At 64.1% G+C, this 111,485-nt stretch carries 110 protein-coding genes, 1 tRNA gene and 1 pseudogene (2 of these 112 cut by a window edge); 54 read left to right on the top strand and 58 right to left on the bottom strand.

All coding sequences use genetic code 11. From position 1 onward, the window contains the following. The 8 genes from IE00_RS09515 to IE00_RS09485 form a co-directional block, all read right to left on the bottom strand. A protein-coding gene (locus IE00_RS09515) for a TniQ family protein (protein WP_072296826.1) crosses the window boundary here: on the bottom strand, positions 1-1,215 show its 5' portion. The gene continues 582 nt to the left of window position 1, outside the view; the window shows 1,215 of its 1,797 coding nt (coding positions 1-1,215); it begins with the start codon at positions 1,213-1,215; its stop codon lies off the left edge, out of view. Beyond that, on the bottom strand, positions 1,215-2,165 hold the full coding sequence (locus tag IE00_RS09510) for an ATP-binding protein (RefSeq protein WP_072296825.1): 951 nt from the start codon (positions 2,163-2,165) through the stop codon (positions 1,215-1,217). The genes IE00_RS09515 and IE00_RS09510 overlap by 1 nt, the downstream gene beginning before the upstream one ends. Beyond that, a complete protein-coding gene (locus tag IE00_RS09505) occupies positions 2,155-4,290 on the bottom strand; it encodes a DDE-type integrase/transposase/recombinase (protein ID WP_072296824.1) in 2,136 nt (711 codons plus the stop codon). The genes IE00_RS09510 and IE00_RS09505 overlap by 11 nt, the downstream gene beginning before the upstream one ends. Continuing rightward, a complete protein-coding gene (locus tag IE00_RS09500; RefSeq protein WP_240493833.1) occupies positions 4,287-4,694 on the bottom strand; it encodes a hypothetical protein in 408 nt (135 codons plus the stop codon). The genes IE00_RS09505 and IE00_RS09500 overlap by 4 nt, the downstream gene beginning before the upstream one ends. A 312-nt stretch (positions 4,695-5,006) precedes the next feature. Then, a complete protein-coding gene (locus IE00_RS09495; RefSeq protein ID WP_083554244.1) occupies positions 5,007-5,213 on the bottom strand; it encodes a helix-turn-helix domain-containing protein in 207 nt (68 codons plus the stop codon). Positions 5,214-5,388: 175 nt separating this feature from the next. After that, positions 5,389-5,643: a hypothetical protein gene (locus tag IE00_RS19740; RefSeq protein WP_139291377.1), complete on the bottom strand. Its 255-nt coding sequence runs from the start codon at positions 5,641-5,643 to the stop codon at positions 5,389-5,391. Between the two features lie 77 nt (positions 5,644-5,720). Next, a complete protein-coding gene (locus tag IE00_RS09490) occupies positions 5,721-5,915 on the bottom strand; it encodes a hypothetical protein (protein WP_072296821.1) in 195 nt (64 codons plus the stop codon). A 40-nt stretch (positions 5,916-5,955) separates the two neighbouring features. Then, complete coding sequence (locus IE00_RS09485) at positions 5,956-6,570, bottom strand: plasmid pRiA4b ORF-3 family protein (RefSeq protein WP_072296820.1); 615 nt, start codon at positions 6,568-6,570, stop codon at positions 5,956-5,958. A gap of 293 nt (positions 6,571-6,863) precedes the next feature. On the opposite strand from IE00_RS09485, the gene IE00_RS09480 reads away from it, so the two are divergent. Then, positions 6,864-7,451: a recombinase family protein gene (locus IE00_RS09480; RefSeq protein WP_072296819.1), complete on the top strand. Its 588-nt coding sequence runs from the start codon at positions 6,864-6,866 to the stop codon at positions 7,449-7,451. Positions 7,452-7,524: 73 nt separating this feature from the next. Here the strand turns inward: IE00_RS09480 and IE00_RS09475 are convergent, their stop codons facing one another. After that, positions 7,525-8,034: a GNAT family N-acetyltransferase gene (locus IE00_RS09475; RefSeq protein ID WP_072296818.1), complete on the bottom strand. Its 510-nt coding sequence runs from the start codon at positions 8,032-8,034 to the stop codon at positions 7,525-7,527. 51 nt (positions 8,035-8,085) lie between these two features. After that, positions 8,086-8,784, bottom strand: a complete 699-nt coding sequence (locus tag IE00_RS09470; RefSeq protein WP_072296817.1) for an aspartate/glutamate racemase family protein — start codon at positions 8,782-8,784, stop codon at positions 8,086-8,088. Positions 8,785-9,273: 489 nt separating this feature from the next. Here IE00_RS09470 and IE00_RS09465 point away from each other — a divergent pair, with 489 nt between their 5' ends. Beyond that, on the top strand, positions 9,274-10,356 hold the full coding sequence (locus tag IE00_RS09465) for a HEPN-associated N-terminal domain-containing protein (protein WP_083554215.1): 1,083 nt from the start codon (positions 9,274-9,276) through the stop codon (positions 10,354-10,356). A gap of 163 nt (positions 10,357-10,519) precedes the next feature. Here IE00_RS09465 and IE00_RS09460 read toward each other — a convergent pair whose 3' ends face one another. The 4 genes from IE00_RS09460 to IE00_RS20805 all read right to left on the bottom strand — a co-directional run bounded on the left by IE00_RS09460 (position 10,520) and on the right by IE00_RS20805 (position 13,951). After that, positions 10,520-11,134 carry a HEPN domain-containing protein gene (locus tag IE00_RS09460; RefSeq protein ID WP_072296815.1) on the bottom strand — a complete coding sequence of 205 codons (615 nt, stop codon included), beginning with the start codon at positions 11,132-11,134 and terminating at the stop codon, positions 10,520-10,522. Positions 11,135-11,142: 8 nt separating this feature from the next. Then, positions 11,143-12,348 carry a DUF262 domain-containing protein gene (locus tag IE00_RS09455; protein WP_083554213.1) on the bottom strand — a complete coding sequence of 402 codons (1,206 nt, stop codon included), beginning with the start codon at positions 12,346-12,348 and terminating at the stop codon, positions 11,143-11,145. 338 nt (positions 12,349-12,686) lie between these two features. Then, complete coding sequence (locus IE00_RS09450) at positions 12,687-13,745, bottom strand: Cfr10I/Bse634I family restriction endonuclease (protein WP_205949664.1); 1,059 nt, start codon at positions 13,743-13,745, stop codon at positions 12,687-12,689. Then, positions 13,745-13,951, bottom strand: a complete 207-nt coding sequence (locus IE00_RS20805; RefSeq protein ID WP_205949663.1) for a helix-turn-helix transcriptional regulator — start codon at positions 13,949-13,951, stop codon at positions 13,745-13,747. Before IE00_RS20805 ends, IE00_RS09450 begins: the two co-directional genes overlap by 1 nt. A 295-nt stretch (positions 13,952-14,246) precedes the next feature. On the opposite strand from IE00_RS20805, the gene IE00_RS09440 reads away from it, so the two are divergent. Both IE00_RS09440 and IE00_RS09430 read left to right on the top strand, forming a co-directional pair. Further along, complete coding sequence (locus tag IE00_RS09440; protein WP_083554211.1) at positions 14,247-15,500, top strand: DNA cytosine methyltransferase; 1,254 nt, start codon at positions 14,247-14,249, stop codon at positions 15,498-15,500. 953 nt (positions 15,501-16,453) lie between these two features. Next, a complete protein-coding gene (locus IE00_RS09430; RefSeq protein ID WP_072296814.1) occupies positions 16,454-17,527 on the top strand; it encodes an IS110 family transposase in 1,074 nt (357 codons plus the stop codon). Between the two features lie 362 nt (positions 17,528-17,889). Here IE00_RS09430 and IE00_RS09425 read toward each other — a convergent pair. The 3 genes from IE00_RS09425 to leuB form a co-directional block, all read right to left on the bottom strand. Further along, a tRNA-Pro gene (locus IE00_RS09425) sits at positions 17,890-17,966 on the bottom strand. A gap of 49 nt (positions 17,967-18,015) precedes the next feature. Next, positions 18,016-18,975, bottom strand: coding sequence for a DMT family transporter (locus tag IE00_RS09420; protein WP_072296813.1), 960 nt, complete (start codon positions 18,973-18,975; stop codon positions 18,016-18,018). Then, positions 18,975-20,102: a 3-isopropylmalate dehydrogenase gene (gene leuB, locus IE00_RS09415; protein WP_072296812.1), complete on the bottom strand. Its 1,128-nt coding sequence runs from the start codon at positions 20,100-20,102 to the stop codon at positions 18,975-18,977. The genes IE00_RS09420 and leuB overlap by 1 nt, the downstream gene beginning before the upstream one ends. A gap of 154 nt (positions 20,103-20,256) precedes the next feature. Here leuB and IE00_RS09410 point away from each other — a divergent pair, with 154 nt between their 5' ends. From IE00_RS09410 to IE00_RS09390, 5 genes are all read left to right on the top strand, one after another. Beyond that, positions 20,257-20,784, top strand: a complete 528-nt coding sequence (locus IE00_RS09410; RefSeq protein WP_205949661.1) for a hypothetical protein — start codon at positions 20,257-20,259, stop codon at positions 20,782-20,784. Positions 20,785-20,857: 73 nt separating this feature from the next. Then, the gene (locus IE00_RS09405; protein ID WP_072296810.1) at positions 20,858-22,048 is read left to right on the top strand and encodes an MFS transporter; all 1,191 of its coding nucleotides are present in this window, start codon (positions 20,858-20,860) and stop codon (positions 22,046-22,048) included. Then, a complete protein-coding gene (locus tag IE00_RS09400) occupies positions 22,041-23,081 on the top strand; it encodes a glycosyltransferase family 4 protein (protein WP_072296809.1) in 1,041 nt (346 codons plus the stop codon). Before IE00_RS09405 ends, IE00_RS09400 begins: the two co-directional genes overlap by 8 nt. A gap of 20 nt (positions 23,082-23,101) precedes the next feature. Next, the gene (locus IE00_RS09395) at positions 23,102-23,719 is read left to right on the top strand and encodes a glycosyltransferase family 29 protein (protein ID WP_072296896.1); all 618 of its coding nucleotides are present in this window, start codon (positions 23,102-23,104) and stop codon (positions 23,717-23,719) included. 72 nt (positions 23,720-23,791) lie between these two features. Then, positions 23,792-24,814: an aspartate-semialdehyde dehydrogenase gene (locus tag IE00_RS09390; protein ID WP_072296808.1), complete on the top strand. Its 1,023-nt coding sequence runs from the start codon at positions 23,792-23,794 to the stop codon at positions 24,812-24,814. 81 nt (positions 24,815-24,895) lie between these two features. Here the strand turns inward: IE00_RS09390 and IE00_RS09385 are convergent, their stop codons facing one another. Continuing rightward, the gene (locus tag IE00_RS09385) at positions 24,896-25,543 is read right to left on the bottom strand and encodes a carbonic anhydrase (protein WP_072296807.1); all 648 of its coding nucleotides are present in this window, start codon (positions 25,541-25,543) and stop codon (positions 24,896-24,898) included. Positions 25,544-25,683: 140 nt separating this feature from the next. On the opposite strand from IE00_RS09385, the gene IE00_RS09380 reads away from it, so the two are divergent. The 3 genes from IE00_RS09380 (at position 25,684) to IE00_RS09370 (ending at position 28,318) form a co-directional block, all read left to right on the top strand. After that, a complete protein-coding gene (locus IE00_RS09380) occupies positions 25,684-26,061 on the top strand; it encodes a hypothetical protein (RefSeq protein WP_072296806.1) in 378 nt (125 codons plus the stop codon). 68 nt (positions 26,062-26,129) lie between these two features. Then, positions 26,130-27,503: a M17 family metallopeptidase gene (locus IE00_RS09375; RefSeq protein WP_072296805.1), complete on the top strand. Its 1,374-nt coding sequence runs from the start codon at positions 26,130-26,132 to the stop codon at positions 27,501-27,503. A 2-nt stretch (positions 27,504-27,505) separates the two neighbouring features. Continuing rightward, entirely contained in the window at positions 27,506-28,318 is an 813-nt protein-coding gene (locus tag IE00_RS09370) for an NlpC/P60 family protein (protein ID WP_072296804.1), read from the top strand. Between the two features lie 15 nt (positions 28,319-28,333). On the opposite strand, the gene truB is transcribed toward IE00_RS09370, so the two are convergent. The 3 genes from truB to rbfA form a co-directional block, all read right to left on the bottom strand. Continuing rightward, complete coding sequence (gene truB, locus IE00_RS09365; protein WP_072296803.1) at positions 28,334-29,227, bottom strand: tRNA pseudouridine(55) synthase TruB; 894 nt, start codon at positions 29,225-29,227, stop codon at positions 28,334-28,336. A 69-nt stretch (positions 29,228-29,296) separates the two neighbouring features. After that, positions 29,297-30,052 (bottom strand): phosphodiester glycosidase family protein, encoded by a 756-nt coding sequence (locus IE00_RS09360; RefSeq protein ID WP_072296802.1) that lies wholly within the window; start codon positions 30,050-30,052, stop codon positions 29,297-29,299. Continuing rightward, on the bottom strand, positions 30,042-30,473 hold the full coding sequence (gene rbfA, locus IE00_RS09355) for a 30S ribosome-binding factor RbfA (RefSeq protein ID WP_072296801.1): 432 nt from the start codon (positions 30,471-30,473) through the stop codon (positions 30,042-30,044). Before rbfA ends, IE00_RS09360 begins: the two co-directional genes overlap by 11 nt. A gap of 73 nt (positions 30,474-30,546) precedes the next feature. On the opposite strand from rbfA, the gene dapB reads away from it, so the two are divergent. Continuing rightward, positions 30,547-31,386: a 4-hydroxy-tetrahydrodipicolinate reductase gene (gene dapB, locus IE00_RS09350; RefSeq protein WP_072296800.1), complete on the top strand. Its 840-nt coding sequence runs from the start codon at positions 30,547-30,549 to the stop codon at positions 31,384-31,386. Between the two features lie 8 nt (positions 31,387-31,394). On the opposite strand, the gene IE00_RS09345 is transcribed toward dapB, so the two are convergent. Continuing rightward, the gene (locus IE00_RS09345; protein ID WP_072296799.1) at positions 31,395-31,991 is read right to left on the bottom strand and encodes an SH3 domain-containing protein; all 597 of its coding nucleotides are present in this window, start codon (positions 31,989-31,991) and stop codon (positions 31,395-31,397) included. Between the two features lie 104 nt (positions 31,992-32,095). Between IE00_RS09345 and tsaE the strand changes: the two genes are divergently transcribed. The 5 genes from tsaE to trxA all read left to right on the top strand — a co-directional run bounded on the left by tsaE (position 32,096) and on the right by trxA (position 40,856). Beyond that, positions 32,096-33,505, top strand: a complete 1,410-nt coding sequence (tsaE, locus tag IE00_RS09340) for a tRNA (adenosine(37)-N6)-threonylcarbamoyltransferase complex ATPase subunit type 1 TsaE (RefSeq protein ID WP_072296798.1) — start codon at positions 32,096-32,098, stop codon at positions 33,503-33,505. After that, entirely contained in the window at positions 33,490-34,164 is a 675-nt protein-coding gene (locus IE00_RS09335) for a nucleotidyltransferase family protein (protein ID WP_072296797.1), read from the top strand. Before tsaE ends, IE00_RS09335 begins: the two co-directional genes overlap by 16 nt. Beyond that, positions 34,157-37,105 (top strand): double-strand break repair protein AddB, encoded by a 2,949-nt coding sequence (addB, locus tag IE00_RS09330; protein ID WP_072296796.1) that lies wholly within the window; start codon positions 34,157-34,159, stop codon positions 37,103-37,105. Before IE00_RS09335 ends, addB begins: the two co-directional genes overlap by 8 nt. Beyond that, positions 37,098-40,457 (top strand): double-strand break repair helicase AddA, encoded by a 3,360-nt coding sequence (gene addA / locus IE00_RS09325; RefSeq protein WP_072296795.1) that lies wholly within the window; start codon positions 37,098-37,100, stop codon positions 40,455-40,457. Before addB ends, addA begins: the two co-directional genes overlap by 8 nt. A gap of 78 nt (positions 40,458-40,535) precedes the next feature. Then, positions 40,536-40,856 (top strand): thioredoxin, encoded by a 321-nt coding sequence (gene trxA, locus IE00_RS09320; protein ID WP_072296794.1) that lies wholly within the window; start codon positions 40,536-40,538, stop codon positions 40,854-40,856. A 36-nt stretch (positions 40,857-40,892) separates the two neighbouring features. On the opposite strand, the gene IE00_RS09315 is transcribed toward trxA, so the two are convergent. Then, complete coding sequence (locus tag IE00_RS09315; protein WP_072296793.1) at positions 40,893-41,795, bottom strand: hypothetical protein; 903 nt, start codon at positions 41,793-41,795, stop codon at positions 40,893-40,895. Positions 41,796-41,898: 103 nt separating this feature from the next. Between IE00_RS09315 and hslV the strand changes: the two genes are divergently transcribed. The 3 genes from hslV to IE00_RS09300 all read left to right on the top strand — a co-directional run bounded on the left by hslV (position 41,899) and on the right by IE00_RS09300 (position 44,056). Continuing rightward, positions 41,899-42,456 carry an ATP-dependent protease subunit HslV gene (gene hslV / locus IE00_RS09310; protein ID WP_072296792.1) on the top strand — a complete coding sequence of 186 codons (558 nt, stop codon included), beginning with the start codon at positions 41,899-41,901 and terminating at the stop codon, positions 42,454-42,456. 35 nt (positions 42,457-42,491) lie between these two features. After that, a complete protein-coding gene (gene hslU, locus IE00_RS09305) occupies positions 42,492-43,799 on the top strand; it encodes an ATP-dependent protease ATPase subunit HslU (protein ID WP_072296791.1) in 1,308 nt (435 codons plus the stop codon). Between the two features lie 77 nt (positions 43,800-43,876). Continuing rightward, on the top strand, positions 43,877-44,056 hold the full coding sequence (locus IE00_RS09300) for a PLDc N-terminal domain-containing protein (RefSeq protein WP_072296790.1): 180 nt from the start codon (positions 43,877-43,879) through the stop codon (positions 44,054-44,056). Between the two features lie 76 nt (positions 44,057-44,132). Here IE00_RS09300 and IE00_RS09295 read toward each other — a convergent pair whose 3' ends face one another. Both IE00_RS09295 and IE00_RS09290 read right to left on the bottom strand, forming a co-directional pair. Next, entirely contained in the window at positions 44,133-44,729 is a 597-nt protein-coding gene (locus tag IE00_RS09295) for a Smr/MutS family protein (RefSeq protein ID WP_072296789.1), read from the bottom strand. Beyond that, positions 44,729-45,385, bottom strand: coding sequence for a Tim44/TimA family putative adaptor protein (locus tag IE00_RS09290; protein WP_072296788.1), 657 nt, complete (start codon positions 45,383-45,385; stop codon positions 44,729-44,731). Before IE00_RS09290 ends, IE00_RS09295 begins: the two co-directional genes overlap by 1 nt. 109 nt (positions 45,386-45,494) lie before the next feature. On the opposite strand from IE00_RS09290, the gene IE00_RS09285 reads away from it, so the two are divergent. From IE00_RS09285 to IE00_RS09275, 3 genes are read left to right on the top strand one after another with little or no spacing between them, the layout of a single operon-like run. Further along, positions 45,495-46,028: an FxsA family protein gene (locus IE00_RS09285; protein ID WP_072296787.1), complete on the top strand. Its 534-nt coding sequence runs from the start codon at positions 45,495-45,497 to the stop codon at positions 46,026-46,028. A 60-nt stretch (positions 46,029-46,088) separates the two neighbouring features. Next, positions 46,089-46,610 (top strand): protein-export chaperone SecB, encoded by a 522-nt coding sequence (gene secB, locus IE00_RS09280; RefSeq protein ID WP_072296786.1) that lies wholly within the window; start codon positions 46,089-46,091, stop codon positions 46,608-46,610. A gap of 6 nt (positions 46,611-46,616) precedes the next feature. After that, on the top strand, positions 46,617-47,225 hold the full coding sequence (locus IE00_RS09275; RefSeq protein WP_072296785.1) for an HD domain-containing protein: 609 nt from the start codon (positions 46,617-46,619) through the stop codon (positions 47,223-47,225). Positions 47,226-47,273: 48 nt separating this feature from the next. Here the strand turns inward: IE00_RS09275 and IE00_RS09270 are convergent, their stop codons facing one another. From IE00_RS09270 to IE00_RS09260, 3 genes are all read right to left on the bottom strand, one after another. After that, positions 47,274-47,585 (bottom strand): H-NS family nucleoid-associated regulatory protein, encoded by a 312-nt coding sequence (locus IE00_RS09270; RefSeq protein WP_072296784.1) that lies wholly within the window; start codon positions 47,583-47,585, stop codon positions 47,274-47,276. A 97-nt stretch (positions 47,586-47,682) separates the two neighbouring features. Then, positions 47,683-48,225 carry an ActR/PrrA/RegA family redox response regulator transcription factor gene (locus IE00_RS09265; protein WP_072296895.1) on the bottom strand — a complete coding sequence of 181 codons (543 nt, stop codon included), beginning with the start codon at positions 48,223-48,225 and terminating at the stop codon, positions 47,683-47,685. A gap of 86 nt (positions 48,226-48,311) precedes the next feature. Beyond that, complete coding sequence (locus IE00_RS09260) at positions 48,312-48,941, bottom strand: SCO family protein (RefSeq protein ID WP_072296783.1); 630 nt, start codon at positions 48,939-48,941, stop codon at positions 48,312-48,314. Between the two features lie 95 nt (positions 48,942-49,036). On the opposite strand from IE00_RS09260, the gene IE00_RS09255 reads away from it, so the two are divergent. Together IE00_RS09255 and IE00_RS09250 are read left to right on the top strand one after the other, a co-directional pair. Then, complete coding sequence (locus tag IE00_RS09255) at positions 49,037-50,368, top strand: ActS/PrrB/RegB family redox-sensitive histidine kinase (RefSeq protein ID WP_083554242.1); 1,332 nt, start codon at positions 49,037-49,039, stop codon at positions 50,366-50,368. 72 nt (positions 50,369-50,440) lie between these two features. Beyond that, positions 50,441-52,030: a PAS-domain containing protein gene (locus tag IE00_RS09250; RefSeq protein ID WP_170864109.1), complete on the top strand. Its 1,590-nt coding sequence runs from the start codon at positions 50,441-50,443 to the stop codon at positions 52,028-52,030. A gap of 68 nt (positions 52,031-52,098) precedes the next feature. Here IE00_RS09250 and IE00_RS09245 read toward each other — a convergent pair whose 3' ends face one another. The 7 genes from IE00_RS09245 to IE00_RS09215 form a co-directional block, all read right to left on the bottom strand. Further along, positions 52,099-56,577: a translocation/assembly module TamB domain-containing protein gene (locus tag IE00_RS09245; protein ID WP_072296781.1), complete on the bottom strand. Its 4,479-nt coding sequence runs from the start codon at positions 56,575-56,577 to the stop codon at positions 52,099-52,101. Then, positions 56,577-58,439, bottom strand: coding sequence for an autotransporter assembly complex family protein (locus IE00_RS09240; protein ID WP_072296780.1), 1,863 nt, complete (start codon positions 58,437-58,439; stop codon positions 56,577-56,579). The genes IE00_RS09245 and IE00_RS09240 overlap by 1 nt, the downstream gene beginning before the upstream one ends. A 117-nt stretch (positions 58,440-58,556) precedes the next feature. After that, positions 58,557-59,483 carry a glucokinase gene (locus IE00_RS09235; RefSeq protein WP_072296779.1) on the bottom strand — a complete coding sequence of 309 codons (927 nt, stop codon included), beginning with the start codon at positions 59,481-59,483 and terminating at the stop codon, positions 58,557-58,559. A gap of 16 nt (positions 59,484-59,499) precedes the next feature. Next, a complete protein-coding gene (locus tag IE00_RS09230) occupies positions 59,500-60,606 on the bottom strand; it encodes an ABC transporter ATP-binding protein (protein ID WP_072296778.1) in 1,107 nt (368 codons plus the stop codon). Positions 60,607-60,610: 4 nt separating this feature from the next. Continuing rightward, the gene (locus IE00_RS09225) at positions 60,611-61,465 is read right to left on the bottom strand and encodes a carbohydrate ABC transporter permease (RefSeq protein WP_072296777.1); all 855 of its coding nucleotides are present in this window, start codon (positions 61,463-61,465) and stop codon (positions 60,611-60,613) included. After that, the gene (locus IE00_RS09220; protein WP_072296776.1) at positions 61,455-62,327 is read right to left on the bottom strand and encodes a carbohydrate ABC transporter permease; all 873 of its coding nucleotides are present in this window, start codon (positions 62,325-62,327) and stop codon (positions 61,455-61,457) included. Before IE00_RS09220 ends, IE00_RS09225 begins: the two co-directional genes overlap by 11 nt. Before the next feature lie 70 nt (positions 62,328-62,397). Then, on the bottom strand, positions 62,398-63,639 hold the full coding sequence (locus tag IE00_RS09215) for an ABC transporter substrate-binding protein (protein ID WP_072296775.1): 1,242 nt from the start codon (positions 63,637-63,639) through the stop codon (positions 62,398-62,400). 186 nt (positions 63,640-63,825) lie between these two features. Here IE00_RS09215 and IE00_RS09210 point away from each other — a divergent pair, with 186 nt between their 5' ends. The 3 genes from IE00_RS09210 to IE00_RS09200 all read left to right on the top strand — a co-directional run bounded on the left by IE00_RS09210 (position 63,826) and on the right by IE00_RS09200 (position 66,432). Further along, entirely contained in the window at positions 63,826-64,533 is a 708-nt protein-coding gene (locus IE00_RS09210; RefSeq protein ID WP_072296774.1) for a response regulator transcription factor, read from the top strand. Next, positions 64,520-65,923, top strand: coding sequence for a HAMP domain-containing sensor histidine kinase (locus IE00_RS09205; RefSeq protein ID WP_072296773.1), 1,404 nt, complete (start codon positions 64,520-64,522; stop codon positions 65,921-65,923). The genes IE00_RS09210 and IE00_RS09205 overlap by 14 nt, the downstream gene beginning before the upstream one ends. 83 nt (positions 65,924-66,006) lie before the next feature. Further along, positions 66,007-66,432, top strand: coding sequence for a hypothetical protein (locus IE00_RS09200; RefSeq protein ID WP_072296772.1), 426 nt, complete (start codon positions 66,007-66,009; stop codon positions 66,430-66,432). Here the strand turns inward: IE00_RS09200 and IE00_RS09195 are convergent, their stop codons facing one another. From IE00_RS09195 to IE00_RS09180, 4 genes are all read right to left on the bottom strand, one after another. Continuing rightward, on the bottom strand, positions 66,433-67,173 hold the full coding sequence (locus IE00_RS09195; RefSeq protein WP_072296771.1) for an amino acid ABC transporter ATP-binding protein: 741 nt from the start codon (positions 67,171-67,173) through the stop codon (positions 66,433-66,435). After that, complete coding sequence (locus IE00_RS09190; RefSeq protein WP_072296770.1) at positions 67,170-67,844, bottom strand: amino acid ABC transporter permease; 675 nt, start codon at positions 67,842-67,844, stop codon at positions 67,170-67,172. The genes IE00_RS09195 and IE00_RS09190 overlap by 4 nt, the downstream gene beginning before the upstream one ends. Before the next feature lies 1 nt (position 67,845). After that, positions 67,846-68,619, bottom strand: a complete 774-nt coding sequence (locus tag IE00_RS09185) for an amino acid ABC transporter substrate-binding protein (RefSeq protein WP_072296769.1) — start codon at positions 68,617-68,619, stop codon at positions 67,846-67,848. Positions 68,620-68,826: 207 nt separating this feature from the next. Then, on the bottom strand, positions 68,827-69,465 hold the full coding sequence (locus tag IE00_RS09180; RefSeq protein WP_139291385.1) for an enoyl-CoA hydratase/isomerase family protein: 639 nt from the start codon (positions 69,463-69,465) through the stop codon (positions 68,827-68,829). Positions 69,466-69,555: 90 nt separating this feature from the next. Here IE00_RS09180 and IE00_RS09175 point away from each other — a divergent pair, with 90 nt between their 5' ends. The 3 genes from IE00_RS09175 (at position 69,556) to IE00_RS09165 (ending at position 73,329) form a co-directional block, all read left to right on the top strand. Then, on the top strand, positions 69,556-71,127 hold the full coding sequence (locus IE00_RS09175) for a DUF2125 domain-containing protein (RefSeq protein WP_072296767.1): 1,572 nt from the start codon (positions 69,556-69,558) through the stop codon (positions 71,125-71,127). A gap of 71 nt (positions 71,128-71,198) precedes the next feature. Continuing rightward, complete coding sequence (locus tag IE00_RS09170; RefSeq protein WP_072296766.1) at positions 71,199-72,563, top strand: TldD/PmbA family protein; 1,365 nt, start codon at positions 71,199-71,201, stop codon at positions 72,561-72,563. Continuing rightward, complete coding sequence (locus tag IE00_RS09165) at positions 72,550-73,329, top strand: 3'(2'),5'-bisphosphate nucleotidase CysQ (RefSeq protein WP_072296765.1); 780 nt, start codon at positions 72,550-72,552, stop codon at positions 73,327-73,329. The genes IE00_RS09170 and IE00_RS09165 overlap by 14 nt, the downstream gene beginning before the upstream one ends. Here the strand turns inward: IE00_RS09165 and IE00_RS20100 are convergent. After that, complete coding sequence (locus IE00_RS20100; protein ID WP_072296764.1) at positions 73,326-74,861, bottom strand: hypothetical protein; 1,536 nt, start codon at positions 74,859-74,861, stop codon at positions 73,326-73,328. The genes IE00_RS09165 and IE00_RS20100 overlap by 4 nt on opposite strands. Positions 74,862-74,963: 102 nt before the next feature. On the opposite strand from IE00_RS20100, the gene IE00_RS09155 reads away from it, so the two are divergent. The 3 genes from IE00_RS09155 (at position 74,964) to IE00_RS09145 (ending at position 78,485) form a co-directional block, all read left to right on the top strand. Next, complete coding sequence (locus IE00_RS09155) at positions 74,964-76,022, top strand: phosphatase PAP2 family protein (RefSeq protein WP_072296763.1); 1,059 nt, start codon at positions 74,964-74,966, stop codon at positions 76,020-76,022. Then, entirely contained in the window at positions 76,013-77,911 is a 1,899-nt protein-coding gene (locus IE00_RS09150; protein ID WP_072296762.1) for a hypothetical protein, read from the top strand. The genes IE00_RS09155 and IE00_RS09150 overlap by 10 nt, the downstream gene beginning before the upstream one ends. Positions 77,912-78,047: 136 nt before the next feature. Continuing rightward, on the top strand, positions 78,048-78,485 hold the full coding sequence (locus tag IE00_RS09145) for a hypothetical protein (protein WP_072296761.1): 438 nt from the start codon (positions 78,048-78,050) through the stop codon (positions 78,483-78,485). A gap of 77 nt (positions 78,486-78,562) precedes the next feature. Here IE00_RS09145 and IE00_RS09140 read toward each other — a convergent pair whose 3' ends face one another. The 7 genes from IE00_RS09140 to IE00_RS09110 form a co-directional block, all read right to left on the bottom strand. Beyond that, positions 78,563-79,213, bottom strand: coding sequence for a membrane integrity-associated transporter subunit PqiC (locus tag IE00_RS09140; RefSeq protein ID WP_072296760.1), 651 nt, complete (start codon positions 79,211-79,213; stop codon positions 78,563-78,565). A 3-nt stretch (positions 79,214-79,216) separates the two neighbouring features. Then, positions 79,217-81,271, bottom strand: coding sequence for an intermembrane transport protein PqiB (locus tag IE00_RS09135; protein WP_072296759.1), 2,055 nt, complete (start codon positions 81,269-81,271; stop codon positions 79,217-79,219). Between the two features lie 43 nt (positions 81,272-81,314). Then, positions 81,315-81,971, bottom strand: a complete 657-nt coding sequence (locus tag IE00_RS09130; RefSeq protein ID WP_072296758.1) for a paraquat-inducible protein A — start codon at positions 81,969-81,971, stop codon at positions 81,315-81,317. Continuing rightward, the gene (locus IE00_RS09125; RefSeq protein WP_072296757.1) at positions 81,968-82,648 is read right to left on the bottom strand and encodes a paraquat-inducible protein A; all 681 of its coding nucleotides are present in this window, start codon (positions 82,646-82,648) and stop codon (positions 81,968-81,970) included. The genes IE00_RS09130 and IE00_RS09125 overlap by 4 nt, the downstream gene beginning before the upstream one ends. Before the next feature lie 70 nt (positions 82,649-82,718). Next, complete coding sequence (locus IE00_RS09120) at positions 82,719-84,461, bottom strand: sensor histidine kinase (protein ID WP_240493832.1); 1,743 nt, start codon at positions 84,459-84,461, stop codon at positions 82,719-82,721. A 69-nt stretch (positions 84,462-84,530) separates the two neighbouring features. Beyond that, positions 84,531-85,097 (bottom strand): RNA polymerase sigma factor, encoded by a 567-nt coding sequence (locus IE00_RS09115; RefSeq protein ID WP_072296755.1) that lies wholly within the window; start codon positions 85,095-85,097, stop codon positions 84,531-84,533. A 55-nt stretch (positions 85,098-85,152) separates the two neighbouring features. Then, entirely contained in the window at positions 85,153-85,299 is a 147-nt protein-coding gene (locus IE00_RS09110; RefSeq protein WP_072296893.1) for a NepR family anti-sigma factor, read from the bottom strand. 95 nt (positions 85,300-85,394) lie between these two features. Between IE00_RS09110 and IE00_RS09105 the strand changes: the two genes are divergently transcribed. Beyond that, complete coding sequence (locus tag IE00_RS09105; protein WP_072296754.1) at positions 85,395-86,198, top strand: response regulator; 804 nt, start codon at positions 85,395-85,397, stop codon at positions 86,196-86,198. A gap of 34 nt (positions 86,199-86,232) precedes the next feature. Here IE00_RS09105 and IE00_RS09100 read toward each other — a convergent pair whose 3' ends face one another. The 4 genes from IE00_RS09100 to IE00_RS09085 form a co-directional block, all read right to left on the bottom strand. Then, the gene (locus IE00_RS09100) at positions 86,233-87,123 is read right to left on the bottom strand and encodes a YihY/virulence factor BrkB family protein (RefSeq protein ID WP_072296753.1); all 891 of its coding nucleotides are present in this window, start codon (positions 87,121-87,123) and stop codon (positions 86,233-86,235) included. A 61-nt stretch (positions 87,124-87,184) separates the two neighbouring features. Then, positions 87,185-87,889, bottom strand: a complete 705-nt coding sequence (gene dnaQ, locus IE00_RS09095) for a DNA polymerase III subunit epsilon (protein ID WP_072296752.1) — start codon at positions 87,887-87,889, stop codon at positions 87,185-87,187. After that, positions 87,882-88,469 (bottom strand): dephospho-CoA kinase, encoded by a 588-nt coding sequence (gene coaE / locus IE00_RS09090; protein ID WP_072296751.1) that lies wholly within the window; start codon positions 88,467-88,469, stop codon positions 87,882-87,884. Before coaE ends, dnaQ begins: the two co-directional genes overlap by 8 nt. Continuing rightward, the gene (locus IE00_RS09085; protein ID WP_072296750.1) at positions 88,466-89,320 is read right to left on the bottom strand and encodes a shikimate dehydrogenase; all 855 of its coding nucleotides are present in this window, start codon (positions 89,318-89,320) and stop codon (positions 88,466-88,468) included. Before IE00_RS09085 ends, coaE begins: the two co-directional genes overlap by 4 nt. Positions 89,321-89,834: 514 nt before the next feature. Here IE00_RS09085 and hemJ point away from each other — a divergent pair. The 7 genes from hemJ to IE00_RS09050 all read left to right on the top strand — a co-directional run bounded on the left by hemJ (position 89,835) and on the right by IE00_RS09050 (position 97,098). After that, complete coding sequence (hemJ, locus tag IE00_RS09080; protein ID WP_072296749.1) at positions 89,835-90,281, top strand: protoporphyrinogen oxidase HemJ; 447 nt, start codon at positions 89,835-89,837, stop codon at positions 90,279-90,281. A 127-nt stretch (positions 90,282-90,408) separates the two neighbouring features. Next, a complete protein-coding gene (rho, locus tag IE00_RS09075; RefSeq protein WP_072296748.1) occupies positions 90,409-91,680 on the top strand; it encodes a transcription termination factor Rho in 1,272 nt (423 codons plus the stop codon). Positions 91,681-91,690: 10 nt separating this feature from the next. Beyond that, the gene (gene mnmE, locus IE00_RS09070; protein ID WP_072296747.1) at positions 91,691-92,953 is read left to right on the top strand and encodes a tRNA uridine-5-carboxymethylaminomethyl(34) synthesis GTPase MnmE; all 1,263 of its coding nucleotides are present in this window, start codon (positions 91,691-91,693) and stop codon (positions 92,951-92,953) included. Between the two features lie 12 nt (positions 92,954-92,965). Further along, positions 92,966-94,825 (top strand): tRNA uridine-5-carboxymethylaminomethyl(34) synthesis enzyme MnmG, encoded by a 1,860-nt coding sequence (gene mnmG, locus IE00_RS09065; RefSeq protein WP_083554209.1) that lies wholly within the window; start codon positions 92,966-92,968, stop codon positions 94,823-94,825. Next, entirely contained in the window at positions 94,822-95,415 is a 594-nt protein-coding gene (gene rsmG / locus IE00_RS09060; RefSeq protein WP_072296745.1) for a 16S rRNA (guanine(527)-N(7))-methyltransferase RsmG, read from the top strand. Before mnmG ends, rsmG begins: the two co-directional genes overlap by 4 nt. Beyond that, the gene (locus IE00_RS09055; protein WP_072296744.1) at positions 95,408-96,193 is read left to right on the top strand and encodes a ParA family protein; all 786 of its coding nucleotides are present in this window, start codon (positions 95,408-95,410) and stop codon (positions 96,191-96,193) included. The genes rsmG and IE00_RS09055 overlap by 8 nt, the downstream gene beginning before the upstream one ends. Continuing rightward, positions 96,193-97,098 carry a ParB/RepB/Spo0J family partition protein gene (locus IE00_RS09050; protein WP_072296743.1) on the top strand — a complete coding sequence of 302 codons (906 nt, stop codon included), beginning with the start codon at positions 96,193-96,195 and terminating at the stop codon, positions 97,096-97,098. The genes IE00_RS09055 and IE00_RS09050 overlap by 1 nt, the downstream gene beginning before the upstream one ends. 46 nt (positions 97,099-97,144) lie before the next feature. Here IE00_RS09050 and IE00_RS09045 read toward each other — a convergent pair whose 3' ends face one another. From IE00_RS09045 to rph, 4 genes are all read right to left on the bottom strand, one after another. Continuing rightward, a complete protein-coding gene (locus tag IE00_RS09045) occupies positions 97,145-97,501 on the bottom strand; it encodes a YbaN family protein (protein WP_072296742.1) in 357 nt (118 codons plus the stop codon). A 3-nt stretch (positions 97,502-97,504) separates the two neighbouring features. Further along, positions 97,505-98,671, bottom strand: a complete 1,167-nt coding sequence (gene hemW / locus IE00_RS09040; RefSeq protein ID WP_072296741.1) for a radical SAM family heme chaperone HemW — start codon at positions 98,669-98,671, stop codon at positions 97,505-97,507. An 86-nt stretch (positions 98,672-98,757) separates the two neighbouring features. Further along, entirely contained in the window at positions 98,758-99,366 is a 609-nt protein-coding gene (gene rdgB / locus IE00_RS09035; protein WP_072296740.1) for an RdgB/HAM1 family non-canonical purine NTP pyrophosphatase, read from the bottom strand. Beyond that, positions 99,363-100,076 carry a ribonuclease PH gene (gene rph / locus IE00_RS09030; RefSeq protein ID WP_072296739.1) on the bottom strand — a complete coding sequence of 238 codons (714 nt, stop codon included), beginning with the start codon at positions 100,074-100,076 and terminating at the stop codon, positions 99,363-99,365. The genes rdgB and rph overlap by 4 nt, the downstream gene beginning before the upstream one ends. A gap of 72 nt (positions 100,077-100,148) precedes the next feature. Between rph and hrcA the strand changes: the two genes are divergently transcribed. From hrcA to IE00_RS08975, 11 genes and pseudogenes are all read left to right on the top strand, one after another. After that, complete coding sequence (hrcA, locus tag IE00_RS09025) at positions 100,149-101,204, top strand: heat-inducible transcriptional repressor HrcA (protein ID WP_072296738.1); 1,056 nt, start codon at positions 100,149-100,151, stop codon at positions 101,202-101,204. A gap of 29 nt (positions 101,205-101,233) precedes the next feature. Continuing rightward, positions 101,234-101,740: a nucleotide exchange factor GrpE gene (locus IE00_RS09020; RefSeq protein ID WP_371328435.1), complete on the top strand. Its 507-nt coding sequence runs from the start codon at positions 101,234-101,236 to the stop codon at positions 101,738-101,740. Between the two features lie 118 nt (positions 101,741-101,858). Next, positions 101,859-102,443 (top strand): S-(hydroxymethyl)glutathione synthase, encoded by a 585-nt coding sequence (gene gfa / locus IE00_RS09015; protein WP_072296736.1) that lies wholly within the window; start codon positions 101,859-101,861, stop codon positions 102,441-102,443. A gap of 95 nt (positions 102,444-102,538) precedes the next feature. Continuing rightward, positions 102,539-103,669, top strand: a complete 1,131-nt coding sequence (locus tag IE00_RS09010) for an S-(hydroxymethyl)glutathione dehydrogenase/class III alcohol dehydrogenase (protein ID WP_072296735.1) — start codon at positions 102,539-102,541, stop codon at positions 103,667-103,669. Positions 103,670-103,750: 81 nt separating this feature from the next. Next, positions 103,751-104,383 (top strand): ATP-dependent Clp protease proteolytic subunit, encoded by a 633-nt coding sequence (locus IE00_RS09005; protein ID WP_072296734.1) that lies wholly within the window; start codon positions 103,751-103,753, stop codon positions 104,381-104,383. After that, positions 104,380-104,901: a GNAT family N-acetyltransferase gene (locus tag IE00_RS09000; protein ID WP_072296733.1), complete on the top strand. Its 522-nt coding sequence runs from the start codon at positions 104,380-104,382 to the stop codon at positions 104,899-104,901. Before IE00_RS09005 ends, IE00_RS09000 begins: the two co-directional genes overlap by 4 nt. Further along, positions 104,891-105,724 carry an S-formylglutathione hydrolase gene (gene fghA / locus IE00_RS08995; RefSeq protein ID WP_072296732.1) on the top strand — a complete coding sequence of 278 codons (834 nt, stop codon included), beginning with the start codon at positions 104,891-104,893 and terminating at the stop codon, positions 105,722-105,724. Before IE00_RS09000 ends, fghA begins: the two co-directional genes overlap by 11 nt. A gap of 167 nt (positions 105,725-105,891) precedes the next feature. Next, positions 105,892-107,688, top strand: a pseudogene (locus tag IE00_RS08990) (methanol/ethanol family PQQ-dependent dehydrogenase); the annotation flags it as partial. 241 nt (positions 107,689-107,929) lie between these two features. Continuing rightward, positions 107,930-108,523 (top strand): c-type cytochrome, methanol metabolism-related, encoded by a 594-nt coding sequence (locus IE00_RS08985; RefSeq protein WP_371328434.1) that lies wholly within the window; start codon positions 107,930-107,932, stop codon positions 108,521-108,523. Next, on the top strand, positions 108,523-109,335 hold the full coding sequence (locus IE00_RS08980; RefSeq protein WP_072296730.1) for a quinoprotein dehydrogenase-associated putative ABC transporter substrate-binding protein: 813 nt from the start codon (positions 108,523-108,525) through the stop codon (positions 109,333-109,335). Before IE00_RS08985 ends, IE00_RS08980 begins: the two co-directional genes overlap by 1 nt. Next, on the top strand, positions 109,332-109,856 hold the full coding sequence (locus IE00_RS08975) for a PQQ-dependent catabolism-associated CXXCW motif protein (RefSeq protein ID WP_072296729.1): 525 nt from the start codon (positions 109,332-109,334) through the stop codon (positions 109,854-109,856). Before IE00_RS08980 ends, IE00_RS08975 begins: the two co-directional genes overlap by 4 nt. Here IE00_RS08975 and IE00_RS08970 read toward each other — a convergent pair. The 3 genes in view from IE00_RS08970 to IE00_RS08960 are tightly spaced (each overlapping or abutting the next) and all read right to left on the bottom strand, a layout consistent with a single transcriptional unit that may run on beyond the window. Further along, a complete protein-coding gene (locus IE00_RS08970; RefSeq protein ID WP_072296728.1) occupies positions 109,840-110,760 on the bottom strand; it encodes a PQQ-binding-like beta-propeller repeat protein in 921 nt (306 codons plus the stop codon). The genes IE00_RS08975 and IE00_RS08970 overlap by 17 nt on opposite strands. Next, positions 110,757-111,314: an SRPBCC family protein gene (locus IE00_RS08965; RefSeq protein WP_072296727.1), complete on the bottom strand. Its 558-nt coding sequence runs from the start codon at positions 111,312-111,314 to the stop codon at positions 110,757-110,759. Before IE00_RS08965 ends, IE00_RS08970 begins: the two co-directional genes overlap by 4 nt. Further along, on the bottom strand, positions 111,311-111,485 hold the final stretch of the coding sequence (locus IE00_RS08960) for a DUF3280 domain-containing protein (RefSeq protein ID WP_072296726.1). 350 nt of this gene lie beyond the right edge of the window; only the last 175 of its 525 coding nucleotides appear in the window; its start codon lies off the right edge, out of view; its stop codon occupies positions 111,311-111,313. Before IE00_RS08960 ends, IE00_RS08965 begins: the two co-directional genes overlap by 4 nt.

Here is a 111,485-nt window from a genome sequence, read left to right as displayed (position 1 = left end):
CTCATAATATTGAGCAATCAGACCTTGTTTCGTCATCATGGCGATGGATATGCGGTCAATGCCAAGTTGTCTTCCAGCGTCTGTCGCGTTGAGAAGAGCATCGATTTCTGTGACAATGTTTTGGACGATCTGGGCAGGAATATACTGGTCTAAAGTGTAGACTTGCCCTGACGTGCTGCGCCTTGCGAGGCCGATTGTTTCCAGGCGTCTTCCGAGTTGCCAGCTCGAAATGCCATAGATCCTTCTCGCGGTAGCCATGGAATGGACCATCTGCTCCGGGCAAGGATGACCCAGCACCATCTGCCCTTCCGCTATCGGGAAATTCTCGAATACGAATTTTCTGACAATGTCGCGGATGACGTCGAAATCAGCATCGTCATCGCGGTACCGCAGCCATTCAAAGAACACACGAAGCCGCGCACGGTACGAGCCATTCTCCATTGGCTGCGCCGACTGAGCGTCCTTAAGCTTGGCCGAGAAGGCGTCGGGGCCGCCCTGAAGGACCGTTAAACCCGCAGCACCGGCGGCCGCCCATTCGCCCGTAGTTATACCCTTGCGCTGTGCGTCAGGACCCACCGTGAGGAGCAGCCCAAACATTTCACATGTTTGGCTTGCGACGTGAAAAGGCAACTGATCAAGCCAGCTGCTTCCCCTGCCCCGCAGGACACGGTCACGCAGGTACTGCGTCAATGTCCCTTCGCCCGCCGCCAGCTCGACCGGCGCAGTGGGAGCATAGCCACCAATTATGGCTGCAAAGTCGAACGTGTCGTTGACGGTGCCTGGCTTTGGCAGGGCAGCAAGCAAACACCCGTGTATTGCGCAGGTTCTGATGGAGGTAAGCTGCCAAAGCCCAGGCTGCGCGACGTCGCCGGATTTTTGCGCTTCTGAGAGGCAAGCCGGGCAGCATCGAAGTGTTGTTCTGCTAAACGCGGTGAATTTGATCCGCTCGTTGGCTAACTGAAACCAGCCAGGTTCAAGAAGCTGCGGCGTCCCTTGCTGCAATAGTTCATTGTCGACCCCTCCCAAAGCCGCCAACCGCTCGACCTCAATCGCGTCTCCGTTGACCAGCTCGAAGTAGTTAATACCAAGGTCAGAGCAGAACGTGATCAGCCGCGGGACGCCGTTTCGCCGTGCGAGGCGAGATGCATATGATGTGGCGCACTCGCCTGACACCAAGTTAACCGTCAGAGGGAGGCTCCTTAGGTTCCTGAACATCACCGTTTCTCTCTCCCAAAGACCTGCCGCGCATCAATGCGGTAGAAATCCGGAATGACGAACGGATTGAACATGTCAGTGCACGACGTGCGCAGGTGATAAGCCTGGGAGAAATGGCTACGGGTCAGCCGAGATACATCAGCAAGGTAAGCTTGTTCGATGGCAGCCAGGGTCAGCTCGATGACCAACCCGAACTGATTTGCAGCCCCATGGATCAACCGCTCCCCATGCGCAAGTTCGAGAATGTCCGGGCCAGGCTCCAACTTAGCCTTGCTGCAGTAGTTTTCGATCAGGTCAAGGACGTCATTGCCATGCGCCACCGGTGACAAGCTTTCAAAGTGGACTGTGTCCATACGACGGGCAAGCTGAGGATCATGGTTCAGAATGTCTTCCAACTCTGGCGTGCCCGAGAGGATAATGCCGACAGGCCATTCCGGGTCTGTCATGAGCGTCTTGAGCATGGAGGCAACAGAATTCAGTTCGTGCCGCGTTCCGCGGGACGCCAGATCCTGAGCCTCGTCCAGATGGACGAAAAGAACTTTGCGCTCCTTTAAATGGTGCCGGACGAGATCCCAGATGTACCACGCCTGGCGTTCTGAACTGATCTGGTAGCCCAACGCCCGTAACAGGGTCTGCCCGACGAACTTCAGCGTCGCCGGTGACGGTACCCGGATGCTGAAGTTTGAGAAACTCTGATGGCCAAAGTGATCGAGCCGCTGGCGGCCCCGCATCATGAGCTGATCCATTGCCGACGTCTTCCCGGTGCCAGACGGGCCTGAGAGAGCCAGACCATGAGCCTCACTTGTCCGTCCCGCCTCGCAATCAGCCAGCCGTTTTTCGATCAGGAGCGAAAAACGGTTCTCTAGTGGTTCGAAGCGGTCATGGTGGATGAAGTGATCGCGCAGGAGCGCGATCTTCTGGGCGGTCTGTTTGATCCTGTCACTGGTCATCGTCAAACCTCCAACGGTTCCGACGCACCCGACCCTGCACCTGTTGATCAGCCTCATCTTTTGGGATGTCTGGCGGCATGGGCGTGGATGGCGTGATCTGCATGCCGTCCACCAATGGATCCGTAGACGCGGCCCTGTTCCCAAGGCGCTCTGCATCGGATCGAACCGGGTAATGCAGGGCGGCTTGGTTGCGCTCCACATCCACATCCTTCGTGTGGAACGGGGTCAGTTCCTGAAGCTCGAACGCCTGACGAGTGGTGTCCGAGATGCGCTCGATGCCCCTGCGAACCTTTGGTGCGTCCAACTCGGCTTCCCGGCGATTCTTGATGCGCAGCGTCCGGGTCGCCTCCTGCATCAGATCGTAGCTGACGCCGTCGAAGCCGCCTTGGTTTGCTAGAGCGGGGTGCCAGGTGGCACCGACCTTCACAGCAATCCAGCCGATGTCCCGCAGGTCCGCCCGGATTTCCACGTTCCGTTGCGGGGAATGCAGAAAGGCCTCGCGAAGGGCCTCGCAATTATAGCTTAAACCCGAGAACAGAACGCCGTCACCGCGAAGCGTGCGTTGAAGGGGCCTGCCGAATGCACGGCGCAGGGTCAGTCCATCCGGAACTGGAGGCGTTCCATGCTTGGCGACCAACCGCGCCCAAGCCTGATTGGGGCTTTCCCCGCCTAGCGAGCCATGACCCTCATTATGGTAGATGTCGACGACATAGGTCAGCAGGACGGTGATCAGATCGGCGTCGCAAAGGCAGGCCAATTTCTCCGAGGGGTAGTCGCCCCGCTGGATCATGTCGAAGAAAGTTCTGCCGACAAGAAGTGGCATCAACTTGTGTCCAAATGTCCGGAAAAATGTTTCGATGTGCGCCCGAAGCCAAGGCTTCCCCGCGGGCGGCAGGAGGGCAGTGATGCCAAGCGACAGGACAGTCCCTTGGAAATCATCGGAAGTGAATGCTGTCCCCTGATCGGTGACAATAGCCTGCACTCCGCCATGGTGGTGCCAAGTACTTTCGCACCCGGCCGCACGCGCCATTGGCGTTTTATCGATGAAGATCTCCCGCAGCGCCCTGACCGCATCACCAGCGTTCGGTGTCTCAGCCAAGCGCATGGACAGGATACACCTCGTGGCGCAGTCGATGGCGACATAGAGCCAGCGACGCCCGGACTCGAACCGTTCCTGCCTTTCCGGAGGAAGGTGATCCCAGATGCCACTGAGCGTCAGGAGCGAGATCACATCGAGGCGGTTCTCATCCATCTCGACCCGCTCGAGAGGCTGCTGAACATCCACGCCATTTTCATACAGCGTGAATCTGGCGTTCGCGGCTGCGGTGCCATGCCGCTTGGCATAAACATAATACGGGTCTGCCAGGCTCAGGCGCCGGTCGATACTGGAAGCTGAGGGCACGACCAGCTGTGCGGCTCCAGCTGCCAATCTCCGTTCGTTCTCGCGGAAGAACAGGCGCCGAGTCCCCGCAACCGCCAGTGCTTTGGTAGGACGCTGAGTGTCCGCATAAATCTCGATGACCTGGTTCATCAAGGCTTCGGTATGATACGACCATCGCAACGAGCGATTACCGCAGCGATGCGTTTCCGGTATCAGCGCGACGACGGAGTACCCCGCCCGCTCATACTCGCGCATCCACCCAAATGCAGTGCGGCTGCCTGGAAGCTGGCGTGTGACGACGTCCGCGCCAGGTCGGGGTAGTTTCCCCGCAGACATACCTTCGCCTACACGTCGCTCTACCTCAGCGGCCAATTGCGCGCTGCCCCTAAGATAGCCCTCATGGGTCCGGTTGATTTTCTCAGATGCCTCGAGGGAGAGAAAGGCGTCACAGACTGCCTTTCGCCAGATCACGAGGCGCCGGATCGGATCGGCAAGGATGTTGATGACATCAGACGGTTTCCGGCCGCGGAGATCTTGCACAGCGCGATCGAAATAGCCCGCCACGTAGGACGTATCAGGCCGACGGAGCAGGTTCGATAGCTCCTCATGCGACAGCCTCTCGGTAATGCCGGGTTGGCCTAAGCGCTCAAACAACCCGCCCTTGTCATCGATTTCCAGCGGGCGCATGGCGACGCCGGCCGCGGTGATCAGGTCAGATTTCGAGAAACGGATTTTGGTGTTCATGCCGCCACCTCCGTGAGAGTAGGACGCGACCGAGCCAGCTGACGTGCAGCCTCGGCAGCAGCACGACGATCAAGATGCCGATCCGTGATCAGCATGACCCGGTCCGCAAAATGCTTCGGCGTTGCCGCGGCCACCCGCTCCAACTCAGAGACGAAATTCCGCCCGATCACACGCTCCATCGGCTTGATGGCCACCGCGATGCGCTCTCCGCATGCCTTCGTCACGAGGAAGTCGAATACATGCGACACCGGCTGCCCACCGGCATCGATGTACGTCACGGCCGTCGGCTGCTCCCAGATGTGATGCACATCCTCGCGCACCAACATCAGGCGCAAAAATGCGTACTCGAGAGCACTCTCGAACTGGATGATGCGCGGGCGCTCAAAACCTGGCAGCATCGCCATGAGCGCGCCACGCAGGCTGGCCTTTGATCGGCGCGAGATCATACGCGTCGCGTGACTCGCTTCCGGGCCACGGTAGATTAGGTTTGTTTTCATGATGTCTGGAGTGCCCCGCCAGCGCACCGAAGGTTCGGAGTTACGGGCGGGGCCAACTCCCCCTTGTTTTAAATGTGTTGAACGGCCCCGCCGGATTAGGATCCGGCGGGTTGACTTTTCGTTCGACTCGGGGGATGAAATAAGGGTCGGTACCAAACGACGTCTTATTTCAAAGGCCTTCCTGTTAGCGCAGGAGGGCCTTTTCCGTTGCCGAGAGGATCAGTGCGAAATGTCCGCCCTTTCAGTATAACGTTCTGGAAAAATATCAGATGGCGTTGTCTGAAGTTCGGTCGCAATCGCTTCTTGTATCCGATGCGACCTCCGATAGCCTTGGCTGACGACGGTAACGCTGGACTGAAGCACGCTTAGATTTCGGGCTACCTGCGCGAGCGAGCTGCCTTTCGACCGAAGCCGAAGTTTCAGCATTTGATGGCGTTGCAGATCGACCGACATCGGGGCCTCTCGAAATAGTGGTCCAACATTCCTTACCCTATAGACTCTGGGTGATTCGCTTCGTCAATTAATTATTGAGAAACCAAGCAAATATTTTTATAAACAATAATTTTTATATTGCATATAAATGAAATGTTGAACCATTAATTTATATTTGCAGTGACGGCAAATCGAAAAGGTCCAGCCTTTTAATAGACATGGCGTCTTGAAAAAGAATACCTTGGAGCTCAATGGCTCTAGTGCCACCAAATTCTTCCGACGTGGTGCGGCCCATGCCGCAAGGGCTGCGGCGAGAAGAAACAGCATATCTCTCCGTGACAGGTAGCCGCGCGCGTTGATAGGCATCTACGGGCGCGATCCCGTCACTCTTGACAAAACGCCGGTTGGCGCGCGGCTCAGACATGCGGTCCTCCCCCTGCCACTGCTGGCTCCGTCATCCTCAACTCTTAACGAAACGCTCATTCCATCAAGAGTGCAGCGTCACGATTTCGGACGCGCCTCTTCCAAGGCAAGACGGTCCTTCAGCGCCTGCAGGATCAGATCCTCTATCTCGCGGACCCGCAGGCCGTGATCCAGCGCAAGGCAACCGACGATCCGGCTGATCTCAGGATCTTTCGGCCCATAAAGGCCCCAGTCATCCAGTTCGTGACTGTCCGGATGATGTCGTGCTGTCATCTAGGCTCTCCTTGATCCTCTATGAGATGCCTCTATGAAACTACGCCTGTCGAGCCTGTCGGCTGCGCGCGAAGGCGTCGAGCGCGACTTTACGCTTCGCGGCGATGTCGCGGACGCGCGCCGCGACCTCTGCCTCGCCGAAGTCAGTCGGATGAAACGGACCGCCGTACCATCGGACCATGTCTTTATGCTGCGGGTGGCGACGGTTCGCGATTGCCTTGGTAAATTTCATGAAGCCCGTCGGCCCGCCGACATCTTCGGGTGGGGCGGTGCGTTCACCGGCGACGAAACGCGGATAGTCGGTGGCTGGATCGGCATCCTCGACATGTTCAACGACAATGCTGTGCTGCCAGTTATCGCCGAAATTATAGGTGTAATGTAGCTCAGTGATGCCGCGCGCGATGAGTTTGCCAAGCCGTATGCCCTTGGCCTGATAGATCTTGCGCCCCCAGACTGCATCTTCTGGATCCGGTTCTCCATAGGCCCGTTCGCCGATCGTGAACTCATACAGATGGTAAACCTCCCACGGCATAACAGCCTGGATAACCTCGTGCAGCGACCGGAGATTGGTTGTCAGGCTGACCTCCACGCTGCGCCAGATGCATTGCTCAAGATGCAGCAGTTCAATTCGAAGGCGCGCGATCTTGTCTGTCATGAGAGAGCCCTGCTCGAGAGTTCAAACGACAGAATAAGAAGCGCCCGGCATGGCGGCAACTGTGAACCTTCCCACCCAGAATGCGATTGGCTCGTGAACAGCAGATCGGACGGCGTCCGTAAGAGGATCGCTCAACGGACGCCTAACTGCCTCCGAGCCAATCCCTGTATTTGAAGGCAAAACTGATTCTCATTTAGCTAGTACAATGATATTATCACTAGCCGGGCCTTTTGCGTTACAAATGAGAGCCACCAGACCCCAAATTCGCTAAGTCACGTTCCAAGGATGCGCCCATGTCTCAAACCCGCATTGGCTATGCCCGGTGCTCGACCGACAAACAGGACCTCGCGGCACAAAAGGTTGCCCTTCGCAATCTCGACGTGGTTCAGGAGCGTATCTACACCGACCATGGCTTGACCGGGACAAACCGCGACCGACCGGGACTGGCGCAGGCCCTGGCCGCCGTCAGAACCGGCGACACACTGGTGGTCCCGAAACTCGACCGGCTGGCGAGATCGGTTCCGGACGCCCGTGCCATCGCGGACGAGCTGGCGAAGCGAGGGGTGAAGCTTGCTTTGGGTGCGTCAGTCTATGATCCGACCGACCCGATAGGAAAGATGTTCTTCAACATTCTTGCTACCTTCGCCGAGTTTGAAGCCGACCTGATACGCATGCGGACCAAAGAGGGTATGGCAGTTGCCCGCGCGAAGGGAAAGCTGAAGGGTAAGAAGCCAAAGCTGTCGGATCGGCGCCAAACAGAGCTTCGGCGCATGTATGACACAGGAGATTACTCGATCAGCGATCTGGCCGAGCTGTTCGATGTGTCGCGGCCGACCGTCTATCGGGTCCTACAACGCACACCAAGTGTTGAGGCATCATAGCTATCGATAGCGGCCCTTCGCTGCGCACCACATGACCTTACGCTTCGCGGGACGGACCTGACGATGGTCACGGTTATTCCAAGCGGTAGGAATAGACGTTGTTGAGATAGCCCATGTTTCCAATGCGAAATTGGGTCTCCCCAATGTGTTCAAAGCCATATTTGAGGTAGAAGGCAATTGCTGGCGCGTTTTCTGCGTTCGTCGTCAGCCAAGCCGACTCAGCCCCACGGTTGCGGCAATACTCAACTGCTGCATTCAGCAGCGCCTTCCCAATACCTTTTCCATGATGCCGCGGCTGAACGTAGAAGGTTGAGATTTCTACAGTCGAGCAGCCGCTCACCGGCCCAGTGCTGTCGGAGGACACACGGATAAAGCCGTCAATGCCTTCCTCATTCTCTGAAACGAGAATGAAGTGGTTAGGGTCGGCTATCAGCCTCTCGACCTTTATGGTGGTGAACTCGCTCAGGGCATAGTCTGCGAAAAAGTTGCTGACTCCTCGTTTGAGGTAGGTGCCTATCCAAACTTCAATAGAAATTGCAGCAATGCTTGAAGCATCTGTCGATTGAGCCTCTCTAAGAACCATGAAGAAAATTCCACCTGCTGCGGAAATGAATGCAAAGACGGTTTTGTGGTATCAATCCAGCTTCAGCGCTCGTGCAACTGCCGCTTGGCAGTGAAGCTCGGTGGTCGAGAAGGCAGGTAGCGGCGCGTCCTCGGGCTTGAGCAGGAGCGGGATCTCCGTGCATGCCAAGGCAACACAGTCGGCCCCTCGCGCCCCCAAAGCCCGGATGATCCGCTGATACTCCTGCCGCGTTTCATCCCGGAACTGGTTCTGAACCAGCTCGTCATAGATGCTGTCGTGAATGAAGGTCTTTTCACCCTCATTTGGAATGAGGGCTTCCAGTCCATGCCGCGCAAGGATCTGCTCATAGAAGTTACCTTCCATCGTCTTACGCACCCCTAGGATGGCGACACGCCGCAGGCCCCGCGCCGCAATGGCCGCAGCCGTCACTTCGGCAATGTGAAGGAAAGGAATAGAGATAGCGGGCTGGATGGCTGGCACGAAGCGATGGACGTCATTGCAGGTGATGACGATGAAATCCGCGCCTGCGGCTTCCAGTGCGCGAGCCGATGTAAGGATCTGCTGACAAGCTGCATCCTCGTCGCGCCGAAGGATCACGGCGTCCACATACTCTTGCCGGTCTACACTTTCCAGCACGATGCGAGCCGAGGATACACCCCCTGCCGCCTGCTGCATGATCTCATTGGTGCGCCTATAGTATTCGGCAGTCGAGACCCAACTCAGACCGCCAATCATTCCAATCTTCTTCATCCGAAATGCTCCTTCTAGCGAGAAGGTAGCCGTCGTGGTGAATGACCGCAAAGGGCTCAAAGCGTTCATATGCTGCATCAAGCACAAAGGTCTGCTTCGCTATTTTTCGGCCAAACATCTGCGTCATTTAGCGCTGAAGATGTCGCGCCAAATAGCGATGGAGATCACATGGCTGTCGTCGCGTAACAGGGTCACAAGTAAACGCTAGTTTTTCTGACGGCTTCTCCAGTACCGTATTACAACATTGCCAAGCCAAGGTGGCGGAGAATCTGACGTCTGGCGGTCGCTTAAGGATCAACACAGTGGAACCGTTCTGTTTATTGACGAAGAAGCTCAAGCCTGATTTGCAAGCTTTAGTGCGCAAGGGCGACGTACACTCTCGATCGATTGATGGTGGATTGATAACGATGCGCCAGCTTGGACTACGGAACCGAAATAGTGAAAAAGAACGTGTGCTACCAATGCTTCGGAGACAAAGATCTCCGGGCAATGATCCGCAACTTCGGCGGAGCTAGAGGCTGCTATTTCTGCGGACGGAAAGACGCTGCTACAATGCCCTTCAACGAGGTCGTTGATTTCATCTTGCAACGCATCGACGCATTCTACGGTAGAGCTGCGGACCATTTACCCTATGAAACAAGGGAAGGTGGATATCAAGGCTGGCACATCGACAGCTACGACATGATACGCGACGAGGTTTGTCTAGAATTTCCGCGCGATGATGCCGACAAACTGTTCAGTGAGATTGTTGACGGCATCGGCGATGACACTTGGTGTGAGTTCGATTGGCTTGTTCTCGAACCCGATAAGAGCCTGAGATTCTCTTGGGTAAGCTTCTGTGACGTTGTCAAACACCATCGCCGATTCTTCTTTCACGACATCGGGGCATCGGACGGGAGCGATCCTGATGCTCGCTCTCCTGTCGAGTTTCTTGAAACAGTTTGCAGACAGGCCGAGAAAGCAAAAATGATAGTCGAAATGCCATCTGGGCAAATACTGTTCCGAGCACGGGCGCGAGCAGCGCGCCAAAAAATCTCCACCCCATCGGAACTAGGACCTCCACCACCTGAATTCTCAACTCAATCGAATCGAATGAATCCACCCGGAATTTCGATGTTTTATGGGGCAGACAAGCGCCAGTTGGCAGTCGCGGAAATCAGAAACTCAATGGCATCGATTGGCACCTTCAAAACCAGGCGCCCAATACGAATTCTTGATCTGGCCAACCTGCCAGAGGTGCCCGGCTTCTTCTCTACCACGGATCGCATCAAGCAACGTATGCTCAGCTTTTTGTCCGACTTTTCCGATCTTATTGTCCAGTCTGTCGACAGAAGCGATCGCATAAACGTCGACTACATTCCGACACAAGTTTTCACAGAATTCATTCGAGACTTTCAGTTTGGAGGCGGGAAGGTCGATGGAATTCGTTATAGAAGTGCAACAGGAGAAAAAGGGACAAACTATGTGCTCTTTGCTGGGCAAGAGGATGTTGTGGATGCAGCACCATCCAACCCATTTAGAACTAGAACTCCGTGGCTGGAGCTTGTTAAAGTCACGCACGCACGCCGATGAGAAATTTACATGACTGCGCGCTTCATGCAGCAGCCACGCATTCAAGCGATCGGCTTTGGGTTATGGATGTAAACTGCGAAGTTACTGCCTTTTATTCTATTCGTTCAGGTCCATCTCGCCCGCCGAGCTATCGATATCGTTGCCCCACTAACGATGCTGGAAACTAATCGGCGCCATTACCATAGAATAAGGTCGCCAAATCAGACTTCGAGTCTGCACTTATGTCTGCCGAATCTTCAGGCGGAACCGCAGTGTCAACTCCCAAGCTCTCCCTCATAAACTTCAGCACAGGCAGCGCGTCTCGAAACAACGCATGTAATTCCTCGGAAGTCCTTTCAACCTGAAACTGGACGTAGTTCTGGTGTACCAAACGATTCCTTATGTTTCCAAGCTCAAGGAACGCTGATATCGCAGTGTATTCTGACCCACCCTTTTTCAACCTAGCTTGTACAGCAGACTTGTATTCGCTCCCAAACAGCGCGAGGAATGGGCCCGCGCTGCGAGCATCCCAATCGAACCAAGTGTGATACTTCCTGGCGATGACATTCTTCTCGATCATCGCTGCGATCATTGGCTGGCCTTTCGCATAGACAGCGGGCACCTGCCTAACAATTTCAGTTACCTCGTGCTCAAAGAAGCTCGCGATAGCGAGGACTAGCGACCTTGCAAAGGTGGTGTTAAGGTCAGAGGCAAAGCTAACTTCCTTCTGCTCGAGTAGGTATTGGTGCATCTCTAGATGCCGCGTGTAAAAGGCATCGATAAAAGATGAGTCGCCCATCTTAAGCCTCAGTTTCTGAGTAATATGGCCTTTGCTCGGGCATAGCGGTCCCTTACGAAAGAAGTTCGGCCGACACCGAAGCGGGAGGCGTCAATAAAGCTCCTGTCGGCCTTCAGTTCCGCAAGCCGTTCAGCTGAAAATCCGTGCACTAAAGCTGGGTTGCTTGCCGCGAGAGCGTCTGTGCAGGCGGCTCGGAACACAGCTTCGAAAACGGCGATGTTGAAACGTCCGCCCAAACCTTCGAAGTCTTGTGCACTGAGATGACGAGCCTTGACAAAGAATGCTTCGAAGATGCCTTCCACTAGTACGAGATTATCGCCCTGGATGGCGTTAGACTTCCTGGCAAAGGAGTTCAGGAACCCGCTCATAGGCTCCTTGTAGGCGTCTCCGTCGGCGACCAGCGCGAAGGCGCGCAGCAGGGTCTCTACATCCTTCTGATGCAAGTCAGGTTCTGGCAGTCCAATTATACGGCGCCATTCTGGATTCAGGTTCACCCTATGCAGAGCCTCGGTGAACTCAGAATGATAAAGACTTGATCTGATTTCCTGTGGGCGCAAGTTCACGCCACCCGTGTTTAAGCGGCTAAAAATTTCGAAGACTGAGCTGGCTCGCTCCTCTTCTGGCAGGTTCTGCTTGATGACCATATTGCGCACAGTCCGTAAGTCCAGGACCGCGCTCTCCTCAAGCGTCTCATAGTTCTTCCCGTGGAACGGAGAGAGAGTTCTTCCGTCTCTTGACTTGAGATCAAGGTTGAATTTTTGGAAGTAGGTATCGTCTGCCATGATCCTGTCGGGGATCGTTTTGTTTTCGGCCATAATGCGCCGGAGCTCAGGTCGCTTGCTCCTTCTGGGAAACCTTCCTTTTAAGAAGTAATAAATTGACATCAGCCGCTGCTGGCCATCGATAACTAGGAGCGAATTCCGTTTTTCCTCGTAGAGAAACAGCTGCGGAATAGGCAGGCCAACAATCAAGGATTCGATGAGCCGCGAAGCGCGCTTGATGTCCCAAACGTAATTCCTCTGGAAACCCGGAATGACAAAGATGCCCCGGTTCACGAAGTCCACGATGGTTGTAATGTTGAAATCATTCGGCGACGACGTTATCTCATAGTCCCTGAACGTTACATTCAGTTCCTCTTCTTCTTCTCCGGTACCGTCGAACCAGCTTTTAGATGTCTGTTCGACCTGCTCTGCCCAGTCCGCCACTTCATTCATCGTGATACGCCCTTTCGATGGTGCCGGCCTGGACCACCGAGTCCTGCCCATAAAGTCGTTACCTGCCGGGCATGGCCGTGTCACCCCCAGCTGACTTCAAGAAGATCCGCCGCCTCCTAAGAAAGACGCCGTTGCTGCGCTAAATAAATCGCCGGACCCTTATGAGGCGACCGCCGCGCCTCCCGGGCGGTAAATATTCGACAACATGGTTCGCGACACTTTAAAGTGGAGGCGCTAGTAGCCTCCGGCTGGCGCATCAGAAGGTACGGGAATGCTAGGTCTACGCCGATCTAGCTAGGGTTTCGTTTGATCGAAGTGGTTTATGGGCCCACGAAAAGCTACAATGGAAAAAGAGGCATTTCGTTCAGGATCTCCTGCGCAGTCGCCCGCGGGTTAACCGCTTGGTACAGCTTATCGATGGCCTTCTGCGGCCTGCCACCAAGCAGTAGCGACGGGAGCGACGCCGCTCGGTATGCGCCCTCAACGTCGGCGCCGTCGAAGTTCTCCATGTGCGCGTGGAACCGCAGCGAGGAGCCCCTTAGTACGAAACCGATGATAAATTTCAGCACGTTTGCCTCAAACAGTGGCTGGTAGAGCCTGTCGCTCCGAGTTGAGGTTTTAACTGCGATGGCAAAGAGGAAGTTTCGGCCATCGAGGGTGCCTTCGATGGCTTGGTGCGCCCCTTGGAGGAGACGATAATTTGCCATGGAAAGGTCCGGCAGGCGTCGCAGGAAGCTCTGATAGGCATCAGGCATTGGATCAGGGATGCGGACGCCGACGATATCTGGTGAGGAGAGCCGTAGCACCATACCTTGACGCTCGAGCGATTGCTGGAACGCTTGGTAGGCCGCCCGAGACGCATTGGTAAGGAGTCGCGTAGAGTCGTAATTTCTGGGCAGCTTGACGATGGCAATGCGACGGAGCGGTGTGGGAACGGAGCCCGCAGGCTGCTCGAACGGACCAGCAGGCCAAAACCCAGTGTCCATGAAGGCGTTCCAGTCAGCGGCCGCATTCCAAAGCGCGGCGGCCTCTAGAATTTCGTATATGTCCCCCTGCACCTTCGCAAGCGCTTGGGCATTGATGCTTCCTGCGCGGTAGCCGAGCTCGTCTCCCACGTCGGGGAAGTTTATGGCACCCGCGGCATGCAGGTTTGCAATGGCCTGGGCGCGGTAAATGGCGAACGGCCGTTCCGGATCGGGGTCGCCGTCGCACCCCGGGACATAGCTGCCAAAGGCGCAGTCCACCAGCCGATCCTGATTAATGCGGAACTTGGTATTGCGTCCTCGGATTTGGTTCACCCGGGCATCAAGGATGCAACCTGTGCCGGCTAGGTGGCAGGCAGCGCAGATGACGCCTTGTGCGCCCGGATCGGGAGCTGGCGGGAAGATGCGTGCCATCAGTTCTTCCTGTCCGTGGCTAACTCGCGAGCGATCGCAAATAGGACGTCCAGGCCCACACCGAGCGCGTCTGCAACCTTCTGCGCAGTCTCGAGAGTGGCGTTCTGCTCGCCTCTTTCAATTCGGCCGACATAGCTTCGGTCCAGCTCGGCACGGTCTGCCAGTTCCTCCTGCGACAGCCGGAGTAGGATACGCTGCTGCCGCACAGCTGATCCGAAGTGTCGAGCTAGGTTCACGATTGCTCCCTGAAAAGGCGCAATCAACACGCATCGGCGCAGGAATGCTACGGACTATAAATCCCATTACGACTCCGTCTGTGCGGGTGAGTTTGGTTGCTCGACACCAAGGACCTGTGACGCTAGAACAAAACTTCATTATACTTCTAGATACGGCCTGGCGACTCATGCAGCCCTTGTGTTCTTCTAATGTTCCTTGTACTTTCGCTTCACGATCGAGGATCATTAATCCTTTAGTGTCACCGGCAACGATGAGGTTCGTGTTGTGAAGGCAGTCAGCCTGTTCTCGGGGTGCGGGGGCTTCTGCGAAGGAGTTGAGCTCGCCGGTTTTGAGGTCGCGGTAGCCGTTGAGAATGATCGCTATGCCTGCATGACCTACCGTCACAATTTTCCGAAGACCCCTCTTTTTGAGGGTGATATCCATGACTTTCTCGAGAAGGGCGCCGGTCACGAAGCTCAATACCGCCTGCAGGACGTGGACCTTGTCTTCGGGGGGCCTCCCTGCCAAGGATACAGTCAAATCGGGCCGCGCGACCTCTTCGATGATCGAAACGAGCTGTATCTTCAGTTTGCACGCATAGTGAAGACGCTCCGGCCGCGCATGCTGCTAATGGAGAATGTGCCGAACCTGCTTGTTATGAAGAAGGGGTACTTCCGGGACAAAATTCTTAAGCACCTTGCCAGCCTCGGCTATCACAACATCACCTACGTAAAGGTGTCCGCCGCCGATTATGGCGTGCCTCAAACTCGTGAACGTGTGTTCTTTTTTGGCACTCGAGACGACCTGCATCTACCGTTTTCATTGCATGAGTACGCGATGGCGTTGCTCACAAAGATGCAGGTAAAGTCGACAGTGACAGTGAGCCAAGCCATCGGTGACTTGCCCGCAGATATTGTACATTCTGGACAGACGATGGCCTATCCTGCAGCGACGGGTAGCCTCTCCGCTTTTGCCAAATCGATGCGTTTGGACACTGCGAGCTTCCCGTATAGCATGGCTGCAAAGCGACGCCGCGGCGTCAGCCGCTCAGTCAACGCTCTTCTTCACAATCACCACACGAAGGAGATGCGGGAGAAGCGGCGGCACCTAATTTCGTTCCTGAAGCCAGGCTGCAAGGCAAACAGCCTTCCAGTGGAAATATGGAACAACGCGCGTCCAGAAAAGTGGCGCCGCCTGCATCCTGACCTGCCGAGCCACACAATTTTGGCGCAGATGCACCGCGACCTATCTGAGTGGATTCATCCTTCGTTAGAGCGCTGGATTACTGTACGAGAGGCTGCGCGTCTGCAGAGTTTTCACGACGGTTTTGTATTTAAGGGCTCTGAATGGCAGCAGCTAAAGCAAGTTGGGAACGCCGTTCCGCCGCTTCTTGGTTACACTGCAGCGCGCATGATCAAGAGCGTTCTCGAGGTTTGTGACAGTCGCTTCGAAGATTCCGGAGCGCAATTACAGAGGGTACTGTCCGATATACCCACTGTAGTACTCAAGCAGCGTTCAAGCGATTCCGCGCTAGCTTGACACAGGCTCGGCCTCGTAACAATTTTTCAAATTAGAGATTGTGACAGGACACTTACACCGCGGTTTAATGCGTTAGGCTCAGGTATGCCTACCGCGCTTCGCCGGTGATTTCCTTATGGTCTTGGGAATAGCTATTACATAAATCTGCTTATGACAGAGACAAAGCTCTAGGCCATTTATTTCTTGTCTAGCGCCTTTAAGCTCGCCTTGCAGCATCAGGCCAGGTCCGTCTTGGCGAAATCATCGCCCTTGTAGAGCAACGGGGCGTGATAGGCCTTGGCACAGGCGTAGGACAGGGCATCACCCATATTCAGCTGCGCCGGATGCCCGGCCAGCTTGCCATAGGTTGCTAGGGTGGCTTAGGTCATGCACACTGTCCCGGCTCCGCCACTTCCAGACAGTCTTCATGAAAATGCCGTAGCGCTCCGCCACCATCCAGGCCGGCTCAGTGCTTGCCTGGATCGCGGCCCGGATCTGCGGTGTCGTCGCTGCCTGCTTGTGAAGCGAAATCAGTATCTTCGCCTCCCGTCCCGAAACTTGCCCAAGATCGATCTTGCCACGAACAGCGCGGTCCGACGAAGGTCTATGTGATCATCCGGGATGGAACAGCTCACTTCCAACCCCGGTAGTCACGGGCGAGTTCTTCGACTGTAATCGGCAGCTTTTCATAGAGGGCGATCAAAGCTTTAGCATTGATGCTTTCGCTATCGACCAGCGTCCGTACAGATCAAATATCAGACATATTTCCTTGGACGACTTTAAATCAAACCTCATCGTGAAAGCTCCACGATTAGGCGATATCATGGAGATATCATGAGGGATACGAAGATAGAGGGATTGATGCCCTTCGAACCTCGCACCCATGGCCGGCGGCTAATGGGATGTGCCGGCTGCTTCCCTGACCCTCGTGTTATCCTGAACCGGGATCAACCGTGCAACAAGGACAAGCAGCCATGTGTGCCAAGAAACAAGGAAGCCTTGAAGACCTCGCTGTCGTCGGTGTCGACATCGGCAAGGACGTGTTTCACCTGGTCGGCTTTGACCGATCCGGCCAAGTTGTACTGCGAAGAAAGATCAAGCGCTTCGCATTGCAAGAAACGTTTGATGCGCTTCCACGGTGCATCGTCGGCATGGAAGCTTGCCTCAGTGCCCATTTCGTCAGCCGAGGCTTGCGCAAACTTGGCTTCGAGCAGCGGATCATTCCAGCGATTTACGTGAAGCCGTTCAACAAGGGTCAGAAGAACGACTACAACGATGCCGAGGCCATTGCCGAAGCGGCTCTGCGCCCGAACTTGCGGGCCGTGCCGGAGAAGGATCAGGATCAGTTGGACCTACAGGCGCTGCACCGGATCAGGTCCCGCCTGGTGTCACGCCGCACCGCCACCATCAACCAGATCCGCGCCTTCCTGATCGAGCAAGGGATCACCGTGCGCTCTGGCCTGCGGGCTTTGAACAACTCGTTCGAGGCGATCCTCGATCAGCGCCAAGAGGAGATTTCGCCGCGGATGCGCAGGGTACTGATCGGGCTCCGCGACGACTGGCGCGGGCTGGATGAGCGGATCGACCGGATCTCTGACGAGATCAAGGAGATCAGCCGCAGCGAAGAGAACTGCATGCGGATCATGTCGATCCCCGGCGTCGGTCCGATGATCTCGACAGCGATGGTTACTGCCATCGGCAAGGGGGAGGCTTTTGACCGCGGGTGCGACTTTGCAGCTTGGGTCGGCTTGGTCCCCCAGCAGTTCAGCACGGGCGGCCGAACGATCCTCGGCCGGATCACCAAGCGGGGCAGTCGGTATCTGCGGATGTTGCTGGTTCAGGCGGCGCGGATCATCATGATGCGTCCCCACCTTTGGCCGAATTTCAGCTTCGGCGATTGGCTGGCTGCCGCAGTGGCACGCATGCCCGGCAACAAGGCCGCCATTGCGCTAGCCAACAAGCTGGCCCGGACCGCCTGGAGCATCCTGCGCCACGGCACCAGCTCCGATGCTGAGAGAAACAGAGACATGGCGATGGAAGCCGTCTGAGCCTTCCTCTGCCATCACGGAGTTCGCGAAAGAGAGAACAGCATGGAACGGATCAACTACGCCCCCAGAGTCTGAGAGCCCACTGGGCCGCCGGAGGCCTTGCGGCTAATGAGACCAAGGCGCGTGCGTAACCCCATCATGGCAACGGCCCGCGAGCCGATCCAACAGGCCGGATACATATGAGCGACTTCCGCAGCCACGCCAAATTCTTAATTGCGAACAGCAGCCGGCACATACATAAGGGCTCCTCGCGTCGATGCAGCGCCGATCGCTGTCCGTCCGCTTTCGTCAAGCTGGCAAGCCCGAGAGGCAGAGTGCCTGACAGAAAAGGCAGAACTATGTGCCACAGAACATCGGGAAAATGGTCGGAGCGAGAGGATTCGAACCTCCGACCCCCTGCTCCCGAAGCAGGTGCGCTACCAGGCTGCGCTACGCTCCGACCGTAGGTGGGGCAGGTATCGCGCAACAGGCACGAATGCAAGCCCCAATCAGCTGCGATGCGGCCACAATCTTTGCAAGATCGTGGATTTGGGCGTGGTCACCGTTTCGCTGCGCAGCCGGGACGAGGTGACGGGGCGGTTGACCGAGACGCCGCCCCTTCCCTCGCGGGCGACGATGTAGATGCCTGATGCGATAATGATGCCAGCCCCGACGATCGTCGGCAGATCGACGCTTTCGCCGAACAGGAACCAGCCATAGCCCGTGGCCCACAGGATCTGCGAATATTGCATGGGCGCGACGCTCGTGGCCTCGCCCGCGCGATAGGCCTGGATGACAAGGAAGCTGCCGATCAGCCCCAGGCTGGCGATGATGCCCGTCATGGCCAGGTGGTGCAGCTGCATCGGCTGATAGCTGATGGTCAGCGCGGCGCCCGTGGCCAAAAAGTTGCCCAGCATCGGCCACATCATCAGGACCAGCGGGCGTTCTCGCGACCCCAGGCGGCGGATGACGATGGCGGCGACGGCGCTGGCCACGGCGCCGCACATGGCGGCCAGGTGGCCCAGCTGCAGGTCCTGGGTGCCGGGGCGCAGGACGATCAGCACGCCCGACATGCCGACGATGACCGCCCCAAGGCGATGCAGGCCCACCCGTTCGCCCAGCATCGGGATCGACAGCATGGTGATCAGCAGGGGCGTGGTGAACAGGATCGCATAGACCTGCGTCAGCGGCAGGGTCGAAAAGGCGTAGAACGCCCCCATGCCCGCCACAACCGCGCAGACGGTGCGCAGAATGACCCAACCCGGGTTCACCGGGCGCAGTGTCCCGGGTTGGGGATTGCTCATCAGGATGATGGACACCAGGGGAAACGACAGAAGCGACGCGAAGAACAGGATCTGCAGCGCGGGATAGCTGGCCCCCAGCGACTTGATGATCACGTCATGCGTGGCATAGAGGCCCATGGCCGCAAGCTGCAGCAGTGCCCCTTTGACGTTTCCCGACAGTGCCATCAGACCCCTTTCGACAGCGCCGCGATGATGTGGTCGCCCATTTCGGCGGTGCTGACGGGCGTGCCGTCCTCGGGGCCCATCAGGTCGGCGGTGCGCACGCCGTCGGCCAGCACGCGTTCGACCGCGCGTTCCAGTTCCGCCGCCGCATCGCCCTGATCGAAGCTGTAGCGCAGCGCCATGGCAAAGCTGAGGATACAGGCGATGGGGTTGGCCTTGCCCTGCCCCGCGATGTCGGGGGCCGATCCATGGACGGGTTCGTACATGGCCTTGGGGCGTCCGTTTTCCATCTTGGCGCCCAGGCTGGCCGAAGGCAGCATGCCCAGGGAACCGGTCAGCATCGCGGCCGCGTCCGACAGGATGTCGCCGAACAGGTTGTCGGTCACGATGACGTCGAATTGCTGCGGACGGCGGACCAGCTGCATGGCGCCGTTATCGGCATACATGTGCGACAGTTCGACATCGGGATATTCGTTGTCGTGGACCCACTGCACCTCTTCGCGCCACAGGATGCCCGATTCCATCACGTTGGCCTTTTCCATCGAACAGACCTTGTTGCCGCGACGGCGGGCCTGTTCGAAGGCCGAACGCGCGACGCGGCGGATCTCTCCGCTGGTATAGCGTTGGGTGTTGATGCCGACGCGACCGCCTTCGTTGTCGGGGTTGTTGTCATCGGCATGGATGCCGCGCGGTTCGCCGAAATAGACGCCGCTGGTCAGTTCGCGCACGATCAGGATGTCCAGACCGGCGACCACCTCGCGCTTGAGGGACGAGAAATCGGCCAGCGCGTCAAAGCATTGCGCGGGGCGCAGGTTGGCGAACAGGTCCATTTCCTTGCGCAGGCGCAGCAGCCCGCGTTCGGGTTTGACGCTGAAATCCAGCACGTCGTATTTCGGGCCGCCCACGGCACCCAGCAGGACCGCGTCCACGGATTGCGCATTGGCCATGGTGGCATCGGCCAGGGGCACGCCATGGACGTCATAGGCGGCACCGCCGACCAGGTCCTGGCTGACATCGAACGTCATTCCGCGGTGGGTCTCGAACCACCCAATGACCTTGACGACCTCGGCCATGACTTCGGGGCCGATCCCGTCGCCGGGCAGGATGAGAAGCGAGTATTGGTCGGACATGATCCCTCCGTTGGCGCCGGCCTCGGCGCATGTCGTTTCGGGTTAGACAAGCCCTGCCGCATGGTCAAGATCACGGCGCCGTTCACGGTGAGTTGCCTTGCAGACGGGCATCCGCTGGCCGACCTTGGGGACAGAGTGACTGATGGGAAACGCGATGAGAACCTTGCGGATCATCTCGGCCGTCCTGATGGCGGCCGGTGCAACCATGCCCCTTGGGTCCGCCCTTGCACAGGGCGCCGAAGGGATTCCGGGCGACAGGCTGGTCGTGCCGCTGCCCGATGTGTCGGGGCTGAATGACGCGCAGGCCACCCAGCTGGCCCATGAACTGGCGCGCGCCAACGTGATCACGTCGAACTGTCCCGAATACGATGTGGACGACGGCGCCTGGCAGCTGATGACCGGCACCACCGATGCGCTGACCCGCAAGCTGGCGCTGGACCCGATCACCTATGACCGCGAATATTTCCGCCCCGCCTTCGCGGTGATGGACGACCCGCAGGCCTGCGCCGATCTGGGTCCGGGGGTTCAGGACACGGTCGACAAGCTGGTCGCGATGGGCGGCGGCACGAAATCCGCCACCCAGGCCGCGCCGCAGCCGGCCCAAGGCGCCCCGACACCCGGCGACGAACCGCAGGACAGCGCAGCTCAGGACAACGCCTCCCGGAACGACGCGGCGAACTGACCGTCCCGCGTCTTGCACATCTTGCAAGATCCGCCGCCATGGCCCAGCCTGACCTGGGGAAGCGGAGGATCACATGCCGGCATATTCTGCGGGGCTTGCCAGCCTTGTGCTGGGCTACATGCTCAGCCAGTTCTATCGGGCCTTTCTGGCGGTTCTGGCACCCACGCTGCGCGACCAGCTGGGCGCGACGGCGGGGGATCTGGCACTGTCATCGGGGCTGTGGTTCATCGCCTTCGCGCTGATGCAGCTGCCGGTCGGGGCGGCGCTGGACCGATGGGGACCGCGCCGGACCGTCGGGCTGCTGCTGGCCCTGGGCGGAGCAGGCGGAGCGGTCGTCTTCGCGATGGCCAGCGCACCGTGGCATCTGCATGTCGCCATGACGCTGCTGGGCATCGGCTGTTCGCCGGCGCTGATGGGACCCTATTACATCTTCGCGCGGGAGTATCCGGCGGCGGCCTTCGGGACGCTGGCGGGGGTGCTGGTTGGCTTCGGATCGCTTGGCAACATCCTGGGCGCCGCGCCGCTGGTCTGGGTGATCCAGACGCTTGGCTGGCGCGCGACGCTGTGGGGACTGGCGGCGGTCACGCTGATGGCGGCGGGGCTGGTCCTGGCCAAGGTCCGCGATCCAGCGGCGCTTGGGTCGGACCAGCCGCAGGGTTCGGTCGCGCAGATCCTGCGCCTGCGGGCCCTGTGGTTCATCCTGCCGCTCTTTGCCGTCAACTATGCCGTGGCCGCGGCGATCCGCGGGCTTTGGGCGGGGCCGTGGCTGGAACAGGTGCATGGGGCGGATGCCACGCAGATCGGGCGCTATACCCTGGCCATGGGGCTGGCGATGGTGGTCGGCAGCTTCGTGGCCGGCCCCGCCGCGCGGCTGCTGGGGGGTGCGCGACGGGCGATGCTGCTGTTCACCGCCGTGATGATCGCCGCCCTGTCGGTCATGTGGCTGGCGCCGGGCCTGGGGCCTGCATGGGCGGCGGCTCTGCTGGTGGTGCTGGGCTTTTTCGGGTCGGGCTATCCGCTGCTGATGGCGCATGGCAAATCCTTCCTGCCGCGGCATCTGGTCGGGCGGGGCGTGACCTTCCTGAACATGTTTTCCATCGGGGGCGCGGGGGTGATGCAGTTCGCATCACGGCCGGTCTTCGGGGCGGCGCAGGCGGCCTACCCCTCGGCCGAGGCCTTCGCTATGCTGTGGCTGTTCTTCCTGATCCCGCTGGTGATCGGGTTCCTGCTGTATTTCCTGACCCCCGAGGCCCAGAATGGATGACACCCCCCTCGTCGTGGCCCCGAACCTGAAACGCCGGCTGTCCGGCGTGACCGCCACCGTCGTGCGCCTGATCCCGGTGCAGGCGCGCATGATCGCCATCCGCGCCACCGGTCCCGGCCTGCCGGACGACGTCCCCCACATCCCCCTGACGCGCGCGGCCACCCTGCCCCGCGACCGCTGGCGCGTCTGGCATGCGCGGCGCAACACGGAAATGGCGCTTGGGCTGATCCTGCGCCGGGTGCTGCGCCGGAAATACCGGCTGCTGTTCACATCCGCCGCACAGCGCAGCCATACCGGCTTTACCCGCTGGCTGATCCGGCAACAGGACGCGCTGGTTGCGACCTCGCCGCAGGCGGCCAGCTATCTGGAACGGCCCGCGACCGTCATCCTGCACGGCGTCGATACACAGGTTTTCCACCCCGCCCCCGACCGTGCCGCGTTGCGGGCCGAACTGGGGCTGGACTCTGACGCCGTGCTGATCGGCTGTTTCGGGCGGGTGCGGGCGCAGAAGGGTGTCGATCTGCTGGTGCAGGCGGGGCTGGAGCTGCTGCCGAAACACCCGCGTGCCCAGATCATCTTCACCGGACGCATCACCCAGGACAACCGCGCCTTTGCCGACGACCTGCTGGCGCGGATCAAGGCGGCGGGCCTGTCGGACCGCATCCGGTTCCTGGGCGAACTGCCCTGGGACCAGGTGGTGCGGCATTACCAGGCGCTGGACCTGTTCGCGGCCCCCGCCCGGTGGGAAGGTTTCGGGCTGACCCCGCTCGAGGCGATGGCCTGCGGCGTGCCCGCCGTGGCCGCCCGCGTCGGCGCCTATGAGACGCTGATCCGCGACGGCGAAACCGGCAGCCTGGTCTCCAAGGAGGACGCCCCCGCCCTGACCGCAGCCCTTGACCGCTGGCTGGGCGATGATGCGGCCCGTGCCACGGCCGGTCGCGCCGCGCGCGACCATGTCGCCACCAACCACGCCATCGAGGGCGAGGCCCGCGCCTTGGTGGATATCTATCACGACCTGCTGGCCCACCCATGAGCGATCTGCCCGCCCCCGCCCTGTCGCGCCTGGACTTCATGGCCGCACGGCTGATGCGCAATGACGGGCGCATCGCCCGCATGTCGATCCCGCAGGGCAACCTGCTGGCGGATCTGGACAGCCGCCATGTCGCGCTGATCGGCAATGCGCGTTCGCTGGCGCAGGCATCCCATGGCCCCGCCATCGACGCCGCCGACCTGGTGGTGCGCATCAACCGCGCGCCCATGCCGGCCTCGGCCAGCCACGGCAGCCGCACCGATTGGCTGGCGCTGGCCACGCGCCTGCCTGATGCGGATCGCGCGCGGCTGGACCCCGACCGCATCCTGTGGATGTCGCCCAAACGCAAGCGGCTGGACTGGCGCACGGCCAGCGGCGCGGGCTTCTATCTGCACCCTCAGACCGATTACGAGGCGCTGCGCGGTCGGCTGTCGGCCCCGCCCACCACGGGCGCCATGATGATCGACCTGCTGCTGCGCGGGCCGCTGGCATCGCTGACGCTTTACGGGTTCGATTTCTTCGCCAGCCTCAGCCTGTCGGGCCGCCGCACCGCCGCCGATGTGCCCCATGATTTCAGCGCCGAGGGGGCCTGGGTCGACGACCTGCTGCACAGCGATTCCCGCCTGACGCTGGTCCGCTAGGGGCCAAGCCCTTCCAATGACCCTGCAATTGCGGTAAACGCCGACGACCGCAGGAGAAGGAGTCCCCGGAAAATGGGTTACAAAGTCGTCGTCGCAGGTGCCACCGGAAACGTGGGCCGCGAAATGCTGAACATCCTTGATGAGCGCCAGTTCCCGATTGACGAGATTGCCGTGCTGGCATCGCGTCGCAGCCAGGGAACCGAAGTCAGCTTTGGCGACAAGACTCTCAAGATCAAGGATATCGAACAGTTCGATTTCACGGGCTGGGACATGGCGCTGTTCGCCATCGGATCGGACGCGACCAAGAAATACGCCCCCCTCGCGGCGGCGGCCGGTTGCGTCGTGATCGACAACAGCTCGCTCTATCGCTATGACCCCGATGTCCCCCTGATCGTTCCGGAAGTGAACCCCGAGGCCATCACCGGCTATTCCAAGAAGAACATCATCGCCAACCCCAACTGCTCGACCGCGCAGATGGTCGTGGCGTTGAAGCCCCTGCACGACCGTGCCCGCATCAAGCGCGTCGTCGTCTCGACCTATCAGTCGGTGTCGGGCGGCGGCAAGGATGCCATGGACGAATTGTGGAACCAGACCAAGGGCATGTATGTCCCCGGCCAGGAAGTCGCGCCGTCGAAATTCCCCAAGCAGATCGCCTTCAACGTGATCCCGCAGATCGACGTCTTCATGGATGACGGCTCGACCAAGGAAGAATGGAAGATGGTCGCCGAGACCAAGAAGATCATGGACAAGTCGATCAAGGTCACCGCGACCTGCGTCCGCGTCCCCGTCTTCGTCGGCCATTCCGAGGCCATCAACATCGAGTTCGAGGATTTCCTGGACGAGGACGAGGCCCGCGACATCCTGCGCGAGGCCCCCGGCATCATGGTCGTCGACAAGCGCGAGCCCGGCGGCTACACCACGCCGGTCGAATGCGTGGGCGATTTCGCCACCTTCATCAGCCGCATCCGCCAGGACGGCACGATCGAGAACGGCCTGAACATCTGGTGCGTCAGCGACAACCTGCGCAAGGGCGCGGCGCTGAACGCCGTCCAGATCGCCGAACTGCTGGGCAACAAGGTCCTGAAGAAGGGCTGATCGCCCTTCGCGTCACCGGAACGAAAAAGGGGCGGCAGGCATCAGCCTTGCCGCCCCTTCCTTTTGGGTGGTCGCGTGGCCTCAGACGGCGGCCCAGGTCTTTCCCGCATCCTCGGCCTGCAGCAGGGTGCCTTCGGCGATGTCATGGACCAGGCCATGCAGCGACAGGGTGCCCGCCTCGACGGCGCTGCGCACGAAGGGGAAGGTCATCAGGTTCTCGATCGAGACCAGGACCGCTTCCTTTTCCAGCGCGCTGACCTGCTGATCCTGCGGCAGATCCTTCACGCGCTCATAGCCGGGGCGCAGGATGTCCATCCAGCGGCCGACGAAGCTGGTCTTCTCCTCCAGCTCGGGGGCGGCGCCGGAACACATGGCGTGACACCCCGCGACGCCGCCGCAGCGGGTGTGACCCACCACGATCAGATGCGCGACCTTCAACGCCTCGACCGCGTATTCGACCGCCGCCGAGGTGCCGTGCTGCAACCCGTCGGGCGCATGGGGCGGCACCAGGTTGGCGATGTTGCGATGGATGAAGAATTCGCCCGAATCGGCACCGAAGATGCTGGTGACATGGACACGGCTGTCGCAGCAGGAAATCACCATGGCGCGCGGGCGCTGACCCTCATCGGCCAGCCGGCGGTACCAGGCGTGGTTTTCCGCATGCGCCGTGGCTTTCCACCCTTGATAGCGCTTGATCAGATATTGGGGCAACGGAGACAGGTTGTGCATCTGGAACCTCGCTTTCTGGAACAGTGCAATAGGCCGGAATTGAACCAAATTCGAGAGGTTTATTGCGCGGACGGCAAGGCTTTCTTCACCGGTTCCCGCCATCTTCCCCAAAGGAATGGCAAGACCCGACGGAGGTGCGGATGGCACGGATCACGGCTTTGACGCTGGCAGAGCCTGCGCGTGTGGACAGGGCACGCGTGGCCGCAATCATGGCCGAACTGGGCGAAACCGCAGGCCAGCAGGTGATCTGCATGGCGTTGGAACAACTGGCGGGCATCCTGGGCACGGTCGAAACGGCGCTGGCCGCGGGCGACCTGGCGCAGGCCGTGGCCGAGGCCGAACGCATGTCGCGCCTGGCCTGGCAGATCGGGCTGGTCTCGCTGGCCGGGGTGGCGATGGATCTGGGCGGGGCGGCGGAACATGGCGATCAGCCCGCCATCGCCGCCATCCGCCGGCGGCTGCAGCGGGTCGGCAACGGATCGCTGACCGCCATCTGGGACCGCGCCGCCCTGCCCTGAGGGGGCGGTTGGGGTTGCGGCAGGCGGCATGGCATGTAGGCTGGCGCGGATTTGCGAAGGAACATCACATGACGCCCGAATTCGCCCCCGCCTCTGATGCGACCCGCCCGCTATGGCTGGTCTGGGCCGGAGAGGACCTGCCCGCCGAGGCCGAGGCCGGCACCTGGCCGCAGACCACCGGCTTTGCCGCGCAGGCGGGCCAGATCTGCCTGCTGCCCGATGGGAACGGTGGCATGCGCGGCGCGCTGATGGGGCTGGGCGATCGGGGCCGCGCCGGACGCGACCGCTTTCAGATCGCGCGCGCCCATGCCCTGCCCAAGGGCGACTGGCACCTGGCCCACAATCCCGACGGTTTCACCGCCGATCAGCTGGCGCTTGGCTGGCTGCTGGGCCAGTACCGTTTCACCCGCTATGCCGGATCGCAGGGTCAGGGCCCGCGTCTGGTCTGCCCCGAAGGCGCCGATGCCGATCGCGCGTTGGCCATTGCGGGGGGTGAATTCCTGACCCGCGACCTGATCAACACCCCCGCCAGCGATCTGGGACCCGACAAGCTGGAGACGGTCGCCCGCGCGCTGTGCAACGATCTGGGCGCCCGGATCGAGGTGACCACCGGCAAGGACCTGCTCAAGACCAATTTCCCGCTGATCCACGCGGTCGGCCGCGCCTCGGCGACCGAACCGCGCCTGCTGGACATCCGCATCGGCGACCAGGGACCGATGCTGACGCTGGTCGGCAAGGGGGTCTGCTATGACACGGGCGGGCTGAACCTCAAGCCCGGCGCGTCGATGGGGCTGATGAAAAAGGACATGGGCGGGGCAGCCACCGCGCTTGGCCTGTTGAAGATGATGGTCAGGACGGGGGCCGCGGCGGGCATTCGCCTGCGGGTGCTGATCCCCGCGGTGGAAAACAGCGTCGCGGGCAATGCCTTCCGCCCCGGCGACATCCTGACCAGCCGCAAGGGCCTGTCGGTCGAGGTGAACAACACCGACGCCGAAGGCCGCCTGGTCCTGGCCGACGCCCTGACCTTCGGGGCCGAGGAAAGCCCGGACCTGATGATCTCGCTGGCGACGCTGACGGGGGCGGCGCGGGTCGCATTGGGGCCGGATGTCCCGCCCTTCTATTGCGACGACGATGCCACGGCCACCGCGCTGCAATCGGCGGCGATGCAGGCCGATGATCCGCTGTGGCGCATGCCTTTCTGGGAACCCTACGAAGGCATGATCGAACCGGGCATCGCCGATCTGGACAACGCGCCCTCGGGCGGGATGGCCGGGTCGATCACCGCGGCCCTGTTCCTGAAGCGCTTTGCCGACGGGGCCGGGCGCTATGCCCATCTGGACATCTATGGCTGGCAGCCCGCTGCCGCGCCGGGGCGTCCCAAGGGCGGCGTCGGCCAGGGGTCGCGGGCCATCCTGGCGGCCCTGCCCGCGATCATGGCCTGATCATGGATCGCCGCCTGACCCCCGCCACCGACCGTGTCGCGCTGGACACCCTGCGCGACCGGCTGGACCGCCCTGCCTATACCGCCGGTCGCCCGGCGCGGCTGGCGGCGCCGCTGACCGACCTGCTGACCGCGCCCGACGGGCGGCGCGACCGGCAGGTGGTCTTCGGCACCGACCTGACGGTGATCGACATTCGCGACGGCTTTGCCTTTGTCCAGTCGGGCCTCGACGGCTATTGCGGCTGGCTGCGGGCCGATGCGCTGACGGACGACCTGCCCGCCATCACCCATCGCGTCACCGCCCCCGCCACCCATGTCTATCCCGCCGCGGACATGAAGCGGCCGGAACGCCTGTCCCTGACCCGCGGATCGCGCCTGTCGGTCACCGCGATCGCGGGCGGCTTTGCCGAACTGGCGGACGGCGGCTTCGTCCCGGCCCAGCATGTGGGCGACCAATTGGCCGACGACCCCGCGCAGGTGGCCGAAACCATGCTGGGCACGCCCTATCTGTGGGGGGGCAACAGCCGGTCGGGGATCGACTGTTCGGGGCTGGCGCAACTGGCGCTGACCGAATGCGGCATCGCCTGCCCCGGCGACAGCGACCTGCAGCGCGACGCCTTTCCCGTGACCGACGATATCCGGCGCGGCGACCTGCTGTTCTGGCCGGGCCACGTGGCCATCGCCCTGTCGCCCGACATGATGATCCATGCGACCGCGTGGCAGATGGCGGTGATCCGCGAATCCATCCCCGATGCCATCACCCGCATCGATGCGGCGGGTGACGGGCCGTTCCAGGGCGCGCGCCGCCCGGGGTGACGCGCGGTCTTCAACCTAGAGGTTGAAGACGCGTTCCGGCTGGACCGTGCCGCCCTGATAGCGGCCGATGCAGACCGGCCCCTTGGCGTCCGCGACCCAGACCAGCTCGCCCCATTCGGCGCCGTTGGTCACCTCGCCCGGGTTGCCGTTGCGGATGCGGATCGCGCCTTCGGGGGTGGCGCGCAGCATCGGCAGGTCGGTCAGGCCGGTTTCCAACGGCAGCAGCTGGCTTTCCAGCCATTCCTGCGCCTCGCGGTCGATCTTGTCGAAGGCGACGCCGTTCTCGGCCTCGAAGGGGCCGGACCAGGTGCGGCGCAGATGCGCGACATGGCCCAGACAGCCAAGCGTGCGCCCCAGGTCGCGCGCGATCGAGCGGACATAGCCGCCCTTGCCGCAGACCATTTCCAGCCGCGCGGTGTTGTCGTCGGCATCCAGCATCTTCAGGCTCTCGACCCACAAGGGGCGGGCGGCCAATTCCATCTCGATGCCCTCGCGGGCCAGGTCATAGGCGCGTTCGCCATCGACCTTGACGGCGGAATAGGCGGGCGGGATCTGCATGATCTCGCCGGTGAAGGCGGCCAGCGCGTCCTGCACCTCTGCGCGCGTCGGGCGGGCATCGGCGGTCTTGACCACATCGCCCGATGCATCGTCGGTGGCCGTTTCCGACCCCCAGTTCACCACGAAGTCATAGCATTTCAGCGCATCGGTGATGACCGGGACGGTCTTGGTCGCCTCGCCCAGGGCCACGGCCAGAACGCCCGTCGCATCGGGGTCCAGCGTGCCCGCATGGCCCGCCTTCTTGGCGTCCAGCGCCCACCGCACCTTCGCCACGACCGAGGTCGAGGTGACCCCTGCGGGTTTGTCCACGATCAGCCAGCCATTGACCTCACGGCCCTTCTTGCGCGCCATCCGAAACTCCTGAAAATCAAGGGCCGGGGGGATAGCCCCGCCTGAGGCTGCCGTCAACCGGCCACGACATCAGTCCTGTCCGACAAGACCGATGATCGGCCCCATGCTGCGCCCGAAATCGGCGCGGTTGACCGACGGCGCGTAAAGCCGCGACACCGACCCGTCGAAGTAAAGCGCGTCGCGCGCCCCCAGTCCGTCGCGGAACAGGCGACCGAATTCATGGAACGTTACCGGACGGTTGGAAATGGCGAACCAGGCCGTCCGCCCGTCGGGGGATACGCCGACCCCGTTCCGGATATAGCGGCTGTCGCTGTCTTCCAGGAAACGCGGATGCAGGTCGCCATCCACCACCAGCATCGGCCCCGATTGGGTGGCGATGCGGCAGTCGGGACGGGCCTGGGCAAAGGCGCGGGATTCGATCACCTGGAAGGGACGCGCGCCGCCCGCGCAGAAGACACCGTTCGGCAGCAGGCCGAAATTGCCGTCGCTGGCGCCGGTGACGATGGGCGAGAGTTCCTCTCCGTCGATGACCAGCAGGCCGACGGGGCGGTAATCGGGATGGAACATCCCCGCATTCATCGCAAAGCCAAGCGCTTGGCCCTCGCGCAGGCTGCGCCGGATATTGGCGAAATTGCGCAGGGGCTTGCCGTCCGGGCCATCCTGCCACAGGCGCAGGTCGCCCTGATCGGCGGCGGGCACGGTGCAGATCACATAGCCCTGTCCGTCATGATCGGCGCGGTCGCAGGTGGCGGCCCCCGCCGGGATCGCCAGCGCGACCAGCATGCCGAAAGCCACCGCAAGACGGCGCGGCAGATCAGCGATCATCGTCTTCCTCGGGCGCATCGTCGTCGGGGGCCTCGACGTCGCGGCGCACGCGTTCATCCTCGAACAGGCGGCGGGTGTCGTCCATGCGGTCGAAGGTCTCGTCCAGCTGGAAGACCAGCTGGGGCGCGAATTTCAGCGTCATGCCCTTGACGATCAGGTGCCGCAGTTCGGGCGTGTTGCGCCGCAGCGCCGCCAGGGCGTCCTGCGCGTCGCGCCCGCCCAGGGGCAGGACATAGGCCGTCGCCACCTTGAGGTCATTCGACATGCGAACCTCGCCCACGGTGATGGAATGCCGGTTCAGATCCGGGTCATGCACATCCGCGCGCATGAGCACGTCGGAGAGGCTGCGGCGGATCACTTCGCCCACCCGCAGCTGACGCTGCGACGGGCCACGATCTTGGGAATTGCGGTTCTGTGCCATGCGCCCCGATGTAGGGGGTCGCGGGCCGGCCCGCAACGGGATATGACGCTGTAAAAGCCAACAGGGGTGACAGATGAGCGATTTTCAGAACACCGACGCACCGACCCGCCCCGGGATCGTGGTCACGGGCGCATCCGGACGCATGGGACAGATGCTGATCCGGCTGATCCTGGACAACCCGCAGGTCCGGCTGGCGGGTGCGCTGGAACGCCCCGGCCATGACTGGATCGGCCAGGATGTCGGGCAGGCCATGGGCGGCGCGCCGGTGGGTGTCGCGGTCACCGACGATGCGGTGACGGCCATCGCGCAGGCGCAGGCGGTGATCGACTTCACCGCCCCCGACGCGACCGTGGCCTTTGCCGAGCTGACCGCCCAGGCCCGCGCCGTGCATGTCATCGGCACCACCGGCATGGAACAGCGCCATCTGGACCATCTGGCCGCCGCCGCCCGTCATGCCCCCATCATCCGCGCCGGCAACATGAGCCTGGGCGTCAACTTGCTGGTGGGCCTGACGCGCAAGGTCGCCGCTGCCCTGGGCACCGATTGGGACATCGAAGTGGTCGAAACCCATCACCGCCACAAGGTCGACGCGCCCTCGGGCACCGCGCTGATGCTGGGCCAAGCCGCCGCCGAGGGACGCGGCGCCGATCTAGACGCCCTGCGCACCCCCGCCCGCGAAGGCATCACCGGCGCGCGCGAAACCGGCAGCATCGGGTTTTCCGCCATCCGCGGCGGCGACGTGGTGGGCGAACATGACGTGATCTTCGCCGCCGATGGCGAACGCATCGTGCTGCGCCATCTGGCCACCGACCGCGCGATCTTTGCCCGGGGCGCGCTTCGTGCCGCCATCTGGGGCCAGGACAAGGGTCCGGGCGAATACGACATGTTGGATGTGCTGGGCCTGCAGGTCTGACCGGTCCTTCAGGGCTGGATCGAACAACAGCCGCGCAGCAGCGTGGGGCTTTCGCCATCGATCACGACCAGCGCCTGCAGCCCGAACAGCCGGTCCGACATGCCGTCCGAACACTGCTGCGGCGTGCTGGTCAGGGTCATCCCTGGGGCTATCACGGCGCGGGTCGGGTCGCGAAAGACCCCGGTGGACCGCACGGCCCGCAGTGGGCGCATGTCGTCGGGCAGGCCGGGCATGGCGGTCACCAGCCGATCGCCCTGCGGGATGACCGTCCAGAAGGGCTCGGTCCCGAAGCATTGCCAGCCCGCAGGCAGTGCATTCTCCTGCCAGACATCGGTGCGGTAATGCATGAACTGCATCGATACCCAGCCAGTCCCCTCGCCCGTATTGACCCGGCCCCAGCCCCGGCGTTCCTCGACCACCTCGACGCGGGTGGCGTCGGGGGCAAGCGTGCCGATGATGGAGGCGCTGCCGTTCGGATCGGCACGAATGTTCAGCACGTCGTCCGGCGCGACGCGGGTCACGTCGAACAGCGTGGGCAGGATGTATTCCTGCGTGGCCAGCGCGGGCGTGGCCGACAGCATTAGGGCAAGGGCGGTGCGGATCATCGGTTCTTCTCCTTTGCCGCCAGCCTAGCGCGCGCCGGGCGCCGCCGCATCCCACGGTTTCTTGACCTGTTCCCCCCGGCGTTCCAAGCGGCTAGAACCATCCCATGAGCACAAGCCTGATCGCCGACGAAACCCTGACCGCCGCCCTTGCCCGCATGCTGGCGGCCCAGATCGCGCCGCCCGCCACCATCCTGCTGGAGGGTCCGGTGGGCGCGGGCAAGACCCATTTCGCCCGCGCCTTCATTCGTGCGCGCCAAGGCGATCTGGCCGAAGATGTACCCAGCCCCACCTTCACGCTGGTCCAGACCTATGACGACCCGATGGGCAGCCAGATCTGGCACGCCGACCTCTATCGCCTGACCGACCCGTCCGAGCTGTTCGAGCTGGGCCTGGACGACGCGATGCAGGACGCCATCTGCCTGATCGAATGGCCCGACCGGCTGGATATTGCCCCGCCCGACCCGCTGCGGATCACCCTGACGCCCTGCCCCGATCCCGACCTGCGCCGGATCGACCTGGATTTCGACGGCGCGGACCGGATGGCCGCACGCGCGGCCTTCGTCACCCAGGCGGGCTGGGCGGAGGCACGGGTGCTGCCGCTGGCGGGCGATGCCTCGGCGCGGCGCTATTTCCGGCTGGAGGGTCCGCAGGGCCGCGCGATCCTGATGGACGACCCCGCGGGGGCCATGCCCGCCTTTCTGACGATGACCGACTGGCTGACCGGCCACGGTTTCGGCGCCCCGGCAATCATCGCCCAGGATCAGGCCAGCGGCCTGGCGCTGGTGCAGGATCTGGGCGACGACCTGGTGGCGCGGGTGCTGGAACGCGATCCGGGCATGGCGCCGCTGATCTATGACCGCGTGGTCGATCTGCTGGTCGACCTGCACCGACAGCCGGTTCCGGGTTTCGTTCCGGCCCTAGACGGCGCGGCGCTGGCCGATCAGGTCGGGCTGTTCGCCGACTGGTATCCGCAGGCCGCAGGCGTGACGGACGGGGCGGCCGGCGCGGGCATCGCCCCGCTGATCGCGCGCCTGCATGACGCACTGGCCGTGCTGCCGCCCGTGCTGGCCCTGCGCGATTTCCACGCCGAGAACTTGATCTGGCGCGACGCCTCTCCCCTGGGGCTGATCGATTACCAGGATGCGGTCGCGGCCCACCCGGCCTATGACTTGGTCTCGGCGCTGCAGGATGCCCGCCGCGACGTGGACCCCGCGCTGGAAACGCGCGCCATCGACCGCTATCTGGCCGCCACCGGGGTTGACGCCGACGCCTTCCGCGCCGCCTATGCCCTGCTGGGGGCCCAGCGCAACCTGCGGATCATGGGCATCTTCACCCGGCTTTGCCTGCGCGACGGCAAGCCGCGATACCTGGATTTCATGCCGCGGGTCTGGGGCCATCTGCAGCGCGACCTGGCCCATCCGGCGCTGACCGAACTGGCCGCGCAGGTGAACGCCCTGCCCGCCCCCGACGCCGCCCTGATCGAAAGGATTCGTGCCCGATGCCCCAGCCGCTGATGATCTTTGCCGCGGGGCTTGGCACGCGCATGCGCCCGTTGACCGACACCCGCCCCAAGCCGCTGATCCGGGTCGGGGACCGCACCCTGCTGGACCGCGCGCTGGATCTGGGGCGGAACGCAGGCTGCGCGCCCATCGTGGTGAACACGCATTACCTGGGCCAACAGATCGCCGACCACCTGGCGGGTCAGGACGTGGCCATCAGCCCCGAACCGCAGACCATCCTGGATACCGGCGGCGGTCTGCGCCAGGCGCTGCCGCTGCTGGGTCGGGGTCCGGTCATGACGCTGAACCCCGACGTGGTCTGGACGGGGCCGAACCCGCTTTCGGCCCTGCAGGCGGCGTGGGACGGGGACCGCATGGACGCGCTGCTGGCGCTGATCCCCTTGGCCCAGGCGACGGCGCGCAAGGGCGCGGGCGATTTCAGCATGACGGATGACGGAGCCCTGACCCGCAAGGGCGATTTCGTCTATGCCGGGGCGCAGATCATCCGACCGGACCTGCTGGCCGATATTCCCGATTCCGTCTTTTCGCTGAACGTCCTGTGGGACCGGCTGATCGCCAGGGGGCGCGTCTTCGGGATGGTCCATCGGGGCGGCTGGTGCGATGTCGGCTATCCCGAAGCCATCCCCATGGCGCAGGCGCTGCTGGATGGGTGATCCGATGCGCGGCCTCTATGCCCTTCCGCCCGGTGTGCATTTCGCCCGCGAATTCGTGCGCGGCCTGCTGGACCGCATGGTAGGCCAACCGCCCGAGGCGCTGGCCCGCGTCACCATCCTGGTCAACGCATCCCAGACCATGGGAGAGATCCGCCGCGCCTTCGACCGTGCGGGGCCGCTGCTGCTGCCCAAGCTGCGCACCATCACCTCGGTCGATCCGGGGCCGCTGGCCATGCCGAACCTGCCCGAGGCGCCCCTGGCCCGCCGCCTGCAACTGGCGCGGCTGATCGACCGGATGGTCCGGCTGCGCCCCGATCTGGGCGCGGGACATGCCATCCCGGTCCTGGCGCAATCGCTGTCGCTGCTGATGACCGAGATGCAGACCGAAGGCCGCGACATCACCGACCTGGAAAGCATCGATACCGGCGATCACGCCCGCCATTGGCAGAACGCGCTGGCCTTCCTGCGCATTGCCGCCGAATTCCACCTGGACGAACCCTGGCGCGACCGTCCCGCCCGCCAGCGCGCCGCCGCCGAACAGGCGCTGGCCCAATGGTCGCAGGGCCTGAACCTGCCGCAGGGGCCGGTGATCGTCGCGGGTTCGACCGGATCACATGGGGCGACGCGGCTTTACATGCAGGCGGTGGCCGCGCTGCCGCAGGGGGCCGTGGTGCTGCCCGGTTTCGATTTCGACCAACCGCAATCGGTCTGGGACAATCTGGGCGACGCCGCCGACGATCACCCGCAATCGCGCTTTGCCCCGCTGATCCGCGATGCGGGCTATCCCGCGCGCTGGACCGATGCGCAGCCCGCATCCCCGGCGCGCAACCGGCTGCTGTCGCTGGCCCTGCGCCCCGCACCCGTCACCGACCAGTGGATCGCCGAAGGCCCGCAGCTGCCCGACCTGGTCCCTGCCACCGCCGACCTGACCCTGATCGAGGCCGACCAGCCGGGCCAGGAGGCCGAGGCCATCGCCCTGGTCATGCGCGACGCCGCCGAACGCGACGAATGCGTCACCCTGATCGCCGCCGACAGCGGGTTGATCCGCCGGGTCACGGCGGCGCTGGACCGCTGGCACATCCTGCCCGATGACAGTGCGGGCCGCCCCCTGCCCCTGACCGCACCGGGCCTGTTCCTGCGCCAAGTCGCGGCGCTGTTCGGCGAGGCGCTGACCGTCGACCGCCTGTTGATCCTGCTGAAGCATCCGCTGACGGCGACCGGATCGCAGGTGATCGGGCGCAACGACATCCTGCGCCACACGCGCGACCTGGAACTGAAGCTGCGCAAATTCGGGCCCGCCTTTCCCGATGCGCCGACGCTGACGGACTGGGCGACCAAGGGCGACGACAGCCGCAAGATCTGGGCGGAATGGCTGGCCGGCATGCTGGACCGCATCACGCCCCTGGCCCGCGACCGCGCCTCCCGCCCCCTGCCCGACCGCCTGCGCGACATGATCGCCCTGGCCGAGGCGCTGGCCGCAGGTCCCGGCGGCGATGTCCAGGCATCGCGCCTGTGGCAGGACAAGGCCGGCACCATGTCGCGTGCCGTGCTGGACCACCTGCTGGAACATGCCCATCACGGGCCGGATGTGGGTCCGAACGACCTTTGTGCGCTGCTGATCACCGAATTGCAGGCCAAGGCCGTGCGCGAGGATGTCGCCGCCTGGCACAGCCTGCGCATCCATGGCCCGCGCGAGGCGCGGCTTTATGCCAATGGCACCGTCATCCTGTCGGGCCTGAACGAGGGCGGCTGGCCGCAGCCCCTGTCCCCCGACCCCTGGCTGTCGCGCCAGATGCGGCTGGCGGCGGGACTGCCCGTGCCCGAACGCCAGATCGGACTGGCGGCGCATGATTTTCAGCAGGGCATCGCCGCCGAACGCGTCATCCTGACCCGCGCACGCCGCGATGCCGAGGCCGAGACCATCCCCTCGCGCTGGCTGAACCGGATGATGAACCTGATGGGCGGCCTGCCCGACCGAAACGGCCCGCAGGGGCTGGCCGCCATGCGCGACCGCGGCAACCGCTGGCTGGCGATGGCCGAGGCGGTGGCACGACCGACCGAGACCGTCCCGCCCGCCCGGCGCCCGTCGCCCGTGCCGCCGGGACCGCCCTTCCGGGAACTGCCGGTCACCGATATCTCGCTGCTGATCCGCGACCCCTATGCGGTCTATGCCAAGCGGGTGCTGAACCTGCGCCCGTTGCCGCCCCTGCGCCCCGAACCCGACGCATCCCTGCGTGGCCAGACCCTGCATGCCATCGTCGAGGCCCTGCTGAAGACCCGCCCCGCCCCCGACACCCCGCCCGAGGTGCTGAAGGCGCAGTTCCTGGCCATCACCCGCGACACGCTGCAGACTGACGTCCCCTGGCCCACGGCCCGCGCCTTCTGGGCCGCCCGGATCGAAGGCATCGCCGAACGCATCGTGGCCGACGAACTGGCGCGACTGGCCGAAGGCACGCCCACCGTCATCGAGAACCGGGGCCGGGTTTCGGTACCGGGGATGGATTTCACCCTGACCGCCAAGCCGGACCGGATCGACCTGCTGCATGACGGGCAGGTCGTCGTCTATGACTACAAATCCGGCACGCCGCCCACCGACGCCCAGATCCGGCATTTCGACAAGCAGCTGATGCTGGAGGCCGCGATGGCCCGGCGCGGCGGCTTCGACGCGCTTGGGCCGGTCGATGTCGGGGCCATCCGCTATATCCAGCTGGGCGGCGAGGGGCGCACCTTTGACCGCGAACACGACCATGCCATCGAGGGCGGGACCTGGGACGGCTTCGTCGAACTGATCGCCGCCTATCTGACCGGACGGGCGGGGTTCACGGCCATGCGCGCACCCGAAAAGACCTCCTATGCCGGCGATTACGATCATCTGGCGCGATACGGCGAATGGGCGCTGACCGATACCGCAGAACCGCGAAAGGTGGGCGATCATGGATGAGGCCACGCTGAACCAGATCGCCGCCGCCGATCCGGCCCGCACCACCTGGCTGACCGCCAATGCGGGGTCGGGCAAGACCCGCGTGCTGACCGACCGCGTGGCCCGCCTGCTGCTGGCGGGGACCGCGCCCGAACGCATCCTGTGCCTAACCTATACCAAGGCCGCCGCGACCGAGATGCAGAACCGCCTGCTGTCGCGGCTTGGCAAATGGGCGATGCTGCCCGAGGCCGAGCTGCGCGCCGAACTGGCGCAGCTGGGCGAGGCGGGCGATCCCGACCTGCCGCAGGCCCGCCGCCTTTTCGCCCGCGCCATCGAGACGCCGGGCGGGCTGAAGGTCCAGACCATCCACAGCTTCTGCGCGGCGCTGCTGCGGCGTTTTCCGCTGGAAGCGGGCGTGCCGATGGGCTTTGCCGAACTGGACGACCGCAGCGCCCGCGCGCTGCGCGCCCAGATCATCGAGGACATGGCCGAGGCCGGCGATCCCGCCATTCGCGACCTGACCCGCCTGCAATCTGGCGACAACCTGGACAGCTTTCTGGCCGGCCTGTCGCAGGTCGACTACCAGGCGCCCCCCGATGCCGATGCGCTTTGGCGCGCGCTGGACCTGCCGCCGGGCGTGACGGCCGACGCCCTACTGGCGGATGTCTTCACGGGCACGGAAAGCGACCTGTTCGACGCGCTGATCCCGGTGCTGCGGACCGGGAAATCCACCGATGCCAAGCTGGCCGCCGCCCTGTCGCAGGGCCGCTGGCGCGATCCGGGCATGGCCGAACTGTGGATCCTCTGCGGCTGTCTGCTGACCGGCGGCGGCGCCAAGGTCCCCTTCAGCGCCAAGATCGGCAGCATCCCCACCAAGGATCTGCGCCATGGGGCCTGCGCGCCCTTCATGGACGATCTGGAGGACCTGATGACACGGGTCGAACTGGCCCGCCCCCAGGCGCTGGCGCTGGCCACCGCCGAACGGACGTTGGCGCTGCATCGCTTTGGCCACGCCTTCACCGCCCGCATGACGGCGGAAAAATCCGCGCATGGCTGGCTGGATTTCGACGACCTGATCCACCGCACCGCGCAATTGCTGGAGGAATCCAGCATGGCGCAATGGGTGCTGTGGCGGCTGGATGGCGGCATCGACCACATCCTGGTCGACGAGGCGCAGGATACCAGCCCCGACCAGTGGCGGGTGATCCGCCGCCTGACCGATGAATTCACCGGGGGCGACGGCGCGCATGACCGGCCCCGCACCCTGTTCGTCGTGGGCGACCCGAAACAGTCGATCTATTCCTTTCAGGGCGCCGACATCGCCGTCTTCGAGGCCATGCGCGACCGCTTTGCCGCCGATTTCCAGGCCGTCCAGCAGCCGATGCAGCAGCGCGGGTTGGCGCACAGCTTCCGGTCCTCTCCGGCCATCCTGTCGCTGGTCGATGCGGTGTTTCACGGCGATGCGGCCCAAGGCCTGGGCGATCCGCCGCGCCATGTCGCCTTTCGTGGCACCCTGCCCGGTCGTGTGGACATCTGGCCCGCCCTGCCCGAACCCGACAGCCCCGAACGCCCCGACTGGAAGCAGCCCGTCGATGCGCCCGCCGAAAACGACGCGAATACGGAACTGGCGCGCATCATCGCCAGCCAGATCCGCGACATGCTGGGCACGCCGATACGGGACGCGAAATCCGGGGCATTGCGTCCCATCGGTCCCGGCGACATCCAGATCCTGGTGCAGCGGCGCAGCGACCTGTTCGGCGCGCTGATCGCGGAACTGAAATCCGCGGGCCTGCCGGTGGCGGGTGCCGACCGGCTGAAGCTGGCGGCGGAACTGGCCGTTCGCGACATCACCGCGACCCTGTCGGTCCTGGCCACGCCCGAGGATGACCTGTCGCTGGCAGCCGCCCTGCGATCGCCCCTGTTCGGCCTGTCCGAAGACGACCTGTTCCGGCTGGCACAACGGCGCAAGGGCGAATTATTGTGGGCAAAACTGCGCGACTCACAACATCTTGTTTCGCTGGATATTCTGAACGATCTGGCGGGGCGGGCAGACTACGTGCGCCCCTATGACATCATCGCCCGCCTGCTGACCCGCCACGGCGGCCGCGCCGCCCTGCTGGCCCGGCTGGGTCCCGAGGCCGAGGACGGCATCGACGAATTGCTGTCGCAGGCGCTGGCCTATGAACAGGTCGAGACGCCCTCGTTGACGGGTTTCCTGGTCTGGCTGCAAAGCGATGACGTGCAGGTCAAGCGTCAGCTGCCCAGTGGCGAGGGCGGGCTGATCCGGGTGATGACGGTGCATGGGTCCAAGGGCCTGGAAAGCCCCGTCGTGATCCTGCCCGAAACCCAGAAGCGCCGCCCCGACAGCCGCCAGCGCATCGTGCGGGTCGATGACAGGCCCGTCTGGAAGGGCGCGGCGGGCGATCGATGCGACGCCGTGGCGCTGGCCGTGGCCGAATGGGACCAGCGCCAGGATGAGGAACGGCGAAGGCTGCTCTATGTTGCGATGACGCGGGCGGAAAGCTGGCTGATCGTCGCCGCGGCGGGCGAGACGGGCGACGGGCTGGACAGCTGGTACAGCATGATCGCCGAAGGCGCGACGCGTGCCGACCTGACCCGGAGCAAGCTGCCGGTGGAAGGCCTGGGCGAGGGTCTGCGCCTGTCCTTTGGCGATTGGCCCGAACAGGCGGTCACCGACCATGCGGCACCCCTGCCCCCGCAGCCCGCCCCCGATTGGGCGATGCGCATGCCGCCCCAGCCCGCCGATTACGTCGGGGTGCTGACGGCGACCGGGCTGGGCGGGGCCAAGGTGATCGCGGCGGCCACGCAGGGGGATCGCGACGCGGCCATGCTGCGCGGCACGCGGCTGCACCTGCTGCTGGAACATCTGCCGGATCATTCGCAGACCGAATGGCCGGGGCTGGCCCGAACCCTGCTGGCGGGGGCCGAAGGCGGCCTGCCCGATGCCGAGGACCTGGCCGACCTGCTGGCCGAGGCGGAGGAGCTGATCAAAGCCCCCGCGCTGGACGCCGTCCTGCGCCCCGCCCCCGGCACGCAGGTCCTGCCCGAGGTCGCGGTGACCACCCCCCTGCCCGACGGTCGCATCCTGAACGGCATCATCGACCGGCTGGTCGTCGCGCCCGATCACGTCATGGCGGTGGATTACAAGACGAACAGCGCCGTCCCCGCCACCCCCGAGGCCACCCCCGAAGGCATCCTGCGCCAGATGGCGGCCTATCGGCTGGCCCTGCAGGGCATCTGGACGGACCGGCCCGTGCGCGTCGCCGTCCTGTGGACGCAGACGGCGGAGCTGATGGAACTGCCCGATGCGGTGATGGACAAGGCGCTGGATCAGGTGCTGGCCGCCCCTTGACCAAAGGGGTCACCGGACCTAGCTGTTGGAGTGAACCGATGCCGGTCCCTTCCGGCCCGAGAGATACAGGAGCTGAACATGGCCACCGTGCATGTGAACGACGCAGAATTCGACGCCGAAGTGCGTCAGGCAGAAACCGCAGTCATCGTCGATTTCTGGGCGGAATGGTGCGGCCCCTGCAAGCAGATCGGCCCCGCGCTGGAAGAACTGTCGGATGAATATGCCGGCAAGATCAAGATCGTGAAGGTCAATGTCGACGAGAACCCCGAACAGGCAGCCCAGCTGGGCGTGCGCGGCATCCCCGCCCTGTTCATGTTCAAGGATGGCGAGGTGGTGTCGAACCGCATGGGCGCGGCCCCCAAGGCGGCGCTGAAAAGCTGGATCGACGAATCCATCTGATCGCGTGATGCGATGACGATGAAAGGCGGCGGCCCCTCAGACGGGCCAGCCGCCTTTTTTCATGGCCGCCAGCAATCGGTCGTCGGCGTCCGCGGCCATCATGTCCAGGCTGGTCCTGCGCAGGAACCAATCCAGGTATTTCGCGAAGGGCGGCTTGTGGTTGGCCGCCCGCTCCAGCGCCTTGTCGGCCCCCATCTGCGCCACGTTCAGCGCGATGTGGTGAAAATCCGATTGCGCATAAAGCACCACGGGCTTTTCCAGGATCAGGGCGTCGAAACCCACGCCGCTGTTCTGCGTCACCACGAAAGCGCAATCGCGCAGCAGCGCCCCTGTGTCGCCGCCGATCGTCAGGTTTGGATGACGGGCGGCGATGTCGTGCAGCGTGGCGCGGTCCTGATCGTCATAGACCTCCTTGGGGTGCAGGGTTGCAAAGCAGGGGCGGCCGATGGCGGCGACATCGCGGACCATCTGCAGGGGACTGGCCGCCTGGAAACTGCGCTGGCGCCGGATATGCCCCTGCAGCGGGATCAGGACGTGATCGCCCCGGACGGGCGGCGGACCGGGCAGAACGCGGTCGCGCAGGGCCTGAGCGAAATTGCGGGCGCGGGCGTGGTCGATTTCCGCCGCCTCGAACGGGGCCAGCGCCACGGGCCAGCGCCAGCGTTCGGCCCGGGGTTCCAGCCGCCAGAAGGGATAGTGATAGGCCAGCCGGAAGGTCAGCGCCCGGTCATGGGTCGGCTTTTCCATATTGAACAGCGCAAAGCCCGGACGGGCAGGGGCTGCGGCCCGCGCCGCCTTGCCGGACCGTTCGATCCCGACCTGCCAGCCGCGCGCGGTCAAGAGCGCGGTCATCCGGTTCAGAAAGCCCAGCTTGCCCGCCTGCGCCATCTGCAGGATCGGCGGATGCAGATACACGCTGAGCGTTCTTTCCGACGTCATGGCCCGGACGCTAGGGCGCGAATGCGTGATTATCAACGGGTTGCAAGCCGGGCAGGGGCTTCATATCTGCTGTCCAACGCAAATATTCTCGGAGCAGAGCCCCATGGCAGATGACAAATTCCCCGGCTGGCACGGCACCACCATCCTGGCGGTGCGGCGCGGCGGCAAGGTCGTCGTGGCAGGCGACGGTCAGGTCAGTGTCGGACCGACGGTGATGAAGGGCACGGCCCGCAAGGTCCGCCGCCTGTCGCCCGGCGGCCGCGACGTCATCGTGGGCTTTGCCGGATCGACCGCCGATGCCTTTACCCTGCTGGAACGGCTGGAGAAAAAGCTGGAGGCCGTCCCCGGCCAGCTGCAGCGTGCCTGCGTGGACCTGGCCAAGGATTGGCGCACCGACAAGTACCTGCGCAACCTGGAAGCCATGCTGATCGTCACCGACGGCATCGACCTCTTGGTCGTGACCGGGGCAGGCGACGTGCTGGAACCCGAACATGACGTGGCCGCCATCGGCTCGGGCGGGAATTTTGCCTTGGCCGCGGCGCGCGGGCTTCTGGAAACCGATCTGGATGCCGAAGCCGTGGCGCGCAAGGCGATGGCGATCGCGTCGGACATCTGCGTCTATACCAATGGCCGCCTGACCGTCGAAATCGCGGACAGCTGAACCCGTTTCGACCAAGGCAACAAAGGATTCCCACCATGAGCGACCTGACCCCGCGCGAGATCGTGTCCGAGCTGGACCGTTTCATCATCGGACAGCAAGAAGCCAAGCGTGCCGTGGCCGTGGCCATGCGCAACCGCTGGCGGCGCAAGCAGCTGGGCGATGACCTGCGCGACGAAGTCTATCCCAAGAACATCCTGATGATCGGACCGACCGGCGTCGGCAAGACCGAGATCAGCCGTCGCCTGGCCAAGCTGGCCAATGCGCCCTTCATCAAGGTCGAGGCGACGAAGTTCACCGAAGTCGGCTATGTCGGGCGCGATGTCGAACAGATCATCCGCGACCTGGTCGATGCCGCCGTCATCGACACCCGTGAACGCATGCGCGAGGAGGTCAAGGCGGGTGCCCGTCAGGCCGCCGAGGATCGCGTGATCGAAGCCTTGGCCGGCAAGGATGCCCGCGACGGCACGCGCCAGATGTTCCGCGACAAGCTGAAGAACGGCCAGCTGGACGACACCATCATCGAGCTGGAGCTGCAGGACAATTCGAACCCGCTTGGCGGCATCGAGATGCCCGGCCAGCCCGGACAGCAGATGGGCGGCATGATGGACCTGTCGGGCCTGATGAAGGCCTTTGGCGGTCGCCGCGTGCGCCGCAAGGTCACCGTCGCCGAAAGCTATGACCTGCTGATCGCCGAAGAGGCCGACAAGCTCTTGGACGACGAGACGATCAAGACCGCCGCGCTGGAAAGCGTCCAGGAAAGCGGCATCGTCTTCATCGACGAGATCGACAAGGTCTGCGCCAAGAACGAAGGCCGCGGCGGCGATGTCAGCCGCGAAGGCGTGCAGCGCGACCTGCTGCCGCTGATCGAGGGCACGACCGTCAGCACCAAGCATGGCGCCGTGCGCACCGACCATATCCTGTTCATCGCTTCGGGGGCGTTCCACGTCGCCAAGCCATCGGACCTGCTGCCCGAACTGCAGGGTCGCCTGCCGATCCGGGTCGAGCTGCGCGCCCTGACCGAGGCCGATTTCGTGCGCATCCTGACCGAAACCGACAATGCCCTGACGCGGCAATACACCGCCCTGATGGCGACCGAACAGGTGACCGTCACCTTTACCGATGACGGCATCGCGGCCCTTGCCCGCATCGCCGCCGAGGTGAACGGATCGGTCGAGAACATCGGGGCACGCCGTCTTTACACCGTGATCGAACGCGTCTTCGAGGAGCTGTCCTTCAACGCGCCCGACCGTGGCGGAGAGACGATCAGCGTCGACGACACCTTTGTCGAAAAGCATCTGGGCGACCTGTCGCGGTCGACCGATCTGTCACGCTACGTCCTTTGAGAACGATTTCATCTTTGGCCGGAACCAATCGCATGTGACCGTGTTCAGTCAGTGGATTCAGACAGAGGACGGTTCACATGGGTTGGCTTTTTAGCGTTATCATCTTTGTTCTGGATGTGTGGGCGATCGCGCAGATCATCAACACGAATACCAGCACCAAGGCGAAATTGCTGTGGATCCTGCTGATCTTGGTGCTGCCGGTTCTCGGCTTCATCATCTGGTACTTTGCTGGACCCAAATCCAGCAGGACCATCTGACGACAGCCACGATGACCGTGCAAAAGGCGCGCCCCGAAACGGGCGCGCCTTTTCACATGCGATTGCCGGGACGATGTCAGGCGTGGCGGCGCAGATAGACGTAATAGGCCCCTTCGCCGCCATGGCGGTAATGGGCGGCGCTGACCTGCTGGACGACCATCGACAGGGGCGGGCTGTGCAGCCAATAGGGCACCTGATGGCGCAGCGCGCCGGGCCGCGTGGGCAGGGGGCCGTAATCGCCCCGCCCCTTGCCGGTGATGACCAGCACCAGCCGCAGTCCCGCGGAATGGCAGGACATGATGAAATGCATCAGTTCGGGCTGGGCGGCCGCCAAGGTCATGCCATGCAGGTCCAGCCGCGCTTCGGGGCGCAGCTTGCCCTGGCTCATCTTGCGGTGGGTCTTGGCATCCATGCGCAGTTCGGCCCCGGCCAGCCGTTCGGCGGGCGATGACGGCTTGGGCATGCGGGGGGCCGGGGTCGGTGCCGATTGGCCAAGGCGAAACCGAGGCAGGGGCTGCGCCTTGGGGGGCGTCAGCGATGTCTGGGGCTTGGCCGAGGGGTCATCCTCAGGCGTCAGCGGCCGCAAAGGCCGCTGATGCATGGGTGTGGCGGACCGGGCCACAAGCGACCAGATTTCCCTGTCTTCGGGCGTCAGCCCCTTGCGGCGTCGCATCAGCCGGTCGCGACAAGCTGCCAGTTGGGATCCGCTTCGCCCATATGGCGCGCAAAGGTCCACAGGTCCTTCTGCTTGCGCGCCACCTTGGGGTCGCCCTCGATCACGTTGCCATCGGCATCGCGGGTCGCGGCAATCAGTTCCCCCACGAAACGGACAGTGATTTCGGCCATGCCGGTCGCCTGGTCGAATTCGGCCGATGCCAGCGCGGTGTCGCGTGTGCCCAGGAACTGCGCCTCGACCGTCTGGCCCTGTGCGGTGCGCTGGTCGATGACCGACTGGAACGCCTCGGCCACGGGCTCTGACAGGAAGGGGCGGACGTCGGACAGGTCGCCCCGTTCGAAGGCCATCAGGATCATCTCATAGGCCTGGCGCGAGCCTCCAAGGAAGTCGCGCACGCCGAAATCGGGTTCGACCCGCTTCATCGCGGCCAGGGCCTGCGCGGCGGGGGTTCCCGGTTCGGCATGATCCTGGATGTCATGGTCGACCTGATCGGCAGAACCCTCGATCACCTCGAACTTGGAGGGGCCGGACGCGGGCCTTTCGACCTTCGGGGGCTCGAACCCGTCGCGGGTGCCCAGGACGTTTCGCAGCCGCAGGATCAGGAAGATCGCGATGCCGGCAAGGACAAGCAGCTGGAGAAGGGGGTTGGACATGCAGGCAACCTCGGGGACGAAACGTTTATTTGTAAATGGCGGTCAGGACATTATGTAGGGATCGCACAGGCGCAAGTCCAGTTTGTGCGCCGAAAGGAAGGGAAAATCCATGCGGCTGTTCTGGCTGTTTCTTGCCGTCCCCATCATCGAGATCGCCCTGTTCATTCAGGTGGGCGGGCTGATCGGGCTGTGGCCCACCCTGGCCATCGTCGTCCTGACCGCGATCATCGGCACCGGCCTGATGCGCAGTCAGGGTGCCCAGGCATGGCGGGAAATCCAGTCCAGCTTCGGGGAAATGCGCGATCCGACGCGTCCCCTGGCCCATGGCGTGATGATCCTGATGGCGGGCATGCTGCTGCTGACACCGGGCTTTTTCACCGACACGCTTGGCCTGCTGCTGCTGATCCCGAAATTCCGCGACGGGGTCATGAAGCGCGTCGCCAGCCGTGTCACCGTGACGCAGATGGGCGGACAATTCGGGTCCCACCCCGGTCGCGCCCATCCGGGTGCCCGTCCTGGTGCCCGACCCGATGATGGAACCATCGACGGCGAATTCACCGTCGCCGATCCCGATCGCGACGATCAGGGCGTCGACGCACCGGAACTGAACCCGCCGGGCAAATCGGGCTGGACGCGCCATTGAGGGCAGGTAACCTGCCTGCTAGAAGCGTTGCAAGACGATGAAATAAGGTGAGGGAAGACCATGTCCGACGAGACCACGCAAAACGGCGCCGAGGCGAAACCGCAACCCCAGCAGCCGCCCAGCATGCGGATCCTGGCCCAATTCGTCCGCGACCTGTCGTTCGAGAACATGGTGGCCCAGAAAGGCGCGCCCTCGGGTGACGTCCAGCCCGAGATCTCGGTCCAGGTCAGCCTGGACGCCCGCAAGCGCGGTGCGGACAACCAGTTCGAGGTGATCACCAAGTACCGCGTCACCTCGACCAACAAGACTGAAGGCAGCACCCTGTTCCTGGCCGAACTGGATTACGGCGGGGTCTTCCAGATCGAAGGCGTGCCCGAAGATCAGCTGCATGCCTTCCTGATGATCGAATGCCCGCGGATGCTGTTCCCCTTCGTGCGCCGCATCGTGTCCGACCTGACCCGCGACGGCGGTTTCCCCGCCTTCAACATGGACCCGGTCGATTTCGTGGCGCTGTATCGCCAGGAACTGGCACGTCGCGCCCAGCAGAACCAACAGGCGCCCGCCGACCAGCGCCTGTCGTAAGACCCGATGGCCACCCGGCCCAAGCGCGCCTGGCAGCGGATGCTGTCAGGCCGCAGGCTTGACCTGCTGGACCCCACGCCCTTCGACATCGAGATCGAGGACATCGCCCACGGGCTGGCCTTCGTGGCGCGCTGGAATGGCCAGACGTGCGGCGACTGGCCCTATTCCGTGGCCGAGCATTCGCTGCTGGTCGAGCGCATCTTCAGCCATGCCCATCCCGATTCCGAGGCCTGCTGGCGCTTGGCGGCTCTGCTGCATGATGCGCCCGAATATGTCATCGGGGACATGATCTCTCCGGTGAAATCGGCTTTGGGGCAGGAATACGGGATGATGGATGAAAGGTTGGCCTCGGCCATCCACCGTCGCTTCGGCCTGCCTGCCGCGCTGCCGGCACCGGTCAAGAAACGAATCAAGATGGCGGACCGGATCTCGGCGCGGATGGAGGCGACGGCCATCGCGGGCTTTGCCGATGCCGAAGCCCGCCGCCTGTTTCCTGTACCCAGCCTGGCCGCGCCGCTGGACTGGCAAATCACGCTGCGTCCGCCCGCCGAAACCCGCGCAGCCTATCTGGCGCGCTTTGCCGAACTGATCGCGCTGATGGATCGCGGCCATTGAAAAAGGGGGGCAATGCCCCCCTTTGCAACGTCGACCGATCGTGACCGATCAGATCAGAAGGTCGTCCAGTTCCTTGCCTTCGGCCAGGTTTTCCTGAACCCAACGCGGCTTGCGACCGCGACCCGTCCAGGTCATCGTGGGATCCTGGGGATTGGCATATTTCGGTGCAACGGTGCCTGCACGACGCGGTTTGCCCCCGGTCAGTTCAGCCAGATTGAAGCCATGTTCCTTGGCAGCTTCCTCGATCGCGTGCAGCGCTTCGCGCCTTTTGCGATCCTCATAGGAATTGATTGCACGATCCAGCCGGGTCCGCAATTCGCGCATTTCCTTCAGGGACATCTTATCGAAATCAATGCTCATTTGTCTGCTTTTTCTTATCCGGGTTGAATTATTGTCTTTAATATACCCTGAAAAGGAATGACTTCAATATATCCTTTAGATCAGAATACACAAATATTTATCGCGGGCCTCTTTTGGCAAGAATCCGCTGCAATGTCCGGCGATGCATATGAAGCCGGCGTGCGGTTTCGCTGACATTTCGATCGCATTGTTCGTAAACCCGCTGGATATGTTCCCACCGGACGCGATCCGCCGACATGGGATTTTCCGGCGGGGGAGGCAACAATTCGGCCGATGACAGCAGGGCCGAGGTGACGTCATTGGCATCGGCAGGCTTTGCCAGGTAATCCGTCGCGCCCATCTTGACCGCCGCCACCGCCGTGGCGATCGCGCCATATCCCGTCAGGACGATGATCCGGGCATCAGGGCGCTTTTCACGCAGCGCCTCAACGACATCCAGCCCGTTTCCGTCCTCCAGCCGCAGGTCGACCACGGCATAGGCCGGCGCCTTCTTGCGGATCTGGTTCAGCGCGCTGGCCACCGTCAACGAGGTTTCCGCCTGAAAACCCCGCTTTTCCATGGCGCGGGCAAGGCGGGTCAGGAATATTTCGTCATCATCGACCAGCAACAGCGACGGGTCGGGACCGATTTGCGCATTCATGTTTTCCACCCTGATTACCCTTTGTTCATCGGATCATTTAAATGGATGCTGAATCATCCATTTTCAAAGATATGTGACAATTTGCCTTAGCTGGCGGCCTTGACGAAACAACCCACGCTTTCGGCGACATCTTCGGCGGGCGCATCGCGGTTGAAGAATTCGACCGTCTGGTTTCCGGGCATGACCAGATAGGTGTTGGTCATGTGATCGACCAGATAATATTCCGGATCTTCCTCGTTCTGCAGCTTGAAGTAATTGCGCCATCCCTTGTTCACTGCGGCGATCTCATCCTCCGATCCGGTCAGGCCGATCATCTGGTCCGAGAACATGTCGGTATAATCGGCCAGCACCTCGGGCGTGTCGCGGGCGGGATCAACGGTGACGAAGACGCTCTGGACATCCATTCCCTGCTGGCGCAGCAATTCGGCGGCATCCGCATTGCGCGCGCTGTCCAGCGGGCAGATGTCGGGACAGAAGGTATAGCCGAAATAAAGCAGCGACGGCTTGGTAAAGACATCGGCCGCCGTCACCCGTTCGCCGTCATCGCGGGTCAGGGTGAAATCGGTGCCGAAACTGTCCATTCCGCCCGATACGGCGCTGTTGGTGCATTGCGCGAAATCGTCGCCGCCGCGTCCTTGGGTCAGAAAGACCGTGCCGGCGACCAGCACGGCAAGCGTCGCTGCCGATCCGATCAGCAGAATTTTGCGGTCGACCATGCGGGGTCTCCTGTTCGATGGGCGTCAAATCCGCGCATTGATCGCCTATCATGCCCCGTCTATCAAGGCATGTGACGTCGCAGCAAAGGCCGATGATGACCGATACGTCCCCTGCCGATGACCGATCCGACTTCCAGATGACCATGGCCGAGGCCCCGATGGCCGAACCGATCCGCATGCGCACGCTGGTGCTGCTGCGCTGGTTCGCCATCGGCGGACAGATGGCGGCGGTGATCGTGGCGTGGTGCATGGGGGTGGGGTTCGTCAAGGCGCCGGTGATCGCGCTGATCGCCACATCGATCACGATGAACCTGTGGCTGTTCCTGCGCCCGGCCAAGCGGACCTCGCCGCGCCACGCGGTGCTGCAGCTCAGCTTCGACCTGGTGCAGATCTCGGCGCTGATGGCGCTGACGGGGGGCATGGCCAATCCCTTCGCGCTGCTGGTGCTGGCGCCGGTGACCATCGCTGCCGCATCGCTGAACGGGCGGCAGGTGATGGCGCTTGGGCTGGCGACGGTGGCGCTGATCACCATCGCGGCGGTCTTCGGCCTGTCCTTGCGCGAACCCGATGGCGATATCCTGCGGATGGAGCCGATCCTGCAGCTGGGCCACTGGGTCGCGCTGGTGATCGGCGTGGTGTTCTTCGCGGGCTATGCCCATCGGGTCACGGCGGAACTGTCGGACACGTCGAACGCGCTCTTTGCCACGCAGATGGCCCTGTCGCGCGAACAGCGCCTGCAGCATCTGGGCGGTGTCGTGGCCGCCGCCGCCCATGAAATGGGCACCCCCCTGGCCACCATCAAGCTGATCGCGGGGGAACTGGCCGACGAATTGCAGGACGACCCGGACCTGCATGCCGATGCCATCGCCCTGCGCGAATCCGCCGACCGCTGCGCCAGGATCCTGCGCAGCATGGGGCAGGCGGGCAAGGACGACCTGCACATGCGCGCGGCCCCACTGCGCGCCGTGCTGGAGGATGCCGCAAGCCCCCATGCCGATCGCGGCCCCATCATCGAGATCCTGGCCGAGGGTCCCGTCATCCGCCGCGACCCCGCCATCATCCACGCCCTGCGCAACCTGATCCAGAACGCCGTCGATTTCGCCGAAAGCCGCGTGGTCATCGAAACCCAGGTGACGCCGAACGCGCTGACGGTGACGGTGCGCGACGACGGTCCCGGCTATCCGCCGCATCTGCTGTCGCGGATCGGGGACCCCTATCTCAGCCGCCGCTCCGAGGTTCAACGCGGCAGCTATGAGGGGATGGGGCTGGGCCTCTTCATCGCCAAGACCCTGCTGGAACGGTCCGGCGCCCGGCTGACCTTCGCCAATGGGGGCCCCGGCGCGATCGTTTCGGTTCGCTGGCCGCTGGACCGCATCCGCTCCGAGGATCGCGCCGCCCTGTCCCAGAACCCCCCCATCGCCCCGTAAGCATCTTAACAGCTTGTTAAGCACGCCCGTCCTATGGTCGGATCGACATGAAAGGGGATGGCTTCGGTGGACATGCAAGGGATGCAACTGGTGCTGACGGCGCTTTTCTGCGGGACGGTTTCGGTCCTGCTGGCGGTGGGCCTGATCCGGCTCTGGGACCGATACCGGCCCGGACCGGGGCAGGGCAGCTCGTCCCGGACCGCCGCGGCCCTTGACGGTCAGGTGCAGCCGGTGGTGTTCCTGTTCCGCCACAATACCCTTGTGGATGCGACGCCCCCCGCCCGCGCGCTTCTGGACCGCGTCGCCGTCCCGGATGACGACTGGCTGCGGCTGATGCAATGGGTCGGGCCGCGCTTTGGCCATGCGGCCGAACAGCTGGCCCAGCTGCCCCATCAGGGCCGGGTCGAACTGCTGGGCCAGCACGGCCATGGCAGCGCCACCCTGCGGCTTCTGGCCGAAGATCTGGGCGATCACATGTGGCGCGTCACCATTACCGATCCCCAGTCCCAGCATTGCGGCACTGTCGTCGATTCCATGTCCCTCCAGGCGCTGGAGGAGGAGCTGGACCTGCTGCGCGGCGCCCTGGACCAGACGCCGATGCTGGTCTGGCGCCTGGATCAGGACGACCGCGTGACCTGGGCCAACGCAGCCTATCTGCGCCGGGCCGAGGCGCGCAGCGAAGGCGCGCTTGGCTGGCCCCTGCCCAAGCTGCTGGACACCCCGCGCCCCGTTCCGGGCGCAGGCCACGGCACCCGCCGCGCCGCGCTGGAAGACAAGGGCATCGTGTCCTGGTACGATTGCCACAGCCACCGCCTGGGGGATCAGCTGATGATGTTCGCCCTGCCCGCCGATGCGGCGGTGCGTGCCGAACGGTCGCTGCGCGAATTCGTCCAGACCCTGACCAAGACCTTTGCCGATCTTCCCATCGGCCTTGCGATCTTTGACCAAAGCCGCAAGCTGCAGCTGTTCAACCCGTCGCTGATCGACCTGACGCGCCTGCCCACCGGCTTTCTGACCGCGCGCCCGACTCTGTTCGATTTCCTGGACCAGCTGCGCGAACAGCGCATGGTCCCCGAACCCAAGGATTACCGCAGCTGGCGCCAGCACATGGCCAATCTGGAAAGCGCCGCCGCCCATGGCCACCATGTCGAAACATGGTCCCTGCCGGGTGGCCAGACCTATCGCGTGACGGGCCGTCCCCATCCCGATGGCGCGGTGGCGTTCCTCTTTGAAAACATCACCTCGGAAATGTCGCTGACGCGCAAGTTCCGGGCCGACCTGTTGCTGGGCTCGCATGTGCTGGACGCGCTGGACGACGCGCTGGCGGTCTTTGCCCCCGATGGCAAGCTGCTGCTGGACAACCAGGTCTATCGCGACCTGTGGCAGCGCCCCGCCACGACCCTGTCCGAGGCGATGCTGTCATGGAACGATGGCGGCACGATGGGACCGGGTTTCACCGCCCTGCGCGAGGCATTGCTGACGCCCGATGGCCGGTCCGAGGTCAGCGGCGCCATGGCCGGTCCCCAAGGGCAGCTGCTGGGCTGGACGGTCAGCCCATTGACGGGGGGGCGTCGGATGCTGCGGTTCCGGGTCGGGTCGGGGCAGCCGCTGAACCTGGGGCAGGGCGATCCGGACCTGCAGGACGCCATCGCCGCGCGCTGAGGGCAGGCGCGCCACGCGAAAGGCCCGCAACGCGATGTTGCGGGCCTTTTGCGTGGTTGGGAACGGCGTCAGTAATCGCGTTCGTAGAACACCCCAAGCGAGGATGACCCATCACTGCCCACTGATCCCCGCGCCCGCAGGGAATTGGTGATGTCCAGGTTCAGGTTGATCGAGGTCTTGCCCCCCTCGCCGATCGACACGTCGGAATAGACGTTTTCCGACAGATAGCGGCCTGCGCGCAGCTGCACGTTGCCATCATCGTCCGTCGTCAGGTCCAGATCGTCCAGCCCCGCGCTTTCGCGCAGATTGGCGATGATCCCGTCGCCGCCCCGCCCCGCCAGGACGGCGATGGCATTGGCCAGCTGCGCCGCCTGAAGCGGGCTGATGCTGTCCAGCCCGCGACCGAACAGCAGCTGCGACAGGACCTCTTCCTGGGGCAGCTCGGGCGAGGATTCGAAGGTGATCTCGGGGTCGCGGACCTCTCCGTCGATGATGATGCGGGTGGTGATGCTGTCCCGCTCGGTTTCGGCGACCAGGCGGATGACGGGGATCAGGCTGCCCTGCAATTCGACCAGCCCCTCGGTCAGATCGAACCGGTTGCCCAGCAGATCGACGCGGCCCCGGATCAGTTCCAGGTTGCCGATCGGGATCACGTTGCGCGGCGTTCCGGTGATCTGGAAGCCGCCGCCCAGTTCGGCGTCGACCCCCCGACCGCGGATGAAGACCCGGTTCGGCGCATTGATCACCAGATCCAGCCGCGGCGGATTGTCCGGCGGCGTCGCGGGCGGACCCGCCAGCCCCGCATCCTTGGCCGCCTGGCTGGGATATCCTTCAAGGCCGGCACGGGCACGTGTCGCCCGCACGGGGGGGCGCTGGCTGCCGACATGGGTGATGTCGGGGATGGCCTTGGCCCCGCCAAGCCCGGTCGAGGGGATGCGGATCTCGGTCTCGCCCAGGTCGATGCGGCCCGACACCAGCGGACCCGCGACCATCGACCCCGCGATCCGCATCTCGCCCGACAGGCTGGTCTGATAGAGGTTCGGGTCACGCAGGACCACGTCGTTCAGGCCGATGGCGATATCGACGGTGCGGTTCGTCAGATCGACCGGACCGCGCAGCGACAGGCCGCCCCCCGCCGACACGTTCGACACGCCATCGACGTTGATCCGCCCGTTGTTGAAATCGGCGGTGACATCGATCCCGTCCAGCCGCAGCCCCAGCCCCGGATCGGCCATCTGGCCGTCCCGCAGCCGCACCTGACCGGTCAGCGCCTGCAACGAGGGCTGCCCGTCGATCCGCAGATCGATCGCCAACGGACCCGACACGCTGCGCGTCCTCAGGCTGCTGTTGGCCAGGGCGGAATCCGCGCTGCCGGTGATGGCGATATCCATGTCTGACCCGTCCCGCGCGGCCCGCCCCGCGATACGCAGATCGGCATCGCCGGGCGCCGTGGCGCGCAGGTCCATGGTCACGTCGGCGCCCTCTTCGCGCAGCGTTCCCGCCACGGTCACGGGTCCCGGAAATTCCGGGACGATCAGCCCCAGATCGGCCAGCCGGGCATCCAGGTTGATGCCTTGGGCGGGCGATCCGTCGGCACTGACCCGCAGCTGCGGGTTTTCCACGTCCAGCCGCTGAACCGACAGGCCTTGGCCATCCATGCTTGCCGCCAGGTCGAAACGGGTCGTGCCCGCCAACACCGGGTCGATCCGGGGCTGCCCGATGGCCAGGCCGTTGGCCGCGCCATTGGCCGTCACCCGGCGCGTGGTGCCGTCATCGGTGATCCGCGCATCGGCGGTGACCGCCCCGCGGATGCCATTGCCCACAAAGCGCAGGTCGCTGGCATTCACCTGCGCCGTGACATCGGTCGCGCCCGCCCCGACCTGCCCCGTCGCTTCTGCGGTCAGGCGGGGGTTTTCGATCTGGGCGTTCTGGATGGTGAAGATGCCGTCCTGTTCGGTGCCCGTCACGGCCAGGCGCGTCTCGCCCGCAAGGGCACCGTCGACCTGCGCCTGGCCAAAGGCCAGATCGCGTCCCGTTCCGGTCAGTTCCAGCCGGCGAATGCCGTCGCCCGCCTCGCGGAAGCTGCCTTGGGCGGCCATCGACCCGCGCCAGCCCGGCCCGAAGGGCGCCAGCGAGGCGACATCGACAGTGCCGCTGATATCGGTGACCCCTTCGCCATAGGTGCCCTGCAGATCGGCCGACATCTGGTCGTTTTCCAGCCTGCCGTCCTCGATGGTGATCACGCCATCCTTTTCGGTCGCCAGGACCGCCAGCTGCGTCGTGCCGGTCAGGGCGCCATCGACGCCCGACTGGCCAAGCGACAGGTTCTGGCCGGTCCCGGTGACGGCGATGCGCCGCATGCCGTCATCTTCGCCAAGGGTGGCCTGGGCCGTGAAGTTGCCCGACCATTCCGGCTTGATGGCGGACAGATCCACCAGCTCGAAATTCGCGACCGCGTCCAGCGCGCCCTGGGCGAAGCTGCCTTCGGCCTCGGCGCTCAGCTGGGGATTGGCCAGCTGGAAGGTTTCCAGCTGATAGCCGGCCTCGGTCTCGGCGGCGATGGCGGTCAGGTTGGTCTTGCCCGACAGGGCGTTGTCCAATGCCTCGATCCCGATCCGCAGATCCTCGGCCAGGCCGCTGACGGTCAGGCGGCGCTGACCTTGCGGACCGTTCAGCTTGGCCTCGGCCTGCAGCGACCCGCCGTAGGAGGGGTCGGCATCCGCCAGCGACGGCATCGAGATCTGCGCCGTCAGGTCGCTGGACAGGCTGCTGACAAGGCCCTGGGCGGTGGCGGTCAGGCGCTTGGCGTTGACCGCGAAATCCTCGATCTCGATCCCGACCTCGTCGCGGCGCGCCTTCAGGTCGATGGTGGACCGGCCCTCCAGCAGGCGATCGGCCTGCGGCACATTGACCGAGATGTCGTTGCCCACCACCTGCGCGTCGATGTCGAAGCTTTGGTTCAGCAGCGTGTAATAGCCCAGCACGCTGGCATCGGCCTGGCCCGACATGGGCCGGTCGGCCAGCGTCGACAGGCGCGCAAGATCGTCATAGCGGGCATCGGCATCGACCGACAGCGTGATGCCGCTGGACAGGCCCGAGACGAGGAAATTGCCCCCCAGCCCGTAATCCGCCCCGTCGATCCGCACATCCGAAATGTCGATGGCATTGCCGGGGGTAAAGTTGAAATCGGCCTCGCCTTCGATCTGGCGGCCGATGGCCTCGGCCAGGCCGGCATCGTCGAAGCCTAGGTTGCGGGCCACGAAATCCAGCGCGCCCGTGACCTCCGACAGGGCGCCATCGGTCAGGATGACCGCCCCCTTGCCGGTCAGGTCGACCGCGCCCAGCTGAACCTGGCCCGTGTCCAGGGCACCGACGCGCCCTTCCAGAACCCATCCCTGGCCTTCGGCCGCGTCGTAATCCAGCGTCAGGCGTCCGCTTTCAACCGTGGCATCGGGACCTGCAAAGGGCATCTGCACGGGGATCTGATCGGCATCCGCATCCCGGCCCAGCATCATCATCAGCTGCGCGGTCTGGGGGGCGGACTGGTCGTTGGTGGACAGGTTGCCCTGAACGCGCAGCGCCTCGGTGCTGATATCCAGGGTGGGGATCTCAAGGCGCCCGGTCTCGGCGCGCCAGCCCTCGGCCAGCAGCTGGGTGTCCTTGCCGAAAAAGGCGCGGTTCTGGGGGGCCAGCAGGGTGGCCACATCGCCGCCCAGCTGGAACCGGAAGGCGGTGCCCGGCGCGCCCTGGCGCTCCTCGCCATTGGCGCTGACGCGGCCGGTGATGCGCTGCGTGCCGTCCGTGGCCAGCCGAATATCAGCGGCGAAATTGCGGATCTCGCCCTCTCCGCTGATCTGGGCGGTGACGGCGGGGCGGTCGTGGATATTGGCCAGATTGACCAGGATGCCGTCGCGGGCTTCATCCAGGGCCAGGTTCAGGCTGAGAACCTGCGTTTCGTTCGAATAGCCCGCATCCAGGACGAATTCCCCGCGCGGTCCGTCCAGACGGTCGATGGTCAGCTGGGCCTTGCCCTCGCCGCCTTCCAGGGACAGGCCGCCCGCGATGCGCAAGGCCCCCTCGACGCCGATCACGGGTTCGCCCAGTTCGACCCGGTCCGCCTGGATCTTCTCGATGTTCAGGGACACGGGCAATTCGGGCAGGGCAAAGACCGGTGCCTCGGCCTGCACGTCGGCCTCGCCGCCTTGGGGCAGGCGCGGCAGCAGGATCTGTTCGGCCGACAGCTCGGCGATCTCGACCCGGCGGCGCAGCAGGGCTGAACGGTTCCACTGGATGGCGCCATTCCGCAGGGTCAGCCATGCGCCCTCGTTGTCCAGGATGCGGATCTCGCGGAAGGTCGCGCGCGACGACAGCGCCCCGTCAAACCCGTCGATCTGGACCTGACGACCCTCGCCCGAGAGGTTCTTTTCCAGAAGGTTGGTCAGGAACCCCTTGTCGTCGCCCGTCTCCTGGGACAGTTCGACGACGCTCTGGGCCATGACGGTCATCGGGAACAGGATGGCAAAGGCCAAGATGAAGAAATTGCGCATCAGAATGCCTGCCCCAGTCCAAGATAGAATTGAACGCCGTTGTCGTCGTCCCCGCTGACCGGGGCTGCGATGTCAAAGCGCAGGGGGCCGACCGGCGTGTCGTAACGCACCCCGACGCCGGCGCCCGCATGACTGCCGGTGTCGCCGCCAAAGCTGCCGTCGGTCCAGACCTGGCCATAGTCGTAGAAGGTCACCAGCCCGATCTTTTCGCGCACCTGATAGCGGATCTCGGCGGTGGCATTCGCCACGCTCATGCCGCCGGTCTTGATGGCGCCGCCCTCGGGGCCCTCGATCGCGTTGACGCCCAGTTCCTGGTAGGGATGGCCGCGCACCGTGCCGCCGCCGCCCGAAAAGAACAGATAGTTGCGCGGCGTCTCGGCGATCTCGCTGCCAAGGATGGTACCGGCGCGGGCGCGCCCGGCCAGCGTGAACTTGTCGCCTTCGCCGAAGGACCGGAAGACGCGCCCCTCGCCCAGCAGCTGCGCGCCCGACCCGGTATCGCCGAAGCCCACGAAGGGGGTCAGGTCACCCGACAGATAGAAGCCGCGCTTGGCGTTGTTGGGTTCCTCGCGCTTGTCCCAGATGATCTCGCTTGGCAGGGCCAGGACGTTGAAATCGGTCTGGCCGTTTGCATCGAAGACGCGGGAATACTGGTATTCCAGCTCGGTACTGGCGGTCAGCTGATCGCTGAAGATATGTTCCAGGCCGACGCCCAGGCTGGCGGTGTCCTCGTCGTAATCCTCCTCACGCATGCGGGCGGTTTCCAGTTCGACGAAGGCGGTGGTGTCGGGGGTCAGGGTGGCGGGACGGTCAAGGCGGACCGTCACCTCGTCGTCGCGTTCGCTGGTCTGGGACCCGATATCCTTGACCTTGGCATCCACCCGCAGGCGTTCGCCGCCGCCCAACAGGTTGCGATGCATCCAATAGGCCGACACCAGCACCCCGTCCGTGTTCGAGATCTCGAAGCCCGCGCCGATGCGGCGGGGTTTTTGTTCCACCACCGTCAGGTCCACATCCATGGAATTGTCGGCGTTCAGGACCTCGGCTTCCTGCAGGGTGATGGCGGAAAAGACGCCGCTGCGGCGCAGGCGCTTGCGGACGGTGTCCAGTTCCTCGGGGTCGAAGCGCTGGCCTTGGGGAAAGCCCGCGATCTTGCGCAGGCGGCGTTCGTTCAGGCGGCTGTTGCCCGCGACGCTCATCCGGCCAAAGCTGACGGCGGGTCCCGGTTCCAGCGCGATGCGGCTGTCCACGCGGCGGGTGTCGTGATCGGCGGTGATCTCCTGGGCGCCGACATCGGCCTTGGCATGGCCGTAATTGCGCCAGCCCTCGACCCCGGACAGCGCGGCACTGCGCATGGTGCCGGTGCCGGCGACCTCGTTCACCGCATAGCCCGAGGGGATTTCGGATCCGGGGGCGACGGGGGTGATCTGGGCACGCGAAAAGCGGAAGATGCGCCCCGGATCGACATTGACGGTGACGCGACGCACGACCTGCGGGGCGTCCAGCGGCGCCACCTCGGATGCCTCGATCCCGTCCAGAAGGATGTTCACGGCGCCATCGTAATAGCCCTCGTCATAAAGCAGCCCCAGGATGCGGGCGTAATCGCCGCGTGCGGCGGCCAGCACGTCCTGGCCGGTGGTGCGGTCCTCTCTCAGGGCGCCCGCCACCAGCGATGTGGCGCGGATCTTGTCGTCCAGCCCCTCTTCGTTGCCCGCCACCCGGATATCCAGCGTGACCGGCCCGTCGGCCTGGCTGTCGCGCCCGAAAAGACTCGAGAAGGGGGATGACGATTGCCCCAAGGCCGCCCCCGCGCCGACAAGCGCCGTCGAGGCCACCAGAACTGCCTTAAGATATGCCCGCATCACGCCTGCCCTGTTTTTCTTGCTTGGGGCAATTGAAACAGGATCGTCCCCCGAAATCCACTGGTCATTGAGGAAAATCGGGGGTCGGGCGTTAACCTTTATTCAGGACAGCGGGATTCAGCCAAGGGCGGACAGGCAACCGTGAAGAGCGGCCATGTCGTCGCGGATCAGCATGACGGGCGTGTTCGCGGGGATGTGACCCATATGGGTCTGCGACAGGAAGGCGGGTGTGAACAGCTCCATCCGGTCGGCGATGCTGCGCCCGACGCTGCCCGCCAGGAACAGGCCCTCCAGCGGCATGAAGCGCAGCGACAGTTCGCGGCACAGCAGGCCCACCAGTTCGGTGAAGAAATCATAGGTCGCGATGGCATCCGGATCGCCCGCCTCCATCGCGGCGGCGATGTCCTCGCTGCGGACGGGGTCGGTGCCGGTCATGGCGGCGTGCAGGCGCGACAGGCCGCGCCCGGCAAAGGTCTCCTCGGTCGAAAAGAAGCCCGCGGCGGCATTGGCGCCGACACGGTCGACCAGCATGGCCATGATGTTGGCCGGCAGGTGGGTATGACCCTCTTCGGCCTCAAGCGCGGTGATGGCGCCGCCGGGCAGCACGCGCACCGCGCAGACGTTGAAGCCGGTGCCCAGGCCCACGACCAGCGACTGGCCGTTGCGGGCCCGTTCGGCAGGCGCGGGACGCAGCTGGCTGACGCCGTCGCCCGACAGGACCGGCGTGGCATAGCCAAGCGCGGTCAGGTCGTTGATCAGGCGCACATGATCGGCATCGGTCAGGCGCGCCAGATTGGTTTCGTCAAAGGACCAGTCGCGATTGGTCAGGTTGGCCCGACCCCCGCTGACCGGACCGGCGACGGCGATGCACATCGAGGAGACGTGCGGCTGGTGCTGTTCGGCCATGAACTGGCGCACCACGTCATCGAAGCTGGCGAAATCGTCGCCCCGGAACCGGGTGACCGTCGCCGCATCGATGGTCCCGTTGCGGGCGATCGCCAGCCGCGCATTGGTCCCGCCCACATCGCCCAAAAGCATAGCCATCGCCGTCACACCCCCGTCAGTTCAGTCTTTCGCCATCCTTAGGCGAGAAATACGACACTTTCGAGAGGTCGAATGCCAGCGGGAAGGCCAGACGCGCCTTGACGGCGCTTTCCGCCCGCAGACGGGCCGTCACGGCCTTGCCGCCCAATTGCGCCACCGCGAAGGTGTCGGCACCGGCCGGTTCGACGATGTCGATCATCACGTCGCCGCCCGCACCATGGGCGGTGCCGGGCAGGTGGGCGTTGCCCGTCGCCTCGTGGATGTCCTCGGGGCGGACGCCCAGGATGATGTCGGCGGGCAGGTTGCGCGCCACCGGATCGGTGATGACCAGCGGCTCCATCCCGGTGCGTTCGATCTGGATGCGGGTCTGGCCGTCCTCGGCGCGGACCTTGGCCGGGATCAGGTTCATCGCCGGGCTGCCCATGAAATCGGCCACGAACATGTTGGCCGGACGGTTGTAGATTTCCGCAGGCGTGCCGATCTGCTGGATCACGCCGCCCTTCATGACGACGATCTTGGTGGCCAGGGTCATCGCCTCGATCTGGTCATGGGTGACATAGACGATCGACGCGTTCAGATCCTGGTGCAGCTTCTTGATCTCGGTCCGCATGCTGACGCGCAGTTTCGCGTCCAGGTTCGACAGCGGTTCGTCGAACAGGAACAGCTTGGGGTCGCGCACCAGGGCGCGGCCCATGGCGACGCGCTGGCGCTGGCCGCCCGACAGCTGGCCGGGCTTGCGGTGCAGCAGCGGCTCGATCTGCAGCTGGCTGGCGACCTGCGCCAGCTTCTTTTCCTGGGTGGGCTTGTCGACGCCGCGCACTTTCATCCCGAAGGTGATGTTCTTGGCCACCGACATGGTCGGGTAGAGCGCATAGGACTGGAACACCATGGCGATGTCGCGGTCCTTGGGGGACACGCCCGTCACGTTGCGCCCCGCGATGCTGATGTCGCCGCCGCTGATCGGTTCCAGCCCCGCGATGCAGTTCAGCAGCGTGGACTTGCCGCAGCCCGAAGGCCCGACCAGCACAAGGAAATCACCCTCGTCGATGCTGATGTTGATGTCGTGCAGGATATGGGTTTCGCCATATGATTTCTGCAGGTGGTCGATTTCGAGGATCGGCATGGGATCACCCTTTCACGGAACCGGCGGTCAGGCCGCGAATGAAGTATTTTCCGGCGACGACATAGACCAGCAGCGTGGGAAGGGCTGCGATGATCGCCGCGGCCATGTCCACGTTGTAGGCTTTGACGCCGGTGGTGGAGTTGACGATGTTGTTCAGCGCGACGGTCACGGGCTGCGACCCGGCCCCGCTGAAGCTGACGCCGAAGAGGAAGTCGTTCCAGATCTGCGTGAACTGCCAGATGACCGACACGGTGATGATCGGCAGCGAGATCGGCAGGAAGATCGACCAGAAGATGCGGAAGAACCCCGCCCCGTCGACCTTGGCCGCCCGCACCAGTTCCTGGGGAATGGTGACATAGTAGTTGCGGAAGAACAGCGTGGTGAAGCCCAGGCCATAGATCACGTGGACGAAGATCAGCCCCGGAATGGTGCCCGCCAGCCCCATCAGGCCCAGCATCTGCGCCATCGGCAGCAGCACGACCTGGAAGGGGATGAAGCAGCCGAACAGGATCATCGCGAAGAACAGGTTGGCCCCCTTGAAGCGCCACTGCGCGAAGACATAGCCGTTCAGCGCGCCCACCACCGTCGAAATGGCGACCGCCGGGACGGCCATCAGGACGCTGTTCCAGAAGAACGGGCGCAGGCCCTCGCACTGGGTGCCGGCACAGGCGGTGGACCAGGCCTCGGCCCAGGGGGCGAAGGTGATGTCGCGGGGCAGGGACAGCAGGCTGCCGGTCCGGATCTCCTCCAACGATTTCAGCGATGTCGTCAGCATGACGAACAGCGGCATCAGGTAGAACAGGGCGAACAGCACCAGGATCAGGTACAGCCCCAGGCGCAGCATGGTCTTACTTGTCATGGCGCGGCCTCAATTCGCTGTAGAGATAGGGAACGACGATGGCGAAGATGACCATCATCATGATCATGGCCGACGATGCCGCCTGGCCCAGGTCGCCGCGCGAGAACGCCATGGCATACATGTAGGTCGCGGGAAGGTCGGTGGCATAGCCGGGGCCCCCGCCGGTCAGGGCGATCACCAGGTCGAAGGCCTTGATGGCCAGGTGGGCCAGCACGATGAAGGCCGACAGGAAGATCGGGGCCATCGTCGGGATGATGATGGCGGAATAGATGCGATGCGTCGGGATGCCGTCCACCTGGGCGGCGCGGATGATTTCCGTGTCGACCGAACGCAGGCCGGCAAGGAACAGCGCCATGACAAAGCCCGAGGCCTGCCAGACGGCCGCCAGCACGATGACATAGATCGCCATGTCGGGGCGGATGATCCAGTCGAAGGTGAAGCTTTCGAAGCCCCAGCCGCGGACGGTCTCCTGGATGCCCAGGCCCGGGTTCAGGATCCATTTCCACGCCGTCCCCGTCACGATCAGCGACAATGCCATGGGATAGAGGTAGATGGTGCGCAGAACGCCCTCGGCCCGGATCTTCTGGTCCAGGAAGATCGCCAGCGCCAGACCGATCAGCATCGAGATGACGATGAACAGCCCGCCGAAGATAAAGAGGTTGTTCATCGCGACATCCCAGCGGGGCGCGGCGAACAGGCGTTCATACTGGTTGATGCCGTCCAGTTCGTATTTCGGCATCAGGCGCGATTTCGTGAAACTGATCCAGGCCGTCCAGGCGATGAAGCCATAGACGAAGATCATGATCGCCACGAAAGACGGCGCCAGGACCATCTTGGGTACGTTGCGTTCAAGCCATTCCATTGTCGGACTACTCCCAAAGAAAAACCCCGCGCCTTGGCCACGGCCAAGGCGCGGGGCCGTCATGCGGTGATCACATCGCGTTGGCGACGGCATCCACCAGTTGCTGCACGGCATCGTCCGAGGACATGTCGCTGTTGAAATGCGCGGTCACCACGTCGGTGATCGCACCGGCGGGCGCGCCGCGCAGGGCCATGCCATGGGCATAGCTGGGCAGCAGCGATCCGTCTTCGGCACCCGCGTTCATCGCCTTGTTCGATTCGACCGCGCAGGTGTCGAAATCGTCCAGCGCGACATCGGTGCGTGCGGGGACCGAGCCCTTGTTCAGGTTGAAGGTCTTCTGGAATTCCGGGCCCATGATCAGCTTGGCCAGAAGGGCCTGACCCTGCTGCTTTTCCTCGCCGTCCAGCTCGAAGAAGGCAAAGCTGTCGACGTTGTAGAGGAAGCCCTCGCCCGGGGTCTGTGCGCAGACGAAATCGACGCCCGGTTCCTTGCCCGCGGCCAGGAATTCGCCCTTGGCCCAGTCGCCCATGATCTGGAAGGCGGCTTCGCCGTTCATGACCATCGCGGTGGCCAGGTTCCAGTCACGACCCGAGAAGTTGTCGTCGACATAGCCGCGGATGGTCCGCATCTCGTCGAAGACCTGCTTCATGGTATCCGATTGCAGCGCCTCGGGGTCCAGGTCGACCAGCGCCTTCTGATAGAATTCGGGGCCGCCCAGGCCCAGCACGACGGTCTCGAAGATGGTCGCGTCCTGCCAGTTCTGGCCGCCATGGGCCAGCGGCGTCACGCCGGCAGCCTGCAGCTTTTCGGCGGCGGCGTTGAATTCGTCCCAGGTGGTCGGCATCTCGATGCCGTGCTCGTCCAGGATCTGCTTGTTGCCCCACAGCCAGTTCACGCGGTGGACGTTGACGGGGGCTGCGCACCACTGGCCTTCGCACTTCATGTGCTCGGCGATCTGGGCGGGCAGGACGTCGGCCCAGTTGTTTTCCTCGGCCACGGCGCTGATGTCGGCCAGGCCGGTTTCCTCGTACCATTCCTGGATGGCGGGGCCCTTCAGCTGCACGGCGGTGGGCGCGTTGCCCGACAGGACGCGTGCACGCAGCGCGGTCATCGCGGCATCGCCGCCACCGCCCGCGACGGGCATGTCGGTCCAGGTGCCGCCTTCGGCCTTGAACTGATCCTGCAGCACGGCGACGGATTTCGCTTCACCGCCCGAGGTCCACCAATGCAGGACTTCGGCGGTCGGTTCGGCCATCACGGGGCCGGCCAGCATCACGGCGGTCGAGGCCGCCAGAACGGATTTCAAATACATGGATCCTCCCAGATCTTGTTCAGGCGGATTCGGTCCTCTGCCTGCTGGAACGATGATTGCAGATCACCAGCCATGCCCGCAACGCATCCCAGCCTTGCGCTGACAAGAAATCCCGGTGTGACGTTACAATCTGTTACGCAAGCCACGCCCGGCGATGGTAAGGCGTCGGACAAGGGGGACCCACGCATGAGCCTGCACCGTCTGCTGCTGGTGGAAGACGACATAGACATGGCCGCGATGCTGGCCACCTATCTGCAACGGCGGGGGCTTTACGTCACCACCGCCCAGGACCGGGCGGGGGCGCTGGCCGCGCTGAAGGCGGGACGGGTGGATCTGATCCTGCTGGACGTGTCCCTGGGCGAGGATGACGGCGTGGCGCTTTGCGCCGAGATCCGGGCCGCGCAGGACGTGCCGATCATCATGGTCAGCGCGCTGTCGGCCGATCACCAGCGGATGGCGGGCTATCAGGTGGGGGCCGACGATTACATCGCGAAACCCTTCAACCCCGACCTTCTGCTGGCGCGCATCCGCGCCGTGCTGCGCCGCGCCGGGCGCGCGCCCAGCCTGACCCATCGCCGCCGCGAGGGGGTGCTGGTCTTCCAAGGCTGGCGCTATGACGCGGGCCGCGACGAGGTGACGGCGCCCGGCGGCTGGCAGGTGTCCCTGTCCGCGCGCGAGACGGCGCTTTTGCGGATCTTTCTGGCCAACCCCCAGATCCCCCTGACCCGAGAGGAGATCGCCGCCGCCCTGGATGATGACGATGCCGCCGAAGGCCGCGCCATCGACGTGCTGGTAGGCCGGCTGCGCAACAAGACCGACCCCGCCCTGATCCGCACCGAACGCGGCACGGGATATGTCCTGGCCACCCAGGTTTCGGCCGATGGCACGGCTTAGCCTGCGGCGGCTGGCCAGCCTGTGGGTGGTGCTGGCAATGCTGTTCGGGGGCGGGGCGGTCTGGACCTGGATGGCCAGCAACGCGGCCTGGCGGACGCATCTGACCCAGGCCTATGTGGCGGGGCTGGCGGTGCATGACAGCCTGGAAAACGGCAGCGCCCTGCCGCCGGGCGTCAGCCTGACGCAGTTGCGCGCGCCCCCGGCCCTGCCCGCGGGCTGGCGCGAGACGCTGATCACCCTGACCGGCGGCGGGCGGCCCGACCTGGCGCGCGGCGCGCGCCTGTCGCTGCGCATCCAGTCGCCCGACATCCGCTATCCGGCGTCGCGGGTGGAAAGCGTGGGCGGGGGCACGCAGGCGGCGGGGCTGGCCTCGGTCACGCGGACCCTGGCGCGGTTCTGCAGCGATCCGCGCCTGTTCGTGCAGATGGATACCGGCCCCTGGATGCGGGTGGATGGCGATGCGGTCTGGGGCTGCGACGCGGCCCCTGCGGATCTGCGCCTGCTGGGGGCTGTCATCGCCCTGGCGGGGCTGGGCCTGATGCTGGGCTGGGTGGCCGAGGTGTCGGGGGCCTTTGCCGCCTTTGCATCCGCCCTTGGCGATCACCGCGCCCGCAACGCCGCACTGCCCGTCGGCGGGGTCGAGGAACTGCGCCAGACCGCCGAGGCCGTGAACCTGTTCGTGGCCCAGGACCGCGCGGCGCTGGAAAACCGGGCGATGGTGCTGTCGGGGGTCAGCCATGACCTGGGCACGCCCGCCACCCGCCTGCGCCTGCGCACCGCCCTGATCGAGGACCCGGTCCTGCGCGACAAGCTGGACCGCGACATCGACGAGATGACGACCATGATCGACGGCGTTCTGACCTATACCCGCGCCGAGATCGGGGACGAACCCTTCCGCCGCCTGTCCCTGACATCCCTGGCCGAGGCGGTCGTGGCCGATTACCAGGATGTGGGGCTGGCGGTCACGCTGGCGGCCCCGGCGCCGCGTCCGACCCGCGCGGGCACGCTGTTTGCGCGGGCAGTGACGCGGCCCATTGCCGACAGCCATGCGGTGATCATGCGCGGCCAGCCGACATCCCTGCGCCGGGCCCTGTCGAACCTGATCGACAACGCCCTGAAATACGGCCGCGAGGCGGTGGTCAGCGTCGACGCCACCGCCGACGAGGCCTGGATCAGCGTCACCGATCGCGGCTCGGTCCTGACGGAAACCGACATGGCGCGGCTGACGGGCGCCTTTCAGCGCGGAGAGAATGCGGGCACCCATTCGGGGGTAGGCCTGGGCCTTGCGATCGTCTCGACCATCGCCGCGCAGCATGGCGGTCGGCTGGAATTCCTGCACCGGTCCGAGGGGCTTCAGGCGCGTCTTCGCCTGGCCCGGCAATGGGCCTGACCATAGGGACAGGGGAACTTTGCGCTGAAACCCCGCGTTTTACCGACATGACGACGCATGGAACGCAAAGAAAGGCCGAACCCATGACCCGCACCGCAAACCGCATCGCCCGCCTTGCAATGGTCGGCAGCGTGACGCTGTTGACGGCCATGCCCGGCTTGGCCGCGACCGCCAGCAACCCCATCCAGGGCTGGAGCGCGATGAAGGGCACCGACACCGCCACGCTGCTGCGCGACGTCCAGACCATGCCCTTGTCGTCGCAGGCGACCGAGGATCAGCCCTATTGTGCCAGCGACGCCGAAATCGCCGACACGTTGGAACATGATTTCAACGAATTGCCCATCGACACGGCCAATGCCGACGGCACCCATCTGTGGGGGTCGGATCAGCTGGGAACGTGGACGCTGGTGGCGACGCGCGCCGACCAGACCAGCTGCATCATCGCGTCGGGCATCGGCTTTGACGATCAGGCCGACACCGAAGCCTATTACGAGGTCGCCGGCCTCTGATCAGCCGACGCGGCGCAGGAAGGCCCTTGTGCGGTCATCCTGCGCATTGCCGAAGATCTGCGACGGCGGTCCCTGTTCGACGATCCGTCCCCCTTCCATGAAGACGATCCTGTCCGCGATTTCGCGGGCAAACTGCATTTCATGGGTCACGATCAGCATGGTCTGACGCCCATCGGCAATGCGGCGGATCAGGTCCAGAACCTCACCCACCCATTCGGGATCAAGCGCGCTGGTCGGTTCGTCGAACAGCAGCAGATCCGCATCCAGCGCCATCGCCCGGCCGATACCGACCCGTTGCTGCTGGCCCCCCGACATGGCGGCCGGATAGCTGTCGCCCCGGTCACCCAGTCCAATTTGCGCCAAGATGTCGTCAGCACGTTCGCGTGCCTTGGGCTTGGACCAGCCGCGGACCGTGGTCAGCCCCTCCATGATGTTGTCGCGCGCGGTCTTGTTGGCGAAAAGCGCGTAGTTCTGAAAGACGAATCCCGTCCGGCGGCGCAGCGCCAGGATATCGGATTTCTGGGCCTTGGCTGCATCGACCGTCAGGTCGCCGACGGTGATGCGGCCTTCATCGGGGCGGTCCAGAAAGTTCAGGCAGCGCAGCAGCGTGGATTTTCCCGTGCCCGACGGCCCGATGATGGCGACGCGTTCGCCCGGCTGCAGGCACAGGTCGATGCCGTTCAGAACCGTGTTGTCGCCAAAACGCTTGACCAGCCCGTCGATGTCGATCTGACAGCTCATCGCGATACCGCCTTTCCAAGCCTAGTTTCCAACTGCCGCTGTCCCACGGACAGAGCCTCGACAATGACCCAGTAGAAGACCGCGACCACCAGGAACGCCTCGGGATAGAGGAAGGTGCTGGAGGCCTCTTTCTGCGCGGCGCCCATCATTTCCGTCACGCCCAGCGTGAAGGCCAGCGACGTGCCTTTGATCATGTCGATGAAGTAATTCATCAGCGTCGGCGCGGCGGTGCGCGATGCCTGCGGCAGGATAATGCGGGTCAGGACCTGTTTCTGGGTCATGCCGATGGATTGGGCGGCCTCCCACTGGCTGCGGTCGACGCCCAGGATGGCGCCGCGGATGCTTTCGGCCATATAGGCCGAGAAATGCAGCGTCAGGCCGATGATCGCCGCCGTCACCCCGTCCAGGTTGTTCAGCGCCGGCACCAACTGCGGCAGGCCGAAGTAGAACAGGAACAACTGCACCAGCAACGGCGTGCCACGGAAGAAGCTGATGAACACCGCCACCACGCGATGCAGCCAAGGCACGCGGATGACCCTGATGACCGCCATGACGATGGCCAGCGCAAGGCCGGCGATCATCGCCACGATGGCCATGAACAGGGTCAGCGGCACATAGCTGGCGATCACGGGGATCAGGTCCAGCATGTAGGCGGTGTCCAATCCCCGCATGTTATTCGGCCGGGGCGTCTTCAGCCTGGGCAGGCTGGGTCACGTCGGCATTCAGCCATTTCCGAGAGATCTCGGCCAGCGTGCCGTCCTCCTTCAGGGTGGTGATGGCCGCATCGACGCGGTCGCGCAGGGCCTTGCCTTCGTCATCGTTGCGGAAGGGCAGGGCGTTGCGGATCTCTGAAAACGGCTGACCGGCCAGGGCCAGCGGCAGCGGGCTTTCCGCGATCACCTGCGAGGACGACACCCGGTCCATCACGAAGGCGTCGATCCGGCCCAGCGCGGTATCCTGGGTGATGTTGCTTTCATAGGTGCGGATGTCGATCTCATCGGCATAGGGCAGTTCGTTCAGCAGGGTCTCGAAGTTGGAGCCCAGGTTCACGGCGACCGATTTGCCCTTGAGGCTCTCGGGGCCGGTGATGGTGTCCTCGTTGCCCTTCTTCACGACGACCTGCGCGCCGTCATAGACATAGGGCTGGGTGAAGGCGAAGGTCGCCTCGCGCTCGGGGGTGATGGTGATCTGGTTGGCGACGGTGTCGATGCGCCCCGAACCCAGCGCGCCGATCAGGCCCGAAAAGGACATGGTGACGAATTCCACCTCGTCGCCGGTCTCCTCGGCGATGGCGCGCATGAAATCCACCTCGAAACCCTGCAATTCGTCGGCGCGGGTGAAGGTGAAGGGGAAATAGCCCCCCGACATGCCCACGCGGATCGTATCGGCGGTGGCGGGCAGGGCGGTGGTCAGGGCCAAAGCGGCGGCGACGGCGATGTTGCGCATCGAAATTCTCCTTGTGTTCTTGACCCTTAGATGCGGGCTTGTCCCCGGCTGCACAACCGTCGGCACCCAAATAAGGACATCTTTTGGCATGGTCATGCGGCGATCGAAACAGCGCATTGCCAGAAAACCGCGCCGCCGGAACATCGTTCCATGCGGCCGTGCGATGGCCCGACAAATGATGCGGCCGTCAGGGGCCCACCTGCGGTTTCACAGGCCATCGCGAAAGGGGACCGCCTGACCGGCGGCGTGATCGCACAGGGCCTTGATCGCCGCGCCATGCGCGGGGTCCGCGCCCAGGCAATCGGCGGCCAGGTCGCGCGCCGTCTGCATCAGATCCTCGGGCGGGCAGATGCGGTCAACCAGGCCCCAGGCCAGCGCCTCGGGGGCGGCGATGCGGGCGCCCGCCATCAGGATCATCCGCGCCCTTGCCGGTCCCACCAGCGCCGTCAGCCGCCCCGGATCGGAGGGCTGGGGCAGAAAGCCCAGCCGCATCACCGGATAGAAGAAGGCCGCATGCGGGACCGCCAGCCGGATGTCGCAGGCCAGCGCCATCCCGAAGGCACCCCCCGCCAGCGTGCCGTTCAGCGCCGCGATGGTCAGGCAGGGCATCGCGGCCACCTGCCCCGACAGGCGTTCCCATTCGGCCGATGTCGCAAGCCCGGTTCGCGCCTGCTCCATATCGGCGCCTGCCGAAAAGACCCGCCCCGTGCCCGTCAGGATCACCGCCCGCGCCCCGTCGCGCGCCCCCTGTTGCAGGGCCAGGGTCAACAGCGCCAGCATGGCTTCGGTCAGGGCATTGGCCTTGTCGGGCCGATCGATCGTCAGCAGGCACAGGCCCTGCGTCATCTGGCTGCGGATCACGAACAGTTCCCTTCAACTTTGAAGGTCACTGTGGCAAGAATTCGTCAGACATCAAGCGTCCGAAAGGTTTTTGCCATGTATCGCCCGATTGCCACCTCTGCCATCGCCCTGATCATCGGGGCCGGGCCCGTGCTGGCGGATGTCACCCCGTCGCAGGTCTGGGACAGCCTGCAGCAGACCTATGGCCAGATGGGCTATGACATGCAGGTCGGGGCGACCGACGATGCGGGACAGACGCTGACGGTCACCGACCTGGTGCTGACGCCGCGCGAAGGCGAACAGGACATGACGCTGACCATCCCCAGGATCGTCATGCAGCAGACCGGTGGCGGCGACGTGCGATCCGTCGTCGAGGGCCAGATGGACCTGCAGATGAAGGGCCGCACCGAGGATGACAAGCCGGTCGGTTTCACCATGTCCATCGACGCCCCCGGCAACGAGACCCTGACCACCGGTACCCCCGAGGCAATGGAACATGCCATCACCGTCCCCAAGATGATCGTGAACGGCCGCAGCCAGGACAAGGTCAACGAAACGCCCCTGACCATCACCCTGACCGACATGGCCGCGAAACAGGCCACATCGCAGGCCGAGGACGGCACCCGCAGCCAAAGCTTCGAGGGAACGGTGGCCACGACTGTCATGGCGATCAATGCCTCGGGGCCGGCCCATATCGAACCCGCCGATCAGTCCGCCGATCAGCCCGAGGACGCGCCGCAGCCCGATCCCGAAAACCTGCCGATGGACAGCTTCGCGTCGAACGTCACGCTGGACGACCTGGAGTTCAAGGGGCAGGGCACCCTGCCCGCGGGCGATTTCGACATGGCCTCGGACCCGTCGGGGGCGCTGAAGGCCGGGTATTCGGGGCAGGTCACCTTCGCGATGGGCAAGGTCCAGGGCGATTTCCGCGCCACATCCCATGATGTCGCCGAAGACCGCACCAACAACGCCGAAGGCAGCTTTGGCATCGAAGACGGCACCATGGCCATGGCGATGGACAAGGACAGCCTCAGCTATGAGGGCAAGGCCGAACAGATCGCGGTGCAGATGACCTCGGACGATCTGCCATTCCCGATCGAATACACGGCGGCGGAAAACACCTTCCGGCTGGTGATGCCGATGATCGCCTCGGAACAGGAACAGCCTTTCGCGCTGGCTTACGGTCTGAAGGACCTGGCCCTGAACGACCAGATCTGGCAGGCGATCGATCCGCAATCGACGCTGCCCCGCGATCCGGCCAGCCTGAACATCGACCTGGAGGGCATGGCCGTGCTGGTCACCGACTTCATGGACCCTAATTTCGCCGATCCCGAAACCGACAAGGCGCCCTTCCAGCCGCGTCAGCTGACCATCAAGGACATCTCGCTGGATGCCGTGGGCGCAACCGCCGACATCACCGGCGACCTGGCCTTCGGCGACGATCCCAGCCAGCCCGTCGGCACGGTGCAGGGCCGCTTTACCGGCATCAATGCGCTTCTGGACAATGCCGTGGCCATGGGCATCGCCCCTGAACAGCAGATGATGGGCCTGCGCATGATGATGGCGATGTTCGCCCGCCCCGCGCAGGACGACCCCGAAACCCTAACCACCGAGCTGGAATTCCGCGAAGGCGGCTCGATCTTTGCAAACGGGCAGCAGGTCAAGTAACGATGACCCCCTGACGGGCCGCGATCCCTGCGATCATGGCCCGTCACCCCATTCATGAACACGAGCATTGCATGACCGCCTTGTCCGCCGATCCCGACCGCCTGAAACATCTGGCCGAGGCGCTGGTCGATGCGGCCCGCCGCGCCGGGGCCGACCAGGCGGATGCCCTGGCCGTCGATGGCCGATCTGTGGGGATAGACGTGCGCGGCGGCGCGCTGGAACAGTCCGAACGCGCCGAGAGCGTCGATATCGGGCTGCGCGTGCTGATCGGCGGACGGCAGGCGGCGGTGTCATCCTCGGATCATTCCCGTGATGCCATCGCCCAGATGGCGGCCCGCGCCGTCGCCATGGCGCGCGAGGCCCCCGTGGACGACACCCTGGGCCTGGCCGATCCGGGACAGCTGGCCACCATCCGCGACGCATCGGGGCTGCGCATCTGCGACGACCTGCCCGAACCCGAACCGGCCCATCTGCAGGACCTGGCCCTGCGGGCCGAGGCGGCGGCCCTGTCGGTCAAGGGCATCAGCCAGATCGAAAGCGCCAATGCCAGCTACAGCCACCGGCGGATGTGGATGGCGGCCTCGAACGGGTTTTCGGGGGGCTATGCGCGAACCGGTCACGTGATCTCCACCGTGGCCATCACCGGCGAGGGCACCGGGATGGAGCGCGATTATGCGGGCGAGTCCCGCGTCTTCGCCGCCGACCTGCCCACCCCCGAGGAGATCGGCCTTCTGGCCGCCGAACGCACCTTGGCGCGCGCCGGGGCCCGCAAGCCCCCCACCGGCGCCTTTCCGATCCTGTTCGACCGTCGCGTGTCGTCATCGCTGATCGCGCACCTGCTGTCGGCGGTGAACGGCTCGGCCGTGGCGCGGGGCGCCAGCTGGCTGCGTCGCGACATGGGCGAACAGGTCCTGCCTGCCCACATGACCCTTTCCGAGGACCCGCACCGCCCCGGCTATCCCTCGTCGCGCCCCTTCGACGCCGAGGGGCTGGCCACGCGCCCCCGCGACATCGTGACGGGCGGCATCCTGCAGGGCTGGACGCTGGACCTGGCGACGGCGCGCAAGCTGGGGCTGGAAAGCACCGCCTCGGCGGCCCGCGGGCTGGCATCGGCGCCCTCCCCCGCCAACAGCAACGTCATCCTGACGCCGGGCGATATCGGCCAGGACCAGCTGATCGCGCAGATGGGGCGCGGGCTGGTGGTGACCTCGATGCTGGGGGCCTCCATCAACGCGACGACGGGCGATTATTCGCGTGGCGCGGCGGGTTTCTGGGTGGAAAACGGCCAGATCACCCATGCCGTCAACGAATGCACCATCGCGGGCAACCTGCGCGAGATGCTGATGACGCTGGTGGCGGCCGATGACGCGCTGCCGTGGCGCGGCGTGCAGGTGCCCAGCCTGCTGGTGCAGGGGATGACCGTTGCAGGCGCCTAGCGACGACCTGGACCTTCTGATCCGCGCCGCCCAGGAGGCGGGCCAGATCGCCCTGAGATTCTGGCGGCGCGATCCGGTCGCATGGGACAAGGGCGGCGGGGCCGGCCCCGTGACCGAGGCCGACCTGGCCGTCAACGACGCCATGCTGGCCATGCTGACCGGCGCCCGCCCCGGCTACGGCTGGCTGTCCGAGGAGAGCGAGGCCGACCCCGCCCGCCTGGACGCGCAGCGCTGCTTCATCGTCGATCCGATCGACGGCACGCGGGCCTTCATCGACGGGCAGGACGGGTTTTCCCATTCGCTGGCCATCGCCAATGGCAGCCGGATCATCGCCGCCGTGGTGCATCTGCCGGTGCTGGATCTGACCTATACGGCCACTGCCGAGGGCCCGGCGCTGCTGAACGGCCAACCCATCGCGCCGACCGATCGCGACATCGACGGGGCGGGGGTGCTGACCTATCGGGGCATCTCGGACGGGCAATACTGGCGCAGCGGTGCCATGCCGGCCTTTCGACGCGAATTCCGGTCCTCGCTGGCCTGGCGGCTGTCGCTGGCCGCCGAAGGGCGCTTTGACGCGGCCCTGTCGCTTCGGGCGGCGTGGGAATGGGACATCGCGGCGGGCAGCCTGATCGCGGAACGCGCGGGCGCCCGCGTCACCGACCGGCACGGCAGACCGATGCAGTTCAACAGCCCCCGCGCACAGGTGGACGGGCTGATCGTCGCCGGCCCCACGCTGCATCGCCAGCTGCTGGAAGCCTTGGCCTAGACCAGGCGCGATTTCGCGATCTGCAGCAGGCCCAGCCTGCGCAGCGTATCCACCGGATAGCCGTCGCTGCCCATCAGATCCAGGCTGAAATCCGGCTCCAGCCGCTGCAGGGCGCGCAGGGCATCGCGCGCGCCGGCCTGATCCTTGACCGCGTAGCGCAGCGCCGCCAGAAAGCGCAGCGCGGGGCGGTTGTCGGGCGCGAAGCGATGCACGGCCTCGAGGTGATGGATGGCGGCGTGCAGGTCGCCCGCACGCATCTTGGCGACCCCGATCCCCAGATGCCAGTTCGCGGGGTTCAGGCTGGACAGCGCCTGACCCAGACCGGCCTGCGCCTCCGAGGCCGATTGCTCCAGCCGGTCGATGCCCGCCAGCGCGCGCGACAGCGACAGCCGCGCCAGCGGGTTCTGCCCATCGGCCATCACCGCCTGACGCGCCAGGTCATAGGCGATCTGGTCGCGATCCAGATAGGCTTCGATGACGGAATTGACCGCTAAAGCGGTGGCGTGGAACGGCGCGGCCTGACGCGCACGGGCGGCCAGTTCGGCGGCCTCGGCGATGGCGCGGCCGGGATCGTCGGTCAGGCGTTCAAAGGCATAGGTCGTGCGGATCCAGGCGCGCAGCGACAGGGTCACCGCGGGGGTGATGCTGTCGCCCAGCCGTTCCAGCACCTGATCCGCCCGCGCCAGTCGGTCGGCCGAAAAGCTGAACACATCCGCGAACGAGATTCCCCCCGCCGCCCCCAGCGCGCGCCCCTGATCCACCACCTGGACCATCGCCAGACAGCATCGTGCGGTAAAATCGCCCATCTGCGCGCCCAGTTCCCCCAAGGGGCAGGTCATGCGCTGCGACCACATCACCCGGCCACTGGGGCGGTGCGTCAGCATGGCCGACAGGTTGAAGACCTGGCCCTGCAGGCTGGCCAGCGCGGTGATCTGGATATGCGGACCCCGCGGCACCGCATCGGCATCGTGGATGGCGACAGGCAGCAGGTCGGCGGTGCGGCCCGCGGCCTCGGACAGGATCATCGTGGCCAGAACCATCGCATCCTGGCTGGTCGAGACGGGCGTTCCCAAGACCAGGTCCGGCAGGGCCGATTCGATCGCGGTGGGGGCATGGGCCTCGGCGGCGCGGCGGACGTCGCGCAGCCAGTCTTCGAATTCGGGGTCGGGGATGTCCAAGTCGGCGCCGAATTCCGGGATCTGGCCATCGGGGCCGGGCCGGGCGGACATGTCCAGCCGCAGCATCGCGGGGTCCAGCCCCACCCAGCCCGGCCCGGTCAGCAGGGCATCGCGATGCGGGCCAAGGCTGATGCGAATCTCGCGCAGGACCTGGCGCAGGCTGGCATTGCCCTGTTCGGGGTCGCGTTCGCTGAACAGCAGGTCCTGCAGGCGCGCCCGCGTGATGCGCATGGACCGCGCCGTGCCGATCACCGCCAGCGCGCCACGCGCCCGCATTCCGCGCGGTGTCAGGCGCAGATCGGCGGGACCGGTCAGTTCGACCGGGCCCATCAGGCGAAGCGTCAGAAGCGGCATCCTGGGACGGGTCCTGTCAGCGGAACTGGCAACAGGCTTAGCCGTTCACGCGTTTGTGTGATAGGTTAATGATGTTTCATCGCCCTTTTGTCGCGAGTTGCCATGTCCCTGTTTCACGCCAAGCATGCCAAACATGCCAAGATGTCCGAAGCCGGCGAAAGCGCCCCGTTGGAGATGGTGCTGGCGCTGATGCGCAGCCGCGATGCCATCTCGGGGACCGAACAGCTGGTCGGCGATCCGCCGGGCCCCGTGATCCTGCCACCGGGGGACCGGCTGATGCGGATGCATCCCGACCACCGCGGCGCCGTCCTGCTGGGCGAATTGTCCGAGGGGCTGGCCGTGACCCATTCCACCCCCGACGATCCGCAGACCGGCGCCCCCGTGACGGCGACGGTTTCCCATGGCGGCGGAACGCTGGTCACCATCGACCGCCCCGGCCTGTCCCAGTTCCGCGCGGCCGTTCCACTGGTGGGCAATTACGCCGAACTGCGCGCCGACCGCGCCGCCGAGATCGAGGTTCAGACGGGCAGCCTGCTGCCCTTTTTCGGATCGGTCGTCATGCTGCAGCCGGACCGCTGCGACAGGATCACCGAAATGCTGCGGATCGCGCTGGACCTGACCACCCAGGTGGTGATGCGCGTCAAGCTGGCTCTGGCTTGCCCGCGCCCGACCCAGTTCAGCGACCGGATGCAGCCGATCATCGCCTGTCCCGCCCATCCTTCGCTGCCCAGTGGCCATGCCACGCAGGCCTTCTGCCTGGCCACGCTGCTGACGGGGTTGCGGACGCCCGGTGCGCCTGTCGCGGCCACCGATCAGCTGTTCCGGCTGGCCTGCCGGATCGCGGTCAACAGGACTGTGGCGGGGGTGCATTTCCCCGCCGACAGCGCTGCGGGGGCGGTGCTGGGCATCCAGCTGGGGCGGTGGCTTCTGGCGCGGGCCATGCCGGTCGGGGCGGTCGCCACCGCTAGTTTCGACGGGCGCAGGTTCGTCGATGCCGGGGACCAGCCGCGCGATTTCCACTATGGCGTGCTGGACCTGATGGTGGCGGGAAAGGACGGCTCGACCAGGTTCGGGACCAAGGCCGATTTCGTCGCCCCCGCACCCCTGTGGTCGGCCCTGGTCGCCGCCGCGCAGCGGGAATGGGACACGCGATGGAGCTGAGAGCCCCCCCCTTTTGGAACAATCCCGCCCCCCGCACGGCGCCCGACCACAGCGGCTGCGCCGAGGACTGGTTCGCCCGCAATGACAGCCCGCCCGACGCGGATGCCTTGCCGTCGGACCTGATCGCGCGGGCGTTCGGGCATGGGACCGGGTCGGAGGGGGACGCGCTGCCGGTGGTGGAGCTGGGACCGCCGGGGCTGGTCCTGCCCATTGATGCGATCAATCCCGCACCGCGCGCCTTGGACGGGTCGGACCTGACCGATCCCCGTCTGGCCTATCTGGAGGATGACGCGCTGCCCGATCCTGACGGGGGGTGCATCATCGGGGTGATCGATGATGCGATCCCCTTCGTGCATGAACGCCTGCGCCTGACGCCTACCCTCAGCCGCGTCGCCGCGCTGTGGGTGCAGGATGCGCGGTTCGACCCGCATGGACCGGGTCACGACCTGCCTGCCGGGACCGAACTGAGGGGCGCCGCGATCGGCACATGGCTGGCGCAGCTGCAATCCGGGACCATCCCGACCGAAGACAGCCTCTATCGCCTTTCGGGGGTCGTGGACATGACCCGCCCGACCACGCACGCGGCCGCCTTTGCCGCCGGTCACGGCGCTGCCGTCGCGCTGCTGGCGGCCGGCCATGCGCCGGGCGATCGGGATGCGCGCAACCGGCCCCTGATCGGCGTGAACCTGGCGCCGAAGGTCATCGCCGACAGTTCGGGCGGGTTGGCGCCGCGGGTGCTGGTCGCCTCGGTCCTGTTCGTCATCACGCGCGCCCGTCGCCTGTGCCGCCTGATCGAAACGCGGCGCGGCCTTGCCCGCAACAGCGTCCGCTTGCCGGTGGTGCTGAACATCAGCCTTGGTCTGACCGCCGGCCCCCGCGACGGCACCAGCGTGATCGAACGTCTGCTGGACCAGATCGCCGATCATCAGGCCGATGATCTGGGGCCGGTTCATATCGTCCTGCCCAGTGGCAATCACCGCATGGCGCGGCTTCGGGGCAGACTGCTGGCGGGGGGAACGCTCGGCTGGCAGGTGCCGCCCGACGACCGCACCGTCACGCCGCTGGAAATCTGGGGGCCGGTCCTGCAGGCGGCCCCTGACAAGCCTTTGCAGATCGGCTTGGCGGGTCCGGGCTTTGGACCGGCCTGGACCGCCTTTACCGCCGTCGGTCAGGTGACCCATCTGCAGGATGGTGACGGGCGTGACATGGCGCGCGCCTATCACGGGACCAGCGCCCTGCCGGATGGCGGTTATCGGCAGGCGGTGACCGTGGTGCTGCAGCCCACCTGCCCCGACAAGCCGGGCGAGGCCTGGATCAAGCCCGGCCTGTGGCACCTGTCATTGCCCGCCGATGCCGCGCCGGGTCTGCATGACGTATCGCTTCAGCGCGACGAGGTCCTGCGGGGCTTTCCCCGCGAAGCCCGGCAAAGCCGACTCTACGACCCCCATTACCGCGACCGCGACCCGGCCGAGCGCACCGTGGATCGTGATCCCGACAGCAGCGCCCTGGGCCGTGTGCAGCGCGCCGATACGGTCAACGCCTATGCCACGGGCCGTCGGACGTTGCGGGCGGGGGCCGTGTCGCTGCGTGAAGGACGCGCCGTCGAGTATAATTCGCTGATCGGCACCGACCGGGCGGGCGACCTGCTGGTCCCCGTCGATCGCGCCATCTGTCATCAGGGCATGGGCATCTGCGGGCGGGGCAGCGGCAGCTTTTCGATGATGTCGGGCAGTTCGCTGGCCGCTCCGCAGGTCACGCGGTGGCTGGCAACCGCGTTGGGCCAGGGCGCGCGGCCCGGCAACCGCGCCGCGGTTCAGGCCCTGGCCGGTGGAACGCCCGACGGTCCGCCCCCGATCCTGCCCCCCATGCCACCGCTTGGTCGGGATTGAATCGGGCCTTTTTCACGATTTTCAATCATGGGTTGCGCATTTTGACCTTTCGGGCGTGATTCCTTTCACGTCCGTTTCACGGCATGGGTCCAAACAGCTTGCGACAGCGATGCAATGCCAGACAGGAGCAAGCACCATGAAGGATCAAAGGATTTCCGAATATCGGGCCATGTTCTCGGCCTTGCAGATGCTGGGGGGCAGGCCCGAAACCATCGGCCAGGACGACCTGCACCAGACGTTGTACAGGCTGCAGGACAGGACGGAACAGGGCGAACGGCGCAGCGACGACGCCCGCATAAGGCGGTTGCAGCGCGAAAACGCCCTGCTGATCGATCACGCCGAGATGCTGGCCTGCGCCTTGGGTGCCTGTCCGAACTGTTGGGGCACCATCCCCGATTGCGAGGATTGCGGCGGCATCGGCACCCCCGGGGCCTTCAATCCCGACCGGTCATGTTTCGATCACTTCGTTCTGCCGGTCATCACCCGCGTGCTGGGGCGTGACGAAGACGCAGATATCAGGATTTCCGGCGACGCATTGCGCCGGGCCGCATTTCCCTCGGGCAAGGTCGAGTAACCAGTTATTTCCCGTTTTTTTGGGACGCCCTTGGGGAAGGGGGCCGGCAGGATCCTGCCGGCCCCTTCGATCTTGTCTCAGAACAGCGGCGGCAGATCGAAGGGATCGCTGGCGGCAGGCTGGCTGGTGGCGATGGTCGATCCCGGCCCGGACAGGGTGGCGATCTGCTGCGCCAGTTGCGCGATCGCCCGGCTGGCCGCATCCGCCGTGCCCGCCGGGGTGGCCGAGGTCATGGGAACCCGGATGTCAAAGCTGCGGGCATGGTTCGCCCCGCTGCCCTTCAGCCCGTCATCAGAGACGAAATACCGCCCCGACAATTGATAGATGCTGTCGGTCCGCGCCAGGGCGCGTTCGACGCGAACCTCGACCACGCGGGCGGGGGGTTCGGCCAGGGGCCAGGGCTCTCCGATGACGGTGGCGCCGGACACGTCGCTGATGGCGCGCGCCAATGTGGTGGTGAAGGCGCGGGCGGGGGTGTCGGCCCAGAGGTTGTCCGGGTTCGACCTGACCGCCCCGTCCTCGGTCTGGAACGAGACCTCCTGATTGGCGGCATATTCGGGCAGGGACACGTCCTTCAGTTCGGCGGTGCCAAGACGGTTGGCCACGCGCACCCCGTCGGTCGGCGGGTCCAGCAGATAGCGTCCCGTCTTTTCCGGGTCCGAACAGGCCCCCAGCAGGACAAGTCCCGACAGGGCGATCAGCGGCAGGCGAAGGAAGGATGTCGTCATGTCTTATCGTCCCAGGATGAAGGCGCGGGGGTTGCGTTCGATCAGGCGGGCCAGCGACCCGAAGGATTCCGTCGCGCGGCGCAATTCGCGCAGCGCCCCGATCAGTTCGTTGTTGAAGGCCGAACGATTGCCATAGCTGGCAAACAGCGAATCGGCGCGGGCCGCGGTGGTTTGCAGGCTGCGGACCAGTTCGGGCAGCTGCTGCACCGACCGCTGGATTTCATCCGCGGCGGCGCTGGCCGACGTCAGCGCGCTGTTCAGGCTGCCGGCCGCATTGCCGTCGCGCAGGTCGTTCAGAAGACCGCTTGCCGCTTCCAGCGTGTTCGACAGGTTGCGGGGCAGAGCCTCGGCATCCTCGCTGCCCAGCATGGCGCGCAGGTCGGCCAGGATGCCCTCGACCTGCAGGCTGACCTCGGCAAAGCCGAATTCCTCGACCGAGGCGGCGGCTTCGTTGATCTGATCGACCATCTCGGGGACGTCGACGGCCGCGTCATTGACCGCCTTGAAGGCGGCCGAAGCGTCCTCCAGCAACCGGGCGATGGTCTGGCCGCTTTCGGCGTCGCGCAGATCGGTGGTGATGCTGCTGATGTCGGACAAGGCGACATTGCCGTCCTCGATCGCCTGGCGCAGGGCGGCGGGGATCGCACGGGTGTCCTGCGAACTGGCCAGCGCGGTCACGCTGTCCAGCGCGTCGCGGGCCGAGTTCAGCAATTCCTCGATCGGCAGGTTGCCGATGCGGTTGACCAGCCCCTGGGCGCTGGCGGTGAAATCGTCCAGATCCCCCTCGACCGAAGGGATCAGCGGTACGGGTTCGGAATCGGCATCCAGCGTGGCGGGCGCCGCGCCGGGGATCTGCACCAGTTCGACCATTAGGGTGGTGCCCAGGAAGCCGGCGCTGGCCACGCGGGCGCGCAGGCTGGTATCGGTCACCTCGCGCGACAAAAGCGCCAGCGCATCTTCGGCGGTGGCATCATCGGGCAGGCCCATGCGGCCCGGCGATATGGCCATGGTGACCAGCTGCTTGACCTGGGTATCGTCGCCATCGCCGCTGGTGACGTTCACGGCCAGATCGGTCACCTGACCGACGCGCAGGCCGCGGAACTGGACGTCGGCGCCCTTTTCCAGCCCCTGCAGGGAATCGTCGATCAGCATGCCGACCCGCAGCCGTTCGGTATCGTCGCTGGCGAACAGCGTGTTTCGGGCCATGCTTTCATCGTCCTGCACGGGGAATTCATGCCCCGGACGGATCGGATTGCCGCCGCTGGTGATCGTGTCGAAGGCGACGCCCCCCTGCAGCACCGACGACAGAGAGTTCACGTTGAAGCTGACCCCCTGGGCACCAAGCGACAGCGAAAAGCCCGAAGTGTCCCAGAAGACGCTGGCCGTCGTCAGGCGGGCATCCTGGGGCGCCTCGATGAAGGCGTCGGCCAGGACGCGGTCGTCATTGTCAGAGAGGCGGATGTTTTCCACGCGGCCAACCTGGACACCGCGATACAGAACCGGCGCCCCCTCGCTGAGGCCGTCCGCGCCTTGCATCGACAGCGTGACCCAAGTGCCGGGCTGGTCGCCCCGGACCAGCGGCGGGCGTTCAAGCCCGGTGAATTCGGTCGTGACCTCGTTCACCTCCGAATCCCAATAACCTTCGATGAAGGCCCCTGACAGCACCGTATCAAGGCGCGTCACGCCCTGCGCGCTGACCTGGGGCCGGACGATCCAGAAGCTGGCTTCCGAATCGATATATTGCGCGACATCCCCGTCCACGCGGATCGAGACGATCACCTTGGACAGATCGCCGCTGAAGGACACGCCCTCGACCTGTCCCACGATGATCTCGCGGAAACGCAACGAGGTTTCGCCGGGGGTGATGCCGGTCGCGTCGGCGAATTCCACCTCGATCAGGCTGCCACGGTCGCGGAAGGCGTTCCAGGCGATGCCCAGGGTCACGATCAGCGCGACGATGGGCACGATCCAGATGACGTTCACGCCTGCCTGGGCCGCGCGTGTGGCCGTCTTGCGCACCGGACTGGCCGGTTTGAGGGGCGGGGGCGTATCAGTCATCTTTGTCGCTGTCCTTGGCCGTCAGGGTCCGTTTCGGGGCGCATCAATCGCTTTTCGACCGCAAGGGCAGGCCGCGCCAGATCAATCGCGCGTCAAAACTTTGCGCGGAAAGCATCGTGAAGGCAACCGACAGCGCGAAGGAGGCCGCCGCCGGTCCGGGGTGAACCGATGCCACGAAACCCAATTGCACCAGCGCCGACAGGATGGCCACCACGAAGACGTCGATCATCGACCAGCGGCCGATGAATTCGACCACCTCATAGATCTTCAGCCGGGTATGGGCCTGATCGACGGTGGCAGGGCGGCCCGCGACGATGGCCAGCCAGGCGATGGCCAGGAACTTGCCCATCGGGACGATGATCGAGGCGACGAAGACGATGACGGCAATGTCATAGCTGCCGTGATGGATCAGCTCGATCACGCCTTCGACGATAGTGGATTCGGAATTGCCGGCAAGCCCCGCGAAGGTCTGCGTGCTCATCATCGGGAACAGGTTGGCGGGGATGTACATGATCAGCCCGGCGAACCACCAGGCCCAGACCTTCTGCAGGCTGCGGCGGTCGGGCGGCGACAGATGCGCCCCGCAGCGCAGGCATTGGTCGTGATCCTGCGTCCAGACGCGGCCGCAGCTGTGGCACCCGATCAGCCCCGCGCGGTGGGCGGTCATGACGGGGCCGTCATTTTCGGAAGGAACGCTCATGCCCTGGCCTTGCGGGGTTTGCCGTGGAATTCGACGGTCTGGCCCGCATCCTCGATCGCGTCCCAGATCGAGGTCTGGCACATGAAGGCGCGGCTGGCGATATTGACGAAGATCAGTGCGCAGAAGGCCCAGAAGGCCGGGCCCAGATGGACCGATGCCAACCCCGCCACCTTGACCAGCGCCACGGCAGTGCCGATGACGAAGATCTCGGCCATGGACCAGGGCCGCATCACCTCGGACCAGCGGAAGGCGCGGGCGGCATGGCGGTGGGGCGGGCGTCCCTGCGCCAGGGGTGCCAGCACATAGACCAGCAGGAAGGCGCGGATGATGGGAAGGCCGATGATCATCGCCAGCACGGCGACGACCAGCGGCAGCAGCACACCGTCGGCAAAGGCCAGGGCCACGTCAAACAGCGAGCTGGCATTGCCGAACCCCATGGCCGACACCTGAAGGAAGGGAAAGAAGACCGCGCCCACCAGCAGCACCATCGAGGTGAAGGCCAGCGCGATCAGCTGCACGAAGGCGCCGTCGCGCGGCTTGGCCATGACCGTGCCGCACCGGGTGCAGCGGGCGGTCTCGCCCAGCTCCAGCTCTTCCTCGATATGTAGGGCGTCGCATTTGGGGCAGGCCATCAGCCCGCGACCCGTCGCCAGATCATAGCTTTGTTCGTGTTCCATGTCGGTCAAGATAGGCCACCGCCGCACCGACGCAAGCGCCCACCCCGGCCGCGCGCAAGAAATGCCCGCCTCAGTGGCGCGAACCCGCCTTGGCGGCTGATGTCAGGACGACGTTGCGCGTGTCGCCCCCCGCATCGTGATGACCCTGCGCCAGCTTGAAGGTCATGGTCAGGACATAGCGGTCCGGTTCCGAACGGGTTTCCACATCGCCTTCCAGCTGCATGGAAAACGCCTCGATCAGCTGGGTGCCAAGGCCCGTGCCGCTTTCGGCAGGATCTGCCCCGACCGAGTTCGCCACCTGCAACCGGCCCAGACCCGGCCCGGGCGATGTCAAGGAAACGCTGACCCAGGGGCGCGAACCCCCCTGCGGCTTGGTCGCGTATTTCAGGGCGTTGGTGAAGGCCTCGGTCGCCAGCAGCGTCAACGGCACGGCCTGATCGGGCATCATGGTCAGGGACTGGATGTCGGATTGGACCGCCAGCCTGCGCCCCGAACCCTGCGTGACGTTCGTCAGCTGGCCGATGATGTCGGTGATCAACATGTCGGCATCCACTGCATCCAGCTGTTCGGCCTGATAGAGATTGCGATAGATCGTCGCCAGCGCCGCCACGCGATCCTGGACCGATCGCAGCACCTGCTTGGCATCGGGATCGTCGACCAGCCGGCTTTGCATGTTGATGATCGATGCGATCAGTTGAAGATTGTTCTTCACCCGGTGGTGGACCTCCTTCAGCAGGATGGTCTTTTCGGCGACGGCCTTTTCCATCGCCTCCTCGTCGCGGATCAGGATGCGGGCCATGTTGTGGAAGGTCTGGCTGACATCGGTGATCTCGGTCGGGGCATCCAGCAGCACGGGGGGGGCATTGTCGCGGTTGCCGATGGCAAAACGGCGCATCTGACCGCGCAGGACGGTGATGTGGCGCAGCACCAGTCGGAAGACCGCAAAATAGGCCACGGCCAGCGACACCACCCACAGCGCCGCGGGCAGAAGGACCGCACCAAACCGCGACAGCTGGAAGACCCCGATCCCGGCGGTCTGCGGGCTCCAGCTGCCAAGGGCATAGACAAGGCCGGGAATGACGGGAACGACGGTGAAGACGCGGGTTTCGCCGTTGTTGGCCACCGCCCGGAAGGTCCGTTCGCCGCGGCCCAGCAGGGTGACCAGATCGCGATCGCGGGGCAGCAGGTCCTCGGTCGTGCCGCCGGCCAGATCGTCGCCGTTCAGGACCCGGCCACGACTGTTGAAGGTCATGATCCGCGTGCCTTCGGTGCCGAAATCCATGGCATGGGTGGAGCGCAACAGGTCCTGCGACAGGGACAGGGCGACATAGCCCAGCAATTCGCGATCGCGGTAAAGCGGCTGCTGGACAAGGACGACGGCGCTGCGGGTCACGGCACCCCGACGCACCGAAGTGACGGTGGTGACGGGGTTCTCAAGGAAGTTCACCAGAACCTCGTTGGAGGACATGTCGAGCCCGTCGCCTGCCGCAAGATCCGGATCGATCCCGGAACTGCATCGCATGTAGCCATCCACCGGCACGAAGCCCGCGTGGCTGTAGGTCCCGCTGCGCTGGACGAAATTTCGCAGCAGTTCGGCACATTGTTCCGGCCGGTCCAGCGTTTCAAGGATGGCCGGCCCCAAGGCGTCGGCGGAACCAAGCGCGCTTTGCAGCAGCGCCCGTTCGCCCGATGCCGCAGAGGCGGTGCGGCCCAGCAGCGCGATCTCGGCGCTGCGTTCGGCTTCCTGCGACAGATGCAGGTTCTGGACCAGAGAGATCAGGCCGATGGGCAGGATGGCGACGGACAGCAACATGCCAAGACGGAATCCAAGCCTGCGCGTGAATTCCAGTTGGCTTGATATGCGCCGCAACATCGCCCCAACTCAGCGGGAGCTGGAGTTGTTCTGAGCCATCACCGCCAGCGTCGCCTGATCGGTCATGTTGAGATCCTCACCCTGTTCAAGGTGCAGCAGCTCGGCCAGCTTGCGGCGGCCCCTGTTGGCCCGGGACTTGACCGTCCCGACAGCCACGCCCGTCATGTCGGCGGCTTCCTCATAGGAAAAACCGGAGGCACCGACCAGGATCAGGGCCTCGCGCTGTTCGTCGGGCAGGCGGTCGAAGGCAAAGCGGAAATCGCGCAGCGCCAGACGGCCGTCATGATCGGGGCGGGTCGACTGACGCGCGGCGTGGATGCCGTCGCTGTCGCTGACCTCGCGCTTGGTCTTGCGGCGGGCGGAATAGAAGGTGTTGCGCAGAATCGTGAACAGCCATGCGCGCAGATTGGTGCCGGCCTGGAACTTGTCCATGTTGGTCCACGCCTTGACGATGGTGTCCTGCACCAGATCATCGGCCGCGGCGCCTTCACGCGTCAGCGACAGGGCAAAGGCCCGCAACGCCGGAAGATGATCGACCAGCTGGTCGCGCGGATCAGGCAGGGCTGTATTGGTCATGAGGGGGAGGCACCGTGGAACAAGGAATCGGAAGGCAGGATGGTCAGGGTCAATATCATCCCTGTTCCTTGAGCTTTTGCAGCAGCTCGAGGAAGCGATCAGGAACCTCGGTAGTTGAATCCTGTTCGTAAACCCGTTTCAAGTTCTCATCGATTTGTTTTTCCACTGCCGCTTTCCTACGGTCGTCTCGCTTTGGCGTCATAATAATGTTAGTCCCGACAAACTTGTGCGCACATCCATGCAACCGATAGGGGGGCTAGATGGTTCCTTGCAATAGACGAAATAAAGGACTGTGTGATGACTGCTGCAGATCTGGCCCAATCGATCGGCCAACAGCTTCCGTTTCTGCGCCGCTATGCGCGTGCCCTGACCGGAAGCCAGAGTGCCGGTGACAACTATGCGGCCGCCACGCTTGAAGCGATCCTGTCGGATCGGAGCGTGCTTGATGGCGAAGACGATCTGCGTATCGCGCTGTTCAAGACCTTCCACGCGATCTGGCAAAGTTCCGGCCAGCCGGTGGAAGAGGCCGACATGACGGCGCGCGAACGCCGGGCGCAGGATCACCTGCGCGGCCTGACGCCCAATTCCCGCGAAGCCCTGCTGCTGCGCACGATCGAGGAGCTGCGCGCCGATCAGATCGCCCGCGTGATGCAGATCGACACCGCCGAGGCGGAAGAACTTGTCCAGATCGCGTTGAACGAGATGGGCAACACCCTGCGCGGCAAGGTCATGGTCATCGAGGACGAGATGATCATCGCCATGGATCTGAAGGGCATCGTTCAGGCGATGGGCCACGAGGTCACGGGCGTCGCGCGCACCCATACCGCCGCCATCGACCTGGCCGGCAAACAACGCCCCGACCTAATCCTAGCGGATATTCAGCTGGCCGACGGATCGTCGGGCGTGGATGCCGTGAACGAGTTGTTGGGCAGCATGGGCGACATCCCGGTGATCTTCATCACCGCCTTCCCCGAGCGCCTGCTGACCGGGGACCGCCCCGAGCCGGCATTCCTGATCTCGAAGCCCTATAGCGAAGAGCAGGTTCGTTCGGCGGTCAGCCAGGCGATGTTCTTTGCCTCGACCGAAGGGCTGCAAGCCTAAGGACCGAAAAGGGCGCCCACGCGGGCGCCCTTTTTCACTTGTTCTTCTCGGCCAGCAATTCGTCGAAACCGCGCCTTGCCTCGCGCGCGGCGTTGAGGCGGCGGCGACGGGCCAGCTCGACATTGATCAGCGCCCCCAGCAGGACCGAAAACCCCGCCAGATACAGCCACATCAGCAGCGCCACGACAGTGCCGATGGATCCATAGATGCGGTTGTAGCTGTTGAAGCTGCCCAGATAGGCCGAAAAGGCGATCGATCCCGCCGCCCACAGCATGGCCGCGAACAAGGCCCCCCAGGTAAAGATCGGCGTGCGCGGCGTCTTCACGTTCGGGCCATAGCGATAGAGGATGCCGATGGTCAGGATAACCAGCAGGAACATCCCCGCCCAGGGCAGGGCCGTGATCATCAGCGACCTGACGGGCGCCACCACGAAGAAATTCAGCACCACCGGCACGATGACGATCGTCGCCAACCCCGCAAGCGAGATGCCCACGATGACCAGCGTCAGCCCATAGGCCAGCACGAAGCCGAAGATCGTCGAATGCGCCCTGACGCCATAGGCCGCGTTCAACCCGCGGATCAGCGCATCGACCCCGGCGCGCGCCGCGATGGTCGCGATCATGAAGGACAGGAACGAGGTCCATCCGACGGACGTCTGCCCGTTCGAGGTCAGCGAGGTGACCTGATCGTCGACGATGGTCGAGGCACCGTCAGGCAGGAATTCATGCGCGACGTTCAGATAGGTCAGCACGACTGCCGGATCGAACCAGAGGCTCCAGAGGGCGATGATGGCGGCAAGGCCCGGAAAGACCGCGAACATGCCATAGAAGGCCACGCCCGCCGCGATCAGGGTCATGTGGGTCTGATCCATCCGTTCGAAGACGGACCCCCAGAAGCTGCCGATATCCCTTAGCCAGTCGATCATGCCGCCCCATGTCCCTTTTTCGCCAGCATGATGCCGCAAGACCACGGGCGCAAGGCTGGCGTCAGCCTGCCTGATAACGCGCCCAGACCGATTCCGCACCCAGCTTGGCCACGAAATCGGCATGCGCCTGCGCCTCGGCCTCGGTCAGGCGGGGGGAAAGCGGCTTGGGGCGCTGTGCGCGGGGGCGCATCTGGCCATCGATGCCGGGTTCGTCGTCGTCCTTTCCCGCCTGCGCCAGCACCAGGTCGGGCTGGCGGCCGCCGATCAGCTCCAGGTACACCTCGGCCAGCAATTCGCTGTCCAGAAGCGCGCCGTGCAGTTCGCGGTTCGAGTTGTCGACACCGAAGCGGCGGCAAAGCGCATCCAGCGTCGCCGGAGAGCCGGGAAAGCGTTCCCGTGCGATCATCAGCGTGTCCAGGGCGCGCTCGAACGGGATCGGCCTATGGCCCGCGCGTTTCAGTTCGGCGTTCAGGAATTTCATGTCGAAGCTGGCATTGTGGATCACCAGCCGGGCATCATCGGCGATGAAGTCGATGAATCCCTGCGCAACTTCGGCGAATTTGGGTTTGTCGGCCAGGAATTCGTCGCCCAGGCCATGCACCTCGAAGGCGCCCTGGGGCATGCTGCGTTCGGGATTGATGTAGACGTGGAAGGTCTTGCCGGTGGGCAGGTGATTGAACAGCTCCAGCGCGCCGATCTCGACGATGCGGTCGCCGTTTTCAGCGTCGAACCCGGTGGTTTCCGTATCCAGGACGATCTCACGCATGGGAAGTGACCTCTGAGACGATCTGCTGCACGGCGGCGCGGGCGCCCTGCAGCGTGTCGGTGGGGATGATCCAATCCGCGCGGGCCCGCTTATCGGCGTCGGGCATCTGGCGCGCAAGGATCATCGCGAAGCTGTCATCGGTCATGCCGGGCCGCGCCATGACCCGATCGCGTTGCGTCGTGGCATCGGTCGAGACGACCGCCACGCCATCCAGATCGGGGGGGCTGGCGCTTTCGAACAGCAGCGGGATGTCCAGCACCACCAGCAGGGCATCGGCATTCATGGCGATGAAGTCCTGGCGATCGCGTGCCACCAGCGGATGGACGATGGATTCCAGCCGCGCAAGGGCCTGATCATCGCGCGCCAGGACCTGCCGCAGGGCGGCCCGGTCGATCATGGCGCCGGACAATGCCGTGGGAAACATCGCGGAAACCGGCGCGACCGCCGCCCCCTGTTCGGCATAGAGCCTGTGGACGGCTTCGTCCGCGTCCCAGACCGGGTGGCCAAGGTCGCGAAACATCTGGGCGGTGGTGGATTTCCCCATGCCGATGCTGCCGGTCAGGCCAAGGACATAGGTCATTCCAGGACGATCCGGCGGACTTCGTCATCGACATCGGGGCGCTGGCCGAACCAGCGTTCGAATCCCGGGGCCGCCTGGTGCAGCAGCATGCCCAAGCCATCGACGACATGACAACCGCGGGCCTTGGCGTCGACCAGCAGGGGGGTCATCAGCGGCGTGTAGACCAGGTCGGTGACAAGGGCGTCGGGCGACAGCGCGTCCAGCGGCACCCGCAGCGGCTGCTTGCCTTCCATTCCAAGCGAGGTGGCATTGACCACCGTCGTCGCGCCTTCAAGCATGTGACCGACCTGCGCCCAATCATAGACCACCAGCCGCGCGCCGAATTCGGCCTTGATCTGTTCGGCCCGCAGCCGCGTGCGGTTGGTGATCCGCAATTCCCTGACGCCGCTGTCCAGAAGCGAAGCCACGACCGCCCGCGCAGCCCCGCCCGCGCCGATGACGGCTGCCGGACCGGCGGCAGGCTGCCAGTCGGGGGCGGATTGGCGAAGATTGGCGATGAAGCCATAGCCGTCGGTGTTGTCGGCGTGGATCTTGCCATCGGGACGGAAGATCAGCGTATTCGCCGCCCCGATCAGCGCGGCACGGTCGGTGACCGTGTCGGCCAGGGTCAACACGGCCTCCTTGTGGGGGATGGTCACGTTGGCACCGACAAAGCCCGCGCGGGGCAGGACGCGAAGAACCTCGGCCAGGTGTTCGGGCATCACCGGGATCGGCACGTAATGACCCGCCAGCCCATAGCGTTTCAGCCAGTGCCCATGCAGGCGCGGGGACCGGGAATGGGCGATGGGCATGCCGATCACCCCGGCGAGGGGGGCGTGGATGATCTGGCTGGCGGGAATCTCGTCCGTCATGGGGACCTTGTCGCTGGCGGCTTCGTGGTCCGGCCAGCCTAAGTCGCAAAATGCCCCGAAAAAAGGCCAAAGAATGCACAAGAGGCGGGTTGTGGCCCGGAAGGCGCGCCCCGGAACGTCCATGGGCCGCCGAACCCTGTGGACAAAAAGCGGGGGGAATCGGTCCGGCGCCTGGTGGCAACTGCGTCAATCCCTGTCAGGTGCTGAATTTCACCCTGGAACGAAGCGCGAACCCACCCTGCTGATCCACAGGTGCACAACTTGATGTCGTCCAAACCGTCGATTGTGGACGAATCGTTCGCCAAATCATTATCCGCAAACTTATCCACACAAGATAACTTTGTTTACAAATGATTTTCTTTTCACGATCGAAATTTTCAACACGTTTATCCACAGGCGGAGATTCTGGGGATGCGTTCGTGAAAAACACGATAATCCTGCTATCCACAGCCCCTACTTCAACAACATTCCTTTTCTTCTTTCTTTTATTTAAGTGAGAAGAAGAGAGGTGCGCATGTTCGACTGGCTGTTCGTGATCTATCCATGGGTGAAGGCATTTCACGTCATGGCCGTCATTTCCTGGATGGCAGGGCTGTTCTATCTGCCCAGGTTGTTCGTCTATCACGCCGAACGAGGCGCAGACCTGGCGGAGCCGCGGTCCAGCTTTGTCATCATGGAAGACAAGTTGCTGCGCGTGATCATGAACCCGGCCATGATCGCGACCTGGATCAGCGGACTGACCATGGTGATGACGCCGGGAATCGTCGACTGGTCGCTGATCTGGCCTTGGGTCAAGGCGGCGGGCGTCGTGGGGATGAGCGCATTTCACATGTGGTGCGCCGCCGAGCGCCGCAGATTGTCGCAAGGAAAGGCGAAATCCGGCAGGAATTACAGGATGATGAATGAATTGCCGACCCTATTGATGGTGGCGATCGTCACGGCGGTGATCGTCAAGTTCTGATCGAAAAGATTGACTCGTGGCGGGGCGGCGCTTAAATGCCCCGCAACCCTGGCCGTCCGGTACAGGATTCCCAGAACACTTTTCCTTCCCCGAACGATTCGTCGTGCGGCTGAAAGTTTGCGCCAATATGACCGAAGAACGCCTCAATCTCTCCGACCTGAAGGCCAAAAGCCCGGCCGATCTGCTGTCCATGGCGGAGGAATGGGAAATCGAGAACGCCTCGACCATGCGCAAGGGCGAGATGATGTTCTCGATCCTGAAGGAGCATGCCGAAGAGGGCTGGGATATCGGCGGCGAAGGCGTCCTGGAGGTCGTTCAGGACGGTTTCGGCTTCCTGCGGTCCACCGAGGCGAACTATCTGCCCGGTCCCGATGATATTTACGTCAGCCCCGACATGATCCGCCAGCATTCGCTGCGCACCGGCGATTCCGTCGAGGGCGTGATCCGTGCGCCCGGCGATAACGAACGCTATTTTGCGCTGACGAAAGTCGAGCAGATCAACTTCGAGGAGCCTGAAAAGGCGCGCCACAAGGTGGCCTTCGACAACCTGACGCCGCTTTACCCCAATGAGCGGCTGACGATGGAGGTCGAGGACCCGACGATCAAGGATCGCAGCGCCCGGATCATCGACCTGGTTGCGCCGATCGGGAAGGGCCAGCGGTCGCTGATCGTGGCGCCGCCGCGGACCGGCAAGACGGTTCTGCTGCAGAACATCGCCAATTCGATCGAGAAGAATCACCCCGAGTGCTATCTGATCGTCCTGCTGATCGACGAGCGTCCCGAAGAAGTTACCGACATGCAGCGCAGCGTGCGCGGCGAAGTCGTGTCTTCGACCTTCGACGAGCCGGCCAGCCGGCACGTGGCGGTGTCGGAAATGGTGATCGAAAAGGCCAAGCGTTTGGTCGAGCATAAGCGAGATGTTGTCATCTTGCTTGATTCGATCACAAGACTTGGTAGGGCGTTCAACACTGTCGTTCCCAGCTCGGGTAAGGTTCTGACCGGTGGCGTCGATGCGAACGCCCTGCAGCGTCCCAAGCGATTCTTCGGTGCTGCCCGCAATATCGAAGAAGGCGGAAGCCTGACCATCATCGCCACTGCGTTGATCGACACCGGATCACGCATGGACGAGGTGATCTTCGAGGAATTCAAAGGCACGGGTAACAGCGAGATCGTGCTGGATCGCAAGGTCGCCGACAAGCGCGTCTTCCCGGCGATGGACATCCTGAAATCCGGAACGCGCAAGGAAGAACTGCTGGTCAACAGCAAGGATCTGCAAAAGACCTATCTTCTGCGCCGCATCCTGAACCCGATGGGAACGACCGATGCGGTCGAATTCCTGATCTCGAAGCTGAAGCAGACCAAGAGCAACTCCGAGTTCTTCGACTCGATGAACGCCTGACGAGGCAGACATGGACCTGATCTTCGCCGAAGCCACCCCGCCCGGGCGGGGGGGAGTTTCCGTCATTCGACTGAGCGGTGAAGGCGCCCGGTCGGTTGCCGAAGGTTTGGTCGGTTCGATGAAGACGCCGCGCCACGCTTATTTTCGCAACCTGACGGTTGACGATGAGACGGTGGACCAGGTTCTGGCGATGTGGTTCCGGGACGGTCAAAGCTTCACCGGTGAGGAAGTGGTCGAGCTGCATCTGCACGGAGCACCGGTCATCGCGCGCCGAGTGTCGGCCGCCTTGCTGGAACGCGGTGCCCGTTTGGCAGAAGCGGGGGAGTTTACACGACGCGCTTTCCTGAACGGGCGTATGGATCTTGCCGAGATCGAGGGTTTGGGCGATCTTCTTGCTGCAGAGACGGAAGCACAGCGCAGGCTGGCCATGCGGGCGACCAGCGGGGAACTGGCCACAAGAATTGCCGAATGGCGGTCTTGGTTGGTTGAGGCGGGAGCCTTCGTTGAAGTCAGCGTGGATTTCGCCGATGAAGACGTCCCTGATGAGGTTCCTGCGGAAGCCTATGAGTTGATTGAGCGTCTACATGCGTCAATCAGCAGGGAAATTGCAGGTTTTTCGGCTGCAGAGCGTATCAGGCAGGGCTTCGAGGTTGCGATCGTCGGGCCGCCCAATGCCGGAAAATCGAGCCTTCTCAACAGGATAGCCAAGCGCGATGTCGCAATTGTTTCGACCGTTGCCGGCACGACGCGTGACGTGATTGAACTGAGACTGGATCTCAAGGGATTGCCTGTTACGCTTTTAGACACGGCAGGTTTGCGTCAATCCGAGGATGAAGTCGAAGTCGCCGGGATTGAGCGCGCGCGCGAAAGAGCTTTTGCGGCTGATCTTCGGGTTCATTTGTCCGACAGCGGTGATGCAATTACGGAACTTTGGCATCCAGGGGATATCGTCCTGCGCGGCAAGGCTGACTTGTCCGGAGCGACCGAACAGGCAATATCCACCGTGACCGGGGCGGGAATCGATGCTGTGCTGGATCAGATCTTCGACAGGTTGAGAGATAGAGTGGCGGGTGCGGGCATTGTCAGCCATGAACGCCAGTTGAATGAGCTGCAGATGGCGGCGAATGCGCTTGAAAATACGCTTCACTTGCCTGTCGAGCTTCTGGCTGAAGAGCTTCGGAAAGCCAATCACGCTTTGGACAGGCTGCTTGGCCGAATCGATGCCGAAGACTACCTTGATAAGATATTCCTGTCCTTCTGCATCGGGAAATAAGGATTGCTTCACGTGAAACATTTCGATGTCATCGTTATTGGGGCAGGTCATGCCGGTTTGGAAGCAGCAACTGCGGCTGCCCGAATGGGGTCATCTGTCGCGCTGATCACGATGCGCAAGGAAGATATCGGCACCTTGTCCTGCAACCCTGCCATTGGCGGATTGGGCAAAGGGCATTTGGTGCGTGAAGTGGACGCTTTGGATGGCGTCATGGGGCGGATCGCGGATAAGGCCGGGATACAGTTCAGATTGCTGAACCGTCGCAAAGGTCCAGCGGTTCAAGGACCGCGGGCTCAGATGGATCGCAAAATCTATCGCACGGTTGCGTGGGATATTCTGAGCAACTTTCCGGACGTTGAACTGATCTTCGGAGAGGTCGCATCCTTCACCGGTGATGAATCGATGGTTTCCGGCGTCACGATGGCGGATGGACAGTCCATTACCGCCAAGGCAACTGTCCTGACGACCGGGACATTTCTGAATGGTGTTATTCATATTGGTGATGTCAGCCGTCAGGCGGGACGGTGGGGGAATGATGCATCGAACAGCTTGGCCCGTTCGTTGCAAAAATTTGGTCTGCCAACTTCGAGGCTGAAAACGGGTACACCCCCGCGTTTGGATGGAAAAACCATCGATTGGTCGGCGTTGGAGATGCAGCCTGGCGACGAGCAGCCGGTTGTGTTCTCCTATCTGAACACGGCACCGGAAGCGCCGCAGATTTCTTGCGGAATTACGCATACCAACGCGCGCACCCATACCATCATCCGCGACAATCTGGATCGATCTGCCATGTATGGTGGGCATATTTCCGGCCGAGGGCCAAGATATTGCCCGTCGATCGAGGATAAGGTCGTCAGGTTTGCGGATAAGGAATCTCATCAGATATTCCTGGAACCAGAGGGCCTGGGGGACGACACAGTCTATCCCAACGGCATTTCGACATCGCTCCCGCTGGAAGTTCAGGAAGAATATATTCATTCGATTGTCGGACTGGAGAATGCAGTCATTCTTCAGCCGGGATACGCGGTCGAGTATGATTTCGTGGACCCAACCAGCCTGGATCGGACTTTGGCGGTTGGTTCCGTCAAAGGGCTTTATCTGGCCGGCCAGATTAATGGGACGACGGGGTATGAAGAGGCCGCCGGACAAGGCCTTGTCGCAGGGTTGAATGCCGCGCTGTCTGCTCAAGATCGTGATGGATATACGTTTAGCCGAACGCAAAGTTATATCGGCGTCATGATCGACGATCTGGTGTCACGCGGAGTGACAGAGCCCTATCGCATGTTTACATCACGCGCCGAATTTCGCCTGAGCCTTCGCGCTGATAATGCTGATCAGCGACTGACTCCGATCGGGCTGGAATTGGGTTGCATCGGTGTTGAACGTCAGGAGAGTTTTAAAGCCCGACAGAATGCATATGTTGCCGCTAGAAGCATGCTGGAAGGTATCAAATTCTCACCGAATGATTTGGCGAATGCTGGGTTTAAGGTTCGTTTGGATGGGCAGCTAAGATCTGCCTTCACCTTGCTGGGAATGACGGAAATCGATCACGCTATGCTGGCGGGTCTGGTACCCGAACTGGCGGATGTTTCACGTGAAACACTGGATCAGCTCAGGAATGATGCTCTCTACGCCCAGTATACGGATCGACAGCAACGTGATGCCATATCGATACGCGCGAATGAACGCGCCGTTCTGGGTGACCATATCGACTATTCTATGATCGGCGGGCTATCGGCGGAACTGGTTCGGAAGCTTTCCGAACATCGTCCAGCAACGCTCGCCGATGCGGAAAGAATTGAGGGAATGACGCCAGCGGCCCTAACGCTGTTGATTGCCATGCTCAAATCAAAACAGCGGGCTTCGGCATGAAAAGTGTTTCACGTGAAACAGAAGAATTGTTTCGCGAGTATGAGGCGATTACCCGCGTGTGGAACCCGAAAATCAACTTGGTTGCTCCTGCAACATTGGAAGATTTTCGCTTTCGCCATATAGAAGACAGTTTGCAATTGGTTGACATGATCCCTCGGCCGACGGGCAAATGGGTCGATATCGGAAGTGGGGGCGGGTTGCCAGGATTGGTCCTTGCCATCACCCACCGCAATGAACCCGTGGCATTTACGCTTGTCGAAAGCGACAAACGTAAATGCCAATTCTTGCGCACGGTCGCGCGAGAGCTGGGCCTGACCAACACATCCGTCATCAGCGAACGGATTGAAACCCTTGCGCCTATCGGGGCCGATGTCATGTCAGCACGTGCATTGGCCGCCTTGCCACTTCTGTTGAGATTCGTCGAACGTCACCTGTCTTCGGATGGGACTGCGCTTCTGATGAAGGGCCGGTCTTGGCGCGATGAGGTCAAGGACGCGAAAGACGATTGGCAGTTTGATCTTGAAACATTTACCAGTAGAACTGATCCAGAAGCCGCAATCCTGAAAATATCCGGAGTCTCTCATGCGTGAGCAGCATATCGTCGCAATCGCAAACCAGAAGGGGGGCGTCGGCAAAACGACGACAGCGGTCAATCTCGGCGCCGCCTTGGCCCAAGCCGGTTGGCCGACCATCCTGGTGGACCTTGATCCGCAGGGTAACGCCTCCACGGGACTGGGTCTGACGACGGATCAGAGAGAATTCACCGTCTATGATTTGCTGACAGGTGAGGCCGGTTTGGTTCAGGCCGCGATGGCGACGGATATCCCGAATCTCAAAGTCGTGCCTGCGACATCGGATCTGGCTTCTGCAGATGTTGAACTTTCACAGACACCGGATCGCATGCGCCTGCTGAGCAAGCAACTGCGTCAGGCACCGACCGGAACGATCGTTCTGATTGATTGCCCGCCCGCGTTGGGGTTGTTGACGGTCAATGCCATGGTCGCCGCGACCAGTGTTCTGGTTCCCCTTCAGGCTGAATTCTATGCACTTGAGGGGTTGTCTCAGCTTCTGGGGACCGTCAAGCATGTCCGTCAGACTGCCAATCCGGCTTTGCGGATCAACGGGATCCTGCTGACGATGTCTGATTACCGCAACAATCTTTCCCAACAGGTCGAAGCCGACGTTCGCGAAACTTTGGGGGATCTGGTCTATCCGACTGTGATCCCGCGCAATGTCCGTGTCTCCGAGGCGCCGTCGCATGCGCAACCGGTTCTCAGCTATGATCCGAATTCGAAAGGCAGCCTGGCCTACAGGCAGTTCGCCGAGGAATTCTGCGGACGGTTGAAACTGGTGACGGAGGCGGCGTGATGTCTGACAGCAAAGCAGCGAAACGGGGGCTTGGTCGCGGTTTGTCCGCCTTGATGGCCGACATGGATCTTTCCGATCCTGCGCCAAATACGCCGGCGCCTGCGATGAAGGATCGTGTTCTGATCCCCATCGAACAGATCACGGCAAACCCGGACCAGCCCCGGCGCAGTTTCGATCCCGAGGCTTTGCAGGAACTTGCGGCTTCGCTCAAGCAAAGGGGCGTCTTGCAGCCCCTGATCGTTCGCCCCCATCCGCAAGACCAGGGGCTTTATCAGATTGTTGCCGGCGAAAGGCGCTGGCGTGCGGCGCAGATGGCGCAACTCCATGAACTCCCGGTCATTATCCGTGAGATGTCGGATACCGAGGTGCTGGAAGTTGCCATCATCGAAAACATCCAGCGCGCAGACCTGAATTCCATCGAAGAAGCCGCCAGTTTCCGACAGTTGATGGACCGTTTCGGGCACACCCAGGAACGGCTGGCGGAAGCGCTGAACAAAAGCCGCAGCCATATCGCGAATCTTTTGCGCCTTCTGAACCTTCCCGAACCCGTTCAGGACATGGTCAAAGACAACAAGCTGAGCGCAGGCCACGCCCGGGCCTTGATCACGGCACCGAATGCTACGCAACTGGCACGCCGTGTCATTGAAAAGGGCATGTCGGTTCGCGAGACCGAAGAGATGGTGCGCAAGCTGGCCGAGCCGACGCCGGACAAACCGCGGTCAAAAGGGCGTTCGGCGGGTGAAAAGGACGCCGATACCCGTGCCTTGGAAGGCGATCTGACCGCGCATTTGAAGATGAAGGTCCAGATCAGCCACAAAAGCGATGCCAGCGGCGATCTGGTGATCAGTTACAAGGATCTGGATCAGCTGGACCGACTTTGTCAGCTTCTGGGCGGACAGGGCTGATACCTTATCTGGTGGGGAAAGCCACGTTTTCCACCAGAACTAAGCGTCAGGCACAAGGGCGCGTGATCAAAAAGATAGCAACGCTGGCACAGATCGCGCCCTGAACCGCGACAACCCAATCCGGCATTCCGACCCACCACGATAAGGCCACTCCGGCGGTCATGGCCGAGATTGCCCATATTTTCGCCACACGACCGACTGCGCCGCGCTCCTGCCAGGCACGAACCGGCGGCCCATAGGTCGGATGATCCAGTATCCGTTGTTTCAACACTGGAGAGGATCGCGCGAATGCCCAAGCCGCCACCAGCAGGAATGGCACGGTCGGAACCACGGGCAGGGCAATGCCGATGATGCCGATACTCATGAACAGCCAGCCGATCATCAGCCACAATCTGCGTCGCATGGATCAGAGGGCCAGTTCGCGCAGGATTGCGTTCAGGACGGGGCGTCCCGCATCGGTCGCCTGCAACCGGTTTCCGGTCGTCCGGACCATGCCAAGATCTGCCAGTGACGCAACCGCCTCCGGCCTCAGCGGCTGACCTGCCAAAGCGGCAAAGCGGTCCATGTCCATTCCCTCGCTCAGGCGCATCGCCATCAACAGATACTCGGTCGCCTGTTCATCATGGGGAATGAACTCTCGCGGCAGCTCGCCCGTTCCGTTCTGCTCGACGGCGTCGATCCAGGCGCCGGGCGCACGATGGGCCTCGGTCGCGACGCGGCCATGGGGCAGGGTCAGGCGCCCATGGGCGCCCGGGCCGACGGCGGCCCAATCACCCTGCCGCCAGTACACAAGGTTGTGGCGGCTTTCAGAGCCCGGCGCCGCGTGGTTAGACGTCTCATAGCCATTCATGCCGGCCTTGGCGCAGATTTCCTGCGTGTCGGCATACATGTCGGCGGACAGATCATCATCGGGCAGGTCCCGCAGCTTGCCGATTTCGGCGCGGGCACCGAAGGCGGTCCCCGGCTCGATCGTCAGTTGATAGAGCGACAGATGGTCGACGGCCATCGACAGCGCCTCGCGCAGCTCGGCCCGCCATGCGGCCCGGCCCTGTCCCTGCCGCGCATAGATCAGGTCGAAGCTGACCCGTCCAAACGTGTCGCGCGCCACATCGAAGGCCGCGCGGGCCTCGGCGACAGAATGCATGCGCCCCAACCGACGCAGGTCGTCGTCGTTCAGGGCCTGGATGCCCATGGACAGGCGGTTCACCCCGGCATCCGCAAAACCCTGAAAGCGCGTCTTTTCCACGCTGGTGGGATTCGCCTCGAGCGAAATTTCGATGTCATTACTGAAACCCCAGCCCGCCTGCGCCGCCCGGATGACCGCATCGACGGTTTCGGGCATCATCAATGACGGCGTTCCACCCCCGAAAAAGATGCTGCCCAGATGGCGGTCGGGAATCTCGGCTGCCAGCCGCGCGATCTCGGCCGCCAGCGCCTTGGCCCACCGGGCCTGGTCGACATGGGCGACCACATGGCTGTTGAAGTCGCAATAGGGGCATTTCGCGGCGCAGAAGGGCCAATGGACATACAGTCCAAAGCCACCTGCGCGCCAGTCGTCTGAAGTCGGGGTCATGTCGGGAATATCCTGTTCCCCCGGTTGGCGGGGGCGTCCGTCCTGAATTGCCGGCCCGCCCCAATCACAGGGACGGGCCGCAGCCGTCAGGTAAAGGCGGCCTTGATCATCTTTTCCACCGCGATGGCGCGATGGCTCAGTTCATTCTTCGCCTCGGGCGCCATCTCGCCCAAGGTCACGTCGTGCCCGTCGGGCATGAAGATCGGGTCATAGCCGTGACCCTCGGCGCCGCGCGGGGGCCAGACGACCTGTCCTGGCAGCACGCCTTCAAAGACCTCGTCATGCCCGTCTGGCCACATCAGGACCAGCGTGCAGCGGAACTGCGCAAGCCGCGGGGCAGGGGCGTTCACGGCCTCAAGCTCGTCCCAGGTGCGCTTCATCGCCATCGGGAAATCGCGGCCCTGGCCAGTTTCGGCCCAATCGGCGGTATAGACGCCGGGGGCGCCGTTCAGGGCATCGACGCTGATGCCGCTGTCATCGGACAGGGCGGGCAGGCCGGTGGCTTCCATCGCGGCGCGGGCCTTGATGCGGGCGTTGCCGATGAAATTGTCCTCGGTCTCGACGGGTTCGTCTAGGCCCATCTCGGCGGCGCCCACGACCTCGACGCCATAAGGCGCCAGCAGGGCCCGCATCTCGGCCAGCTTGCCGGCATTGTGGGTGGCGACCAGCAGGCGCTTTTCGGTGAACTTCCTCATGCGATGGCGGCCTTCTGTGCGGCGACCAGGTCGGCCATGCCGCCTTCGGCCAGGTCCAGCAGCTGGCTCATCTGATCCCGAGTGAAGGTCGCGCCCTCGGCCGACATCTGCACTTCGATCAGGCGGCCTGCACCCGTCAGGACGAAATTGCCGTCGGTGCCGGCTTCGCTGTCCTCGGCGTAGTCCAGATCGACCAGCGGCTGGCCGGCATAGATGCCGCAGCTGACGGCGGCGACATGATCGAGGATCGGATCAGAGGTGATGGTGCCCGCCTTCAGCAGCTTGTTCACCGCCAGGCGCAGGGCCACCCAACCGCCGGTGATCGAGGCGCAGCGCGTGCCGCCATCGGCCTGGATCACGTCGCAATCGATGGTGATCTGCCGTTCACCCAGGGCCGAACGGTCGATGCCCGCACGCAGGCTGCGCCCGATCAGACGCTGGATCTCCTGGGTGCGGCCGGTTTGCTGGCCCGATGCGGCTTCGCGACGATTGCGGCTGTTCGTGGCGCGGGGCAGCATGCCATACTCGGCCGTGACCCAGCCAAGGCCGGTGCCTTTCAGGAAACGCGGCGGACGATCCTCGATCGAGGCCGTGCAAAGGACATGGGTATCGCCGCAACGGATCAGGCATGACCCTTCGGCGTGGCGCATCACCCCGGTTTCAATTGAAATCGGGCGCATTTCGCTTAGATTCCGGCCAGAGGGGCGCATGATTCATCCTTTTCGTGAAGATTACCCGCCCAATATCGCCCGAGGGCACCGTCACGCAACCCCACGAGGCACATGAGCCAGGAAACGCTGCTGAACCAGCTGAACGATCGGTCCCGCGAAGTCTTTCGCCGGGTCGTCGAAAGCTATCTGGACACGGGCGAGCCTGTCGGTTCGCGCACCCTGACGCGGGCACTGACGGAAAAGGTCAGCGCCGCGACGATCCGCAACGTCATGCAGGATCTGGAATTCATGGGGCTGTTGGACAGTCCGCATACCTCGGCGGGGCGGTTGCCGTCCCAGCAGGGGCTGCGCCTTTTCGTGGACGGGATGATGGAGGTCGATCAGGTCGCGCCCCAGGACAGGGCGGCCATCGACCAGACGCTTGGCAATGACGATCCCGAAACCGGCGTGTTGCTGGACCGGGTCAGCACGGCCCTGTCCTCGATCACGCGCGGGGCCAGCCTGGTGCTGATGCCCAAGCACGAGGCGCCGATCCGGCACATCGAATTCGTCAGCCTGGGGCCGGACCGCGCGCTGGTGGTGCTGGTCTTTGCCGACGGCCATGTGGAAAACCGCATCTTCACCCCGCCGCCGGGTCAGACGCCGTCATCGATGCGCGAGGCGGGGAATTTCCTCAATGCCATGGCCGAGGGCAAGACCCTGGCCGAACTGCGCGGCCAGCTGGCCCAGCAGATCACCACCCGGCGGCGCGAACTGGACGTGCTGGCGGCGGAACTGGTCGAATCGGGCATCGCGCTCTGGGGGGCCGAATCCGCCGATCCGCGGCTGATCGTGCGGGGACGGTCGCATCTGCTGGACAGCGAGGTCGCCGATATCGACCGGGTGCGGGTGCTGTTCGACGACCTGGAACGCAAGCGCGACATCGTCGATTTCCTGGACCTGACCGAACGCGGCGAGGGCGTTCGCATCTTCATCGGGTCGGAAAACAAGCTTTTTTCACTTTCGGGTTCCGCTCTGGTCGTTTCACCCTATATGAATGCCGACCGTAAGATTGTAGGCGCGGTCGGAGTCATCGGACCGACCCGGCTGAACTATGGCCGGATCGTGCCGATCGTCGATTATACCGCGCAGCTGGTCGGGCGGGTGCTGTCTGGCCGGAAAGGATGAAGAACATGACCGAGCAGAACGAACAGCCGATGGATGAATTTTTGGACGACCCGCTGGCCGCCCAGGATGACGAGGTCGCGCGCCTGACGGCCGAACGCGACGAACTGCGCGACAAGTGGATGCGCGCGCTGGCCGATGCGGAAAACTCGCGCAAGCGGGCCGACAAGGATCGTCGCGACGCGGAAAATTATGGCGGCTCGCGCCTGGCGCGTGACCTGCTGCCCGTCTATGACGCGCTGACCCGCGCACTGGACGCGGCCACCGACGAACAGCGCGCGGCGGCCTCGGCGCTGATCGAGGGGGTCGATCTGACCCTGCGCGAATTGTCGAATGTCTTCACCAAGCATGGCATCACGATCATCCGCCCCGAACTGGGCGAGAAGTTCGACCCCAGCTTCCACGAAGCCATGTTCGAGGCCCCTGCGCCCGGAACCACCGCGGGCGAAGTCATCCAGGTCATGGATAACGGTTTCCGCCTGCATGACCGCCTGCTGCGCCCGGCCAAGGTCGGCGTGTCCTCGACCCCGGCAAGCTGAGCCTTGCCATCGGCCCGCGCCCCTGGTCGGCGCGGGCTGCTACAACCTTCCTCTCACTTGCCGAATGTTCCCATCGGCGCGACCCTGACCAACGTTCGGTCAACTGGAGGAGGGGACCATGACCAGCACTGAAGACGTTAAGATTCACCCCGCCGTGGATCACGGCGTCAAACAGGGGAACTCGGGCTTTTCGGGCGGAACCCTGACCTGCCACTGCAGCACGGATCCGGTCAAGGTCTCGGTCGGCGCGCAGACGGCCCACAATCATGTCTGCGGCTGCACCAAATGCTGGAAGCCCGATGGGGCGACCTTCAGCCAGGTCGCCGTCGTGTCGCGCGACAGCCTCCGCGTCCTTGAAAATGGCGACAAGCTGGAAATCGTCGATGACTCGGCCGCCATCCAGCGGCATCGTTGCCGCGACTGCGGCGTGCACATGTTCGGTCGGATCGAGAACAAGGACCATCCGTTCTATGGGCTGGATTTCGTGCATACCGAGCTGTCGGGGGAAAGCGGCTGGTCGGCGCCGGAATTTGCCGCCTTTGTCAGTTCGGTCATCGAATCTGGGGTCGATCCGTCGCGGATGGATGGCATCAGGTCGCGCCTGCGCGAGCTGGGACTGGAGCCCTATGATGCCCTGTCGCCACCTCTGATGGACGCGATCGCGACCCATGTCGCCAAGCGGTCGGGTGCCTTGCCTGCCTGAACCGGATCGTCCACAACCATGACAACAGGACAGGGGCCGCCAACCGGCCCCTTCCGCCTGACCAACGCCCGACCTGAGCGATAGGAGACGACACTATGAGAACCCGTGCCGCCGTAGCCCTCGAGGCTGGCAAGCCGCTGGAAGTGATGGAGGTCAACCTGGAAGGCCCCAAGGCCGGCGAGGTCATGATCGAGATCAAGGCCACCGGCATCTGTCACACCGACGAATTCACCCGCTCGGGCGACGACCCGGAAGGCATCTTCCCCGCCATCCTGGGCCATGAAGGCGCCGGCGTCGTGGTCGAGGTGGGCGAGGGCGTCACCTCGCTGAAGGTCGGCGATCACGTGATCCCGCTCTATACCCCCGAATGCCGCGAATGCGCGTCCTGCCTGTCGGGCAAGACGAACCTCTGCACCAAGATCCGCGCGACCCAAGGCAAGGGCCTGATGCCCGACGGCACCACCCGGTTCAGCATGTTGGATGGCACGCCGATCTATCACTACATGGGCTGCTCGACCTTCGCCAACCACACGGTGCTGCCGGAAATCGCGGTCGCCAAGGTCCGCGACGACGCGCCCTTCGACAAGATCTGCTATATCGGCTGCGGCGTGACCACCGGCATCGGCGCGGTCATCAACACCGCCAAGGTGGAAATTGGTGCCAAGGCGGTCGTCTTCGGCCTGGGCGGCATCGGATTGAACGTGATCCAGGGCCTCCGTCTGGCGGGTGCCGACATGATCATCGGCGTCGATCTGAACAACGACAAGAAGGAAATGGCCGAACGTTTCGGCATGACCCATTTCGTCAACCCCAAGGAGATCGAAGGCGGCATCGTCCAGCACATCGTCGAGATGACCAAGACCCCCTTCGACCAGATCGGCGGCGCGGATTACAGCTTTGACGCCACCGGCAGCACCAAGGTGATGCGCGACGCGCTGGAATGCACCCACCGGGGCTGGGGCGTGTCGGTCATCATCGGCGTGGCGGCAGCCGGCGCGGAAATCAGCACCCGTCCGTTCCAGCTGGTCACCGGCCGCGTCTGGAAGGGCACGGCCTTCGGCGGCGCGCGCGGTCGGACCGACGTTCCCAAGATCGTCGACTGGTACATGGACGGCAAGATCGAGATCGACCCGATGATTACCCACACCATGTCGCTGGACGACATCAACAAGGGCTTCGATCTGATGCACAAGGGTGAATCGATCCGCTCGGTCGTCCTTTACTGATCCTTCATCGCTGCTTAGGTAAAAGGACGGCGGGACCCGCGGGCCCCGCCGTCGCCGTAAGAACGAACAAGGAGCAGGCCGATGCGCCATCAGTGGCTGGACGATGACGACGACGAACCCGAAGACGAAGACCGCCGCCACAAGGAAGAGGGCGGCCTGGGCCTTCCCGAAGGCGACAAGATCGGCAAACTGTATTTCAAGTCGCGCACGGTGATCGTCGCGGGGCCGATCAACGACAAGCTGGCACAGCGCACCGTCGCGCATCTGCTGGCCCTGGCCGAAGACAGCGACGAACCCATCAACATGCTGATCAGTTCGCCTGGTGGTCACGTGGAATCGGGCGACATGATCCATGACGTGATCAAGTTCATCCGTCCCACCGTGCGCACCATCGGGTCGGGCTGGGTGGCCAGCGCAGGCGCGCTGATCTTCGTGGCGGCCGAAAAAGAGAACCGCTATTGCCTGCCCAACACCCGCTTCCTGATCCACCAGCCCTCGGGCGGGATCGGCGGGACGACCTCGGACATGATGATCCAGGCCGAACAGGTGCGCCTGATGCGCGACCGCCTGAACCACATCTTTGCCGATGCCACCGGCCAGTCGGTCGAGAAGATCGAGGAGGACACCCATCGCGATTTCTGGCTGAACACCCAGGAAGCGCTGGATTACGGCCTTCTGGGCAAGGTCATTCGCAGCGTGGACGACCTGAAATGACGACCGGCGGCGGGGCGGTGATCCGCCCCGCGACCCCCACCGACCATGACGCGATCTGGGACATCCTGCGCCCGGTCTATCGCGCGGGCGAAACCTACTGCATGCCGCGCGACGTCGAACGCGACGAAGCGCTGGAGGATTGGTTCGCCCGTCCCTTCACCGCCTTCGTGGCCGAACTGGATGGCCGCATCCTGGGCACCAGCCATGTGGGCGCGAACCGCCCCGCAGGCGGTTCGCATGTGGCCAACGCATCCTTCGCGACCCATCCCGACGCGCGCGGTCGCGGCATCGCGCGCAGCCTTGTCGACCACGCCAAGACCTGGGCCGCCGATCAGGGTTTCCGGGCGATGCAGTTCAACTTCGTCGTCTCGACCAACCAGGACGCCGTCCATTTGTGGCAGAAAGCCGGATTCGCCATTGTCGGGCGGCTTCCGGCTGCGTTTCTTCACCCCCAGCATGGTCCGGTCGACGGACTGGTCATGTTCCAGACCTTGAAGGGAGAGACCCATGAGCCTTGAGACCCTTTCCGAGAACCGCAGCTTTGGCGGCACGCAGGGCGTCTATCGCCATCGTTCGCAGGCGACGGGGACCGACATGACCTTTGCGGTCTTCCTGCCCGAAATGGCACAATACGGCCGCGTGCCGGTGCTGTGGTATCTGTCGGGCCTGACCTGCACCCACGAAAATGCCATGACCAAGGCCGCCGCCCAGCAATATTGCGATGAAGCCGGCATCGCGATCATCTTTCCCGACACATCGCCCCGTGGCGAGGGCGTGGCCGATGACGAGGCCTATGATCTGGGGCAGGGCGCGGGTTTCTATGTCAACGCCACACAGGACCCGTGGAAGTCGAACTTCCAGATGTGGCATTACATCGTCCATGAACTGCCCGAACTGGTCGGCGACAACTTTGCCATCGACCGCGACGCGATGGGCATCACCGGGCATTCCATGGGCGGGCATGGCGCGCTGACCATCGCGATGACCCATCCCGACCGCTATCGCAGCGTCTCGGCCTTTGCGCCCATCGCCCACCCCAGCGAATCCGATTGGGGCCGCAAGCAGCTGACGGCCTATCTGGGCGATGACCGCGACGCATGGCGGGCCCATGACGCGACCCTGCTGATGCGCGAACGCGGCTATCCCGGCGAGATTCTGATCGACCAGGGCAGCGGCGACCAGTTCCTGGACCTGCTGAAGCCCGAATCGCTGGCCCATGCCATGATGGAGCGCCGCCAGCCCGGCCAGTTCCGCATGCAGCCCGGCTATGACCACAGCTACTTCTTCGTGCAAAGTTTCATGGGCGATCACGTCTTCTGGCACGCCGATCGGCTGCTTTAGGCCATTTGCCAAAACTTCCCGGACGCCTTGCCGTTTACCCCTCAGACTTTAGGGGCAAAGGGCAGGGCGTTCGATTGACGCAAGGGGATGCCCGCCCAACACTTGGTTATGGACAGCCGCGGGAGGAGGAAACACCGCGGCGCAATATCCAGCGGAGGAGCATTTCAATGAAACAGCTGTTGAACAGCGCGGCAGTCGCGCTGCTTTTGACGGGCGCGTCGGCTTATGCCAACGAAAGCGTTCTGACCGAGACGGCCAAGCCGGAACAATGGGCCATCCAGACGGGCAACTATGCCAACCAGCGCTATTCCGAGCTTGATCAGATCACCCGTGACAACGTCGGCGACATGCGGGTGGCCTGGACCTTCTCAACCGGTGTGCTGCGCGGCCATGAAGGTGGCCCGCTGGTCGTGGGCGACATGATGTATGTCCACACGCCCTTCCCCAACAACATCTTCGCGCTGGATCTGTCCGACAATGGCAAGATCGTCTGGCGCCACACGCCCCAGCAGGACCCCGAAGTCATCGCGGTGATGTGCTGCGACACGGTCAACCGCGGCGTCGCCTATGCCGACGGGATGATCCTGTCGCACCAGGCCGACACCACGCTGGTGGCCCTGGACGCCAAGACCGGCGAGGAGAAGTGGTCGGTCAAGACCGGTGATCCGTCGGTCGGCGAAACCAACACCGCCACCGTGCTGCCCGTGGGCGACAAGGTCATCGTCGGCGTGTCGGGCGGTGAATATGGCGTTCGTGGCCGCGTGACGGCCTATAACCTTGCCGACGGCACCGAAGCCTGGAAGGCCTATTCGGTCGGCCCGGACGAGGAAATGCTGGTGAACCCCGAAACCACCATGTCGCTGGGCAAGCCCATCGGCGCGGACAGTTCGCTGAACAGCTGGGAAGGCGATCAGTGGAAGATCGGCGGTGGCACGACCTGGGGCTGGTTCAGCTATGACCCGGACCTGAACCTGATCTATTACGGCACCGGTAACCCGTCGACCTGGAACCCCAGCCAGCGCCCGGGCGACAACAAGTGGTCGATGACCATCATGGCCCGCGATGCCGATACCGGCGAAGCCAAGTGGTTCTATCAAAAGACGCCGCATGACGAATGGGACTATGACGGCGTGAACGAGAACATCCTCGTCGATCAGGAAATCGACGGGGAAATGCGCAAGCTGCTGGTGAACTTCGACCGCAACGGCTTTGGCTATACGCTGGACCGCGAGACGGGCGAACTGCTGGTCGCCGAGAAATACGACCCCGCCGTCAACTGGGCGACCCATGTCGAGATGGACAAGGAATCCGACCAATACGGCCGCCCGCAGGTGGTTGCGGAATACTCGACCTCGCAGAACGGTGAAGACACCAACACCACCGGCGTCTGCCCGGCAGCGCTGGGATCCAAGGACCAGCAGCCGGCGTCCTATTCGCCCAAGACCGGCCTGTTCTATGTGCCGACGAACCACGTCTGCATGGATTACGAACCCTTCCGCGTCGCCTATACCGCGGGTCAGCCCTATGTCGGCGCGACGCTGTCGATGTATCCGGCACCCGACAGCCATGGCGGCATGGGCAACTTCATAGCCTGGGATGCCACCAAGGGTGAGATCAAGTGGTCGCTGCCCGAGCAGTTCTCGGTCTGGTCCGGCGCCCTGTCCACTGCGGGTGACGTGGTCTTCTATGGCACGCTGGAAGGCTATCTGAAGGCCGTCGATGCCGAAACCGGCGAGGAGCTTTACAGCTTCAAGACCCCTTCGGGCATCATCGGCAACGTCATGACCTATGAACGCGAGGGCAAGCAGTACGTCGCCGTCCTCTCGGGCGTGGGCGGTTGGGCAGGCATCGGCCTGGCAGCCGGTCTGACCAACCCCAATGACGGTCTGGGCGCCGTGGGCGGTTACGCCGCACTCAGCGACTATACCGAACTGGGCGGCCAGCTGACGGTCTTCGAACTGCCGGGTGACGGCAATGCGACCGCCCAACCTGCTTCGATGGAGCAGCCGGCGACCGAAGGTTCGACCGACGCGCCCGCCGCGGCTCCGACGGAAGGGGAAGCCCCGGCCGAAGGTGCCACGAACGGCTAATACTTTCGTTCCGCAAACTGGAAGTTGATCTGTGAAAGGGCCGCCCCGGGGTTAAGCTCGGGGCGGTTCTGTTTTGAGGAGAGCAGGCAGACCGATGAATGGGAGGATATCCATGATGAAAGCCATCACCAGCCTGACCGCGCTGGTTCTTGGTGCGACCCTGGCGACCAGTGCCATGGCGCAAACCGAAGCCGCGCCGGACAGCCCCGACGCAGAGACCGCCGAAGCCCAGGGCTCGGACGGTCAGTCCGCCGCCGAGGGCGCGCATGTCCTGGCGAACGGCCAAAGCACCGAAGCGGTCGAAATGACGGATGGTCGTTGGCGCAATGACGAAGGCATTCCCACCTTCAAGGTGGAGGATGGCGTCGTCGATTTCGCCACCTTCAACGGTTTCCGCCGTTACCATGCCGAATGCCATGTCTGCCACGGTCCCGACGGCGAAGGATCGACCTATGCGCCCGCCCTGAAGGAATCGGTGCTGCGCATGGATTATTACGACTTCATGGAGGTCGTGGCATCCGGACGGCAGGGCACCAATTCGGTCATGCCGGCCTTTGGCACCAACAAGAACGTCTGGTGCTATATCGACGACATCTACACGTATCTGGTCGCCCACGGCACTGAAACGATCGGTCGCGGCCGTCCCGCCGAACGCGCCGACAAGCCCGAGGAATATACCGCGCTTGAAGATTCCTGCATGGAGATGTGATGCGTATCCTCCGACAGGGGCTGATGCTGGCTGCCATGGCGGCAGCCCCCGCATCGGCCCAGGTTGCCGACCTGAGATCGGCCGACCAGTTCCGCGTCTGCGCCGACCCCGCCAATGCCCCCGTCACCACGCGTGACGGAACGGGGTTTGAAAACAAGCTGGCCGATTATTTCGGGCAGTTGCTGGACAGGCCGGTGACCTATGCCTGGTTTCCGTCGGGGATGGGGTTCATCACCAAGACGCTGCGTGCGGGGACCTGTGATGTCGTCATCGGCTATGCCCAGGGTGATGAGCTGGTGCAGAACACCAACCACTACTACACCTCGGTCTATGGGCTGGTGACGCGACGCGACGGGGATCTGGCTCGGGTGGACCGGCTGTCGGACCCGGCGTTGAAGGATGCCGATATCGGCGTCGTCGCAGGCACACCGCCCGCGACCCATCTGGCGCGAAACGGTCTGGCGGCGAACATGCGCGGGGCCGACCTGTTCGTCGACCGGCGCGTTCAGGACCCCACGGGCGACATGCTGGACAATATCCGATCCGGCGATCTGGACATCGCCGTCATGTGGGGGCCTTTGGCGGGACCTCTGGTCAAGGGTGATCCGGACCTGCAATTCACCCCCCTGCTGCATGAGGAAGGCAATCCCAGGCTGTTTTACCGCATCACCATGGGTGTCCGGCTGGAAGAACAGGAATGGAAACGGGAATTGAACAGCCTGATCCGCCGCAATCAGGATGGCATCAACCAGATCCTGCACGAAGCGGGCGTGCCTTTGGTGGATGATTTCGGCAAGCAGGTGATGCCGTGATCCGCGCGGCGGTGCTGGCGGCGGTGCTGGCCCTGCCTGCCGCCGCCCAAGGCATTCCCGAACCAGGCGATTATCGTGGAGAGCCTTACCGCGCGCCCGTTCCGGAAACCCTGAAGGGCGCGCAGGTCATCGATGGCAGTCAGGCCCTGGACCTGCACGAGGCCGGGCAGGCCATCTTTGTCGACGTCTTTCCCCGCACCTTGCGCCCCGAGGGCCTGCCGGAAGGAACGATCTGGCGCGAACCTCCGCATCAGACCATTCCGGGCGCAATCTGGCTGTGGAACACCGGCTATCAGGCGCTGTCCCCCGAGGAACAGGCCCGCCTGCGCGACGGGCTGACCGCCGCGCAGGGGGACAGCGACCGACCGCTGGTCATCTTTTGCCGCGAAGAATGCTGGATGAGCTGGAACGCCGCCCGCCGTGCGGTCGAATGGGGGTTCTCTCCGGTCTATTGGTTTCCGGGCGGCACGGATGACTGGTTGGCGGAAGGGGGCGCATCGCTGGTCACGGCGGTCCCGTGAAGACGCCAAAGGCCCGCGGACCCGATGGCAGATCCACCGTCATGGTCACCGTCAGGTCGGACGCATCAAGAATGCTCAGCGTGTCGCTGTCCCAGTTGGCGACGGCCACCGCGCTGCCATCGGGCAGGGGGGATATGCCTTCGGGATAATCCCCGACGGCAACGGTGGCCAGGACCGCGTGGCTGTCGGCGTCAAAAACCGTGACGCTGCCATCATACTGGTTGGTGACAAAGCCGCGCCCCGCCGCAAAGGCCACGGCATAAGGATGGCTGCGGGTCGGGATCTGCCCCACCAGGCGCCCGGCAACCGGATCGATGACCGAAACGCGGTCCCCCATCACATCCGCCGTCCAGATCAGCCCGTCATGAAAGGTGATCCCGAAGGGATGCGGACCGGCCGTGGCAACGTGATGCAGCAGATCACCCGTGGCCGCGTCGAAGATGCCGACCGCATCGGCATCGCGATCGGCGGTGGCCACCAGCGCACCATCGGCACTGACCGCCACGCCTGCGGGCGCGGGACCGGTGGTGACCTGCCAGAGGGTCTGCAAATCGCGGTCCAGCCGCATCAGCCGCGCCCCGAACCAGTCCGCGACATAGAGGGCGCCATCCGGCCCGGTCGCGATTCCAAAGGCCCCCTCGCCCAGATCCGCCTGCAGCAGCGGTCGGCCCGCCTTGTCCAGCACATGCAGCCGCCCGGTATTGGCGGCGATGACATGAACCCGCCCGCTGGTCGCGTCATAGGCGACAGGGGCAGGGGCGTCGGGAATGACCACTTCGGCGGTAACGTCGCCCGTGGCAAGATCGACGACCGACAGCGCATTCCCGTTCTGCGAGGTCACAAATGCAAGATCCCCGGCCATGACCGGGGATGCAAGCAGCGCCAGCAGCAGAGGCAGCCTCATTCGGCCTTGCCGAACCGTTCGGCCAAGGCATCAAGACCGGCCTTGTAGATACCGTCGACCCCCGCGATGGCCGCGTCATCGTTCAGTTCGGCGGGGGGATCGTTGTTCGGAAAGCCGCGATAGAAGCCGCCCTTCCACGTCACCTCGGCCTGGCCGTCCTTGTCCTTGACCATCAGGGTCGAGGAGTAGTTGGTGACCGGCAGGACCGCCGTATCGACCTCGGTGATCATGTATTTGTAGCTCATCTTGTCATTGTCGATGGCCATCAGCTGTTCGGTGATCGTCGGATCGCCCTCGGCTGCCAGGGTCAGGACGCGGGTCGATTCGTCGGGAATATCGGCGGCTGCGCCCTCGGGCGTCATCGCTGTCGATGCGACGGCGGGGTGCCAGCTCATGTCGTCGAAATGTCCGATGACCTCCCACACTTCGGCGGGGGTGGCATCCAGCACGACGCTCTGCTCGGTCTTCAGGCGTGACGGGCCATGCGCGGATGCGATCCCGGTCATGGCCATCACCGCGCCAAGCGTCGCTGCAACAAGCTGGGTCTTCCTCATTCCTTGGTATCCTCCCGGAAAATGATGTTCTTCAAAAGATAGCGATAGCCGCGCTGAAAGGCGTCGTCGGTATTGCCGCGGATATCGACCGCCCCCGCCCGCAACGTCTGCCCCGTTTCGGCATCGCGGATGCGCAGGTTCACCGACTGGATCAGGTTCGAGGTCTTCTGC

This window comes from Paracoccus sp. SM22M-07 (assembly GCF_001887735.1).
Lineage (GTDB): Bacteria > Pseudomonadota > Alphaproteobacteria > Rhodobacterales > Rhodobacteraceae > Paracoccus.
This window is presented reverse-complemented; position numbering and strand designations above follow the sequence as displayed.

Excerpts from the sequence above, each read along its gene's own strand:
- IE00_RS09100 (WP_072296753.1), bottom strand. The coding sequence starts at position 87,123 with ATGATCGACTGGCTAAGGGATATCGGCAGCTTCTGGGGGTCCGTCTTC.
- IE00_RS09455 (WP_083554213.1), bottom strand. The coding sequence starts at position 12,348 with ATGAATGAAGTGGCGGACTGGGCAGAGCAGGTCGAACAGACATCTAAA.
- IE00_RS09195 (WP_072296771.1), bottom strand. The coding sequence starts at position 67,173 with ATGAGCTGTCAGATCGACATCGACGGGCTGGTCAAGCGTTTTGGCGAC.
- IE00_RS09405 (WP_072296810.1), top strand. The coding sequence starts at position 20,858 with ATGCCGGCATATTCTGCGGGGCTTGCCAGCCTTGTGCTGGGCTACATG.
- IE00_RS09500 (WP_240493833.1), bottom strand. The coding sequence starts at position 4,694 with ATGGCGATGCTGCCAGGTTTTGAGCGCCCGCGCATCATCCAGTTCGAG.
- IE00_RS09360 (WP_072296802.1), bottom strand. The coding sequence starts at position 30,052 with ATGATCGCTGATCTGCCGCGCCGTCTTGCGGTGGCTTTCGGCATGCTG.
- IE00_RS09490 (WP_072296821.1), bottom strand. The coding sequence starts at position 5,915 with ATGACAGCACGACATCATCCGGACAGTCACGAACTGGATGACTGGGGC.
- IE00_RS09175 (WP_072296767.1), top strand. The coding sequence starts at position 69,556 with ATGTATCGCCCGATTGCCACCTCTGCCATCGCCCTGATCATCGGGGCC.
- IE00_RS09240 (WP_072296780.1), bottom strand. The coding sequence starts at position 58,439 with ATGCGGGCATATCTTAAGGCAGTTCTGGTGGCCTCGACGGCGCTTGTC.
- addB (WP_072296796.1), top strand. The coding sequence starts at position 34,157 with ATGGGTGATCCGATGCGCGGCCTCTATGCCCTTCCGCCCGGTGTGCAT.
- IE00_RS09505 (WP_072296824.1), bottom strand. The coding sequence starts at position 4,290 with ATGAACACCAAAATCCGTTTCTCGAAATCTGACCTGATCACCGCGGCC.
- IE00_RS19740 (WP_139291377.1), bottom strand. The coding sequence starts at position 5,643 with ATGTCTGAGCCGCGCGCCAACCGGCGTTTTGTCAAGAGTGACGGGATC.
- hrcA (WP_072296738.1), top strand. The coding sequence starts at position 100,149 with ATGAGCCAGGAAACGCTGCTGAACCAGCTGAACGATCGGTCCCGCGAA.
- hemW (WP_072296741.1), bottom strand. The coding sequence starts at position 98,671 with ATGACCCCGACTTCAGACGACTGGCGCGCAGGTGGCTTTGGACTGTAT.
- IE00_RS09485 (WP_072296820.1), bottom strand. The coding sequence starts at position 6,570 with ATGACAGACAAGATCGCGCGCCTTCGAATTGAACTGCTGCATCTTGAG.
- IE00_RS09055 (WP_072296744.1), top strand. The coding sequence starts at position 95,408 with ATGCGTGAGCAGCATATCGTCGCAATCGCAAACCAGAAGGGGGGCGTC.
- IE00_RS09185 (WP_072296769.1), bottom strand. The coding sequence starts at position 68,619 with ATGCGCAACATCGCCGTCGCCGCCGCTTTGGCCCTGACCACCGCCCTG.
- IE00_RS09085 (WP_072296750.1), bottom strand. The coding sequence starts at position 89,320 with ATGACGGACGAGATTCCCGCCAGCCAGATCATCCACGCCCCCCTCGCC.
- IE00_RS09155 (WP_072296763.1), top strand. The coding sequence starts at position 74,964 with ATGTCCCTGTTTCACGCCAAGCATGCCAAACATGCCAAGATGTCCGAA.
- IE00_RS09420 (WP_072296813.1), bottom strand. The coding sequence starts at position 18,975 with ATGGCACTGTCGGGAAACGTCAAAGGGGCACTGCTGCAGCTTGCGGCC.
- IE00_RS09470 (WP_072296817.1), bottom strand. The coding sequence starts at position 8,784 with ATGAAGAAGATTGGAATGATTGGCGGTCTGAGTTGGGTCTCGACTGCC.
- IE00_RS09300 (WP_072296790.1), top strand. The coding sequence starts at position 43,877 with ATGGGTTGGCTTTTTAGCGTTATCATCTTTGTTCTGGATGTGTGGGCG.
- rph (WP_072296739.1), bottom strand. The coding sequence starts at position 100,076 with ATGCGCCCCTCTGGCCGGAATCTAAGCGAAATGCGCCCGATTTCAATT.
- IE00_RS09000 (WP_072296733.1), top strand. The coding sequence starts at position 104,380 with ATGACGACCGGCGGCGGGGCGGTGATCCGCCCCGCGACCCCCACCGAC.
- IE00_RS08970 (WP_072296728.1), bottom strand. The coding sequence starts at position 110,760 with ATGAGGCTGCCTCTGCTGCTGGCGCTGCTTGCATCCCCGGTCATGGCC.
- leuB (WP_072296812.1), bottom strand. The coding sequence starts at position 20,102 with ATGTCCGACCAATACTCGCTTCTCATCCTGCCCGGCGACGGGATCGGC.
- IE00_RS09450 (WP_205949664.1), bottom strand. The coding sequence starts at position 13,745 with ATGGCACGCATCTTCCCGCCAGCTCCCGATCCGGGCGCACAAGGCGTC.
- IE00_RS09375 (WP_072296805.1), top strand. The coding sequence starts at position 26,130 with ATGACGCCCGAATTCGCCCCCGCCTCTGATGCGACCCGCCCGCTATGG.
- IE00_RS09050 (WP_072296743.1), top strand. The coding sequence starts at position 96,193 with ATGTCTGACAGCAAAGCAGCGAAACGGGGGCTTGGTCGCGGTTTGTCC.
- rsmG (WP_072296745.1), top strand. The coding sequence starts at position 94,822 with ATGAAAAGTGTTTCACGTGAAACAGAAGAATTGTTTCGCGAGTATGAG.
- trxA (WP_072296794.1), top strand. The coding sequence starts at position 40,536 with ATGGCCACCGTGCATGTGAACGACGCAGAATTCGACGCCGAAGTGCGT.
- addA (WP_072296795.1), top strand. The coding sequence starts at position 37,098 with ATGGATGAGGCCACGCTGAACCAGATCGCCGCCGCCGATCCGGCCCGC.
- IE00_RS09265 (WP_072296895.1), bottom strand. The coding sequence starts at position 48,225 with ATGAATGCGCAAATCGGTCCCGACCCGTCGCTGTTGCTGGTCGATGAT.
- IE00_RS09385 (WP_072296807.1), bottom strand. The coding sequence starts at position 25,543 with ATGCACAACCTGTCTCCGTTGCCCCAATATCTGATCAAGCGCTATCAA.
- IE00_RS09235 (WP_072296779.1), bottom strand. The coding sequence starts at position 59,483 with ATGGCTATGCTTTTGGGCGATGTGGGCGGGACCAATGCGCGGCTGGCG.
- mnmE (WP_072296747.1), top strand. The coding sequence starts at position 91,691 with ATGGACCTGATCTTCGCCGAAGCCACCCCGCCCGGGCGGGGGGGAGTT.
- secB (WP_072296786.1), top strand. The coding sequence starts at position 46,089 with ATGTCCGACGAGACCACGCAAAACGGCGCCGAGGCGAAACCGCAACCC.
- IE00_RS09180 (WP_139291385.1), bottom strand. The coding sequence starts at position 69,465 with ATGACGCAGGGCCTGTGCCTGCTGACGATCGATCGGCCCGACAAGGCC.
- IE00_RS09270 (WP_072296784.1), bottom strand. The coding sequence starts at position 47,585 with ATGAGCATTGATTTCGATAAGATGTCCCTGAAGGAAATGCGCGAATTG.
- IE00_RS09400 (WP_072296809.1), top strand. The coding sequence starts at position 22,041 with ATGGATGACACCCCCCTCGTCGTGGCCCCGAACCTGAAACGCCGGCTG.
- IE00_RS08980 (WP_072296730.1), top strand. The coding sequence starts at position 108,523 with ATGCGTATCCTCCGACAGGGGCTGATGCTGGCTGCCATGGCGGCAGCC.
- IE00_RS09230 (WP_072296778.1), bottom strand. The coding sequence starts at position 60,606 with ATGCCGATCCTCGAAATCGACCACCTGCAGAAATCATATGGCGAAACC.
- truB (WP_072296803.1), bottom strand. The coding sequence starts at position 29,227 with ATGGCGCGCAAGAAGGGCCGTGAGGTCAATGGCTGGCTGATCGTGGAC.
- IE00_RS09205 (WP_072296773.1), top strand. The coding sequence starts at position 64,520 with ATGGCACGGCTTAGCCTGCGGCGGCTGGCCAGCCTGTGGGTGGTGCTG.
- IE00_RS09010 (WP_072296735.1), top strand. The coding sequence starts at position 102,539 with ATGAGAACCCGTGCCGCCGTAGCCCTCGAGGCTGGCAAGCCGCTGGAA.
- IE00_RS09135 (WP_072296759.1), bottom strand. The coding sequence starts at position 81,271 with ATGACTGATACGCCCCCGCCCCTCAAACCGGCCAGTCCGGTGCGCAAG.
- IE00_RS09315 (WP_072296793.1), bottom strand. The coding sequence starts at position 41,795 with ATGACGTCGGAAAGAACGCTCAGCGTGTATCTGCATCCGCCGATCCTG.
- gfa (WP_072296736.1), top strand. The coding sequence starts at position 101,859 with ATGACCAGCACTGAAGACGTTAAGATTCACCCCGCCGTGGATCACGGC.
- IE00_RS09105 (WP_072296754.1), top strand. The coding sequence starts at position 85,395 with ATGACTGCTGCAGATCTGGCCCAATCGATCGGCCAACAGCTTCCGTTT.
- fghA (WP_072296732.1), top strand. The coding sequence starts at position 104,891 with ATGAGCCTTGAGACCCTTTCCGAGAACCGCAGCTTTGGCGGCACGCAG.
- IE00_RS09225 (WP_072296777.1), bottom strand. The coding sequence starts at position 61,465 with ATGACAAGTAAGACCATGCTGCGCCTGGGGCTGTACCTGATCCTGGTG.
- dnaQ (WP_072296752.1), bottom strand. The coding sequence starts at position 87,889 with ATGCGTGAGATCGTCCTGGATACGGAAACCACCGGGTTCGACGCTGAA.
- dapB (WP_072296800.1), top strand. The coding sequence starts at position 30,547 with ATGAGCGATTTTCAGAACACCGACGCACCGACCCGCCCCGGGATCGTG.
- IE00_RS09045 (WP_072296742.1), bottom strand. The coding sequence starts at position 97,501 with ATGCGACGCAGATTGTGGCTGATGATCGGCTGGCTGTTCATGAGTATC.
- IE00_RS09150 (WP_072296762.1), top strand. The coding sequence starts at position 76,013 with ATGGAGCTGAGAGCCCCCCCCTTTTGGAACAATCCCGCCCCCCGCACG.
- IE00_RS09245 (WP_072296781.1), bottom strand. The coding sequence starts at position 56,577 with ATGCGCAATTTCTTCATCTTGGCCTTTGCCATCCTGTTCCCGATGACC.
- tsaE (WP_072296798.1), top strand. The coding sequence starts at position 32,096 with ATGAGCACAAGCCTGATCGCCGACGAAACCCTGACCGCCGCCCTTGCC.
- IE00_RS09255 (WP_083554242.1), top strand. The coding sequence starts at position 49,037 with ATGACCGATACGTCCCCTGCCGATGACCGATCCGACTTCCAGATGACC.
- IE00_RS09005 (WP_072296734.1), top strand. The coding sequence starts at position 103,751 with ATGCGCCATCAGTGGCTGGACGATGACGACGACGAACCCGAAGACGAA.
- IE00_RS09130 (WP_072296758.1), bottom strand. The coding sequence starts at position 81,971 with ATGAGCGTTCCTTCCGAAAATGACGGCCCCGTCATGACCGCCCACCGC.
- IE00_RS09145 (WP_072296761.1), top strand. The coding sequence starts at position 78,048 with ATGAAGGATCAAAGGATTTCCGAATATCGGGCCATGTTCTCGGCCTTG.
- IE00_RS09190 (WP_072296770.1), bottom strand. The coding sequence starts at position 67,844 with ATGCGGGGATTGGACACCGCCTACATGCTGGACCTGATCCCCGTGATC.
- IE00_RS09380 (WP_072296806.1), top strand. The coding sequence starts at position 25,684 with ATGGCACGGATCACGGCTTTGACGCTGGCAGAGCCTGCGCGTGTGGAC.
- IE00_RS09120 (WP_240493832.1), bottom strand. The coding sequence starts at position 84,461 with ATGTTGCTGTCCGTCGCCATCCTGCCCATCGGCCTGATCTCTCTGGTC.
- IE00_RS09345 (WP_072296799.1), bottom strand. The coding sequence starts at position 31,991 with ATGATCCGCACCGCCCTTGCCCTAATGCTGTCGGCCACGCCCGCGCTG.
- IE00_RS09110 (WP_072296893.1), bottom strand. The coding sequence starts at position 85,299 with ATGACGCCAAAGCGAGACGACCGTAGGAAAGCGGCAGTGGAAAAACAA.
- hslU (WP_072296791.1), top strand. The coding sequence starts at position 42,492 with ATGAGCGACCTGACCCCGCGCGAGATCGTGTCCGAGCTGGACCGTTTC.
- IE00_RS09495 (WP_083554244.1), bottom strand. The coding sequence starts at position 5,213 with ATGCTGAAACTTCGGCTTCGGTCGAAAGGCAGCTCGCTCGCGCAGGTA.
- IE00_RS09200 (WP_072296772.1), top strand. The coding sequence starts at position 66,007 with ATGACCCGCACCGCAAACCGCATCGCCCGCCTTGCAATGGTCGGCAGC.
- coaE (WP_072296751.1), bottom strand. The coding sequence starts at position 88,469 with ATGACCTATGTCCTTGGCCTGACCGGCAGCATCGGCATGGGGAAATCC.
- IE00_RS09285 (WP_072296787.1), top strand. The coding sequence starts at position 45,495 with ATGCGGCTGTTCTGGCTGTTTCTTGCCGTCCCCATCATCGAGATCGCC.
- IE00_RS09475 (WP_072296818.1), bottom strand. The coding sequence starts at position 8,034 with ATGGTTCTTAGAGAGGCTCAATCGACAGATGCTTCAAGCATTGCTGCA.
- rdgB (WP_072296740.1), bottom strand. The coding sequence starts at position 99,366 with ATGAGGAAGTTCACCGAAAAGCGCCTGCTGGTCGCCACCCACAATGCC.
- IE00_RS09210 (WP_072296774.1), top strand. The coding sequence starts at position 63,826 with ATGAGCCTGCACCGTCTGCTGCTGGTGGAAGACGACATAGACATGGCC.
- IE00_RS09215 (WP_072296775.1), bottom strand. The coding sequence starts at position 63,639 with ATGTATTTGAAATCCGTTCTGGCGGCCTCGACCGCCGTGATGCTGGCC.
- rbfA (WP_072296801.1), bottom strand. The coding sequence starts at position 30,473 with ATGGCACAGAACCGCAATTCCCAAGATCGTGGCCCGTCGCAGCGTCAG.
- IE00_RS09480 (WP_072296819.1), top strand. The coding sequence starts at position 6,864 with ATGTCTCAAACCCGCATTGGCTATGCCCGGTGCTCGACCGACAAACAG.
- IE00_RS09170 (WP_072296766.1), top strand. The coding sequence starts at position 71,199 with ATGACCGCCTTGTCCGCCGATCCCGACCGCCTGAAACATCTGGCCGAG.
- IE00_RS09250 (WP_170864109.1), top strand. The coding sequence starts at position 50,441 with ATGCAAGGGATGCAACTGGTGCTGACGGCGCTTTTCTGCGGGACGGTT.
- IE00_RS09335 (WP_072296797.1), top strand. The coding sequence starts at position 33,490 with ATGCCCCAGCCGCTGATGATCTTTGCCGCGGGGCTTGGCACGCGCATG.
- IE00_RS08965 (WP_072296727.1), bottom strand. The coding sequence starts at position 111,314 with ATGAGGAAGACCCAGCTTGTTGCAGCGACGCTTGGCGCGGTGATGGCC.
- IE00_RS20100 (WP_072296764.1), bottom strand. The coding sequence starts at position 74,861 with ATGCCGCTTCTGACGCTTCGCCTGATGGGCCCGGTCGAACTGACCGGT.
- IE00_RS08985 (WP_371328434.1), top strand. The coding sequence starts at position 107,930 with ATGAAAGCCATCACCAGCCTGACCGCGCTGGTTCTTGGTGCGACCCTG.
- IE00_RS09295 (WP_072296789.1), bottom strand. The coding sequence starts at position 44,729 with ATGCGACGCCGCAAGGGGCTGACGCCCGAAGACAGGGAAATCTGGTCG.
- IE00_RS09465 (WP_083554215.1), top strand. The coding sequence starts at position 9,274 with ATGATCCGCAACTTCGGCGGAGCTAGAGGCTGCTATTTCTGCGGACGG.
- IE00_RS09510 (WP_072296825.1), bottom strand. The coding sequence starts at position 2,165 with ATGACCAGTGACAGGATCAAACAGACCGCCCAGAAGATCGCGCTCCTG.
- IE00_RS09115 (WP_072296755.1), bottom strand. The coding sequence starts at position 85,097 with ATGACCAATACAGCCCTGCCTGATCCGCGCGACCAGCTGGTCGATCAT.
- IE00_RS09370 (WP_072296804.1), top strand. The coding sequence starts at position 27,506 with ATGGATCGCCGCCTGACCCCCGCCACCGACCGTGTCGCGCTGGACACC.
- IE00_RS09390 (WP_072296808.1), top strand. The coding sequence starts at position 23,792 with ATGGGTTACAAAGTCGTCGTCGCAGGTGCCACCGGAAACGTGGGCCGC.
- IE00_RS09275 (WP_072296785.1), top strand. The coding sequence starts at position 46,617 with ATGGCCACCCGGCCCAAGCGCGCCTGGCAGCGGATGCTGTCAGGCCGC.
- IE00_RS09290 (WP_072296788.1), bottom strand. The coding sequence starts at position 45,385 with ATGTCCAACCCCCTTCTCCAGCTGCTTGTCCTTGCCGGCATCGCGATC.
- IE00_RS09140 (WP_072296760.1), bottom strand. The coding sequence starts at position 79,213 with ATGACGACATCCTTCCTTCGCCTGCCGCTGATCGCCCTGTCGGGACTT.
- hemJ (WP_072296749.1), top strand. The coding sequence starts at position 89,835 with ATGTTCGACTGGCTGTTCGTGATCTATCCATGGGTGAAGGCATTTCAC.
- IE00_RS09430 (WP_072296814.1), top strand. The coding sequence starts at position 16,454 with ATGTGTGCCAAGAAACAAGGAAGCCTTGAAGACCTCGCTGTCGTCGGT.
- IE00_RS09410 (WP_205949661.1), top strand. The coding sequence starts at position 20,257 with ATGAGAACCTTGCGGATCATCTCGGCCGTCCTGATGGCGGCCGGTGCA.
- hslV (WP_072296792.1), top strand. The coding sequence starts at position 41,899 with ATGGCAGATGACAAATTCCCCGGCTGGCACGGCACCACCATCCTGGCG.
- IE00_RS09020 (WP_371328435.1), top strand. The coding sequence starts at position 101,234 with ATGGATGAATTTTTGGACGACCCGCTGGCCGCCCAGGATGACGAGGTC.
- IE00_RS09260 (WP_072296783.1), bottom strand. The coding sequence starts at position 48,941 with ATGGTCGACCGCAAAATTCTGCTGATCGGATCGGCAGCGACGCTTGCC.
- IE00_RS09220 (WP_072296776.1), bottom strand. The coding sequence starts at position 62,327 with ATGGAATGGCTTGAACGCAACGTACCCAAGATGGTCCTGGCGCCGTCT.
- IE00_RS09125 (WP_072296757.1), bottom strand. The coding sequence starts at position 82,648 with ATGGAACACGAACAAAGCTATGATCTGGCGACGGGTCGCGGGCTGATG.
- rho (WP_072296748.1), top strand. The coding sequence starts at position 90,409 with ATGACCGAAGAACGCCTCAATCTCTCCGACCTGAAGGCCAAAAGCCCG.
- IE00_RS09460 (WP_072296815.1), bottom strand. The coding sequence starts at position 11,134 with ATGGGCGACTCATCTTTTATCGATGCCTTTTACACGCGGCATCTAGAG.